Here is a 115,343-nt window from a genome sequence, read left to right on the forward strand (position 1 = left end):
ATATAGCACCAATTCCCAGTTTTTCTAATCTTTCCCTGTTATATCCCATAGCAATCCCAGTTATGATAGATAAGACACAAACATTGACAGAGTGGGCAAAAGTATAGTCATCTACAGCTTTAATATCTGAAAGATTCAGCATAATATCCTTATTCATAAGCAAATCATCCAAAATATTACTTACTGCACGAAACAATTCTTGTGTCTTTATATGATCACCATTATAAAGATTTTTCATCGTCTCTCGAATAATATTTTTTGCTTCGAATCTGTTTTGTTCACAAATTACATCTTCAATAATAATGTCTGATGTTTCTTTAGTATCTATGTAAATACTACTGATTCCTATTTCCATCAACTTTTCAATATAGCTTTCCTTTAAGTTTACTCCAGCATTAAGTAAAATTTGCCCATCATTGCCATAAATGGTTTTTGCTAAGATCATCCCTGGCTTTAGAAATTTTGTATTTATTTTAAACATAAGATCCTCCAAAACTGAGATGGTAAAAACTCTTATTTTAAAATCATTCGCTATAATTATACAAATCCCTTTAAATTATTTCAAAAATGATTCTATATTCCTATATTTCATCTCATTGCAAAAAAACTATCCCATTTGGAATAGTTTTATAAAACATATTGTTATTTCTCAAAAAAATCTACAATTTCTTTCATAGCTTGTTCTTCATCAGGTCCATCAACTGTTACAAATATCTTTTCTCCCTTTAACAAACCTAAAGCCATAATACACATAATACTCTTTCCATCAACCTTTTTTGTATCTTTTTCAACAAAAATATCAGAACTAAATTTATTAGCTAATTGTACAAATAAAGCTGCACGTCTTGCACGTAACCCTTCTTCATTCATTACAGTTATTTCTCTATTAATCATTTATCGATCCCCCTCATTGCGATTTAATTTTTTCTGCTATTTTCTCTATTTTTCTTAATCTATGATTTACTCCTGATTTTCCAACAGGTGGATTGAGCATTTGCCCTAGTTCTTTTAAACTTGCTTCTTTATAATTAAGTCTTAACTCAGCTATTTCTCGAAGATTATCAGGAAGCACCTTAAAGCCCACTGTTTTTTGTATATATTCTATATTTTCAATTTGGCGAAGAGATGCATTGACTATTTTACTCAAATTAGCTGTTTCACAATTCACAATCCTATTTACATTATTCCTTACTTGCTTTACAATCCTAATGTTTTCAAGCTTTAATAAAGCTAAATGAGCTCCGATAATATTAAGTAGATCTACAATTTTATCTCCTTCTTTTAAATATACAACATAGCTGTTTTTACGCTGCACAATTTTAGCTCCAAGTTCAAAGGTATTGATCAAAGCTTTTAGGCCTTCACTATGCTCTTCACTACTTGTAACAAATTCTAAATGATATGTTTTCTCTGGATCACTTACAGATCCTGCTCCTAAAAATGCCCCTCTTAAATATGATCTTTTGCAGCATTTATTATTGATCAACTCACTAGGCACATTATAATCTATTGAAAATTGTCCATTATCTATTTTTAAAATCCCTAATTCTTCCAGGATATCGTTTGCCCCTACATTGCCACTTATAATAATTACATAGTGGTTATTCTTTTTTAATAATTTATTTCTTCTTACACGCAATTCTGTGTGAATCCCAAAACATTTTTTTAACAATGTAAAAATTTTCCTCGCAATAGCAGCATTTTCCGTCACAATTTTCACATTTACTTTTTCATAACCCATTAATTGTATTGTCCCACTCATTCGAATCAATGCTGATAACTCAGCTAACTGGCAGCATCTATCTTCCGGGATAATCCTTGCTAACTCATTCTTCGTCTTCATAGAAAAGGACATTTTCCCACCTACTTCCAAAACCTATTATTATAAAGACGAAAAAAGACCTTATTAGCTGTTGAAGTCCTTTTTCATCTCTTCGATTGCTTTGTGTATAATCTCTCTTTCATCATCATATTTGGCCATCTCTGAAGCCCTATCCATATGCACAAATCTTGCCTCTACAAAGCCTTCCTCTTTAAGGGGTATACAGTCCATATTCCTCGTCTTCATTAGATACCAGTGAACAGTTTTATGGACTACCTCATGATCTTGCCAACAGTTTTTAAAAGAATAATTAATTTTTCCAATATATTTTACAATCTCAGCTTTTGCTTTTCCTTCTTCATAAACTTCTCTAATTGCAGCAGCATCTATCTCTTCCCCTTCTTTTACTTTTCCTTTTGGTAATACCCAATCACCATTATATTTACGCAAAAGCAATATGGCATTTCCAAAAACCACCACACCTCCAGCACTGATCTCTTCCCTCATCACTACCACCCCTAACTACAATGAGAAGATGTTTAGATGTGATTATGAATAACATTTTTATTATTATACCACAAATTCACAATATCTTTCATCTTTAGAATTAAAATAAACTCTTCTAGGAATGGTCAATCTCATCAATATTTATCTTTTAATACTAATTTTATAATCATTTCAGATAACTTATCCGCATCATGCCTTATATATTGCTTTTTGATATCTAAAAATGCTCCCTTAATCACTTTAATATCCTTTTCTGTTAACATTTTGCTATCTCGTTTCGTAAATCTTATAGGCTCTGCCCCATCCATTGTATATTTTTTTAATACGTCTTGTGGAATTTCTTCATTATTAACAAAAACATAATCTATGGAGCCTTTTAAATATTCTATAATGGCATTTGTATGATCTAATACGCTGTATCCATCTGTTTCTCCAGGTTGCGTCATCACATTGGTAATATAGACTTTCTTAGCAAATGAATCAACTACAGCTTTTCTTATACCCTCTACCAATAAATTTGGGATAATGCTTGTATATAAACTTCCAGGTCCTAAAATAATTACATCAGCACTCATAATCTCTTCTGTAGCTTCGTCTAGTGGTTGAGCTTTACTTGGTTTAATAAATACTTGGTCTATTCCACTATCAAATTCCTTTGCCTTTATAGGAATTTGAGATTCTCCCTTAATAACCTTTCCGTTTTTCAATTTAGCATAAAGGGTAATATCCTCTACTGTTACAGGTAAAACCTTACCTGTAACAGCTAAAACATGGTTTATTTTTTTTATCGCCTCTTCAAAATTATCAGATATACCATTCATGGCAGCAATCAATAAATTTCCAAAGCTTTGTCCCTTTAATTGACCTTCTTTGAATCTATATTGAAGCAATTTTTCCATAATAGGCTCAGTATCAGCTAGTGCTAAGATACAATTTCTTATATCTCCTGGAGGAAGCATTCCTAAATCTTCTCTTAAAATACCTGAACCTCCCCCATCATCTGCAACCGTTATAATAGCTGTAATATTTGAAGTATATTTTTTTAGTCCTCTTAAAAGAACAGAAAGACCTGTTCCCCCACCAATAACCACTACTTTAGGTCCTTTATTTAAAATACGTTTCTCATATAATTTTTTATCAATTTTATATTTAAAATTTGTCTCTGATGTATCTAATAACGTTACAATAGACAACATACCTCTTTTTAGACTAATTCCTATTAAAATGATACCTACAAATAATATCATTGGAGAATAAACTAAAAGCTTTTGATTCACAAATAGCTTATGTACAATAGCATATCCTCCAAATATCATAAAAGCTATACCAACAACCCCTAAAAAAAACCATCTTTTAATTTTCAGCCCCGGTTTTAACCAATCTAATATATTCATATTGAGATTACTCCCTTACAATGACTGAATCTCTATGATTGATAATTACTCGATGTCCTTTTTCTTTTAGAGTTTCATATAAAATATTGGCTATAGTTACAGATCGATGTTTTCCTCCTGTACATCCAATGCCTATGACTAATTGAGACTTTCCTTCTTTTATATAATAAGGAATTAAAAAGTCTATCAAATCCTTCAATTTTTCTACAAACTGAATACTTTCTGGCCACTTCATTACATAATCTCGTACCTGTTTATCATTTCCTGTAAATGGTCTTAATTCTTCAATATAATGAGGATTTGGCAAAAACCTTACATCAAAAACTAAATCTGCATCTAATAATATACCCTTTTTAAATCCAAACGATTGGATAAATATGGTTATATTCTGTGAGATACCACCATCCATATATATTTTTTTTATTTCTTCCTTTAATTGAGCTGCAGTTAAATTAGAAGTATCCACAATATATTTTGCATTTTTCTTTAGTTCTGATAATTTATTTCTTTCTTCATTTATTCCTTCTATAATTCTTCCTCTAGGGCTTAAAGGATGCATCCTTCTAGTTTCCTTGTATCTTTTAATAAGCACTGGATCTGATGCCTCTAAAAATAGAATCTCATAATCGTACCCTTGATGTTTAAGCACACTAAGACTTTCAAATAAATCATCAAAAAATCTTCCACCTCTTATATCAATAACTAAAGCAATTTTTTCAATTTCTCCTTGTGTATGAACGCATAGCTCTGCAAATTTAGGAATAAGGGCTGGTGGTAAATTATCTACACAATAAAAACCCAAATCCTCCATACTCTTCATCGCCTGACTTTTTCCTGCACCAGATAATCCAGTAATAATCACTAATTTCATTATGTATCACCTTCCTATTATTCAGCATTAATAATTCTGTCTGCACTAAGTCCTGCCTCTATTGCTCTATTAATTCCTTTTGATACATTTCCTACATCTTCCGGTCTATGAGCATCACTACTTATGACAAATTTTGCGTCCTCTTTCATAGCAATTTTTATATATTCTACAGTCAAAAATCCATGACTGCTGTTGATTTCAAGAGCTGTTCCATTCTTTGCAGCAGCTTTTGCCACTTCTTTTGTATCAATATTTGCCTTAGCACCTGGATGTGTAAGGATATTAATAGGATTATTATAAATTGCTGCTACTACTGCATCTGTATTAATAACCCTTACCTTCCTGTCTACTGTTGGGAAATATCTTGCTAAAAAATTATTGCCATGTATTCTAAAGCAATCCCTTATATTTGTAGGTAAAGCTCCAAAATGAAAACCAGCCAATAAAATGTCTAATTTTTCAATTGTCTCCTGACCAATATCTAATTTTCCATCTTTACTGATAATATTTGCTTCCATACCTAGCTTTACATGAATTTTATTTGTTGATTGATTTATTGCATCAATCTCTTCTCTCATCTTTGGTAAATTCTTTTTCTTAACCCCAAACAACAAATGTCCAAACCCATGATCTGAAATAGCAATTTCTCTTAGTCCTTTACGAATTGCCACATCAACATTTTGCTGTATAGTTCCTTTTCCATGACTATAAATCGTATGAGTATGATAATCTGCAAAAATCTTCATTTGTTCTTCACTTCCATTTCGTAAATTCTATTAAATTTCACCAATAATTTTCACTTCTGACTCTAATACTACACCAAATTGATCTTTTACCACCTTTTGAACAAGCCCCATTAAATGAATAACATCATCTGCTGTAGCATTATCTACATTTACAACAAATCCAGAATGAAGATCAGATACTTGTGCTCCTCCTACCCTAACCCCTTTTAATCCTGCATCTTCAATTAGTTTTCCTGCAAAATAACCTTGAGGTCTTTTAAAGGTACTTCCTGCACTAGGTAAATGTAATGGCTGCTTTGTAGTTCTTCTTTTTGTAAAATCTTTTATCTTTTCCTTTATTTCTGTCAAATCTCCTTTTTCAAATTCCATTTCTGCTTCTACGACAACATATCCTTTTTTCTGAATAATACTACTTCTATAATCTAATGCCATGTCTTTTTTATCTAAGTAAATGATTTTTCCATTTTCATCTACTACATATGCGCCTACAAGCACATCTTTCATTTCTCCTCCATAAGCTCCTGCATTCATTGCAATCGCTCCACCTAATGTGCCTGGAATACCACTTGCAAATTCAAATCCCTTAAAGCTTTCCTTCATTAACCTATTCGATAAAGCAGATAATAAAATCCCTGCCTGTGCAATCACCCTATTCCCTTTAATATTCACATCATTAAAATTATCTGCAAGCTTTATGACAACGCCTCTTATTCCTTTATCTCTTACCAAAAGATTGCTTCCATTGCCAATAACATAATAATCTATATTGCATACTTTACAAACATTTATTGCAAACTGTACTTCCTCCTTTGATTTTGGTAGTACCATAATGTCTGCAGGACCTCCTATTTTAAAAGAAGTATGCTTTTTCATTTGCTCATTTTTTAATATTTGCTCTGGTTGAATCTTTTCTATAAATCTATTATAAACATCTCTTATATCCACAAGGTTCACTCCTAGCTATTATTATATTTCTGTAATTTAAGTATACCATATAAAACTATTCCTTAATCATTTTTCGAGCTATTTCATTATAACTTGAAACCTTACTTTTAGCATCCTTTAATGCTTCCTCCACAGACTTATTTCCAAGAAGAACCTGCCTGATTTGACTTTGAATAATCCCTTCTATAGCTGTCCATGTATTAGGTGTTTTTATATTTTTTGAATTTTCTAGCCAATTTTCTATTTTTGACATAATTCTATCATTTTTATAAATCTGTCCTGCACTTTTTTTCACAGGAAAAACCCCTAAAGTATCCAGTTCCTTTTGGAATTTTTCATCAGTAATAAACTTTAAAAATTTCACACACATCTTTAATTTTTTCTTATCTTCCTGTTTAAAGATTCCATAAGCTGAAGTATTTTTGCATATGGCAATTGATTCACCTCTATCTCCTACAGGATAGCTTGCCACATCAAATTCAAATCCTTTTCCTTGATTTTTCAACTTATAAAGATGATTTACAGCCCAAGTCCCTGTAGGATAAACAGCTACTTTTTTTTCCTTATAAAAACTCTCCCAAGCCTCTTTTTCAGAATTCTCTCCAAAATACTCTGGTGTTACTTTAAACTTTAGCTTTAAATCCACCAGCTTTCTTAGTCCACTAGCTGCTTTTTCTCCATAAAATTGATACTTTAATTTTTTATCAAATATTTTTGCCCCATCCGAAAGCAAAATTCCCCATATATTATAATCATTAGCTCCAATAAAAGCATTAAATCCATATGTATCAATATTTCCGTCCCCATCTTTATCCTTTGTAAGCTTTTTTAAAGCCTCTACAAATTCATCATAAGTCCAATTGCCATTTTTCGGAGGGTTTACCCCTTCTTCACGAAATAAATCTAAATTTAAAAATAAAGTATATGTACTCATCATGCAAGGGAATCCCCATATTTTCCCATCTGCCTGCACAGCTGCTAATGCCTGTGGTTTATAATCATCTAATTCCTTCCTAGATAAATATTCATCTACTGGCTCTAAAACGTTCTTTTGTATAATAGAATAATCTGCACCAACTGGAGCAATATCTGGATAGTTTTTCATTTTTATAGCCGTTTCTATTTCAATAGGTCCTGATGCAACATTTATGGGCTTTAAATCAATATATACCCCTGGATTCTCCTTTTCAAATTTTTTGATTTTGCTTAATATCCAGCTATATCTTCTACCTGTCTTTATATCTAAGTGAGGATAATCCCAAAGAGTAATAACTCCTTTAAATGATTCCTCTTTTTTCTCTATATTGTTTAGATCCTTTTTCATTATAAAATAGAAAGGTCCAAAAATAATAAATGCACACAATAATAAACATAAAAAAAAGGTACCGAGTCCAACCTTTCCCTTTTCCATTCCACACACCTCCTATTCTATATTTATTACTAAACTATATGCTGTATTCCTAATAAATTAATAGCCTCATCCATAAAGAATGAGACTACTATTTTCAGTGATTACTTAAACATTTCTTTTATTTCTGGGAATGGTTCTAATGCTCTTTCAAGAACTCCTGTAACCATTCCTATGAATACCCCGTAATTCACAATAGGCATATTATTTTTTACTGCTTGATTAATTCTAAACTCCATCTCCTTAGGGTTTAGCATACATCCCCCACAGTGAATGATCAAATCAAATGTTTTCATTTTTTGGGGTTCAGGATATTTTGTTCCTGATGTCCATTCAAAATAAAGCTTACCCCCTACTATATTTTCAAGCCACTTTGGAATTTTATCTCGACCAATATCTCCATCTTGTCTATGATGCGTACAACCCTCACAGATTAGTACCTTGTCTCCCGGTTTCAGATTTTTAATTTTCTTAGCTCCTAGTATCAACGGCTTTAGTTCTCCTTTGTATCTTGCAAATAAAATAGAAAATGAAGTTAAAGTTAAATCTTTAGGCGTATCTTCATTTACTCTTTCAAAAACTTGAGAATCTGTTACAACCAGCTTTGGTTTTTTTCCTAAATTTGCTAGAGTTTCTTTTAATTCTGTCTCTCTTGTAACAATAGCTACAGCACCATGATCAATAATATCTCTAATAGTTTGTTGCTGTGGCAAAATCATTCGTCCTTTAGGAGCTGCCTTATCAATAGGGGTTACCAGTACAACAAAGTCATTGGGTTCTATTAAATCGCCAATGATTACTTTTTCATGCTTTTCCATATTTGCTATTTCAATCATTTTTTCTTTTAAATCATTTATTCCTTCCTTGTTTACTGCACTAACTCTTACAAAAGGAAAACCATATTTTCTTTCCCATGTCTTAATAATATTTTTATCAAGCTCATAAGCATCTACTTTATTTACAACTCCTACCATAGGAATTTTCTTTTCTTTTATTTTTAAAATCATCTCTTCATCAAAATCTGTAATACCTTCCTTAGCAGTTACCACAATCACTGCTAATTCTGTTTTGTTTAGCACCTCTATAGTCTTTTTAATTCTTAATGTTCCTAAATCCCCTTTATCATCTAAACCTGCTGTGTCAATAATCACTACAGGTCCTATAGGTAAAATCTCCATTGCTTTATAAACAGGATCTGTTGTAGTTCCTGCAACATTTGACACAAGGGCAATATCTTGATTTGTAAGGGCATTTATTAGACTTGATTTTCCTGCATTTCTTTTTCCGAATATTGCAATATGCAGTCGATTGCTTCTAGGTGTGTTTTGCATATTATCTCCTCCAAATCCATAAATATTTGCAACTTGATTATTCTAAAAATATAAATCTTTTTCCCCTGCCTCAATTCTTGCTAATCTATTTATTGTTTCTGCCTTAACTTTTTCATCTTCAATCTTCTCAAGCTCTTTTTTAATCATTTTTTCTCCTTTTTCCTTTGTCTTAGGAGATGCAAACTGTACTAAATTCTCTTTAAAAGTAAGGATAGCATTAGGCTGACAAAACTCATGGATATGTGCATCCTTAGCAAGCTCCATAAAAGCTTCTCCTGTTCTGTTTGCTCGATAACAAGCTGTACAAAAGCTTGGAAGATGTCCCTGCTCACACACCACTTGGAGCATTTCATCAAGACTTCTTTCATCACTTGTTTCAAATTGTGTAGCTTCTCTATCATCTTCTTCATATCCACCTGGGTTTGTTTTAGAACCTGCCGATATTTGAGATACCCCTAAAGATAATAATTCATCCCTAAGAGCTGGAGCTTCCCTAGTTGATAGAATAATTCCTGTATAAGGAACAGTTAATCTATATACACTAATAATTTTTTTAAATTCTATATCACTAATAGGATAAGGCGTCTTATTAAGACCTGAGCCTAATGCTGGTCTTAATCTTGGTACAGATATAGTATGAGGTCCTACATTGTATTTATCATCCATGTACTTAGAATGCATCAACGTTCCTAATACATCAAATTTATAATCATAAAGTCCCAGTAATGCCCCAATACCAAAATCATCTATCCCCGCTTCAAAAGCACGTTCAATAGCTGTCAGACGATAGTCATAATCAGCTTTTAATCCTACTGGATGCATTTTTTTATAGGTTTCTCTATGGTAAGTTTCTTGAAATATTTGAAAAGTCCCAATCCCCGCCTTTTTTAGCTTTTTAAAATCTTCTACACTCATAGGAGCAGCATTTACATTTATCCTTCTAATATCCACATGCTGATAAATAGCAGCTACTGCATCCGTAATATGATCAATATGTGTCTTTTTTGGATCTTCTCCACATACTAGCAAAATTCTTTTATGTCCTGTTCTTTCAATAGCCTTTGCTTCTGCTACTATTTCTTTTTTGCTTAATGTTCTTCTATGAAGCTCTTTATTGGCTGATCTAAACCCACAATATAAACAATTGTTCGTACATTCATTGCTTGTATAAAGAGGAGCAAATATAACAATTCTATTGCCATATATTTTATTCTTGATAAACCTTGCTGTGTCAAACAAGCTTTCTAGTAAACTTTCCTCTTCTATTTGAAGAAGCACTGCAGCTTCCTCTAGATTTAGTCCATAACAATCTCTTGATTTTTCTATAATTGCTAATACCTCTTCCTTGCTAGCCTTCTTTCCAGCTTCTAAATAATCATTTATTTTTTCCTCGTTTATAATATTATAGGTGTTCATTTTTAATCCCCCTTATTACATCATTCATTAATTTTTTTATTTCTTAGTCAATGCACTTTTTACTGTAACACCATAGAGTCTTCCTAGTTTTCCAGTAAGAGCTCCTATTTCATCTGTTGTTCCATCTACAATAATAGAGATAACACTTACATTCTTTTCTTTATAAGGTACCCCCATTCGCCCTACTATAAGTTCTCCAAATTCACTTAATAATTTATTTACCATCTCTACACTTTCTTTCTTTTCAACTATTATTGCTACAACACCAATTCTTTTGTTCATCATCCTATCCCCTTTCGCTTGTACCACTATGTTTTTAAATTTAAAAACAAAAAAACTTCCCTTAAAAGATAAGGGAAGTTTGAATATATAAATCAAGTACTATACATATGATCACCCTCTTACCTTTTGCGCAGATAATCCTTGCAATTAGTTTTATTTTTATGATCCTCTGAATGAATAAAATCCATTCATCAGACTATATAAATATATTATAATTTATTGAGCAATATTACAATCGCAGCTACATCCATCAGCAGTAGGAAATTGTTCTCTCTTTGTATAATATGTGTGTAATAATTCATGTGCTTTATGACTATTTGGTTTACCTAAAAATTCATCATAAAGCTTTTTAATTTGTGGATTCTCATGAGATTTTCTGATTGAAAGCATTTCATCTTCTTCATATAATGCTTTTGCTCTTTCGACCCTTACATCTATATCCATTAAAGTCTTTGCATCTACATGTGGCTGACCTCCACCACATACACATCCACCACTGCATCCCATAATTTCAATAAAATGATATTCTTTTTCTCCAGCCTTTACCATATCTAGCAGTTTCTTAGCATTAGCTGTACCATGAGCAACAGCAATCTTTATTTCTTTGCCTCCAAGTGTTAGTACTGCCTCCTTTATTCCTTCAATACCTCTTACGGCTTCATATTCAAGCTCATCAAAGGATTTTCCTTCTAATACTTCTGCAACAGTTCTTAGTGCTGCTTCCATAACTCCACCAGTAACACCAAATATAACACCTGCACCTGTATATTCACCTAATAAATCTTGATCATACGCTTCATCCTCTAGCTCTAAAAACTTGATTCTTGCTTGTTTGATCATCTTACCTAATTCTCTTGTAGTTAACACTGCATCTACATCTTTTATGCCATCTACATGCATTTCAGGTCTTTGTACTTCTGTCTTTTTAGAAGTACACGGCATAATTGAAACTACAAATATATTTTGGGGATCTATATTATTTTTCTTTGCATAATAAGATTTAATTATTGCACCCATCATTTGTTGTGGGGATTTACAAGTTGATAGATTTTCTATAAACTCAGGATAATTAAATTCACAATAACGAATCCATCCTGGAGAACAAGAAGTAATCATAGGTAATTTCCCACCATTTTGAATTCTATCTAATAATTCATGACCTTCTTCCATAATAGTTAAATCCGCTGCAAAGTCTGTATCATATACTTTGTCAAAGCCAAGACGCTTAAGCGAAGCAACCATTTTACCAGTTACTCTTGTACCAATCGGTAATCCAAATAACTCTCCTAAAGCTGCTCTTACAGCTGGAGCTGTTTGTACCACAACGTGTACATCTTTGTTATCAATCGCATCCCATACTCTTTCAATATCATCCTTTTCTCTTAACGCAGCTACTGGACAGGCAACAATACATTGTCCACAGTAAATACAAGGGGAGTCTGCCATACTTTTATCAAAGGCAGGTGCTACCTGTGTATCAAAACCTCTGTTTACAAAATCAAGAATTCCTATTTTTTGTACATTTCTACAAGTACTTACACATCTACCGCATAAAATACATTTACTTGGATCTCTTACGATAGAATAAGACTTATCATCAATAGCTGCCTCGATTTTCTTCCCTTCAAAAGGAATCTCTCTAATCCCTAATTGCTCTGCTAAGCTTTGAAGCTCACATTTGTTATTTCGATCACAAGTTAAACATTCTCTATTGTGATTAGAAAGAATCAATTCTACATTAGACTTTCTAGCATCTCTAACTTTTTTAGAATTTGTTCTTACTACCATCCCTTCTGCAACAGGATGTACACAAGATGCTTGCAAAGCTCTTGCTCCTTCTATTTCCACTAAGCACACACGACAAGCCCCTACTTCATTTACATCTTTTAAATAGCACAAAGTAGGAATATCTATTCCAACAGTCTTAGCAGCCTCTAGAATTGTATAATCCTTTGGTACTTCAACTTTTATATTATCAATGGTTAAAGTAACTTTATCCACCTTTGTCACTCTCCTTTTATTTACTTCTTACTAATCGCTTTAAATGGACAAGCTTCCATACAAGCACCACACTTAATACACTTATCCTTATCTATTTTATAAACTTCCTTCCCTTTTACTCCTTCTATACAATTTACAGGACATTTGCTTGCACAAATACCACATTTTTTACATAAATCTGTATCTACTGTATAAGATAACAAGCCTTGACATACGCCAGCCGGACACCTTTTTTCCTTTACATGGGCAATATATTCATCTCTAAAATATTTTAATGTTGATAATACTGGATTTGGAGCAGTCTGACCTAGTCCACAAAGGGCAGAAGCTTTAATATTTGCAGCTAATTTTTCTAATTTATCAATATCTTCTAGTTCACCCTTACCTTTTGTAATCTTATCTAAGATCTCCAACATTCTCTTTGTACCAATTCTACATGGTGGACATTTACCACAAGACTCATCCACTGTAAAGTCAAGGAAAAATCTTGCAATATCGACCATACAGTTATCTTCATCCATAACAATCATACCACCAGAACCCATCATAGATCCAAGTGCAATTAAGTTATCATAATCAATTGGAGTATCCAAGTGTTCAGCAGTAATACATCCACCAGATGGTCCACCTGTTTGTACAGCTTTAAACTTCTTGCCGTTTGGAATACCTCCACCAATTTCATATATTACTTCTCTTAGAGTTGTTCCCATAGGAATTTCCACAAGCCCTGTATTATTAATCTTTCCACCTAACGCAAACACCTTAGTTCCTTTTGATTTTTCCGTTCCCATGCTAGAGAACCACTCTGCACCATTTAGAATAATCTGAGGAATATTTGCATAAGTTTCTACGTTATTTAATAGAGTTGGCTTTTGCCATAAGCCTTTTACTGCTGGAAAAGGTGGTCTAGGTCTTGGCATACCACGTTTACCTTCTATAGAATTAAGAAGGGCTGTTTCTTCTCCACAAACAAAAGCACCAGCACCAAGTCTTATTTCCAAATCAAAGTCAAAGCCTGTTCCAAATATATCTTTTCCTAATAATCCATATTCGCGTGCCTCATCAATAGCAATTTGAAGTCTATTAACAGCAATTGGATACTCTGCTCTTACATATACATATCCTTGATTTGCACCTACTGCATATCCAGCAATAGCCATAGCTTCCACAACAGCATGTGGATCTCCTTCAAGAATAGATCTATCCATAAATGCTCCTGGATCTCCTTCATCTGCATTACATGCTACATATTTTTGATCCCCTTCTGCTTTATATGTGAACTCCCACTTTAGCCCTGTTGGAAAACCACCACCACCACGACCTCTTAAACCTGATTTTTTTATGGTATCGATTACTTCTTCTCTAGTCATTTCTGTAAGGGCTTTACCTAATGCTTTATATCCATCAAAAGCAATGTATTCTCTAATATCCTCAGGATTAATTACCCCACAATTTCTCAGTGCAACTCTTTTTTGCTTTTTATAAAAATCAACTTCATTGATTGAACGTACCTTGTCTTCTTTAATCGCTTCTTTGAATAATAAATCTTTTACTATTCTTCCCTTTAAAAGGTGTTCTTCTGTAATTCTTTTCACATCTTCTACTTTTACATGACTATAAAAAGCACCCTCTGGATAAACTATTACAATAGGACCTGCTTCACATAATCCAAAGCATCCTGTTTTAACTAGCTTCACCTCGTTGGTTAAATTGTACTTTTTTAATTCTTCATTAAAAGTATCTATTAGCGTTTGAGAACCTGAAGAAGTACATCCTGTACCTCCACAAATTAGGACATGCGCTCTATAAATTTCCATACTTTAACCTCCTCAAAAAATCATTAAAAAGTCTACTTAGCTGCTCCAATAGTATATTCATCTACTACTTTGCCATTAACAATATGCTCTCTGATTATTTTCTTTGCTTTTTCAGGTGTCATTGATACATAAGTGACTTTTTCTTCTCCAGGTCTATACACTTCAACTATCGGCTCAAGTCTACAGACCCCTATACATCCTGTTTGACTTACAACAACTTCCTTTAAATTTCTAATTTTTACTTCTTCAAGCAATGCCATAAGTACTGGTCTTGCTCCTGCTGATATACCGCAAGTAGCCATACCTACAACAATTCTTGTACCTTCTCGAATCCCTCTTATATCTACTTTTTTCAACGCTTCCTCACGAATTTTTGCTAATTCCTCTAATGATCTCATCTCAGTTCCCTCCTTATATAAGATTTTATATACCTTTACGATTTTAATATTTTTCTAAAATCCCAGGTATATCACCTTCAACTAATCTTCCATATACATCTTCATTTATCGTCATAACAGGAGCCAATCCACAAGCCCCAATACATCTTGTTGCTTCTAGCGTAAATTTACCATCTGGTGATGTTTTTCCAACTTCAACATTTATTTCTTTCTTAATTCTATCAATGATTTTTTGTGCCCCCTTCACATAGCATGCTGTACCTAAGCATACACCAATTGTATACTCTCCCTTTGGCTCTAATGAAAATTGTGCATAAAATGTAACAACCCCATAAATTTCTGCCATAGGGATATTTAAACCTTTAGAAATTTTCTTTTGTACTTCCAACGGCAAACAGCCAAATAATTTTTGTGCATCATTTAATACAGGTATCAATGCACCTTTTGTATCTTTGTATTTTTGAATTATTTCTTCTAGCTTCGCAAAATTTTCTTCAGTAAAAACATTCTTTGCCACACTGCATCCCCCTCTTTATTTTTTATTTGAAAATTGTCATTTTTGACCATATTAAAAAATTTTACTATATTCTTATCAAATTAAGTTTATTATATCAAACACTTTTAGATTTTTCGACATTTTTTTATCAATCTCGACAAATTATTTTTTCCATTTTTGCAAGTTCTTATTTTTTTGATCACAAATTCAAAATAATGGAATGAAATCGCATTTTATTTGCATTTATGTAAATTTCAGGTATCCGAAAGCACCTCTATATAAATTTGATTATTGCAATATTTGAATATCAAGAAATAGAATTATTTATTTTTTATATTTTATTTTATTTTCTGTTAAATTTCAAACGTATTTTTTTATATCTTTGTTAAATGCATATCAAACACAAAATATATAAATATCTGTGGGTTTTCATGGAATAATTGCACATATTGTTTATTCCCCTCTTGGCTTTAATGAAAATTGTGCATAGAATATAACAACACCATATTTTTATGAATATTTTGTATTTTTGAAATATATTTTAAATTTTATTTCTTTATAAATCGCATATAATTATATGTTTTCTATTAATTTCCATTATATATAAATATTAGACTGCTTTTTATTGCATGTCAAATATCGTTTATTCCTTAACAATATCCTCAAAAAAAAACAAGGGAACTATTCATCCCTTGTCTTTTATTTCATTGCATTCTTTATCAATCGATTATTCAATATTTCTGCCGCATTATATCCCATTCTCTTCTGTCTATGATTTCTAGCTGCTGCTTCTATAATCATAGCTAAATTTCTTCCTGGTTTTATTGGAATAGTTATTTTATAAACATTCACTCCAAGAATCTCTATAAATTCCTCATCCATTCCCAATCGATCATATTGCTTATCTGGACTCCAATTTTCCATTTCAATGACCAACTCAATCTTCTTTTTATCTCTTACAGCTCCTACACCATATAGGTGTTGAATATCTAATATGCCAATTCCTCTAAGCTCCATAAAATGTCTAATCACTTCTGGAGCACTTCCCTCTAAGCTATCATTATCTTTCTTCTTGATTTCTACAGCATCATCTGCTACCAATCTATGTCCTCTTTTAATTAATTCTAGTGCTGTTTCGCTTTTTCCAATACCACTTTCACCCATAATAAGTATCCCAATACCGTACACATCTACCAATACTCCATGTCTTGTAATAACAGGTGCTAGCTTATCCTCTAAATAGTTTGTCAGCTGACTGATAAATTTTGTAGTGCTTATTTTTGTTCTAAGCAGTGGACGTCCAAATTTTTCAGCTGCCTCTAAGCATTCATTATGTATTCCTAAATCTCTTGCAATCACTACACATGGTACTGGATGAGAGAATAATTTTTCTGCTCTTTTTTTTCTAACTTCCTTACAAATACTGTCAAAATACGTCCATTCTACTTTTCCTACTACTTGAACTCTTTCATAAGCAAAATATTTATAAAATCCTGCTAATTGAAGCCCAGGCCTATTTATATCAGTTTCCCTAATATTTATTTCTTCCTTTTCTGGTCTATAAATTACCTCTAGTTGTAAATCTTTTATCAATTCATCAATAGTTACAAAAGCCATAGCTACCTACTCCTTATCTTTTATACTTCGTTTTTAAGTTGTTTATCTATAGGGATCCAACTTCAACATAAAAAAAATATATAAAGATAAGTGAATGACTTCGATAACTTTTGTAAAAAAACTTACTGAAATTTCATAAAAAATACGTTAAGAACCTTCATTGTTTGAACGAAGTGAGTTTTGAAGGTTTAGTATTTTTTCATGGAATGAAGTTTTGTTTTTTCAAAAGTTATCTGGAATGAACTGTTCTTTATATTTCATTTTGAAGTTGGATCCCTATATATTATACCTAAGTTCATAGTTAAGTGTCCATTTTTCTTTTTTAATCTGCTAAAATCATTCCCCGGGCAATGTTTTCTCTATTTAACACAATTCCAACAATATCTCCAACCTTTAAATCATCAAAATCTAAATTCATTTTTTTATCATTTCTTTGATAAATAATAATGATATTTTCAGAAGCCTTTATATTTGGTTCTATTGAAATACTGTTGTCATCAAAATGTTGCTCAATAGTTATGATTTTATTTGCTTTATCTATTTTTAGAATTTCTCCATATATAAAATTTTCTCCTTTGTATGGATTAGACTGTGGAAAATCTTGAAAGTCAAAGTTGTTTTTTAAGGTTAGTGTATTATTTTCTTTATTGTAGCTGCTAAAACAATTGAGTTTTTCAGATAAAAGGGGAATAGGAATATACAAATTGCCTTCATAATAGATAGTTTTTAAGTTTTCACTTTTTTGATTTACAACAACATTTGTATCATTTAAGTAAGCTTTGATAATTTCAAAGCTTTTTGTTGTAAATGATACAGATGCTGTAAACATAAATATACACAAAACAACTAGACTTTTTTTAAGCAAAGATTTCATAATAATTCCTCCTTGACAATTTTTATATTCTAATTGTAAACAAGGAGGTAAAAAAATATACATATTTTATATTAAAGATGGAATAATAATTTTTTATTTAAAATATTTGTTTTTGTGTTTCTAATAAAGCCTTTTGTAACCTTTGATAATCTTTACGATTTAGTAATAGATCCTTTTTCTGTTCATAATCTCGAATAGATTTTTTTATAGGTAAAATTCTGTAATCTAATCCATTTTTGGTATAGGATTTATCTACCCAAGTAGGAACAAATGAAACATTTGCAATCTCTGTTTTATTTGTTTTGAAATTTTTTGTAATATCTAAAATTGTAATTAATCCACTATCCGTATATCTTTTTCTTTGGTCTGATACAAAATTTCCTTGAGAATAAATGACAAAGCATTTCTTTTTTTCCCCATCTATAGTTGTAACTTCTTTAATTTTGGCTGGTTGAATCACATGAGGATGACCTCCTAAAATAATATCTACTCCGTGCTTAAATAAAAAGTCTACTAATTCTTCTTGAGATTTATTTTGTTTTCTTTTATATTCTTGACCAAAATGAAGACTAAAAATGATTAAATCAACATTTTGTTCTTTTGCTTTATGAATATCCTGAAGCATTTTCTCTTTATTTATAATATTGACAGCAGCAGGATTTTCTTTTGGGATAGGAATACCATTGGTTCCATAAGTATAGCTTATCAAAGCTATTTTAATACCTTTTATATTTTCTATTAAGAGAATATTCCTTTCTTCTTTATTTCTAAAGGTTCCTGTATGCTTTAAGCCAAGCTGATCTAATATATCTAGAGTATGTATGATTCCATAATTTCTTCTATCAAGAGAATGATTGTTTGCTGTTGTGATTACATCAAAGCCAATCTCCTTAAGGGTAACCCCTAGTTGTTCTGGAGTATTAAAGGTTGGATAGCCACTATATTTCTTTTTTGCACCTGAAAAGGTAGTTTCTAAATTCCCAATGGCTAAATCAGCTGATTCTATATATGGCTTGATAGGATTAAAACAAGATGAAAAATCATATGTACCATTTTTATAAGCAGATATGTATTGAGTATTATGGCACATAATATCTCCTACTGAAGCAATTCTTACATTAGCAGTTTTTTCAGATTTTTTTAAAGATATATTATTATATTGGATTGTATAAGGAATAGATTCAGTTAAAAGCCATATAGGAATCAATAATTCTTTTTCATAATATAGATTTAGTGCATAGTTTCTCTCTTTAGTTTTGTCTTTTAAATTAGCTTTCATGGTTTTAGATTGTTCTTCTGCAAAAGCTATAGATGTTGTAAGAATACATATGATAAAAAGAATAAATGTTTTTTTTAATAGATTATGCATGAAAATTCCCTCCTTATATCTCGGCGCTATCCCCATATTTTGTACAATAAATCAAATACAATTTTAGGGATGTTTTCAATGTTATGTTAGAAAAATTAATATTGATTTTCGTATAGATATTTTGTATTCTTAGCAAAATAATCTTTTACCGACTGTGCTGCTTTTTTATTCATTCCTTCTACTTGACTCAATTCTTCTATGGAAGCTTTTTTTATTTTATCTATAGAACCAAAATGCTTTAATAATGCAATCCTTCTCTTTTTTCCAATGCCCGGTATTTCCTCTAATACAGACTTTACGATAGTTTTTCCTCTTAAGCTTTTATGATATGTAATAGCAAATCGATGAGTCTCTTCTTGTATTTTTCCAATCAATTGAAATACCTGTTTGCTTTTTTTTATATTTAGTTCCTTCCTTTCATAAATCAAATCCTTTGTTTTATGCTTATCATCCTTTACCATTCCTGCTGTAGGAATATTAATCCCTAATGCAAATAAAACCTCTAATACTGCATTTACTTGACCTAAGCCTCCATCTATTAGTATAAGATCTGGAAATTTAGAAAACTTTCCTTCATCATCTAAAATTCCTTTTTTCTTTAAATTCTCTTTTTCTTCTAAGCCTCTTTTAAATCTTCTATAAATAACCTCCTGCATACTCTTATAATCATTTGGTCCTTCTATAGTTTTAATCTTGAATCTCCGATAATCACTATATTTTGGTTTTCCATTTTCAAATACAACCATAGAAGCAACTGAATGAACTCCCTGTATATTTGAAATGTCAAAGCTTTCTATTCTAAAAGGTGGATTTTTCAACCCTAAATATGCTCCTAATGCTTTTATTGCTCCTTCACTATTTTCTCGATCCTTTATTAGTTTTTCTCTAAATTGTTCTAATATCTCTATAGCATTTTTATGAACAAGCTGAAGTAAGCTTTTTTTCTCTCCCCTTTGAGGAATTTTTACTGTTACCTTTGATCCCTTCTTAGCAGAAAGCCATTTTTCAATGAGCTTTACATCTTCTGCTTTATCTTGAAGTAAAATTTCCTTTGGTACAAATGCTGTTCCAGCATAAAATTGCTTAATAAATGCACTGTTTATCTCTCCCCTTGCATTTTCTTCAGATGCTCTTAACATATAATGCTCTCTTCCCATAAGTTTTCCACCTCTTATAAAAAAAACCATCACACAAGCATTGTCAACCCCTCTTGCCATAGCTATCAAATCCTGATCGGTTTCTGATGATGAAACTATTTTTTGTTTTTCCATAATACTATAAATAGCGGCAATTTGATCTCGATATTCCGCTGCCTTTTCAAAATTCATTCTACTTGCTGCTTCCTTCATTTTCATTTCTATCTTCTTCACTAATTCCTCATGCTTTCCACTCAAGAATAAAATAATTTCATCAATCATTTTCATATAATCTTCATGATTTATGTCTTCACTGCAAGGTCCTAAACATCTGCCAATATGATAATTAAGGCATGGTCTGTCTGTAGTTTTTTCAAGATTTTTGTTGCAGGTTCTCAAGGGATAAAATTTTTTTAGCATTTCAATGGTTTGATTTACTGCCCCTGCATTGATATAAGGACCAAAATATCTAGCCCCATCCTTTATAACTTTTCTTGTTTTTAGTACTCGTGGATATTTTTCTCCTAATGTAACCTTTATATAAGGGTACTGCTTGTCATCTCTAAGGAGTACATTATACTTTGGTTGATGTTTTTTTATAAGATTTGCCTCAAGTATTAATGCCTCTACCTCAGAATCTGTTAAAATATATTCAAATTCAGCGATATTACTTACCATTGCCCTTACCTTTGGTGGGTGGTTTTTTGAAGATTGAAAATACTGCCTAATCCTATTCTTTAATGATATGGCCTTTCCAACATAAATAATTTCTCCTGATTCATTTTTCATCAAATAAACACCAGGATTTTCTGGTAATTTCTTTAGCTGTTCTTTTATCTCAAACATTTTTTGCCTCTCATTTCTACATAAACTTTACAATTATTATGTTAATATATAAATAGCTTATTAACATGGCTATTTTAAAATCAATAAGGAGGTAATGTATGGAAATTATAGCTGCTATTTTAATATTTGTAGTAATTGGTGTAATTATTGTTTCTTTGTAAAGGAAACTATCGGTTAATCAATTTAATGATTCACCGACAGCCCCTTACTTTTTTATTTCAAAAATCTTCTTAAGATACATGCCCGTATAAGACCCAGGAATCTTAGCAATCTCTTCTGGTGTACCACATCCTACGATTTGACCTCCACGATCTCCTCCATCTGGTCCTAAATCGATAATATAGTCACATGCCTTAATCACATCTAAATTGTGTTCTATGACAAGTACCGTATTGCCACCTTCTACAAGTCGATTTAATACCCCAATTAATTTATGGATATCCGCAATATGAAGACCTGTAGTTGGTTCATCTAAAATATATAAAGTCTTTCCTGTACTTCTTTTGCTTAACTCTGTGGCAAGCTTTACCCTCTGAGCTTCTCCACCAGATAATTGAGTAGATGGCTGACCTAGTTTTATATAACCAAGACCTACTTCATATAAAGTAGCTAGCTTTCTTTTAATCCCTGGAACATTTTCAAAAAAGCTCAATGCTTCCTCTACTGTCATATCTAAAACATCTGAAATAGATTTTCCTTTATATTTTACCTCTAAGGTTTCTCTGTTGTATCTTTTCCCTTTACACACATCACAAGGCACATAAACATCTGGAAGAAAATGCATCTCTATTTTGATTATCCCATCTCCTCTACAAGCCTCGCATCTTCCACCCTTTACATTAAAGCTGAATCTTCCCTTTTGATAACCTCTCATTTTTGCTTCAGGCACTTTTGCAAATAAATCTCTTATCAAATCAAAAACCCCTGTATAAGTTGCAGGATTAGATCTTGGAGTTCTTCCTATAGGAGATTGATCAATGGCTATTACTTTATCAATATACTCAATTCCCTTTATTTCTTTATGCTTTCCAGGTCTAGCTTTTGTACGATGTAAATTCATAGCAATAGCTTTATAAAATATTTCATTTACTAAGGTACTCTTTCCTGATCCAGATACCCCTGTAACACAAGTAAATACTCCTAGTGGAAAATCTACATTGATATTTTTTAAGTTATTTTCCTTAGCCCCTAATACCTTGATCCATTTTCCATTAGGCTTTCTTCTTACCTTTGGAATTTCTATTTTCTTCTTACCAGATAAATATTGTCCTGTAATAGAAGCCTCACATGCTTTAATTTCTTCCACAGATCCTGCTGCGATAATGTTTCCACCATGCTCTCCCGCACCAGGTCCTATATCAATAATATAGTCTGCTGCATACATCGTATCCTCATCGTGCTCAACTACAATTAATGTATTGCCTAAATCTGTCAAATTCCTAAGAGTTTTGATAAGTTTTTCATTATCCTTTTGATGAAGCCCTATACTTGGCTCATCTAATATATAAAGCACGCCCACAAGGCTTGAACCAATCTGAGTTGCAAGGCGTATTCTTTGAGATTCTCCTCCTGAAAGAGTACCAGCAGAACGAGAAAGTGTTAAATAATCTAGCCCTACATCTACTAAAAATCCCAATCTTTCATTGATTTCCTTTAATATCTGCTTTGCAATAATTTTGTTTTTTTCAGAAAACTCTATTTTGGTGAAAAACTCTAACGCTTGTCTAATAGAAATTTCTGTGATTTGTGAAATATTTTTTCCACCAATTTTTACAGAAAGAACCTCTGGTTTAAGCCTTGCTCCATTACATGAAGCGCAAGGAGTAAGTCTCATAAACGTTTCAATCTTTTCTCGCATATAATCGGAGTTGGTTTCTTTATATCTTCTTTCTAAATTATGAATAATACCTTCAAAGGAAGAACGGTATTTCCTCATGCCTCCAAATTTGCTTTCATATGTAAATTCTATAGTTTTTTCTCCTGTTCCATATAAAAGCTCCTTCATAAAAGCTTTTGGAAGCTTTTCAATAGGCAATTTTAAATCTACACCATGCTTCTTTGCAAGTGAATTGATCATTTCAAAATAATAAGTGCCTTCACTGGCATTTGCCATAGGAGCAATACCTCCTTCTTCAATGCTCAAAGAAGGATCTGGAATGACTAGTTCTGGATCAACTCTTTGAAGATATCCAATCCCATTACAATCACTACAAGCTCCATAAGGACTGTTAAAGGAAAACATTCTTGGCTCTAATTCTTCAATGCCAATGCCATGCTCTGGACATGAAAACTTTGTGCTAAAAGTTAAATCTTCTCCATCCATAATACTCACAATCACTAATCCATCAGATAAAGAAAGAGTCGTTTCAATAGAATCTGTCAATCTATTCTCAATCCCTTCCTTCACAATAATACGATCTATAACTACTTCAATAGTATGCTTTTTATTCTTCTCTAATTTAATCTTTTCTGCAATTTCTTTTATTTCACCATCTATTCTTACACGAACATAGCCATCTTTTCTAATCCTTTCTAATACCTTTACATGCTCTCCCTTTCTTCCTCTTACAATAGGAGCCAATATTTGAATTTTAGTTCTTTCAGGTAAATCCATTATTTTATCTACAATCTGGTCTACCGTCTGCTGTGAAATCTCACGATCACATACAGGACAATGTGGCGTACCTACCCTTGCAAATAAAAGCCTTAAATAATCATAAATCTCTGTAACAGTTCCAACAGTAGAACGAGGATTTTTACTAGTTGTCTTTTGATCAATAGAAATGGCTGGTGACAAGCCTTCTATATAATCCACATCTGGTTTTTCCATTTGACCTAAAAATTGTCTAGCATAAGCTGACAAGCTTTCTACATATCTTCTTTGCCCCTCTGCATAGATAGTATCAAAAGCTAAAGATGATTTTCCTGAACCACTAAGCCCTGTCATCACTACAAACTTGTCTCTAGGAATTTCTATGTCAATGTTTTTTAAATTATGTTCTCTTGCTCCTTTGACCACTAATTTTTTCATATACTCACCTCTACGAAAGCTTTTTCCTTAGCTCCATAATTTTATCACGAATTTCTGCTGCCCTTTCAAACTGAAGATTTTCAGCAGCCTCCATCATCTCAGCTTCAAGCCTTTTAATCAAATCCTTTAAATCTTTTGAATTCATTTCATTAGGATCTTTTTTTATTCCATATTTTTCAGACTCTTCTGCTACCTTTGTAGCCTCAATCACATCTCTTACCTTTTTCACAATTCCCTTTGGTACAATACCATGTTTTTCATTATATTCCTTTTGTATCCTTCTTCTTCTATTAGTCTCATCTATGGCATGACGCATAGAATCAGTAATCTTATCAGCATACATAATCACTTTTCCATCTAGGTTTCTTGCAGCACGACCAATAGTCTGAATAAGGCTTGTCTCAGAACGAAGAAATCCCTCCTTATCTGCATCTAGAATTGATACAAGTGATACTTCTGGTAAATCCAGTCCCTCTCTTAATAGGTTAATCCCTACCAACACATGAAATTTACCTAATCTTAAATCTCTTATAATCTCCATCCTCTCTATTGTATCTATATCCGAATGAAGATATCTTACCTTAATGCCCACATCCTTAAAATAAGAAGTTAAATCTTCTGCCATTCTTTTTGTAAGTGTTGTGATTAATACTCTCTGATTTTTATCTATTACTTTATTAATTTCTCCAATCAAATCATCAATTTGTCCCTTTGTAGGTCTTACATGAATTTCTGGATCTAATAATCCTGTAGGTCTTATAATTTGTTCTACTATATTTTGTGCATGCTCCTTTTCATAAGGACCTGGCGTTGCACTTACATAAATAATTTGATTAATAAGTCCCTCAAATTCTTCAAAATTAAGAGGTCTATTATCATAAGCTGATGGCAAACGAAATCCATATTCAACCAAATTTTCTTTTCTTGATCTATCCCCCCCATACATACCCCTTATCTGAGGAATTGTAACATGAGATTCATCTACAATAATTAAAAAGTCATCTGGAAAATAATCAATAAGTGTAAATGGTCTACTACCTGCTTTTCTTTGAGAAATATGTCTTGAATAATTTTCAATACCCTGACAAAAACCTACTTCTCTTAGCATTTCTATATCATACATAGTTCTTTGCTGAATTCTTTGAGCTTCAATCAATTTTTCATTTTCTTTAAAATATTTTACCCTATCCTTCAATTCCTCTTCTATATCATGAATAGCTTTTTCAAGCTTTTCCTTTGTTGTTACATAATGAGAAGCTGGAAAAATAGATATGTGATGCCGTAGTCCCACGATTTCTCCTGTTACTGTATTCACCTCTGTAATTCGATCAATTTCATCTCCAAATAATTCTACTCTAATAGCATTTTCTGATGCACCAGCTGGAAAAATTTCCACCACATCACCTCTAACACGAAAGGTTCCTCGAATAAAATTAATATCATTTCGAACATATTGAATCTCAACTAGCTTCTTTAATATTTCATCTCTACTTTTAATCATTCCCGGTCTTAAAGAAAGTACTTGATTTTCGTAATCAATAGGATCTCCTAAACCATATATACAAGATACACTCGCTACAATAATTACATCTTTACGTTCAAAAAGTGCTGCTGTAGCTGAGTGTCTTAATTTATCTATTTCATCATTTATTTGTGCATCTTTTTCTATATAAGTATCCGTATGAGCTACATATGCTTCTGGCTGATAATAATCATAATAACTAACAAAATATTCAACAGCATTATTGGGGAAAAATTCTTTAAATTCACTACAAAGCTGTGCTGCTAAAGTTTTGTTATGGGCAATTACTAAAGTAGGCTTTTGTACCTTCTCAATCACATTAGCCATAGTAAACGTCTTGCCCGAGCCTGTAACCCCTAAAAGAATCTGATGCTTCATTCCATTATGAATACCATCACTTAAATCTTTTATAGCTTTTGGTTGATTCCCTGTAGGGCTATATTCTGAAACAATTTCAAACCGTTGCATCTTAATTCACCTCTATCATTCATATAGATAAAGCTTTATTATCCTTTTCTTTCTATTTACATCTTTCATTATACTATATCTAATTCTCCTAAAAATAAACAAATTTTTGGACACAAACATTTGTTCGTATTTACAATTATATCCTTATAATTTTATAAAGTCAATGAATCTATATAATGTATATGATTAAAATATTCCTTATGTTAAGAAATGGTTTGCAAGAGAATATGAATAGTATATAATTAAATAATGAATAATAATAAAAAAACGTAGGTGAATGTTGTGATCAAAAATGTAACACAAAAAAATCTTTTATCCTGTGTACTCTCTATATTTATTCCTTTCATAATATATAGTTTTTTTAAGCTTAGTGGTATGGATTTTGGATTATTATATCCTACAACCACTGCTCTTCTGATAGGCATATTCTGCTTTCACAAATTGAAAACCATAAATCAGCTTTTAAACAATATGTTTAATGAAAATAGAGAAATTCAAAAATATAATGAAATAAAAGACGTCATGCTTCAAATCAGTAATTCCATCGTCCATATAAAAAATATGAATGAACTATTACAGCTTTTTGTAAACAGTACAGTTCAAATCCTAGATAAAGCAGATACAGCAAGTGTTCTCATCAAAAATGATGAAGGCTTATTTGAGTTTAAGGCAGCCGTTGGTTTTGATCTATCTAAGGTTTCTAAAATAAAGCTTTCAATTGATGAAACCTTTTTAAACAGAAGCGATTACCGAAAATCAACTATTATAGAAAATCCTTCATTATTTAATCATAAAACCATGACAAAATCTCATTATAATTTATTAAAGGATGCATATACTTCAAATATAACCTCTACCATTTGTACCCCTATCATTATTGATGAAGAATTATATGGAATAATCAACGTAAATAGTCTTAATAAAGAGCATATCTTTAATGAAGAAGATGTAGTTGTAATGGAATACCTAATAGGACAGCTTGCCGTTGCTATTAAAAATGTACTGCTTTTTGAAAAAACATTATTTTTATCTCGATATGATGGATTAACAAAAGTATACCATAGGCATTATTTTGATGAACTATTTAGCAACATTTATCATAGAGCACAAAGATATAATGAACAATTCTGTTTGTGTATTGTGGATCTAAACAATCTAAAGCATATGAATGATTTATATGGTCATTTAGCAGGAGATATGGCAATCAAACATTTTGCTAATATATTAAAAAAAAATATAAGAACATCAGATATTTTAGGAAGATTTGGTGGTGATGAATTCATATTAATATTTTTAAATGCTACAGATGAACAAGTAAAAAACAAAATGGAATCAATATCAAATATCATTAATCACACACCATTAACCTTTGATGAGCATGATTTTTATGTTCAATTCAGCTATGGTATTGCAGCATATCCAAAGGATACCCATAATAAAAAAGAACTATTAAAGATAGCTGATACTAGAATGTATCAAAACAAAGCAAGAAAAAAAAACATGTAGTTTTATTTTACATGTTTTTTTTCTTTGAAAATTTATTTTTTATTCCATTTGTAATCTTTTTCAAAATACAACTAGTATTTTGTATATCAAAAACAAACTGTATATCTATAGGTACAATTACAATATCTAAACTATTTATCCCTCTTTGATAATCTTTATACGTAAAGGTATTGATCTTTCCTCCTTTATCAATAACCTGCATCCATATATATTGTGGATTTTCCTTTAATATAGCTTCTAGCTCCTCTTGATGATTAATCCAATAACTATTCATTCTAACTATTACATCTCCACGTTTTATTCCCATCCTCTCTCCTACACCATCTTTATTTACATCTAGTACAGTAACCCCTCTGCTATGTCTTCTAAAAAGAGGTGTTTTTCTTTTTTCTTCCTTTTGTCCATAAATGATTAAGTATTCGTGTCCTACAGGTGAAAATATCGCAGCAATCCACTTAAAAATATATATTTTAGTAGAAAGGATAGATAATAAAAGCAATATAGTACTATAAAGCAATAATCTTTTAGCAGATACCTTACACTTATCTTTTGGTACATTCCCTAATGATATATCACCATACCCAAGAGCTGCAACTACTGTAGCCATTTGCATTGGAAATGGAACAATAAATGGAATAGGCCAAAATCGCTGCAAATAAAAACCACCAATTACCCCATATTTTTTATCTTTCAAAAATATAGGTAAAGCATCTTTATATCCATCAAAATATATAAGTATACTTTCAATCAAATGAAGCACTGCTACAATAGCCATCATCCCTGATACATCTAAATGCAAAAATCCAAATGCTAAACTAAATAAACATAATAATCCCCCTGAATAGGAAAAACATATATACCGAATATTTATGAGCATAAGTACAATAGCTAAAGGCAGTACATAATAAAAATCCTTTATATGAATCGTAATACCAATAAATCTCATCACTATAGTCCCTGCTATTCCACCTATAATTCCTGCTATAGTTGAACGCATTGTCATAGTCCTTGCTGATTGATTATTTTTCCCGAGGATCTGTATTCTCATCTTGTTTATTCTTCTATACTGAATATAAACTAAAAAAATAGCTATCCAAAAAATTGGATTTAAAATTATATTTGATAAAGTTAAAAAAGCCATTCGTAATAATTTTAAAAATACAGTCAAAAATTTCCCCTTCCTTCTAGGCTATTGTCACATGAACATTATAAATCACATCTATATACGAAAAATATTGATGTCTCCTTGACATCAATATTTTTCTGCTTATTCTTTACTGTTTATTTATTTTCTTTTTCAATACTTCAATACCCTTTTGAAGCTGTACATCTTCCTCATCAGTTATATCAATTTTATCCTTTAATGCCTCTGGCAGATCAATCACAATATCTGGTTTAATCCCTTTTCCATGAATATAAGTTCCATTTGGTGTAAAGTATTGAGCTGTAGTTAACCTAAAGCCACTTCCATCCTTAAGCGGTATAATCTGCTGTACTATTCCTTTTCCAAAGGTTGTTGTCCCAATAAGTGTTCCTGATTTTGTATCCTTTACAGCACCTGATAAAATCTCTGATGCACTCGCACTTCCTCCATTTACAAGGAGTACAAAAGGATAATCTACTTTATTTTTATCTGATTTTTTATAATCACGATTACCTGCTCTATCTTGAGTATAGACAATATCCTGCTCTCCTAAAAGTCGATCTGCAATTTTTACACATTCATCTAATAATCCTCCTGGATTATTTCTAAGGTCAATAATAAGTCCCTTTATATTTTTCTTTTCAAGGTCATCAAGATGCTTCATAAATTCTTCTGCTGATTTTTCATCAAACATAGTAATTCTTATATAACCTATATCATTCTCTAATATTCTTGATTTTACTGGTGTCAATCTAATCTCTTCTCTTGTAATCGCAACAGTAAATGGTTCTTTTTTTCCAGGTCTGATAATAGTTAAATTTACCTTTGTACCGTGTTTTCCCTTAATCATATTGACAGCTTCATTCAATTTTTCTGCTGTCGCTGCTGTTACATCCTTATCATTTACCTTGATAATTTTATCTCCTGTTTTAATTCCAGCTCTCTCTCCCGGCGTATCCTCTATAGGTGCTACAACAGTAATAAAACCATCCTCTCCACGAGTCATAATCACACCAATACCATCATAGCTTCCCTTTGTATGCTCCATAAAGTTAACAAATTCTCTTTTATTCATGTAGACAGAATATGGGTCATCTAATGATTCAAACAGTCCTTTAATGATACCATCTTCAAATTTACTCTCATCTACTGGTACATAATAATTTTTTTCTATGTAATCCTTTAAATACAACATTTTGCTATACTTTTTATTAAGATCCTTAAAATATTCATAATTTTGTTTAGAAATAATAACCTTTTCTCCTATAGTTAATCCAACTATATTTGTCACTGTAAAGGTAAGTATTCCTGTTATGAGTACAAGTATCATAGCTCCTATTATTGCTCTTCTTTTACTGATCATAAAATTCACCCCGAATTCAATTTTTATCAAACAACCTATTAAATTTTGTGCTACATAAATATTTTATTCTCAAAGAAAAACGAATATAACAAACTCTTCATAAAAAGTTCACTTATTATTATACCATCTGTTTTTTTGCTTGAATATAACTTTTCATCTGCTGTATATAACCTTTTGCAATTTTATCAATAACTCTATTATAAACAGAATCCAGCTGAATCTTACCAATACTACTAATTGGCAATACATTTACAGAAGTCCCACTCATAAAAGCTCCATCTAAACAGATTATATCCTTTACAGAAATAGCTTTCTCTATTACAGGAATATTTAAAGCTTTACAAACCTTCATAATGCGATTTCTTGTAACTCCTAACAATACATCTTTTGCAGGAGCTGTAAATACCTCTCCTCCTTTTACAAAAAACATATTAGATCGACTTCCTTCTGTAATGATTCCTTCCTCATTCACCAATAAAGCTTCAAAAGCATTATTTTCCTTAATTTTTTTATTGATATTTTCTCTAAAAGATATATTCAAAACTTTTGCATTTGGATTTTCTCTTTCAGAATAATATAAAATAGTATGTATTCCTCTTTCATAAACTTCCCTTTCAGGATAATAACTTTTAATAAAATAAACCAAAAAATCCTGCTTTGTTTCATTTACCCTACTGCAAAGAAGTTTTACATTTATATTTTTACATTTATTCATAACAATGAGCTTATTTATTTCATCTGTAACAGTTTTATCTTCCTTTTGAATATGAAGCCCCAAAAGCAATGCAGATTTTCTCATTCTTTCCAAATGCTCCTCTAAAAATAATGGAACACCTTCAATTATTCTAATTACTTCATAAATAACAGGAGAGCCGATTGCTTCAAACCCTTCCATATTTTTCGAATCATATACTTTCCCATTATAAATATAATAATCTAAAAAAGCTTCAGACTTCATATTCATCACCTCATCATGAAATATTTTATGTGAATCATAAATATCCTAGTTTGATAAGCTATATGACCTCATGCTCTATTTATTTGTCAATAAACACTTTATGCTTATATTATAACATATTAGACATTCGATATGTCTAATATATTAGGCTCATTCATCCTCCAAGATAAGCAAAGAAGTATAAACTTAAACAAAAAGTAAATAGCAAGCAGAATATGCTTGCTATTTCAAATGGTGCCCAGAGGCGGAATCGAACCACCGACACGGGGATTTTCAGTCCCCTGCTCTACCGACTGAGCTATCTGGGCAAATTATTAATTTATATTATTATGGTGGGCCTTCAGGGACTCGAACCCCGGACCTGCCGGTTATGAGCCGGACGCTCTAACCAACTGAGCTAAAGGCCCTCATACAAAATGGTGGGCTTGGGAGGACTCGAACCTCCGACCTCACGCTTATCAGGCGTGCGCTCTAACCACCTGAGCTACAAGCCCTTAATTAAATTTTTGAAATGGTCGAGGTGGCAGGATTTGAACCCGCGGCCCTCTGGTCCCAAACCAGATGCGCTACCAAACTGCGCTACACCTCGATAATTTATGTTAAACACTGGCAGGGGCAGAAGGACTCGAACCCTCGGCACGTGGTTTTGGAGACCACTGCTCTACCAACTGAGCTATACCCCTCCAAATGTGGATAAAGATTTGGTGACCCATCCGCGGCTCGAACGCGGGACACCTTGATTAAAAGTCAAGTGCTCTACCGACTGAGCTAATGGGTCTCATGGCTGGGGTAGCAGGACTCGAACCTACGAATGCCAGAGTCAAAGTCTGGTGCCTTACCGACTTGGCGATACCCCAGTACTTCATGGCGGGTCCACAGGGACTCGAACCCCGGACACACGGCTTAGAAGGCCGTTGCTCTATCCAACTGAGCTATGAACCCTTATTGGAGCGGATGATGGGAATCGAACCCACGCTACCAGCTTGGAAGGCTGGAGTTCTACCATTGAACTACATCCGCATATTTTGGAGCTGGCGAAGGGAATCGAACCCCCAACCTGCTGATTACAAGTCAGCTGCTCTACCGTTGAGCCACACCAGCAAATTAATTTGGCGACCCGGAAGGGGCTCGAACCCTCGACCTCCAGCGTGACAGGCTGGCATTCTAACCAACTGAACTACCGGGCCATAATTAAAATTTTAATGGTGGGCGCAATAGGGATCGAACCTATGACCCCCTGCTTGTAAGGCAGGTGCTCTCCCAGCTGAGCTATGCGCCCAAAATGGTGACCCATCCGGGAATCGAACCCGGGTTACCGCCGTGAAAGGGCGGTGTCTTGACCGCTTGACCAATGGGCCATATTTTATTTGGTAGCGGCGAGTGGACTCGAACCACCGACCTTCCGGGTATGAACCGGACGCTCTAGCCAACTAAGCTACGCCGCCCCACCTTCAACCAGCGACGACCTACTCTCCCAAGGCGTCTCCGCCTAAGTACCATCAGCGCTGAAGGGCTTAACTTCTGTGTTCGGTATGGGAACAGGTGTGACCCCTTCGCTATTGCCACTGGATTTTTTTGAGGACAAGATATATTTTATCTTGTTTTTCACGATTTGTCAACCACTTTTTTATACCCTCAAAACTAAACAATGCATATTTTGGTCAAGCCCTCGACCTATTAGTATCGGTCAGCTAAAGACATTACTGCCCTTACACCTCCGACCTATCAACCAGATCGTCTTTCTGGGGTCTTACTGGATTAACTCCATGGGAAATCTTATCTTAAGGGGGGCTTCGCGCTTAGATGCCTTCAGCGCTTATCCCTTCCGTACATAGCTACTCAGCTGTGCCACTGGCGTGACAACTGATGCACCAGAGGTACGTCCATCCCGGTCCTCTCGTACTAAGGACAGCTCCTCTCAAATTTCCTACGCCCACAGCGGATAGGGACCGAACTGTCTCACGACGTTCTGAACCCAGCTCGCGTGCCTCTTTAATGGGCGAACAGCCCAACCCTTGGGACCTACTTCAGCCCCAGGATGAGACGAGCCGACATCGAGGTGCCAAACCTCCCCGTCGATGTGGACTCTTGGGGGAGATAAGCCTGTTATCCCCGGGGTAGCTTTTATCCGTTGAGCGATGGCCCTTCCACTCGGAACCACCGGATCACTAAGCCCGACTTTCGTCCTTGCTCGACCTGTGTGTCTCGCAATCAAGCTCCCTTCTGCCTTTGCACTCTTCGCGCGATTTCCGACCGCGCTGAGGGAACCTTTGGGCGCCTCCGTTACTCTTTAGGAGGCGACCGCCCCAGTCAAACTGCCCACCTGACAGTGTCCCAAAGCTGGATTCACAGCTTATGGTTAGAACTTCAGTATTACAAGAGTGGTATCCCAACGTCGACTCCACACACACTGGCGTGCATGCTTCTCAGTCTCCCACCTATCCTGTACATGTAATACCAAAATCCAGTGTCAGGCTACAGTAAAGCTCCACGGGGTCTTTCCGTCCTGCTGCGGGTAACCGGCATCTTCACCGGTACTACAATTTCACCGAGTCTATTGTTGAGACAGTGCCCAAATCGTTACGCCTTTCGTGCGGGTCGGAACTTACCCGACAAGGAATTTCGCTACCTTAGGACCGTTATAGTTACGGCCGCCGTTTACTGGGGCTTAAGTTCTGTGCTTCACTTTCGTTAACACTTCCCCTTAACCTTCCAGCACCGGGCAGGCGTCAGCCCCTATACATCGTCTTTCGACTTAGCAGAGACCTGTGTTTTTGCTAAACAGTCGCTTGGGCCTATTCTCTGCGGCCACCTCGGGCTTGCACCCTAACGTGGCACCCCTTCTCCCGAAGTTACGGGGTCATTTTGCCGAGTTCCTTAACAATAGTTCTCTCGCTCGCCTTAGGATTCTCTCCTCACCTACCTGTGTCGGTTTGCGGTACGGGCACCTACAATCTCGCTAGAGGCTTTTCTTGACAGTGTGGAATCAGTAAGTTCGCTACTTGTTTTTCGCTCCCCATCACGTCTCAGAATTATCGAAACGGATTTGCCTATCTCGACTTCCTAAACGCTTGGACGCACACAACCAACGGTGCGCTTAACCTATCCTCCTGTGTCACCCCATTGCTCAAACGATTTTCGGTGGTACAGGAATTTCAACCTGTTGTCCATCGCCTACGACTTTCGTCCTCGGCTTAGGTCCCGACTAACCCTGAGTGGACGAACCTTCCTCAGGAAACCTTAGGTTTTCGGCGGGCAGGATTCTCACCTGCCTCTCGCTACTCATGCCAACATTCTCTCTTGTATACAGTCCACTGCTCCTTACGGTACAGCTTCAACCCGTATACAATGCTCCCCTACCCATCCCAAAGGGATGCCGTAGCTTCGGTGACAGGTTTGAGCCCCGGTAATTTTCGGCGCAGGATCACTCGACTAGTGAGCTATTACGCACTCTTTGAATGAATGGCTGCTTCTAAGCCAACATCCTAGTTGTCTATGCAATCCCACATCCTTTTCCACTTAACCTGTACTTAGGGACCTTAGCTGACGGTCTGGGCTGTTTCCCTCTCGACTATGAATCTTATCACACATAGTCTGACTCCTAAAATTATGATTACGGCATTCGGAGTTTGATAGTCTTCGGTAACCGGTGAGGGCCCCTAGGACATTCAGTGCTCTACCTCCGTATCACAACTTTTAAGGCTAGCCCTAAAGCTATTTCGGGGAGAACCAGCTATCTCCGAGTTCGATTGGAATTTCTCCGCTATCCACAAGTCATCCCAGCCTTTTTCAACAGACATGGGTTCGGTCCTCCACGAAATTTTACTTCCGCTTCAACCTGCTCATGGATAGGTCACCCGGTTTCGGGTCTACGGCATACAACTAAAATCGCCCTATTCAGACTCGCTTTCGCTGCGGCTCCGTAGCATAACTACTTAACCTTGCTGCATACCGTAACTCGTTGGCCCGTTCTACAAAAAGTACGCGGTCGTTCATAAAAAGAACTTCCACTGCTTGTAAACATAGGGTTTCAGGTTCTATTTCACTCCCCTCCCGGGGTTCTTTTCACCTTTCCCTCACGGTACTATGCGCTATCGGTCACCAGGTAGTATTTAGCCTTGGGGGGTGGTCCCCCCTGCTTCCCACAAGGTTTCACGTGTCTCGTGGTACTCTGGAGTATACTCGAAAGTCTTCTTGTTTCGCCTACAGGACTATTACCTTCTACGGTGAGCCTTTCCAGACTTCTTCGACTACAATACCTCTTTCTTAATGAGTATATCCACAACCCCTAAAGAAAATTCTTTAGGTTTGGGCTAGTCCCCTTTCGCTCGCCGCTACTTAGGGAATCGAGTTTTCTTTCTCTTCCTCAGGGTACTTAGATGTTTCAGTTCCCCTGGTATGCCTACCATTACCTATGGATTCAGTAATAGTTACTTAAGTATTACCTTAAGTAGGTTTCCCCATTCGGAAATCCCCGGATCAACGCTTGCTTGCAGCTACCCGAGGCTTATCGCAGCTTACCACGTCCTTCATCGGCTCCTGGTGCCAAGGCATCCGCCCTATGCTCTTTATAGCTTGACCAGTAAAAATTGTATTTTATATGCATTGTTCAGTTTTCAAAGTACACATGGTGGAGACGAGGGGGATCGAACCCCTGACCCCCTGCGTGCAAGGCAGGTGCTCTCCCAGCTGAGCTACGTCCCCATAATTAACTTTTGAAGGTTTGATCCTTCAAAACTATACAGTGTAAGTTAAGCCTTTCTCCTTAGAAAGGAGGTGATCCAGCCGCACCTTCCGATACGGCTACCTTGTTACGACTTCACCCCAGTTATTGATTTCACCTTCGGCAGCTTCCTCCATAAGGTTAGATAGCTGACTTCGGGTGCCCCCAACTCCCGTGGTGTGACGGGCGGTGTGTACAAGACCCGGGAACGCATTCACCGCGGCATTCTGATCCACGATTACTAGCAACTCCAGCTTCATGTGGGCGAGTTGCAGCCCACAATCCGAACTGAGACTGGCTTTTAGGATTTGCTCCAGATTACTCCTTCGCTTCCCGTTGTACCAGCCATTGTAGCACGTGTGTAGCCCAGAACATAAGGGGCATGATGATTTGACGTCATCCCCACCTTCCTCCGAGTTATCCCCGGCAGTCTCTCTAGAGTGCCCATCCGAAATGCTGGCAACTAAAGACAAGGGTTGCGCTCGTTGCGGGACTTAACCCAACATCTCACGACACGAGCTGACGACAACCATGCACCACCTGTCTCTCTGTCCCCGAAGGGATTTCACCGATTAAGGTTAATGCAGAGGATGTCAAGTCCTGGTAAGGTTCTTCGCGTTGCTTCGAATTAAACCACATGCTCCGCTGCTTGTGCGGGTCCCCGTCAATTCCTTTGAGTTTCAGTCTTGCGACCGTACTCCCCAGGCGGAGTGCTTAATGCGTTAGCTGCGGCACCGAAGGGATGAACCTCCGACACCTAGCACTCATCGTTTACGGCGTGGACTACCAGGGTATCTAATCCTGTTCGCTCCCCACGCTTTCGTGCCTCAGCGTCAGTTACAGTCCAGAGAGTCGCCTTCGCCACTGGTGTTCCTCCTAATATCTACGCATTTCACCGCTACACTAGGAATTCCACTCTCCTCTCCTGCACTCAAGCCAATAAGTTTCCAAGGCTTACTACGGTTGAGCCGTAGCCTTTCACCCCAGACTTTATCGGCCGCCTACGCACCCTTTACGCCCAGTGATTCCGGATAACGCTCGCCCCCTACGTATTACCGCGGCTGCTGGCACGTAGTTAGCCGGGGCTTCCTCCTAAGGTACCGTCAGTTTTCTTCCCTTAGGACAGAGTTTTACGACCCGAAGGCCTTCATCACTCACGCGGCGTTGCTGCATCAGGCTTTCGCCCATTGTGCAATATTCCCCACTGCTGCCTCCCGTAGGAGTCTGGACCGTGTCTCAGTTCCAGTGTGGCCGATCACCCTCTCAGGTCGGCTACTGATCGTTGCCTTGGTGAGCCGTTACCTCACCAACTAGCTAATCAGACGCGGGCCCATCCTATACCGCTAAAGCTTTGACTCATGTACCATGCGGTACTAGAGCTTTATCAGGTATTAATCCCGGTTTCCCGAGGCTATCCCTGTGTATAGGGCAGGTTGCCCACGCGTTACTCACCCGTCCGCCGCTTTCCACTAATCAAATCTCCCGAAGGATCATTGACAGCTTCTCGCTCGACTTGCATGTGTTAGGCACGCCGCCAGCGTTCATCCTGAGCCAGGATCAAACTCTCAAATAAAAGAATTCGAATTGAACGTTTCTCGTTTATAACGAGTATCTGGCTTAATTTCTTACACTGTATAGTTTTCAAAGATCAAATTTTTACTCAATCGCCGTTTAGCGACTTTTTTATATTAGCACTTTTTGTCGAATCTGTCAAGAACTTTTTCGTCGTTTTTTCTCAATAGCGACTTAGCTATCTTAACATCTTCCATTCTTGCTGTCAAGAACTTTTTAAATAATTGTTCTTTCAAGCTAAGACAAGAAACATATTACCACGTTTCTTCTTTTACGTCAACTAGAACTTTTTTCTATTTGACGTTCCCTCTCAAGAGGGACGAAAATTAATATACCATGTGTCATAGCAAAAGTCAACACCTTTTTTTTTAAAATAAGGCTATTGAAAAATCATTCAACAGCCATTCTATATAATCTAAAGATTAATCTTCTCTAAAAAATTATCCTCATATATTTTTTCAGCTTCTAAGGCTTCCACCGGTTTACTAAATAAATATCCTTGTATATAATTACATCCGGCTACTTTTAAACGTTTATATTGCTCTATATCCTCCACTCCTTCTGCTGCCACTTCTAAATTCAAACTATGAGCAAGAGATATAATATTATCCATTACTGCAATATTTTCTATTTCTAAGAACTTATCACATAAAGATTTATCCAGCTTTATTTTATTTACTGGCAAAAATGTTAAATAACTAAGAGAAGAATAACCAGTCCCAAAATCATCTAAAGCAATTTTTATGCCTAAATTCTTTAATTGATTTAAAAATACTATAGTTTCTTCTTTTTTATCTAAAAAGATACTTTCTGTAATCTCAATTTCTAAACCTTGAGCTTCTACACCGCTTTCCTTTAATGTCTCTTCTAAAAATTTAATATAATCCATATCATTTAACTGTTTTGCTGAAAAATTAATTGCTATAGGCTTTAAAGGCAACCCCTTATTTTTCCATCTTGCTATTTGATGAATCGCTTGTTCTGTAACCCATCTTCCTATTTGAATAATCATGCCATTTTCTTCTGCTACCTGTATGAATAAATCTGGTGAGATAAAATGCTTTTTAAGCCTTAATAGAGCTTCAAAGCTTACTATTTTCCCAGTATATGTACAAATTTGTGGCTGGAATACTAATTTAAATCCATCTTCTTTTATTGCATCTCTTAAAATCCTTTCTACCTGAATCTGTTCCTTTAATTTTTCTGTCATTTCTTCATTAAAAAACATATAATTGTTTTTTCCTTGATCTTTTACTCGATACATAGCCATATCCGCATTCATGATTAATTGATTCACCTTATTGCTATCAAAAGGATATCTAGTAACACCCAAGCTCGCACTTATATAGATTTCATCTCCTTCGATGATAAATTTATTTTTAAATATTTGAATTATTTTCTTTGCATAATTTTCTATTGCAAACACATTCTCTTCATCTTCTATTAAAACAAGAAATTCATCTCCACCAAATCTTGATATAAACATTTTTTCATCCTTTATATTCATTAATTCCTTTGCTACTTTTTTTAGCACTTGATCTCCATATACATGACCTAATGTATCATTTATCTCTTTAAAATTATCTAAGTCTATTAGCATCACTGCACCATATTGATTTTGCTCTATTACTCTTTCAAGCTTTTCTAAAAAGCTTCTTCGATTTGGTAGATTAGTTAAAGAATCGTTATAAGCAAGATGTTTTATACATACTTCTTGCTCCTTTAACTTTGTTATATCTAAAAGAATCCCACTAATAAGCTTTAGATTTTTATTTTCATCATAAATCCCTTTTCCACTCACTAATATCCATTTAAATTTATCATTATGATCCTTAATTCTTACTTGAGTATATATTTCTTCTTTTTCTTTATTTTTATATGATAAAAATCCTTTCATAAACCTTTTTTGATCTTCTATAGTCAAAATTTGATTTAGGACTTCATTAATTTTTCCTTTTTCTTTGATATTTTTTCCTATAATTTTTTTAAATTCTTGAGAAAAATAAATTGTTTCATTATCTATATCTACTTCCCATACAGCACTATTAGTTCCTTCAATGGCAATCTCATATTTCTGCTTTAAACGCTCTAGCTTTTCTGTATAATTTTGTATTTCATCATATTGGGCACGTAATTCTTCCTCTGATGCAGTCAACTGCTCATAAGCTGCTGTGATTTCCTCATTCGATGCCTCTAACTTTTCTTGATTTTCCTTTAATGCACATAAATAACTATGAGTTTTATCTAATAAATGATTCATAGAAAGAGTTAATCCAAAAAAAGTATCCGTATGAATTAAAGGAAGCCTGTAGTCTATATTATTCTCTATGTCTATTTCATTAATCTTTTGATCTAACTGGTTTACAGGTCTTATCACATTTTTATTTTGCACCCATAAAAATAACAAAAACATTATAAGAGCAATGATAGATGATATTGTAAAAATTGTATAAATAGAAGTATAAACATTTTTCATAGAAAGTCCTATAACAAATACCCCTATAATTTTTTTCCCATTATAAACAGGTGCTGAAATTTCTAATACCTTTTCATCAATCTTATCATAATACCATTCAATCATACTTATTTTTCCTTTAAGAGCTTTTCTTACCTCTTGTTTATCATCATGATTATAAACAATACCAATATCTTCTATATCTCCATCTGCAATAGCTTTCAAATTTTTATCTAAAAGTGTTGCATACACTACATCATCTTCCATATATAAATCCTGCACTAACGTTTGGTAACTGAATTTTTGTGTCAACTTTTCTATATTTTCTGCTAAAATCCCTACCTGAACAAAATATCCATTTTTATTTTTCATAGCTCCATATTTAGTATAAACTCCAGATATAGCATCAGGCCTTATATCCTCCATCAATTCTTGATCTTTACTATGTACAAAAGCATCCAAAGGATGTCCTTTAAAGGGAATCCAACCTATATAATCTTTTGTCGAATATAAAATTTCTCCCTTTTTATTCATCCAATTCAATTCATCTACATGTAGCTTCTTCATTAATTGTATCAAATAATCATTATCCAAATTTTTTTCATTAGCGATTACCATTTCCCCAGCTATCCTAATCTTATCTTCTAACATTTTATTTATCACATCTAAAGCTTCCCTATTTCCTTCTATTTGTCTTACTGCTTGCTTTAAAAGATTTAGTCCATCTTTTTTCTGCTGTGCTAATAATAATTTCTTGCTTATATAAAAGCTTGAAATACTCACCGTAAAAGTAGCTATCAAAGCAATCAATAATGGTAAATAAATTAATTTACATTTATTTACTACATTTTGTTGAATATGCTTATTTGATCTTTTCATATATCTTCCCCCCTTACCTCATCGACACAAAACGAAACTCCATCTTTTTACAAATAATACAATCGTATACTCTTTTATTTTATCATTTGTTTCGACATTTTTCCAAGTATTTTCGACAAATTTCGATTATGTCAAAAAAACGGGAATATTCACAAAAAAGATCAAAGACTTAAAAGCCTTTGATCTTTTATCTTTCTATGCTTCTTTCCCACTTTGCAATTTCTTCTAATCTTTTTATAATAGGTAAATGCTGTGTACAAGCTTCTTCACATTTTCCACACTTTACACAACCCTTTGCTCTTCCTTTTCTAACTGCTAAAAATCCCCATTCACGTATTCTTTTTAATTCCTTTTTAAGTTTTTCATCACTTTTACCAAACATCTGCTTATCATTATAAAACTGCATATAAGCAGGGACTGGAATTTGCATTGGACAATCCCAACAATATCCACATCCTGTACATACAGCATTCATATTTTCACCTAAATGCTTTTTGATTTTTTCCAAATCCTTTTCAGTAAAAGTAGTTCCTTTATCTGCAATGCGACAAGCCATATCAATCTGCTCTTTTGTTGTAAAACCATTTAAAGTTACTGTAATTTGAGGAGAAGCTATATTAAAACGAAGAGCTGCTTCTGTAGGCGTTTCACCATGCATGCTTAAAAAATGTAATTCCTTTTCATGCTTTGCAATAGCTCCTCCTGCTAAAGGATTCATGGCAACTACTCCATATCCATTTTCATAAGCACTTAATACACCATCCCATCGATAAGGAAAATTTAAAATATTCACGCCTAATAATACTCCCTCAAATTTCCCTTCTTGTAAAATCTCTTTTACTTCATGACCTGGTTGATGAGATGAAAAAACAATATGATCAATCAAACCTTCTTCTTTACATTCTAAGAGTCCTTCATATTGCCCTCCTGGTTTCATTGCTAATTCATAATGACTCATCTTTCTAAGACACCATACATGATAAAAATTTATTTTATCTACGCCTAGTTTCTCTAAAGATCTTTTTACTGCATCCTTCGCCTTCTCTTTTGTATCATATTGTGTAGGCATCCCTTTTGTAGAAACATAAAAATCATTTGGCATATCTTTAAAAGCAATTCCAAATATCTTTTCACTCCTATTTTCACAGTAATTTGGAGCAGTATCAAAATAGTTAATCCCTTTGCTACTTGCATATCTTAATAATTCTGCATTTTCTTCATCACTTTTAGATATATCAAAGCGCATACCTCCAAAACCAACAGCCGAAACCATTTTTCCTGTTTTTCCATATTCTCTATATATCATCATCATTTCCTCCTATTCGATAAATTAACCTCCAAATTCTTTTGGAGGTTATTGTGTAGTATTTATATTTAATTCAAGAAATAATTATTTTCCTTCATGCCAATTCCTTCATTGTCCCAATCTATATTATCACCAGCATTTTCTAGCAATTTAATAATCTTTTCTAATATTTCAATAGTCCTTTTATCCAACTTATCCATTATTTCAACCCCCCTCATCTCTTTACTTCGACAAATAGTTCAGAATTCCTACATAAATCATTCGACAAATATGAAATTTTTACTAAAAAATGAAAAGACCCTGTAATTTCAGGTCTTTAGAGGGATTCATAATATATGATATCCTATAAGGCAATAATTGGACCATTTTTGATAATTTTTGAAGTCCCTAAAATATAAATTGTATCTTTTGCATATAACAACAAAGCTCTCACTTTATTGCTATTCTGCATAACAGTTAGTTCGAATTCCCTTCTCTAAAATAGATCTAGCATATTCTTTAGCTCCAAACAATGATAAATCTCTATAATTTCCACATTGCAAATCATTAGATGCAGGAACTTCCTTTGCATCTAAAACCTTCTTCAATGCATACTCCAATGCCTCTTTTATTTCTTCATGCGATCTATCTCCCCAAAGAGTAACATAAAATCCTGTTCTACAGCCCATAGGAGATATGTCAATAATATCCTCTAGCTGCTCTCTTAAAAATCCTGCTAAAAGATGCTCAAGTGCATGCAGTGAAGCTGTTGGCATTGCTTCTTTATTTGGTTGAAGAAATCTTAAATCAAATTTTGATACCATATCTCCCTTTTCTCCAGTAAGCACACAACACTTTCTTATATATGGTGCAACAACTTTTCTATGATTTAGCTCAAAGCTTTCTACTTTTTTCATGAAAATACCTCCTATTCTGACTAAATCTACTATATAGATTCTATAAATTTTATCGATTTCCTCTAAAAATTATTACACACTACGTAATAATTTCATACTTAGGTAGCAGCTCATTCATAATATAAAACCTATGGAATATCAATGCATCTTGAAAATACTTCCAATCAGATTGGTGAAATTTCTCATTTTTATCGTATATATTTTTATTCCTATCTATTACTTTTACTGCTCTTTTAAACCATTCTCTATCATCATATTCAATTTTTATTTTAAAGCCAAAGAAACCTATCTTTAATTTTTCCTGCCAAAGCTTTACTCTTTCATCAACGATAGCTCTATTTAAAAGCACCTGTTTTATTGCTTTTTCAATCGTCCTCCATTTTTTTTGAGGTCCATCATAAATTTCAGGTTTTACCATTTTTACATCATTAATTAAATACTTATATATATGATAAGCTGCATTCATTGCTCTTTCTTGGTTATTTACAGTTAATTTCTCTTTCATATTATACCCTTTATATCTCCAAATTAAATATGGTTCATCAGGATAAATATAAGCTTGCCCATGTCCTATTGCTGGAATGAATTTTTCCTGCAACCATAGAAAAGCTTCTTCATCATCTAATCCATTAATAAGTTCTAAATCTTCTACATCATTCTCTTTTCTAAATAACCCATGAAATTTTTGATGTGACCATGTATCTGCATATACGTGTAAGGATACTCCCAATCTATGTATACCATAAGGTTTATCTAGTGTTCTTAATGTATCTTCTAGCATTTCCTTAGCTACTTTACTGTTTTGTCTACATATCAATTTTTCATAAAAGTCTTCTCCCTCTATACCTGGCAAAAAATGAAAAGGTAAAAATATATCATATCCCGTACTCTTGCTAAACACATCTAAATCAAGAAATTTATGCGCAGACCTTTGCTGTTCAAATCTTCCTCCACTTTGAAATTCTAATACGTGGTTGTATTTTGCATCATCTACATGCTGTGAAGCATAGGCTATTTTTTTACTATATTCATCTTTGATCCCTGCTAATCTGCAAAGTGTATAAATAGCATAAAAATGAAAGTCAATTTGCATAATAATCCCCCTTTAAAAATTATTTCCCTATATTCTATGTCTTTTTTATCTATACATGATCAAAATTTATATCTTCTATAAAGAGGATTATTGATTAATTTGTCGAATATTAAAACTAATAACAATTTTCAGTTTTTATGGAGGTGTTGCTATGAACATACTCATCGTAGATGATACAAAATTCAATTTAAAATATGCAAAAAATATATTAATCGAAAATAAAATTGACTGTAATATTATTTTAGCCAATTCAGGAAAAGAAGCTTTAGCCATTCTTGATTCAGAAGAAATTGATATTGTAATACTAGATATTGTTATGCCCGAAATAGACGGAATAGAAGTTCTAAAGAATATTCGAAAAAATACAAAATACTTCAACATACCAGTAATCATGTTTACATCACTTACAGATAAACAAGCTCTAAAAAAGAGTTTTGAACATGGTGCTACAGACTTTATCAACAAACCAATTGAGCCTATCGAATTCATTTCAAGAATCAAAGCTGCTATAAGAATAAAAAAATATGAAATGCATCTAACACAAACCTTAAATACAATAAAAAATCAAAATGAAGAATTATTAGCATTAAACAAAAAACTACAAGAAACACAATACTATCTTATTCAAAAAGAAAAATTAGTAGCAATCGGTCAGCTTGCAGCAGGGGTAGCCCACGAAATCAACAATCCTATAGGATATGTATCTAGCAATACAGAAACCCTTAGTAAATACATTCATAAAATAAAAACTGCTATTGATAAATATAAAGAACTGCTCCACTGCCTTAATGACACAAATATTCAATCTGAAGAAATTCAAAATAAAATACAAGAACTTTATGCATTAAGAAACAACCTACATTTAGATTTTATTATGAGTGATATAGATAGCCTCATCAACGACTCATTTAAAGGAATCGAAAAAATAACAAAAATCGTTCAAAGCTTGAGAAATTTCGCTAGACATGACTTAGAAACTGATTTTAATTATTATAATTTAAACGACCTTGTAGAAGAAACTCTTCTATTAATAAAAAACGAAGCCAGATACATTGTTCATATTGAAAAAAAATTAAATGATCTCCCACTCATATTCTGCAATAGAACGCAAATAGGTCAAGTTTTATTAAATATTATGATGAATGCTGTACAAGCAATCAAAAGTCAAAAAAGAGAAGAAGAAGGTCTCATGGAAATTTCTACATTTGTTTCTGAAAATTATATTGTATGTGAAATAAGTGATGATGGTCCCGGAATAGATAAAAATATTATCGATAAAATATTCAATCCATTTTTTACTACGAAAGAAGTTGGAACAGGAACAGGATTAGGTTTGAGTATCTCTTATGATATTGTAGTCAATAAACACGCAGGAGAGCTTTTAGTAAATAGTGAACTCGGGCAAGGAACTACTTTTACAATAAAACTTCCTATTAAAGCAATATCATAATAACTCCATTTCAAAACAGGGGGGATATTCTATGGAAAAAACTATTCTATTTGTAGATGACGAAGAACAAATATTACGATCTTTAAAGCGATTATTTTTAGATAAAGATTATCGAATCCTTTTAGCTGCTGACGGAGAAACAGCTCTTAAAATTCTCGATACAGAAAATGTTAATCTTATTGTATCTGATATCAAAATGCCCGCTATGAATGGCTATGAATTATTGAAAAGAGTTAAGGAAAAATATCCCAAAATATTAAGAGTTGCTTTTAGTGGTTACACAGACAACAACAATATTATCGAAGCTTTAGAAAATAATTTGGCAAAATTATACATATTTAAGCCGTGGAATAATGAAACATTATTGTCTATTATAGATAAAATATTTAAGTTTGAAGATATTTTAAAAAGCAAAAAACTATTCAACCTAATCAATAATTTAGACGATCTTCCAACTTTGCCATTTCTTTATCAAGATATATGTAGGCTAATCGAACAAGATGCAGACATGGATAAAATTTCAAAGAAAATTGAAGAGGATCAAGCAATCTCCTCAAGAATTTTGCGTGTTGTCAATTCAGCTTTTTATACAGCAAAAACAGGATCTGTTAAGGATGCTATCATGTATTTAGGTCTATCCAATGTAAAACACATTGTTCTATCAAATAGTATTTTTTACGCTAAGAAGCTAAACCCTTTTTTAATAGATCTTTTATGGAAGCATGTAAATTTAACAAATCGAATTGTTATTTTTATCTATAAGAAATTGCTTCAAAAAAAAATACCAAAGACTTATGAATCTGCTGGACTGTTACATGATATCGGTAAAATTATCTTGCTCAATAATTTTCATGAACAATACACAAAAATATTTAAACATGTTCTACAAGAACCTGAACACAAAATAGTAGAGCTTGAAAAGGAAATTATAGGAGTTAGCCATCAAGAAATTGGTGCATATTTATTAGATTGGTGGGAGATTCCACATCCTATTGTAGAAGCTACTTTATTTCATCACAACCCTTCAGATTCAAGAATCATTAACAAAGAGTTGGTTGCAATTATACATATTGCTGGAGCTTACTCGTGGAAACTATTAGATTACACCCAATTTAGCAATATTCAAAATGAAGAAGTGTTTAGCATACTTAATATGAGTAAAGAAGATTTTGAAAAAGCATTCCTTCAATTTCAGTTGTAGAATACCTTATAAAGGGAGGGAAGTAGAATATGAAAAATAATACAGTTTTATTTGTAGATGATGATACACATATTATCAATTCTTTACGAAGAGGCTTATTTGATGAACCTTATGGAAAAGAATTTGCCTACAGTGGGGAAGAAGCCCTTAAAATAATGGAAAATAACACTATTAGTGTTATTGTTACAGATATGAAAATGCCTAAAATGAATGGATTAACCCTACTAAAAATTATCAGTGAAAAATATCCTAATGTCGTAAAAATAGTTTTAAGTGGATATACGCAAATCCCACAAGTACTAGCAACCATCAATCAAGTAAATATATTTAAATTTATTGCAAAGCCTTGGAATTTAGATAACGAACTCATTCCTATTATCAGACAAGCTATTGAATATTATAACCTCACATTAGAACGAGAAAAAATGAAAGCAGAAATCGAAAGAAAAAATACATTGTATACCCAAATATTAAAATCTAGTAATGAAAAATTTTCAGTCATGCATAAAGACTATGAAAACATCAGAATGATTGATCAAAGTATTTTTCACTACTTAAAAAATCAATTCATGAAAAAAGATGCTATTTTATTCCAATATACTCTAGATTTCATCGAAGAAATGCATGCAAAATATATGAATACTTTACCAACTGTAACAATCAACTTTGATTTAGAAAAAGTAATCACAGAAATAAACAGTTATATTTCACAAAGCTATTCTAATCCTCCTATTGAAATTCATCAGAAAACTGAAAGCAACATTCAATTTCATGGAAATTATAAACTACTCATCACCTTTCTAGAGCACTTTATAAAACATGCTCTCAATCATTATCATCAATTAAATTTTACTATTTTTACTGAACCTACTAAAGATGCTACTAAATTGTTTTTCATTATTGAACTTTTAGAAAATATATCTCCTAAAAATAATTTTCTTTCCTTAATCCCTTTATTAAATGAATTTTGTCAAATAATAAATGGTAAATTTGAAATCATTAAAGAAGATACTAATTATAAGGTTCTATCATTACAAATAGAATACCATTTTACTCAAAACAACAACTCCACAAAATAGTTACTCCTAATCTTTTAATATAAAATAACCGTTGTAAATATATAATTTTACAACGGTTATTTTGGCACGCCCTGAGGGACTCGAACCCCCGACGAACTGATTCGAAGTCAGCCACTCTATCCAACTGAGCTAAGGGCGCATATTATTTAATATTATCATATGATAATAAAGTTAGCATAAATATGCTAACTTGAAAAATTGGAGCGGATGATGGGAATCGAACCCACGCTACCAGCTTGGAAGGCTGGAGTTCTACCATTGAACTACATCCGCATATTCTTTATCAGTTATATTCATATTATCATTGTTGGTGACCCATCCGCGGCTCGAACGCGGGACACCTTGATTAAAAGTCAAGTGCTCTACCAACTGAGCTAATGGGTCACATTTGGGGTGGATGATGGGATTCGAACCCACGAATGCAGGAGCCACAATCCTGTGTCTTAACCACTTGACTACATCCACCATGGCGGGTCCACAGGGACTCGAACCCCGGACACACGGCTTAGAAGGCCGTTGCTCTATCCAGCTGAGCTATGAACCCTTATTGGAGCGGATGATGGGAATCGAACCCACGCTACCAGCTTGGAAGGCTGGAGTTCTACCATTGAACTACATCCGCATATTGTTTTTATCAGTTTCTTAATTGCCCTGACAAGATAATATGTTACCATATAATATTAACTCTGTCAACATTTTTTATATTTTTTTGCTTTATGCTTAAATTTTATAAATAAAAATGGTCGAGGTGGCAGGATTCGAACCCGCGGCCCTCTGGTCCCAAACCAGATGCGCTACCAAACTGCGCTACACCTCGCCTTAACAATAAACTTTAGCTTAAATTTTTATAGATAAAATGGTCGAGGTGGCAGGATTTGAACCCGCGGCCCTCTGGTCCCAAACCAGATGCGCTACCAAACTGCGCTACACCTCGCTCCAACTGACAAGATTAGTATAATGCATATAAAACGCAAAGTCAAAATCTAAAATATTGTTTTGTCAACTATTTAACATCATTTTGGTTGATTTTCTTTTTTATTTAACGTTTTTCTCTTTATCACATCAAATTCTACTCTTTTCATTGTTTTATTATTAACAATATATTCAAATATTATACTTCAATAATATCACTATATATATTTTTTCCATCAATCTCAATAATTCCATAGGAAGCCTTAGACCCTCCACGCGGACTAGTAAGGCTTCCCGGATTCATTATCAATATATTTTCATGCTTCATATTTACAGGCATATGTGTATGTCCAAACAATACAACACTGCATCCTTCTTGTAACCCTTTGTAATAAATTCTTGTCAGATTGGATTTTACCCCATACTCATGTCCATGAGTCAAAAATAGCTTATGTTCACCAAGATCTAAAACTTTTTCCTTTTCTACTTCAGCCCTATCACAATTACCCTTTACACCTACTACTTTTATGTTCATATTCTTAGCAATTGCTAAAGCATCAGGATAATAATCTCCTAAATGAATAAGTAAATCAACTGCTTCCATCTTATTTATTATATGTTCTGCTAATTGAATCTTTCCATGCGTATCACTCATTACTATTATTTTCAACTGTACTTCCTCCTAAAACAACTCTGCCAATCTTTCTTTTAATTGTTCTAATGCTCTTGCTCTATGACTAATTTTATTTTTTATTTCTGGTCCTAATTCTGCAAAGGTTTTATCATACTCAGGTACAATAAACAGCGGATCATATCCAAACCCACTTTGACCTTTCTTTTCAAAGCCTATAAATCCTTTGCATTCTCCTCTTACACTTATTTTTTTACCATTAGGAAATGCTACAGAGATAACCGATACAAATCTTGCTTCTCTTTCTTCCATAGGTACATCTTTTAACATACTCAATAATTTTTCATTATTTTTTTGATCTGTTGCTCCTTCTCCTGAAAATCTTGCAGAGTATATTCCTGGCCTGTTTCCTATTGCCTTCACCTCAAGACCTGAATCATCAGCAATAGCAATAGCTCCTGTTTCTTTCATAACCTCTACTGCCTTTTTCATAGAGTTTTCTTCAAAGGTTTCTCCATCCTCTACTATTTCTAGCTTTTCTAATCCAACCTCATCCATACTTTTTATATCTAAAGGAAAATTTTTTAGGATATCTTTTATTTCTTCTAATTTATGTTTATTTTTAGATGCAATCACTACTTTATTCATTTGATTCCTCTCCTATCTCTTCTTCATTAGCTTTTCCAATTAATTCATCTATTGCTCCTAAAGCTTCTTTTTGCATTTTTATAAGTTCCATATTTCCTTTTTCAGCTAGTTCTAAAAGCTTATTAAGCTCTTGTCTGCTAAAAGGTGCTTCTTCTCCTGTACCTTGTACTTCTACAAACTCCTTTTGATCTGTCATAATAACATTCATATCTACCTTAGCCTTTGAATCCTCTTCATAGCATAAATCAAGTACAGGCGTACCCTCTACTACCCCTACACTTATAGCTGCTACATAATTTTTTACAGGAAATGATTTTATTTGCTTTGATTCATAAAGCTTATATAATCCTTGTGCTAAAGCTATAAAAGCACCTGTTATAGATGCTGTTCTTGTACCTCCATCAGCCTGTATTACATCACAATCTATCCATACAGTTCTTTCCCCTAAATCTTCTAAATTTATTACAGAACGTAATGCTCTTCCAATCAATCTTTGGATCTCTTGAGTTCTTCCATCAACTTTCCCTCTGCTAGATTCTCTTATCTTTCTAGTTTGGGTAGATCTTGGAAGCATCCCATACTCTGCCGTTATCCAACCAGTTCCCTTTCCTTTTAAAAAAGGAGGAACTCTATCCTCTATAGAGGCTGAACATATTACTTTTGTATTACCCATTTCTATAAGTACTGAGCCTTCTGCATAGGCTAAATAATCTTTTGTGATTGTAACTTTTCTTAATTCATTTTCTCTTCTACCATCAAATCTCATTATTTCATCTCCTATCTTTAATGGTTATCACTATAAGTTATTGTATCATATAAACCAATCTATTACATCTTTCTTTAGTGTATCCTTTCTTCAATTCATTTATTTCTATGTACACAACAAAAAACCAGTGGTCTCCCACTGGCGCTTATTCATATTGATTCGCAAAGGTTGGTACAATAATAGGGTCTTCCTTATTTTCTGTTCCTAAATTCAACTCTTTTCCATCTACAAATAATTTTACTCCTGCAACCTCTGGATATTGCTCTTTTATAGTCAAGCCAAATAATTTAGCTATACTTTGTGCTGCAACCTTATTATCCACAGCCTCTAATATTTCTTCAGAAAGATTAATACACGCTATACTTTCATTCATGTCTACACTAACTACACGAGTTCCTTTTGGAATCTCACTATATAAGCCTAATCCTTCTGGTGGACCTTCCACTAAAGCATCTAATGCATCTAGCATATTTGCTGGTGTTTCATGGTTTTTTTCTACATCTTTTGTAACAGGTACAAAATATGACTCTAATCCATTTGCTGTTCCTTCATAGTATACAACTACTTTGTTCTTACTATAATTTTTACCTACATAATTAATATTATCTCTTGTAAGAGCTGTTGCTGTTTTTGTTCCAAATTCAAGCTTTTCAGGAATTTTCCCATCAATCATCAACTGAACACGATCAATAGTTGGAAATTCCGTTAACGTATAAGTCACTGCTTTGACTAATGCTTCTTCTTCTTCTTTACTAACATAATTCAGAAAATCACTTGTAAAATCTACTTTACAAAGACCTTCATGAATACTCATTCCTCGTATTTCTGTGTTTGCTGGAATAACCGGAAGCAATCCAATTTCTTCAATATCCTTTCTATTAGCAGGATTATCAATCATTGCTCTTAATGCTTGCTTAGCAATACCTCTGCCTTCTGTCCAGGGTATTTTTCTCATAACAGGAATTAAGAACCCTTTATCATCTTTATAATATAAAACAGTATTTCTCAACTCATTATCCTTTTGTGCATCATTAAGACTTTCAACAATATTTGAATCACTTTGTTCTTCATTTTCAAATAATCCTTTTACCATTTGAATTGGATTTGCACATCCAGTAACCCCTATCATCATGCATAGTATTAAACCTACTGCAATTACTCGTTTCACCTTCATCCCCTTCCCTCCTTAACAAATGTCTCTATAAAATTATATTAACGAGGGAAGCATACTATGTCTAAAACTATAAATTTATATTATTTTCTTTTCATTCTTTTTAAATAGCCACCTTGAATATGCTTCGTATCCATTATAGTAACAAATGCATTTTTGTCAAATTCATTCAATATGTGATTTAGTTTAGGAAGCATTGTTCTTTGCAAAGCAATATTAAGGATATGTCTAATTCCATCTTTTCCATATCCTTGTATCACTGTAACACCAAAGCCTTCCTTTCTCAATAAATTAACCAATATTTCTTCATTTTCCTTTGTAATAACTTGTACAGTTACATTCCCTATAGCCATCTTCTGCTCTAAATATATCCCTACAATCTGTCCAGTACCAAACCCTAATGCATAAGCAATTAAATTTCCTATATGATCTAAATGACTCATCACTTTTGAAAGAACGGTAATATATATCAATATCTCTACAATTCCTAAAGCAGCTGCTTGAAATTTTTTTCCCCTAACCATTAGAATTGTTCTCACAACACTAATAGACACATCTGCAATTCTTGAAGAAAAAATTAATAAATAACCTAAAAATAGTTCCATTTTATTTCCTCCTTTTTATTTTATCCTAACTCATTATATACTTGTTTTTATATTTGAAGAAGTATATTTTATTAGAAACATTTATAATATTGCAACAATTACTTCTAAAAAAAGATGCTTAAATGCATCTCTTTAGTTTAATCGTTCATCAAAATATCTTTTGATTCCATTAAATAAAGCTTGAGCAGCTTTTTGTCTATATTCTGTTGTACGAATCAAATTTCCTTCTGCTGGATTTGAAATAAACCCAACTTCCGCAATGACAGCAGGCATTTTTGTTTCTCTAATCACAACAAACTCTGGTTCATTTTTAATCCCTCTATCCTTTGCTTTTAAAGCTTTAATCATTTCTTCCTGTAATGTTTTTGCAAATCTTTTACAATCTCTTGTTGGATCATCAACATACAGCATTTCAACTCCAGACACTTTTTTGTTTTCAGCATAATTATAATGCACACTCACAAATACAGCAGCATCTAATTCATTGGCTACTGCTGGTCTTCCATATAAATCAAGAGTTGTATCATCTGTTCTTGTCATATAAGTTATAAAACCTGATTTTTCTAGTAAATCATTCAATCTTTTTGCTGTATCTAAAGTCAACTCTTTTTCTACTAGATTTAATGCACTATTGTGAGTACCTGGATCTTTGCCTCCATGACCTGGATCAATAACAATAATTTTCCCACGATATGAAGAAGATAAATTCGTCTTTTTATTCGTATAAACAAGAATATCTGTTCCTTCATGCTCAACAAATATATTTTTTAAGCTTTGTCCATCTTCTATATCTAAAACAATACGAACAATCTCACCATCTATATCATTTGCAAACTGTGCTGTCCTGATTCTCTTTACACCACCTTGTTTAATAGGGATTTCATTTTTATCAATGTTTAGTCTAGCGTTTAATACATCTATAACTACTTTATTTCCAAAATCCATAATATTATATACAGGCTGCTCTTTTGTATGAATAACAATTACATCTGAATTGTTTCTTGTTTCTAAATTTATGTTGTTTACACTGTTCAAAGCTTCTTCTATTTTTTCACTATTTGGAAATTCTACCTGAATGGCACTAAGCTCATTATTAAATGCTACATGATAATCTTTTTTCATAGCTAGATCAATGACAATTCTGCTAACATTTCTAGGATAATCTTCAAAAATAGAACCTCTAATATCCATTATATGATCCATATTAATTTCTTTTTTTATGATACCGCCATTACCTGTAAAGCTTGGATCAGTCATATTGAATTTAGCATTGGGGATATCTATTATTAAACGATCATTCCCTCCAAACCTGCTCCCTGGTAAATACATGGTATTGTATGCTACTAACCCTGTAGTTTTAATAAGTATTTTAGACGTAGAACCGTAATGATCATATGTAATATCTGTTATATATTGTTCAAGCTTTGCTCCAAAGGAAATTGTACTCATTCCTAGAATAATAGTAAATATAAGCAATATTGAGAATAATCGCTTCATCATTTTTCCCCCTACTTTAATACTAATTGACTTTATTCAACACTTTATGTATCATTCGACAGCTTTATCCTACTGATTACATTTATATCATCTACATGAAACTTATGTCAATTTCCTTTTAGCAATTGTCATTGAGATTTAATATTGACTATGAAAAGCTAAAAGAGATGCACATATTTGCGCATCTCTCTTATTTTAACAGTACTTCATCAAAATATCTTTTTATCCCATTAAATAAAGTTTGAGCAGCTTTTTGTCTATAGCTTTCTGTAACAATTTTCGCTTCCTCTCCAGCATTAGACATAAATCCCATTTCCGCTAATATTGCAGGCATTTTTGTTTCTCTTATTACAACTAATTTAGGTCGATTATGAATGCCATGATCAACAGCCTTTAATCCTTTTACCATTTCATTCTTTACAATTCTAGCAAAAGTTTTATTATCTCTTGATTTATCTTCTCCATTATAGAGTACTTCTACACCTCTAATTTTAGGATTTGGATGCCAATTATAATGCACACTTACAAAAGCATCTGCATTTAATCCATTGGCAATAGCTGCTCTTTCATATAATCCTACATATGTATCATCAGCTCTTGTCATGTATGTAGAAAATCCTGCTTCCTCTAACAGCTTATTTAACTTTTGTGCTGTATCTAAAGCAATATGTTTTTCTTTCAATCTACTACTAGAAGCTCCTGGGTCTTTCCCACCATGACCTGCATCAATAACAACCATTTTCCCGCTATATCTAGAATTTTCTATTTTTTTATTCTTAAATTCAACTTGAATATTATATTTTTCATCATCTACTGTTTTAATTTTGTATGTTGTTTCATCTTGTAATCTAATTGTTATATGATAATATTTGCCATCATCATCAATTGCTATAGATTTCACCATACTATCATCTATATTCAACGTAGTATCTGCTAGACTTATTTGATCTTTTGGAACTTTTAATAATAATTCATGATTATTATCATTATAATCTTCATCATACATATCTCTTTCTTCTAAAGATAATTTTAAGATAGATTTATTTACAGCTTCCTTTTTATAGCTAAACCCTTGAAGTGGCTTACTATTCACATACACTAATATGTCCATTCCTTCATCTTCAACAAATATGTTTTCAAAGCTTTGTCCCTTTTCAAGGTCTAATACAACTCGAACAATTTTATCATCCTTATCATAATTATCATCAGGATTGAATTGAGATATTCTTATCCTTTTTACTCCATTTTTAGAAACTAAAATATTATTTTTATCAAACTTTAATTTAGCATTTAATATATCTACAACAACACGATCTCCTAGATCTATCACATTATATGCTGGAATCTCATCTGTATGTATCACAATTGCATCTGCATTATTTCTATTTTCCATCTTTATACTTTTGACAGTATTTAAGAAATCTACTTTTATTTCATTATTTTCTTCATCAAAAGTAACATCATAACCTCTTGGTAAAGCCAAATCAATAACAATCCTAGTTACATTTCTAGGACTCTTCTCAAACAAGGAAGCTCTAATTGTCATAACACCCATATCATATACTTTTTTCTTTATCTCACTTCCTTCTTTTATAAGCGATGGATCATTTATATCTATATTTGTATTTGGAATATCTAAAATTAATCTATCAGTTCCTCCAAATCTGCTTCCTGGTAAGTAAAGAGGAGACAACTTTACTTTTCCTGTAGTCTTAATAACTACTCGGGGAACATCTTTATACTCTCTGAACTCAATTCCAGTGATAGACTGCTTAGGTAAATCAACTGTTGCTGTAGTAGTTTCTTGTATCCAATTTACATCCATGCCAAGCTGTTCTGCTATGAAACGTAAAGGTACCATTGTTCGATAATTTCCTTGATATCCTAATAGCTTTGCAGGAACTCCATTAGGAAGTGAACATTCTTTTCCATTTACTATAGCTTTGGCACTGTCAATTTTTAATACTATAGTTTTTTCTTCTGCTAGAATAGTCGCTTCTTTATTCTTTTGGTCCCATTCTATTTGAGCACCTAGATTTTCAACAACAAATCGAATAGGAACTAATGTGCGACTTTTTCCTTTTATTGTATAAAGAAGAGATGGAACATCTGTATAAATATCTCGTCCACCCATCAAAAGATTGACAGCATATACTTCTTGTAGCTTTCCAGACATACCATCTGTAATCTCTACAACTGTTCTTTCTTGCTTTGCAGCAAAAGCAGTAACACTCATTCCTAAAATCATAATAAACACCAGCAAAACCGACAGTAATCTCTTCATTTTTTGTCCCCCTATTATTTTCAGTATTTTATGTACATTTATATTAATTTCAATAGTTTTACTCTACATAAACAGTTATATCATTTTGCTAGAACTTATGTCAACTTGCTTAACACAATTGTAATTGAGTCTTAATATTACACATAAAATAATGCAGGCTCATGTGTTAAAGCCTACAATTTTAATCCTTCATCATACTTTTATTTATAAACAAAATATCCTTTTCCACTCATCCACCTTAAGCATTCTATGATCTGAAATAATATACTCAATGCTAATATCTTTAGGATCTATCTCATGCATTATAAGCACTTCAGCATCATATCCCTCTATTAGATCAACTCTAGCTTTTAAATTTTCTTTAAAGCTCAATGATGTTTCCCAATATGATTTCAAAAGATTCTTTCCTTTTATATCTAAATATTTTTTACACGCTTGAAAGTCTTCAACATTTTGAAGTATATAAGGTTCATAAATTTGATTTGCACAATTTTCATTAGCTACCCAACACTTTTCTTCATCGATTTTAATAGACAACACCACGCTATGAGAATGAAACTTATGATTTTTAGGATAATTTATACTTGCAAAAATAGCTCTACTTCTTATTACCCAACTGGGTATATAGTGTGGTTTTTGTTCATCTATCAATTCATGAAAGCCATCATATTTTGTTTTATAAGTTTCTTTATCATCAAAATTTATGCCTGCTTTTAATGTTTTCTTTAAATCTGTAAGTTCTATAATATGATAAATCACACGCGTTTCATTGTAATCTGGAAAAAGCATATTCAAATACCCTCCTAAAATTTCTAAAAACTAATCTTATAGTATGATTTTTTCATCGTTTCTATACAAATATACATTTTTTTCAATACATCAATTTTATATTTTTTAAAAATACTATTATTAGGAGGTTGATCGGATGATTAACATTAACTGCTCTTTACCCTGCTTTTTTGAAAACGATGGAAAATGTGCTTTTACTCATATAACCGCTCTCTCTTTAACACCTCATCCTGAATGTGCATATTTTACACCAAAGACTTCTTTCATTAATAAAACTCCATCTTCTAATTTTATGCATAACAAAGCCGAAGATTAAATCTTCGGCTTTGTTTTTATTATTCTATATATGCACGTCCAAAGAACCAATGTCCCATTTTTGTTTTTTCCCAATTCTTTACATGCTCACTTACCATTTGTGGTCTTGTATAATAATAAATTGGCATAACGATCATCTCATCCATCATCAGCTTTTGAGCATCATATAAAAGCTTAAACCTTTCTTGTCCAGTTAATATTTTTGAATCTTCGATTAATTTATCATATTTAGGACTATTCCACTGTGCATCATTATTTCCTGAATATGATAGCCATAAATCAAGCATAGTCATAGGATCAGCATAATCTCCCAACCAACCAGCTCTTGCAATAGAAAAGTTACCTTGATGTCTTGTATCTTGGAATACTGCCCACTCTTGGTTTGCAAGCTTCACATCAATCCCAAGATTTTCCTTCCACATAGCTTGAATAGCTTCTGCAACAGCTTTGTGGGATTCACTTGTATTATAGATCACTTCAATCTCTGGAAATCCTTCTCCATTAGGATATCCAGCTTCTGCTAATAATTTTTTTGCTTCTTCTACCTTTGCAGCATTTGGATCAATCCCATAATCTCCTGCAACTTTTTGGAACTCTTTTCCTTCTGCATCTAATAATCCTGGTGGTGTAAACCCTGTAGCAGGAATTTGTCCTCCTTTTGTTACCTTCTCCACAATCGCTTTTCTATCTATTGCAAGGGATAATGCTTTTCTAACTCTTACATCATCTGTAGGTGCTTTTGTAACATTAAAGATATAATAATATGTTCCTACTTCTGGCCATATCATAAATGTAGGATTTTCAGCTTTAAGTCTTGGTATTTCTTGTGTTGGCAAATCATCAATTATATCGATTTCTCCTGCTTCATAAGCTGTTAAAGCTGTTGATTGCTCAACAATCATAAGAGCTTCTATTTTGTCTATTTTGACATCATCTGCTTTCCAATAGTTTTCATTTTTCTCAAGAATAATTCTATCTCCCATGATATAATCTGCCAGTTTAAATGGTCCGTTGCTAACAGCTATTTCAGGATTTCTAGCCCAACCTTTTGGATCCTTTTCTACCATATCTTTTCTTACTGGCATATAAGTATAAAAGGTCGTTAAATTAAGAAAATATGCTGTTGGCGCATTAAGAGTTACTTCCAAAGTTTTATCATCTATAGCTTTTACAGCTACATCATCTAATGATCCTTTTCCTTCATAAGCATCTTGTGCACCTTTAATATAGAATAGTTGGAATGCATACTCAGATGGTTCTGGAACTAGATTAGGATCTAACGCTCTTTTCCAAGCATACTCAAAATCTTGTGCACGCACTGGCTTTCCATCTGACCATTTTGCATCTCTTAAATGGAAAGTATAAGTAAGACCATCATCAGATACATCGTAGCTTTCTGCCATAGCTTTTTCAAGCTTTCCATCTCTTTCTCTCATCAGTCCTTCAAAGGTATTATTAATAATATGACCACCATCAGAAGCACTATTTAGCTGAGGATCTATTGTCTTCGGCTCTGAACTTATATTCCATCTTAATACTACTTCTCCTTTCTTCTCTTCTGGTTTATTTCCTGTACATCCAGTCAAAGCAGTAACAAATAATATAACCACCAATATAAAAGCTAAACTTTTTTTAAACAATCATATCCCTCCAATATTTTATATTTTTCATAATCTTATTATAAACAATTATTTCAATCAAAAGACGGTTTGCTTCTTAATTCACCTCCTTATAAATGACCATCTTAAAAATATTTTAAATTAAATATTTAAAAAATATTCAATAGGTTATTACAAGTTCTTAATGAGATGAAATTATCTGAAATCTTTTCGTAAAAAAAATTTTATAACAAATGACATGCTGCCATATGTCCACCACCTATATCTTTCATGATAGGTTCATTTTCAGCACATTTCTTCATTGCATGAGGACATCTTGTGCAAAATCTACATCCTGAAGGAGGATTTAGTGGACTTGGAACATCTCCTTTTAATAAAATTCTGTGCTTCTCTTTTGATATATCAGGATCTGGAATTGGAATAGCCGATAGTAAAGCTTTTGTATATGGATGAGCAGGATTTTCAAAAATTTCGTCACTGTCTGCAATTTCAACTAATTTTCCAAGATACATAACTCCTATGCGATCTGATATATATCTAACCATTGAAAGGTCATGGGCAATAAATAAATAGGTCAGTCCTAGTTCTTCTTGCAAATCGCCTAGCATATTTACTACCTGTGCCTGTATAGAAACATCAAGAGCTGATATAGGCTCATCACATATTATAAATTCTGGCTTTACAGCTAAAGCACGCGCAATACCTATACGCTGTCTTTGTCCTCCACTAAATTCATGCGGATATCTTATAGCATGATCAGGATTTAATCCTACTTTTGATAACAAATCATGGATAATTTCTGTTCTAAGCTTTCCTGATGCTAAATTATGAATATCTAAAGCTTCTCCTATAATATCACCAACAGTCATACGACTATTTAAAGATGCATAAGGATCTTGAAAAATCATCTGCATTTTTTTTCTAAAGGGATGGAGTTCTCTTTCATTCATCATACCAATTTCCACACCATTAAAAATAATCTCTCCTTCTGTAGGCTCATATAAACGAATAAGCGTTCTTCCTGTTGTTGATTTTCCACAACCTGATTCTCCTACAAGCCCCAATGTTTCCCCCTTTTTAATATAAAAGCTCACATCATCAACTGCTTTTACATACTGTATATCTTTTCCAAAGAACCCCTTTCTTATTGGAAAATATTTTTTCAGATTTTTCACTTCTAGTAAAATATCATCATTTTTTTTCATTATATCCTCCCCCTCTTTACACCAGTATCTACTTCAACTTGAGGAGCATTTTTATGAAGGAGCCAACACATAGAACGATGACCTTTTTCTTCCTCAAAATAAGGTGGCTTCATTTCTTGACAGATTTTCATTGTATAAGGACATCTCTCTGCAAAAGGACATCCCTTTGGAGGATTTAATAAATCTGGAGGTGTTCCTTCTATTGGAACCAATCTCTGCTTTTCCCCTAAATCCAATCTTGGAATAGACTTTAATAATCCCATAGTGTAAGGATGCTTTGGATTGTAGAAAATTTGTTCTGTAGTCCCTTCCTCCATAATAAGCCCACCATACATCACAATAATTCTTGTACATACATCTGCTACAACTCCTAAATCATGTGTAATCAAAATAATAGAAGTATTAATTTTTTCCTTTAAATCCTTCATGAGTTCTAAAATTTGTGCTTGTATGGTAACATCTAGTGCTGTTGTTGGTTCATCTGCTATGAGAAGGCTTGGCTCACAGGATAGTGCCATAGCAATCATAGCCCTTTGTCTCATGCCTCCACTAAATTCATGCGGATAGTTATCTATCCTTTTTTCAGGAGATGGAATCCCAACAAGCTTTAACATTTCTACTGCCTTTTCTCTTGCTTGCTTCTTACTTAAACCCTGATGGTGCCTTATAGCTTCCATTATCTGATTTCCTATAGTATATACAGGATTCAAAGAAGTCATAGGGTCCTGAAAAATCATAGCCATTTCATTTCCTCTAATACGCTGCATTTCTTTTTCAGACATATTGACAACATCTTTTCCTTTAAAAGTAATTTTTCCATCTACAATTTTGCCTGGATACTGAAGGAGTCTCATAATAGACATTGATGTAACACTTTTGCCACTTCCAGATTCTCCAACAATTCCAATAGCTTCTCCTTTATCTAAATGAAAACTTACACCTCTTATAGCCTTGACTTCTCCCACATGAGTAAAGAAAGAGGTATAAAGGTCCTTTACTTCTAATATTTTTTCATTTTTCATTATTTTCACCCCTTTTCTATTTACGAAGACGTGGATCTAGGGCATCTCTTAAGCCATCACCTAAAAAGTTAAACGCAAGCATAGTAATACAAATAGCTATTGACGGGAAGAAAAGCTGATATGGATAAGAACGAAGACCTCCTAACGCATCACTAGCGAGTGATCCCCACGAAGACATAGGTGCTGAAACTCCAAGTCCTATGAAGCTTAAGAATGATTCTGTAAAGATAGCACTTGGTATCTGCATAGTCATAGTTACAATTATTACACCCATAGCATTTGGAATCAAATGTCTATAAAGAATCCTCCATGTACTTGCACCTAATGTTTTAGCTGCTAGTACATATTCTTGTTCTTTTAAACTTAACACTTGCCCACGTACAATTCTTGCCATTTTCACCCAATAAATTGTTCCTAGTGTAATAATAATACTCTTTAAGCCTGAACCGATTACAACCATCAAAATAATAGCATATAGCACTAAAGGAATGGTGGAAATAACATCTACAATCCTCATCATAACATTGTCAATTTTTCCACCCATATATCCTGAAATACCTCCATAAAGCACCCCTATAAAAAAGTTCACTAATGTCGCAATAACCGCAACAGTCAAAGAGATTCGTGCACCATATAAAACCCTTATAAACAAATCTCTACCATGAGCATCTGTTCCAAACCAATGTTCACTACTTGGTCCTTCATTACCTCTTAAAAGATTTTGTTCAGAATACGTGTATGAAGAAAAAATAGGACCAATAATAGCAAAAGCAAATATAATAATGATCATAAAAAGTCCTAGCATAGCCAATTTATTTTTCTTAAGTCTTCTCCAAGCATCCTGCCAATAGGTCATACTTGGACGAACAATTTTTTCTTTTTCTCGATCTTTCATTCCAATAGGCTGCCACATATCCTGTGGAATTTTATTTAGTTCCATCATCTAAGCTCCTTCCTATTTATCTATTTTAATTCTAGGGTCTATAAATCCATATACAACATCTACAACTAATACCATAACTACTAAGAATATTGCATAAAATATTGTCATCCCCATTAATACGGTATAGTCACGATTTCCAACACTTTCCACAAAATGTTTCCCCATACCAGGGATAGCAAAAATTCTTTCTACTACGAATGATCCTGTCAATATTGCTGCTACAAGTGGTCCTACATACGTTACAACAGGAATTAATGCATTCTTCAACGCATGCTTTACGACTACTGTAAATTCAGGAAGCCCCTTAGCTCTCGCAGTTCGAATATAATCCTGCTGAAGCACCTCAAGCATACTAGAACGTGTTAGTCTTGCAACAAAAGAAAGAGAAAATCCACTTAAAGCTATAACAGGTCCAATATAATGCTTCCATGTCTTTAACCCAAAGGATGGAAGTATTCCAAGCTTCGAACTAAATATATAAATGATTAATGTTCCTAATACAAAGCTTGGTATCGTTACACCTAAAGTAGCAAAAAACATAGCCAATTGATCCTGCCATTTATTTTGCTTTAGTGCAGAAATGATTCCAATAGGTACACCTAATATAAGAACAAGGATAACAGCAAGTCCACCGATTTTAGCAGAAATAGGAAATCCCTTTTCGATGAGTTGATTTACCGTTACACCCGTACGCTGAAAGGATGGTCCTAAATCTCCTCTTATAACATCTCCAAGATAATCTATATATTGCTTCCATAATGGTTGATCAAGCTTATATTTTGCTTCTAACGCTTTAATAACAGCAGGCGGCAATGCCTTTTCTCTCGTAAAAGGTCCTCCTGGTATAGCATGCATTAAAAAAAATGTAATAGTAATGACTAATAATAACGTAATAATCATTGAAAATGTTCTATTTGCAATAAATCTACCCAAATTATTCACCCTCCTTTTAAAATTTCAATCGAATATTATAAATCTATTTTTTATGCTATTTACACCTCCTACTTATAAATTTTATTACAAAATGTTTCACATTTATCATTGAAACTATTTGTTCCTTGTAATTCGTTTTTCAGATAATTTTTATTTTTTATTCATTGTATGATGTATTATTAATAATAACTGAATTTTTTAGACAATTCAACCAATTAGAGTTAATCTATTTCTTAAATATTTGTAACATTTTCTAAACCTATTGATATAACTAAGTTGTGCATTTGTAGCATACTACACTCCTATCAAATCTTAAATTCTTAATTTCATTTTAATATTTGCATATCAATTAAGTTTATTTAATTTTTATTCATTTTTGTTTTTACACTGTTCGTGCTACTTGCACATTTTAATGCATTTTCTTTCATTTTGTTCGTGGTTTGCATACAATTGTAAATAACACCCCTACCTTTTTAAAAATCTTTCTTTTTGTAGTTTTCCCTCACTTTTTTTGAATATGTGTCTATTTGATAATATATAAAGAAAAAGAATTCTTTTGAAATAAGAATTCTTTTTCTTTTAAAATTTTATCGTTCTATTGATACATATCCAAAGAACCAGTGTCCCATTTTTGTTTTTTGCCAATCCTTCACATACTCTTTTACCATTTGTGGTCTTGTATAGTAATAAATTGGCATAACTATATTTGTATCCATCATTAAAGCTTGTGCTTTATAAAGCAATTCAAATCTTTCTTTTCCTGTTAATAATTTTGATTTTTCAATCAGCTTATCATATTCAGGATTATTCCATTGACAATCATTATTTCCTGAATATGATAACCATAAATCCAGCATAGTCATTGGATCAGCATAATCTCCTAACCAACCAGCTCTTGCAATCTGAAAATTCCCATGATGTCTTGCATCTTGGAATACTGCCCACTCTTGATTTTGAAGTTTTACCTCTATACCAAGATTTTGCCTCCACATTTCTTGAATGGCTTCGGCAATAGCTTTATGTTTTTCTAGCGTATTATAAATAACTGTAACCTCTGGAAAGCCCTTTCCATCAGGATATCCAGCTTCTGCCAATAATTTTTTTGCTTCTTCTACCTTTGCATCATTTGGATCTATTCCATAATCTCCTGCAACCTTTTGAAATTCTTTACCTTCTGCATCTAATAATCCTGGTGGTGTAAAGCCTGTAGCAGGTAATTCTCCTCCCTTTGCAATTTCTTCACAAATGGTTTTTCTATCAATTGCAAGCGTCAATGCTCTTCTAACCCTTATATCATCTACTGGTTTTGCATTTACATTAAATATGTAATAATATGTTCCTACTTCTGGCCAAATCATAAATGTTGGATCTTCTTTTTTAAGTCTTGGTATTTCCTGCACTGGTATTTGATCAATCACATCTAACTCTCCTGCTTCATAAGCTGTTAGAGCTGTTGACTCTTCTACAATCATCATCGCTTTAATCTTATCAAGCTTAACCTTATCTGCATTCCAGTAATATTTATTCTTTTTTAAAATAATTCTATCTCCCATAATGTAATTCTCTAAACTAAAAGGACCATTAGAAACTGCCAATTCAGGATTTCTAGCCCAACCCTCTGGATCCTTTTCTACCATATCTTTTCTTACTGGCATATAAGTATAAAAGGTCGTTAAATCAAGAAAATATGGTGTTGGTGCACTAAGAGTTACTTCCAAAGTTTTATCATCTTTGCATTTAATTGATACATCATCTAATGATCCTTTTCCTTCATAAGCATCTTGTGCCCCTTTAATATAGAATAATTGAAACGCATACTCTGATGGTTCTGGAACTAGATTAGGATCTAACGCTCTCTTCCAAGCATACTCGAAATCTTGTGCACGCACTGGCTTTCCATCTGACCATTTTGCATCTCTTAAATGGAAAGTATATGTAAGTCCATCATCAGATACATCATAGCTTTCTGCCATACCAGAAATAAGTTTTCCATCAATCTCCCTCATCAAGCCTTCAAAAATATTATTGATAACATGACCACCATCAGAAGCACTATTCAGCTGAGGGTCTATTGTCTTTGGCTCTGAACGTAAATTCCATCTTAATACAGATACATTCTTCGTTTCTCCTTGTACTTCATCTTCTTTCTGCTTATCACTACTACCTACACAGCCTGTAAAAACTGTAATGATTAATATCATTACTAAGAATAATACAAAAAATTTTTTTGACATGTTCATTCCCTCCTTTACTTCTTCTTTATTTCCTTATTACATTCTATGCAATCTTGTCCCATTCATGATAACTTTTTCACGACAAAAAAAAAGATGCACAATAAGCATCTTTCTTACTGAATCATCTGTTCAAATTCTTCTTCACTAATAACTTTTATTCCAAGATTATTTGCTTTATCTAATTTCGACCCTGCTTCAGCTCCTGCCAATACATAATCTGTTTTTTTACTTACACTACCAGAAACTCTTCCACCTAAATCCTCTATTATTTTTTTTGCTTCACTTCTTTTATACTTTTTAAGTGTTCCTGTTAAAACAAATGTCAATCCTTCAAATTTCTTTTCTATTTTATCATTCTCATCACTCTTCTTAATAGCCTTCATATTTACCCCAGCAGTTCTTAGCTTTTCTATGATCTCAAGGTTTCTATCCTCTTTGAAAAAAGCTACAATACTTTCTGCCATTTTATGTCCAATTTCAGGAATATTTGTTATTTGTTCCTCACTTGCATTCATCAATACATCCATACTACCAAAAGCGTCTGCTAAGAGTTTAGCTGCTCTTGATCCTACCAATTTAATGCCTAATCCAAAAATTACGCGATCTAAATCATTCTTTTTAGATTTTTCGATAGCATTTATTAAATTTTGAGCAGATTTTTCTCCCATTCTCTCTAATGGAAGAATATCTTCTTTTTTTAAATAATACAAATCAGCAGCATCTTTAATTAAATTATTTTCTAAAAGCAATGTAACAATAGACTCTCCAAGCCCATCAATATTCATAGCATCTCTAGATACAAAATGAATAAGTCCTCTTCTTAATTGAGCAGGACAAGCAGCATTTATACATCTTGTAACAGCTTCTCCTTCTAATCGAACAGTTTCTTCTTTACAAACAGGACAAATAGTAGGCATACTAAATTGTTTTTCATCTCCTGTTCGTTCATCAAAGAGTACACGTACTACAGCTGGTATTACATCTCCAGCCTTCTCTATAATAACCGTATCTCCAATACGAATATCCTTTTCTTTAATATAATCTTCATTATGAAGTGTTGCTCTACTAATAACAGAACCAGCTACTCTTACCGGTTCAAGCTCTGCTGTCGGAGTTAAAGCTCCTGTTCTTCCTACCTGAACAGTAATATTTTTTACCTTTGTCTTTTTCTGCTGAGCAGGAAATTTATAAGCAATAGCCCATTTTGGACTCTTTGATCTTAAGCCAATCTTTTCTCTTTGATATAAATCGTTCACTTTAATAACTAAACCATCTATATCAAAAGCTAGCTGACTTCTTTTCTCTGCCCATTTTTCACATTGCTCTATAACTTCCTTTATACTTTGACAGACTTTATACATAGAAGTTTTAAACCCTAATTTCTTTAGATATTCAAAGCCTTCGGTATGTGTATTAATATGCATATTTTCCATTCTTTGAATGTTAAAAACAAATATATCTAAATTCCTTTTGGCTGCTACTTTAGGGTCAAGCTGTCTTAAAGAACCTGCTGCTGCATTTCTAGGATTTGCAAAAATAGTTTCTCCTTTTTCTGCTTGTTTTTGATTCAATTCTGCAAATTTTTCCCGGGAAATATAAACTTCTCCCCTTACTTCTATGTCAACTTCCTCTTTTAATCTCAACGGAATAGTTTTTATAGTACGCAAATTCTTCGTAATATCTTCTCCTACAAATCCATCCCCACGGGTAGCACCTTGTACAAATTTACCCTTTTCATACTTTAATCCTACTGACAATCCATCAATCTTTGGTTCTACAACATATTCTATTTTATCACCAATAATTTTTCGAATGCTTCTATCAAAATCAATTAAATCTTCTTTATTGTATGAATTACTAAGACTTAGCATAGGTACACTATGCTGTACTTGACTAAATGCTGATAATGGTTCTCCACCAACTCTTTGAGTTGGTGAATCATCACGAATCAGCTCTGGAAAACTTTTTTCTAAATGAATTAATTCATCCATCATTTGATCATATTCATAATCTGTAATTTCTGGACTATCCAGTACATAGTATTTATAGTTATGCTCATTTAGCATTTCTATTAATTCATCTATTTTACTACGTGCTTCTTCTCTATTCATATAAGCCACCCTTTCTATAACACAGTAATTGGTGCATATTCCTTTATGAACTTTTTAATACCAGCATGATCAAAAGCAATAGTAAGCTCCGTATCGTTTCCTTTCTTCTTAACAGATATAACTGTACCTATTCCAAATTTGTCGTGCTTTATTTTTGTACCGGGCTTTACTTCCTTCACTCCTGTACTGCTAACATTTTTTTGTATGGTATTATTTATACTTGTACCTCTGTAAATACCGGGTGACGGTGCTAATACCATTTTATCTCTTCTTAACATTTCTTCTTTATCTCGATCAATTAGCTCCTCTGCAATTTCATCAATAAATCTAGACATTGGATTGTAGTTAGTTCTCCCGTATAGCATTCTCATTTTTGCATGTGTTAAGAATAATACTTCCTCAGCCCTTGTAATACCTACATAACAAAGTCTTCTTTCTTCCTCTAACGCTCTATCATCTTCTAACGCTCTTGCTGTAGGGAATATTCTCTCCTCCATCCCTACAAGAAATACAACTGGAAACTCAAGTCCCTTTGCACTATGTAGAGTCATAAGCACTACTGCATTATCCTCATCATCCATTTTATCTAAATCAGAAACTAATGAAATGTTTGCTAAAAACTCTTCTAATGTTTTTACTTCACTGTTTTTTTCAAAGTCCATAGCAACAGATAAAAATTCTTGTAAGTTTTCAATCCTTGACTGAGCTTCTACTGTATTTTCCTTCCTTAGCTCATCCAAATAACCTGATTCCTCTAATACATTTTTTATTAAATCAGTTACACATATCTCTTCCTTTTCTAAACCAAATTTTGTAATCAACATGACAAAATCTCTAATCCCAGCTTTTACTCTTCTTGAAAAACCATCTATCAATTTATCATCTAATAATACGCTAAAAATACTCTCTCCTGTTTCATTAGCAGCGTCTTGTAATTTTTCAACAGTTCGATCCCCAATTCCTCTTTTAGGAACATTTATAACTCTTTTCAAGCTTACATCATCTACAGGATTTTGAATCAAACGCAAATATGCCACAATGTCTTTAATTTCTTTTCGATCATAGAACTTTAATCCCCCATAAATGCGATATGGAATACCTGCTTTCATAAGAGTATCCTCTAGCACACGAGATTGCGCATTAGTTCTATAAAGCATAGCAAATTCTTTATAATTTCTTCCATCAGCCTCTACCATAGCTCTAATTTGATTGACAACAAACTGGGCTTCATCATGTTCATTATTAGCACGATAATATCTTATGATCTCTCCTCTATCTTGTGATGTCCATAATCTTTTATCCTTTCTTCCGTAATTGTTTTGGATTACACAATTTGCAGCGTCTAAGATATTCTGCGTAGAACGATAATTTTGCTCTAGCTTTATTACTACAGCATTTTTAAAATCGTCTTCAAAATTTAAGATGTTTCTTATATCTGCCCCTCTCCAGCTGTAAATACTTTGGTCATCATCCCCCACAACACATAAATTTTTGTGCTTGTCTGCAAGCATAGATACTAATTTATATTGTAGCTGGTTTGTATCCTGATACTCATCTACCATAATATATTGAAATTTATTTTGATAATAACTAAGAGTCACTTTATCCTTTTCAAATAATTCTACAGTCTTAAAAATCAAATCATCAAAATCTAATGCATTATTCTTTTTTAATTTTTTCTGATAAAGTGTATAGATTTTTCCAATCGTCTCCATCTGAAAATCTCCTGCATACTCTTTATCAAACGCTTTTGGCGTAAGCATTTTATCCTTTGCTTCACTAATACGACTTAATACCATTGGAATAGGATATAATTTGTCATTAATATTTAACTCTTTATAGCATTCTTTTAAAACTACCTTTTGGTCTGTTGCATCATATATGACAAAATCTCTTGTATAATCTATTTTTTCAATATCACGTCTTAAAATCTTTACACAAGCTGAATGAAAAGTACTCACCCATATATCTGTAGGGCGTCCTAATAAATTTTCTACTCTATATTTCATCTCTTTAGCTGCTTTATTAGTAAAGGTAATAGCCAAAATATTTCCTGGATAAACCCCTAATTCTTCTATTAAATATGCTATTCTATGCGTTAAAACTCTAGTCTTTCCTGAGCCAGCACCTGCTAATATAAGTAGTGGTCCTTCTGTTTTCAAAACAGCCTCTCTTTGTGGAGGATTTAACATGGATAAATCCATAAAAAGTCTCCTTTCTTTTATACATTCTTATCAAATTTTTCCGTCTATATGTAGCTTCTTCATTGTCATTTTAAAACTTCGATAAAAAATAGTATATCATATTTTCTGTACTTTCAGTAGGGGATACGAACATTTGTTTTATGATTGCAAAATTGTGTAAAAAAAAAGAATGATTATACTCATTCTTTTTGTAAATGAAAGAACTAATCTATGCTTTTAATATTCATACCCATTTTGTAAAAAATCTTTTATTTCTTTTAAATTCATCCCATTAAGTCCCAAATCTTCAACTGTATATCCTGTTTCCCAATAATTTTCATCCTTTAATGATGATGCTAAAGTTACTACTGAATCCATTACAGGTGTTTTTACTCCCACTACATGTCCAATATTAGATAATAGTACTAAAGAACAAGGAGTATCTTCTGTTAAATATCGATCATTTAAATCCTTAGGACCTTTTAAATCTCTAAAAGATTCACTATCCCTATAGCATTCATAAAGGGTTTCTCTTTTTGGTACATACCCCATCTTATATAATCTATCTTTCACATCAATAATTTTATAACCAAATTTTTTACAAATTTCCTGTCTTTCTTTATCAATTTTTTCAATTACCTTAGCAACAGATGGTGTAATTCCCTCTTTATAATGATAATGTTCTCCTTTGAAATACTCTATTTTTCCAGCATTTAAGACAACAGGAGCTGGATGAGATACAGGATTTCCATTGTTTAAAGATGTTTCTAAAACATCATGAACTAATTCTACAGATGGATAAATCTTTTTTACAATATTGTACATTTCCTCGTTGTATTTCCTCGGAAAAGCCGCAAAATATAATTTGCTACATTCTAATAATATTTTTACACTAGTTGGTCCTGTCTTCCTACACGCATATGGTAATGTATGCATTTCAGCTATTTTCACTCCAGCTAGTTTTCCCTTTTCATGCAATACCTTCGATACAATCAGCGCACCGCCTGTACTCCCCGGCGCTAAAACAATTCTATGTCCTCTTTTCAAATATGGAGCAATCTCTTCTGCAAATTTTTTCAATCCATATGCTGGAAGCACTGTCATAATTAAATCCGTATCCTTTATCGCATCCTCTAAATCTGTCGTAACCTTATGAATATCTGCTTCCCCAGTTTGTCCAACACCTGTCAGCACTATTCTTTTTCTTTTAAACAATTCCTCTATCCGACTTGCATATTTTTTATTGGCATATAAAGTAATTTCATACCCTTTCAAAGTCAAATCTGCAGCTGCAGCAAAAGCACCATTTCCTATTCCGATAATTGTTATTTTTTTTACCACCAAATCACCTTCCTTGAAAAAAATAATAAAAAATCCATGCTAATTCATATTTTCTATAACATTAGCATTAAAAAATTATTATAAAAAATCATTATTGCACTTGGAAAATAATTATTTTGCTACACAAGATGTCTATATTTACAGGAGAGCAACAGAAGAACAAAGGAGAGTTTTGAAAAAGCTTGTATTTTAAAGATTAACTTATTTCTCGTATTATGATAAAATTATACCACATTTTTCATTATTTTTCAAAAATTTAGTATATAATATATAGGTAAACAACTTTAAAATGAAATATAAAAGATAGTTCATTCCAGATAACTTTTGAAAAAACAAAACTTCATTTCATGAAAAAATACTAAACCTTCAAAACTCACTTTGTTCAAACAATGAAGGTTCTTAACGTATTTTTTATGAAATTTCAGTAAGTTTTTTTACAAAAGTTATCAAAGTCATTCACTTATCTTTATATATTTCTTTTTTTATGTTGATGTTGTTTACTTATAGGGATCCAACTTCAAAGTTTAATTATTTATAAAAGCTTTTTGCATATACAATAGACTTCATTTTGTCTTTAAGAGAATTGAGTTTTTGGTAAACTGATGAAAAATCATTAAATAATTCATCTTCTGAACACCTAGCTACTGTTTGATGAATTATATTTTTAACTCTTTTTTAATTTCTTGAGTTGGATCACTATATATTAAAAACATAATTTAAAAATAGCTGGGTACTCCCAGCTATTTTCTATAAAAAATTATAACTTTACTGTTCAGACCAATTTGCAGGAAATACTATATAAATAAATTTTGCATATTCACTAGCAGAAAACTGAATAGAAGAATCTTTAGGGATAAATATAATATCTCCTTTATTTCCAACAACTCTTCTTCCATCAATAACAATTTCTAAAGTTCCTTCTAAAATCACATCTACCTCATCATATTTGAGAGTCCAATCAAAGGTTGAAGCTTTCATTTCCATCACACCACAGCCTAATCTTGGACTTTCTTTTAGTGTTAAAACATCTTTTAGAAAAACTTTATCTTCAGCTTTTCCTGTGTCAAATTTTTCGAGCTTTACAGTAGATGTCTTAACAGCAATTACACCGCTAGGATCTATATGTTTTTCAAATTTATCTTGTGAAATATTTATTTTTTCCATAATAATTTTCCTTACGATTTCCTCAATCATTTTAGCATCTATATTTTGCATAAAAGCATCTCCTTTCAATTCATTACCTATTCAATAGTTTGGGTAGTTTTATTTTCATCAGCAGTCATATAATAAGCAAGCATTACTGCTGTTACACCTGCTACTAATTTCCCAACAATCATAGCAGCAATCATATCTTTGTTTACACCTGCTGCAAATCCTAAATGATCCCCAAATACAAAAGCTGCACTTACTGCAAAGGCAACATTAATAACCTTCCCTCTATTATCCATATCCTTCATCATACCGAACATAGGAATATTATTTGCAAGGGTTGCAATCATACCTGCTGCTGCTATATCAGACATACCCAATAATGCTCCAACTTTCATTAATGGTTTTTTAAGTACCTTTGTTATTACAACAACTAATGGATATGCTCCTGCTAAAACAATTGCAATACTTCCAATAATTTGAATTCCTTCACTAATAGGTGCCATTCCATGAATAATAACAATTTTTCCTCCTGTCAAGGTTTCGACAATAATAGAAGCTAAACCTACAGTAATAACAGCTGTTACCCCTTTACCAAAGTAATTAAATCCTGAAATCATTTTTCCTGGAATCTTCCATAGACCAATTGCAATAAGTATAGAGAATATAATAATTGGAACTAGATTGCTTAAAACCATACCAATTGAAAAACCCGCAACCAGTCCACCAATAAAACAACCTATAGGAATCGTGATCATTCCTGCAAGAACACCTTTTGCTAAAAATGGCTGATCCTGCTTTTGAATAATTCCTAACGCTACTGGAATAGTAAATACAATTGTAGGACCCATCATAGAACCTAATATCAAACCTGCAAATTCTGCTGCTTCCTTTGTATTAGCCATCTCATGTGCTAACGGATATCCTCCCATATCACATGCCAATAAAGTAGTTGCAAACATAGATGGATCTGCTCCTAATTTTGTATAAATAGGTACAATAACTGGCTTTAAAACTGTTGCGAGTACTGGAGCTAAAGAAACAACCCCTACCATAGCCAAAGCTAATGCTCCCATAGCATTAAAGCCTTCTTCAAACTGCTCTCCTAATCCATATTTATTTCCTATGATTCTATCTACTGCGCCTAAAAGCATAAATCCGACCATGATATATAAAATAATATCATTAATGCCCATTCTTCAATCCCCCCTTATTTATAATCTCCTCATGTGGTGAAGGAATAACAACAACTTCTATTTTATGTATTCTAATAAAGTCCTTTGCTAATGGAGAAATAATAGTTTTTTTCCCTACTTGAATCCCTCTTTTTCCATTTTTATATATTTTTCTTAAATCCATCTCTGAAATAAGCCTTTTATGAGTAAAATCTATCACTTCTTCATCGCATTCATTTTTAGTTTCATATGCTGGTTCTTCTAAAGGCATTCCTTCAATCTTTTTATTATTTATTTCTTCTAAAACGATATTTTTTTCCTTTATAGACTTATCCTGTTCCTTCTCACATTCTAAAAGATATTTTTTTTCATCTATCTGTTCCAAACTATATAAGCTGCGTATTTTTTTCATTACTTCTCGTGTTACAGCCTCAACAAAACAATTTACATCCATTATCATCTCTCCTTACTAAGAACAATTCATTGCTATCCCTAAAGGAGTCATATTATTACCATCTCCCTATTTATACTTTTGAGCTAACAGCTTCAACATCATAATATAAAAACAGCTACTTAACCGATTCAGTAATCTTAAAATATCTTTTCTTTTTATATCACCTTCTCTATCTTTAAATGCATTTATAGCTGCTATTTCTGTTTCCCTTACAACTGTTCTTAGCTCATTTAAAACAATAAAGCATTCTCCTTCCTTGTAGGAAGGGTAAAAAATATGGTCCACGCCTAAATACTTTTTAGGATTATGAGATTTTTCTCTTATTTCATCTAGACTCATTCCTAACAAACTATGTTCTTTAATTTCTTCATCCATTACTTCTGCACGAAGAATCCTTCGTACAACATCCATAATCTCTTCTAAATCCTTTAATAAATCACCCTTTTTCTCTTTAAAAGCAACAAACTGAGCATAAAGAATTTTTGCTTCTAAACTGTCTATTTTACCTCTGAATAAGATACGAGGATGATCTTTATCTACCAGCTTATTTCCATATATCTGTGTCATATGCTCAGGCTTTTTTTCAATAAATCCACCTGAGATACATTCAAATCGCGGGAAAAATTCTTTTTTATCTTCTTCCTTATCATATTTATCTTTTTCTTTTAATATCTCATCTTCATACACAAGCTTAATATTTCTATCACTAAGATAAGTACTTGCAGCAGGGGTAATAATATCATTTTTATTTATTTTAAAAGTTTTAATGTTTTGATTTCTCAATCGACTTCGCAGCTTAGCTTCGGTTAATACACTCATATTGTCACATCCTTTTAAATTGGATATACTCCCGGACTTTTACATCCGGGAAATGGATTAACCTTCAAGTTTTGGTAAAATGAATTCTACTTCATTATGTGGTCTTGGAATTACATGTACAGATAATAATTCTCCTACTCTTTCAGCAGCAGCAGCTCCTGCATCAGTAGCTGCTTTTACAGCTCCTACATCTCCTCTTACCATTACTGTTACAAGTCCTCCTCCTACTAAAACCTTTCCTATTAATGTAACATTTGCCGCTTTTACCATTGCATCTGCTGCTTCTACTGCTCCTACCATTCCTTTTGTTTCTATCATTCCTAATGCATTTGTATTTGCCATAATCATTCCCTCCCCATATTTTTTTATATGAACAACGTAAGAATCAAATAATGAAGTATAAAAAGATAAGAGAACACCTCTGATAACATTACTTATCCATATTTAACTTTTCTAATACTTTAGAAACAATCATTGTAATAATCTCTTCATTTTGCTCACAATAATTTTTTATAATATGTTTCTATCATACCTATTGCAGCTTTTGTCATTTTAAATCACCCTAATACTCTGATGGATTTTCAGCAACAAATTTTACTGCTGCAGCAAATGCATCACATGCTGCTTTACATGCTGACTGACTTCCAGTTAAAAGGCCTCCTCCAAAATTTGTTTCTGATGGTGGTCCAAAGAAGGTTTTTAATTCTACTGCCGCAGCTTTCATAGCAGCATCAAGTCCATACATAGCTTCTAATGGAGGTGCAATCAAATAAGCCAACGCCTCCCCTTCTTTTATTCCTGCTGTCTCTGACAGATATGAACCTGTTCTAGAAATGCACTGTGCATAATATGGAATAGAATCATCATCATTTGCACTATAGAAGGTTGCCACACCACTTTCAATAAAATCTACAGCAGCATTTAGTCCACTTCGTACCTCAGCTGGTGTAGGCCCTGCTAAAATACCTATAAATTCTCCAGCCAACTTCGTACTTGCATTAGCAGCTCCTGCATACATAGATTTTGCATATACAACTGCTACAGCTGCTTTTTTTGTAGCCTCATCTATAGCTGTATACCCTACATCATCGCAGTCAGTAGTAATTAATCCTAGACTTTTATGTTCTGGTTTTAACTCTAAAGCTTTTGCCACTTCTGGATTTATATTTGGAATGATCTTTACACTTAAAACAGTGGTTTTTAAAGGATCATTTTTCATCTTTACTCCTCCTATTTATAAAATTACAATTTCAATTCCACACCGCTAATTTTCTTATCAAGCATTATTTTAATAACTTCAGCTATATGTGCTCCTGCTTCTACGGGAGGTGTTCCTCCTTTATGAATATTAGAAATAACATTTCTTCTTGATTCTGGCATACCAATTGTTGCCTTATAAGCAATATATGCACTCATACTTTCTGCTGTAATAAGCCCAGGTCTTTCTCCAATTAAAACACAAGTAACATCTGCATCTAGTGCCTCAGATATTTCATCCATAGCTCCAACTCTTCCATATTTCACAAAGAATGGAGTTCCTACACTTATTCCATAGCTTTCAAGTCCCTGCATGATAGCTGGTAAAACATCTTTTACATTTGCTTCAATAGCTGTCGAGCTTAACCCATCTGAAACATATATCTGAACTTGAGGTTTTTTATTACATTTATCTTTTATTATTCCTATCTGATCTTCATCAAATTGTTTTCCTAAATCTGGACGTGTTAAGAACTCATCTTTATCCTTGCACTTTGTTTTTACACTAAAAAGCTTCAATTCATTAATAAAATCATCAGAAACATCTGTAAACACAGCATCTTGTGCTGCAGCATGGTCTGCTCTAAATCGAAGCATAGTATCTGTTTTGTATCTTACACCAGCTCTTCCGACTCCAATTCTAGCAGGCGTATATGCTTTCATTTTCATATAACCATTTTTATCGTGAGCATCTTCAACTAAAAACCACTCTTTAAGATCCAAAGCCACAAGATCTCTCAAATCTTCATCATATTTTTGAGTATCTACACTTTCAATTTTATTTTCTACTTGTTCTTTTGCTACCATTTGCGCTATTACTTTTTCAATCAATCTCTTTATATCTTTTTCTTCTAACATACCTTCACCTCCTATTTATTTAAGAATATAGAAGCGTCTCCTGCTCGCTTCGTTAATTTACCATTTTCATAAATGCCCATATTTTCAAGCCAAGCTTCAAATTCCTTTATTGGTCTTAATCCCAATAATTCTCTTAAAGCTGGCGTTTCATGATAACCTGTGCATTGATAATTAAGCATAATATCATCTCCATGTGGCACACCCATAAAGTAGTTGCAGCCTGCAGTAGTTAATAATACAGCTAGATTTTCAATATCATTTTGATCTGCCTTCATATGATTCGTATAGCAAGCATCACAGCCCATAGGAATACCCGTAAGCTTACCCATAAAATGATCTTCAAGCCCTGCACGAATAACTTGTTTATTATCATACAAATACTCAGGTCCAATAAAACCTACTACAGTATTTACTAAAAACGGTTTATATCTTTTCGCAAATCCATAGCACCTTGCTTCCATTGTCACTTGATCTGCTCCAAAATGAGCATCAGAAGAAAGCTCTGCTCCTTGCCCTGTTTCAAAATACATTACATTCGGTCCTGTAGAAGTTCCTTGTTTTAATACTAATTCTCTGGCTTCCTCTAAAAGTTTTGCTGTAACACCAAATGCTTCATTTCCTTTTTGAGATCCTGCTATACTTTGAAAAATCATATCTGTTGGAGCTCCCTGTTTTACAGCCTCCATTTGTGTTGTTACATGTGCAAGTACGCATTGCTGTGTAGGAATTGCATATTTTTTCTTAATTTCATCAAATTTTTTAAGAACTTTTGATACATTACTTACTGTATCATCAACTGGATTTAGTCCAATAACAGCATCTCCTACCCCATAAGAAAGACCTTCTAAAGTAGCTGCTACAACACCGTCTATGTCATCTGTAGGATGATTAGGCTGAAGTCTAGCAGATAATGTGCCTTCTAATCCTATTGTAGTGTTGCAATGAGCACTTACTCTCACTTTCTTTGCTCCATAAATCAAGTCTAGATTAGACATAATTTTAGCTACACCAGCAACCACCTCACTAGTAAGGCCCCTACTAATTCTTCTAATATGATCTCCTGTAGTATTTTCATTTAGAATCCATTCTCTAAATTCTGAAATACTCCAGTTTTGTATTTCGTCGTAGATACGCTCGTTTACATCATCTTGAATCACTCTTGTTACTTCATCATCTTCATATGGTACTACTGGATTATTTCTCAAATCTTTTATACATAAATTACTTAAAACTTCCTTTGCTGCAATTCTTTCTTCAGCACTTTCAGCAGCAATGCCTGCTAAATTATCCCCTGACTTTTCTTCATTTGCTTTAGCTAAAACCTCTTTTATAGAGTTAAAGCTATACACTTTGCCAAATAATTTCGTTTTCAATCTCACTGATTTCACCCCTTATTCTAAGAATTAAAAACAAGTGTTTTTATAACAACAGGAACAACCTTCCCATTTGCTAACGGTTTTCCAATATCTACATAATCTCCATTTTCAACTTTGATACTATCGATAGATATTATATCCTTCTTAAAATCCAATTGTTTATGTATGGCTTGCCCTAATACCTTCCCTATATCACGCTCTACAATAATCATTAGAGGCTCTTTTGATGCTATAAGCTCTTCACAGCCGCAAGTAATTGCAGATGCAAGTTCTTGAATCTCTTTAAAGCTAGGATTTTTAGGACCTTTAAAAGCTACTGCCACAGATTGGCTCTCTTCTTCTAGATGAAACCACTTTAACTTTTGACGGATAGCACTTTCAATCCCTATTTTTCCACTTTTTTCATCATTGATTGAAAGCTTTAAAATAGGAATATTTTTTATTGGAAAAATATCCTTCGTATAAGTTATTGTACTTCCACTTATATCTGTAGTATGAGATCCAGCTCCTACTACAGTAGCTCTTATCGTCTCCTTAGGCTTTATGATGTTTAGCCTTCGAAATTTTAGGTGCTTACGTAAAGCTTCTCCAAGCAATATTCCTATATCTCCATATTTTAAAAGCTCCTGAATATCCTCTTTGTATATACAATCTGCAACACCACCAGAAAACGTAACCCCATCAAAATCATAGCCTTCCTTTATTCCTTTATTGGTTATCATCATATTGTAATTTGCATTTCTTTCTTGAATCCCTATAGCTTGTGCTAATACATCAGCCATAGCCTCAGCTATTTTTCTAAGTGTATCAAAAGAAACTAATTTCCCCTTTTCAATATGAATCCCAAGACTTTTTGTAAGTCTTTTGACTTTATCTGAAATATAACGTACTTTCATACTTTCCTTATCTATTTGAATAAGTCTTCCTCCAATATCCATGCACCCAGTATCAATAACTTCTCCGTCTTGAAAAACAACTATATTAGAAGTCCCTCCACCAATATCTATATTAACGATCAATTTATTTTCATCTTTTGATATCTTATCAGCACCAGCTCCTCTTCCAGCAATAATAGCTTCTAAATCAGGTCCTGCTGTTGCCACAACAAACTCTCCAGCTAAATCGCTCAAGCTTTTCAAAACTTCTTGTGCATTTTCTTTCCTTGCTGTTTCTCCTGTAATAATTACTGCACCTGTCTTAACCACTTCAAGCTGTACTCCTGAATTTTTATATTCTCCTTCAACTATTTCTTTTATTTTTTTACCATCAATAATTCTTTCTGTAATCAGCGGCGTAAAATAGATTTTACTTTTATAAAAAACCTCTTTTTCTACTATCTTAATTCTTGGAATTGAAAAGCTCGTTGCTGTATTTTCAATAACAATCCCACTAAAAACAAGCTGTGTCGTAGATGTACCAATATCAATCCCTACGCTTATAATTTTTTCTTTCAATAAAAACACCGCCTTAGTTAAAAAAATTTACAAAAAAAGCCCAAAACAAGCATATAACTTGTTTGGGCCTCTTTGCCTTATTCATAAATACTTCCTCGTATTTATTCTATTCTATTTTTTAAAATCAAAGCCAACAATCGTTCCATTAGAATCAGATTGAATATTCATCCTTCCTCCAAGTTTGTCAGTAACTATACTCTTTACAATATTAAGTCCTAAGCTATTTGGATTTACACATTCATAATCAAAGCCTTTTCCATTATCAACTACAGTAATTCTTGAATACAATTCTCCTTTTTGTATATATACTGTAATCTTTCCTTTTGCCTGATCTTCAAAAGCATATTGGATTGAATTTTGAATCAGTTCATTTATAATCAATGATATGTCTGTAGCCTTGTCAGAATCTACACGCAACTCATCTCCGATAATTTCCATATCTATCGATTTTTCTTTAGACAAATACCCTTTTTGCATGCCGTCTATAATCTTTGAAATAACTTTTTTAATATCAACATGATCAATTCCCTGCTGTGCTAAAATTTCATGAGTTGCTGCAATTGATAAAATGCGATTTATACTTTCATTTAAAATATTTTTAAATTCCTGATTTTCAATTCTTCTTGATTGCAACCTCAAAAGACTAGCAATTGTTTGCAAATTATTTTTCACTCTATGATGAATTTCTTTTATTGCTACAGATTTTAATATCAATTCTTTTTCTTTTTTTCTCATATCCGTTATGTCCTTAATGAAAATTATAAAATAATTACGATAAAAAATATATTTTAACTGAAGCGTCAAATTACAAAATTCGATTTCAGATATCCTATCATTTTTTTCTTCAATAATATTTTCAAATAGTTTTTGTTCTAAAGAAATATTATTAAAATGCATCCCTATAAGAGAATCCATAAATCCTAACTTTTTATAAAGCTGTTCTGCTACTAGATTTGTATAAATAACATTTCCACTTTTATTAAACATGATAATTCCTTCATCTAAATGATAGGTTATTTCTTTGTCTCTTTCTAGTTCAATGATTTCATTTGTCAATTTTTCATTCATTTCAGCTAAAAACTCAATTTTTTTATCATGATGCATATCCTCTGTAATATCTTTTTCTACAATCAGTACCCCTATAGTCTTTCCTTCTGCATTTTTAATAGGATTAACTGTTTGCTTTACATTAATATTTTCCTGTGTAATCCCTTTTATGTCTCTAGAAGTAATCTCTATTTCTAACGTACGTATAACAGCTGGCTCGTTTTCTCTTAAAGCAAACTCACCTACTACATTTCCTTCATACATAGATTTACCATATGTAGGCTTTGCTTCAGCTACAACAATAGCCCTATTAGGATCTCTTGTAGCACAGTCTATAAATACATCTGCATTAACTAAATCTGCAATATTTTGAAGTACTGTTTCAGCACATTCTAATTTAAATATATCTTCGTCTTCTAAATCAGTATGGATTTTACATAGCTTTCTTAATTTACTCATATGCATAAATCTGACTCATTATAGCTTAAAATAATAATCTCTGAGATTTCTTTCATAGATGTTCTTTTATCCATACTGAGCTTTCTAAGTTTTACATAAGCTTCCTGCTCGTTAATAGAATATTTATTCATCAGTATTCCTTTTGCTTTTTCTATCTTTTTCCTTGCATCTAATTTTTCATTCGTTGATTCCAATTTTTTTGTAACCTCTTCTAATTCATTTGCATTAGATAGAGCAATTTCTAATGTGGTCAACAAGCTTTTTTCATCAATTGGCTTTACTAAATAACCTCTAACCCCTACCTTCTTTGCCTTATCTATAAAATTCTTACTGCTATAGGCTGTCAATAAAATTATAGCTTTTGCTAATCTTTCATTGCGTATTATTTGTGCCGCATTGATACCATCTAATAAAGGCATCTTTATATCCATAAGTACCAAATCTGGTTTGAATTTCCTGCACAATTCAATAACGTCAAATCCATCCTTTGCTTCACCTACCACATTGTAGTTATTTTGAAGAAGCATTTCGATTAAGTCTAGTCTTGTAATAGGATCATCTTCGGCTATTACAATCCTTTTTTTCATTATTTTTCCCCCTCATAAACCTCTACTTATATTCTCTATATTATATTTTTATATACTGCATTAATTCATTTATTCCTTCTCTTTTAAATAAAATTTACCTATTTAAAACAAAAGGAACCTATAGATGTTGAAAAACATCCATAAGCTCCATTGCTCTCTTACACTTCATTGTGCAATTAATTTATATATATTTTACCTTATTGTGTTATTTGTGTCAATATTTAGATTTTTTATTTTCTGAATTTTCTTTCAGTAATAATTGTTTTAATATTTCATGCTTCTAAGGAATAATTTACTATTTGCATATTTTATAATTTTTTTCCTATACGCTCTCCCATATTCACCTTTGTTTCTATTCCTTTTTGTGTATTCTTTAAAATATCCTCATCAACCTTTAATTGCCCTTCCTTTAAAAACAAAACAACTGTTGACCCTCCAAATTTAAAATAACCTTTTTCTTCTCCTTTATGAACATGAACTTTAGGAGTATATGTCTGTATGATAGATCCAACACAGGTTGCCCCAACCTCAGCAAATACTATTTCTCCAAAATTATCAGACTCAAATATAGTTATTGCTCTTTTGTTTTGACAATAAACTTTGGCAATCCTTTGAAGAGCTATAGGATTTACAGAATAATACATACCTTTTATATTTTTAGCTTCATAAGGCACTCCACTATCAGGAAAATGGAATCGATGGTAGTCTGCTGGACATAATCTTATTACTATACACACTCCATTATGATATATTTGAGCCATATTTTTATCATGAAAAAATTCTTCTAGAGTATAAAAAGACCCCTTCACTTGAATTACTTGATCCTTATGAATATTTTCATAAGCAAGTACTCGTCCATCTGCTGGAGAAGTTAAATGATTTTTTTCCATATCAATAGGTCTTGCTTCATTTTTTAATTTTCTTGCAAAAAAATCATTAAAGTTTTTGTATTCATCAATATTTTCTATTTCAGCTTCACTCATATCAATAGAAAGCTTCTCTACAAAATCTGCTATCTTTTTTTTACTAAAAACAGTATCCTGAAATTTTCCATATATAGATGAAAATATTTTTTTCTTCACAAAAGTATCGAGAATTGCATTTCCCATGTCTGTATCATAAATCCATTTTAAAAATTTATCTCCCGCTACAATTTCTTTTATCTTTTTTCCAGTTTTTCTTTCTATATAATAAATATCCATGTATCATCACCCTTATCCATTTTATAATCCTATTTGATTGTATCACATCTCATAATAAATTCATTGGATAAATCTAATTTATAAGTAATAAATTTAGCTTATTTGCGTCAAAATAAATATGTAAATTATAGATAAACAACATCAACATTAAAAAAGAAATATATAAAGATAAGTGAATGACTTTGATAAATTAAGCATTCTCCAAAGCTCTTTTACACAATTTATACCAAAAGGAGATGGCAATATGTCATATGTACAAGAAATTTTAGAACAGGTAAAAAAAAGAAATCCAGGTGAAGCTGAATTTCACCAAGCAGTAGAAGAAGTTTTATACTCTTTAGAACCTATTATTGAAAAACATCCTGAATACAAAAAAGTAGGATTAATCGAAAGGTTTGTTGAACCTGAAAGAGTAGTCATGTTTAGAGTTCCGTGGCTAGATGATAATGGAAAAGTTCAAGTAAATAGGGGCTTCAGAGTACAATTTAGTAGTGCCATTGGTCCTTTCAAAGGAGGTCTTAGGTTTCATCCATCTGTAACATTGGGAATTATAAAGTTTTTAGGCTTCGAGCAAATCTTAAAAAATTCATTAACATCTCTTCCAATTGGTGGTGGTAAAGGCGGATCAGATTTTGACCCTAAGGGAAAATCTGATACGGAAGTAATGAAGTTTTGCCAAAGCTTTATGAATGAACTCTACAGACATATCGGTCAAGATTTAGACGTACCAGCTGGTGATATTGGTGTAGGTGCTAGGGAAATAGGCTATCTTTTTGGTCAATATAAAAAAATTAAGAATCAATACGAAGCTGGAGTTCTTACTGGTAAAGGTCTCACATATGGTGGTTCTTTAGCTAGAAAAGAAGCTACTGGTTTCGGTCTCATTTACTTTGTAAGAGAAATGTTAGCAGCACATGGAATGGATTATAAAGATAAAACAGTTATCATTTCTGGTTCAGGCAACGTTGCAATATATGCTTGTCAAAAGGTACAAGAATACGGTGCAAAGGTAATCGCTATGAGCGACTCCTCTGGCTACATCATTGATGAAGAAGGAATCAACTTAGATACAATAAAACAGCTAAAAGAAGTAGAAAGAAAACGCATTAAAGAATATGTGAACCTTCATAAAAATGCAAAATATTTTGAAGGTCAACAAGCGATTTGGCATATTCCATGTGATATTGCACTTCCTTGTGCTACTCAAAATGATATCAATCTTGAAAGTGCTAAGAAATTAGTAGAAAATGGCGTTAAAGCAATTGGAGAGGGTGCCAATATGCCTTGTACAAATGAAGCATTAGCATATTTCCTAGAGCATAATGTATTATTAGCTCCTGCAAAAGCTGCAAATGCTGGTGGCGTTGCAACCTCAGCTCTTGAAATGTCACAAAACAGTATGAGACTGCACTGGTCCTTTGAAGAGGTTAATGAAAAGCTAGATCAAATTATGGTAAACATTTTCAAAGCTAGTAAAGCTGCTGCCGAAGAGTATGATATGCCTGGTAATTATGTGGCTGGTGCAAACATCGCAGGTTTCTTAAAAGTAGCTGATGCTATGATGGCTCAAGGTATCGTATAGAAAAAACTTCTTTGGAAATTCCAAAGAAGTTTTTTTATCCTATAACTTTTTTAAAAGAATTTTTTTCTCCCATTTGACGAGGAACACATGCATTAGGTACTTCATACATTAAGCCTTCAATCACTAAATTAGTTTCTTTCATCAAATCAATAGTCTCCATTTCCACTGTAACAGCCTTTTGTCTTACAACTTTAACTTTCGGTCTTAAAGGAAACTCTGATTTTACTTCCTCTACTACACCAATATCTCCATTGCTTAATTTTACCATGCTCCCAACTGGATAAGGAATCACCTTTTTGGCAAAAAGCTTTACCATTTGAAAATCAAAATATCTACCTGCACTCCCCATAATAAATTCTAAAGCTTCATTAGGAGGCACTGCTGGTTTATATGGAGTATCAGAAACCATAGCATCATAAGCATTTGTAATTGCAACAATTTTTGCTAATTTGTTAACCTTATCTCCTTTATATCCATTAGGATATCCGCTTCCATCTACTTTTTCATGATGCTGATAAGCAATCAATTTGATATTAGCACTTAATGCATAATTTTCTTTTAAATAATCATATCCCTTCTTTGCATGCTCCCGAATTATTTTTAATTCTTCCTCTGTTAATGCTCCCCTTTTTAAAAGAATTTCTTTTGAAATAAAAGCTTTACCAATATCATGCAGCATAGCTCCTATACATAAATCATATAACTCATTTTTGTTAAGTCCAGCTTCTACTCCTAAAATCAAAGACAGTACAGCAACATTTACAGAATGTTGATAGGTATAATTATCTATATTCTTAATATCTACTAAATTTACTAATAAATTATTACTAGCTAAAATTTCTTCTACTATTTCTTTAGATATTTTATTTAATGATTCAATATTTTTTTCTCCTGTTTCTTTTAACCTTTTAACTTTCACTGTATTATTGCCTTGATTCATATACTTATTCAAATGATCAAAGGTATCCTTAATAGTTTTGATTGCTGTATTTCTCAATCTAGGACTAATAACATCTTCAATTTCACCATCACTATATTCATCATTAATATATATGCTATATATTCCATTTTCCTCAATTTTCTTCACAAGGTTTTGGGTTAATTCAACTCCTTTTTGCAACAATACTCTATTATTTATATCATTTAAATTTTGTGCTAAATACATGCCATCTTTTACAAAACGAGTTGGTATAAGTCTCATAGTCACTACTCCTTATTATATGCTAGATCATTATTGTTTTTTCTACCCAACGACAGTTATTATATCAAAATTCGACAGTATTTGTTAAGTAGCTTGAACGATAATCTTTTGTAAAACATATTATCTGCCCTTATTATCTAAAATATTAAAATTTCTTAAAATAACTTTTTTCCCTCTCCAACTAAAAGCTCTATCACCATATTTTCTTTTAAAAGCTTTATTAGATAATTCTTCTAGTTCTTTTTCATCAATAGTATAAATCAAATTCTCTCTAAATTCCTTTATATTAGTATATTCAATGTTTCTATTATGAGGGCATACATCTTGACAAATATCACATCCAAATACCATCTTATTTTTCTTTAAAATATTAATTTCATCATCATTCAATGCTTCCTTTTTCTGTGTAATAAAAGATATACACCTTCTTGGGTCTACTTCAAAATTCCCAAGTATCGCACCCCCTGGACATTTCTCTATACATTTTCCACACTGGATGCAAGTTTGATCTAGTGGAGTATCACATTTAAAAGGATAATTATTGATTATATATCCAATAAACACATACGAACCATATTGATCCGTTAGAATATGATTATTTAACCCAAAGTATCCAAGCCCAGCTAAATAAGCTATATATCTATCTACAAGAGGTCCTGTATCTACAAAAGGTTTATAAGAAAAATCTTTTATATGTTTTTTTAGAAATTCTCCTATTACCTCTAATTTTTCTTTAATGATCCTGTGATAATCTAAAGCATAAGTATATTTAGCAATATTGGCATCCTCATAGTTTCCTGTAAAATAAGGGAATAGACAAACAATAACTGATGCTGCATCCTTCATCGTCTCTTTTGGATCAATTCTCTTCTTTAAATCCTCTTCCTCCATTCCTGTTATATATCCCTTTGCTGCTCTATCCTTTAATATTTTTTTCAATTCATTATAAGGTCCTACTGGTGCAATCCCTACATAATCTATATTTAATTTTTTACAGAATATCTTTAGCTTTTGCTTCACCTTTATTCTCCATCTCTTTAAGATATTTTAAATTTCGCTGTACTTCCTTTATCTGTTGGAAGAACTTCTAATCTTGCATCTATTCTTTCTTTTAGCTCTGGTACATGTGAAATAATCCCTACTAGCCGTCCTCCCTTTTGCAAATCAATCAATGTCTTCATTGCAAAATCTAATGACTCTGGGTCTAATGATCCAAACCCTTCATCTACAAAAATAGTATCTAAGCTAATGCCACCTGAATAAGATTGTACAACGTCTGCAAGTCCTAATGCAAGAGACAACGAAGCTAAGAAGGTTTCGCCTCCTGATAATGTACTAACATGTCTTTCTAATCCTGTATACGTATCAAACACTTCTAATTCTAATCCTCCTGCCGCATTTTTTCTTGCTCTATCGAGTGTCCGTCTTAAATGATATCTTCCCTTGCTCATAAGCTTTAATCTTTCTGTTGCAGCAATAGTAATATCATCTAATAAACTGCTTAAAACAAATCTCTGAAAGGTAAGTCCGTAAGCATTTGCTCCATTACTTACTTCAGATAAATTCCCAACGATTCCATACATCTTTTCTTTTTTTTCAATAGCATCATTTAACTTTTGTAGCTCCTTGAATACCTTTTTTTGATCCTCAATTCTTTTTGATAAGGTATTTTCCATTTTTAATGCTTCATCTTTCTCTGTTTCTGCTTTATTCAGTTCAAGCTGTAGCTTATCTAAATCTACTTTAACTATATCTTTTGTAGCTTCTAAAATCCTTTTTACATGATCCTCACTAGACCGTAATTTTCCTGCAAAATCTTTTATTTCTTTTTCTAAAGCATTTCTTGCTGCTTCATCTCGTTTTGCACTTTCATAATCAGTATATTTAGAAAAGCCTACTTCCTTCAATTTTTTTATGAATATATTTTTTTCATAAATATATTTTTCGTTTGCTTCTTTTAATGCTTTTTCTGCATTTTCCTTAGACGTTTTTGAAGCAACCAGTTCCTTCTCTGCTTCATCATATTCTTTTTTTGCTTTTTCAAAAGAATCATTTAATCTTTTTAAATAATCTTTTTCTCTTCTTTGTTCTTTTTCCAACAAATCTATGCTCCGAATATTTTCAGGAACATTTCTTTCCTGCTCTTTTAAATTCATTTGTGCTTGCTTGTATTCAATATTTTTATTTTGAAGCTTTTCTTCTATTTTTTCTAATCTCTCTTTATAGATTTGTTCTTCCGTTTTCATTTTTTCTAAAGCTTTATCTAGTGTTTCAAATCTCTTAGATTTTCCTATAGCCTCTTCCCATAATTTCTTTGCATTTTCCATACGCTTTTGTACCATTATCACATTCTGTCCCGCATTTTCTTCCAATTCTTCCTCAAGCGTTTTTATCATATTTTCTATTTTTTCTTTTTCCAATCTTTTCTTATTCAATCCATCTTGCATTTTGTCTTTTTTATTTTCTAAAGCCTCTACATATCTTTGTTTTTCCTTCATTTCTTCTTCTGTAGGCATCCACTCCTCCATTTGAGCCAAATTTGGATGCTCCATAGCCCCACAAACAGGACAAGGCATATTTTCTTGTAGATTTTTTGCAAGCATTGCTGCTTGACCTTTATTCCAAACCTCCTGCAATGCAAAAAATTCTTTTTTTGCTTTTATATAATTGCTTTCTGATGCATGAAAAGCTTTTATCTTATCATCAAATGTTTTTCTAATCCCCTCAAATTCTTCCCTTAACTCTTTTAGCTTAATTCTCTTTTTATATATTTTTTCTGCCATTTCATAGTTTGCTTTAAGCCCCGAAAGCTTTATCATATATTCTTTTGCTTCTTCTACCATAAGCTTTTGCTTTTCGATATTCGGTTCAAGCGTTTTTATTTTTTCTATACATTGCTCCTTTTCTAATTCTATTTTATGTAAATCTTTTTTTAATGCTTTTACTTTATTACTAAGAACCTCTAAAGAAATTACTTTCTCATAATAGCTCTCAAGCTGCAATAAATACTTTTTCACCTTTTCTCTTTCTTCTTCTTTATCTGCTTCTTCTTTTAACTTTGCTGTCTTGATGCTATGCTGTTTTACTGCTTTCTTTAATTTCTTCTCTGCTTCTTCCAAGCTTTTTTCACAATTCTTTTTGTCAATACTTCTTAATCTTGTTGATTTTTCTGTTTCTTCAAGCGCAGCAGCCTTTATTGCTATCTTAAATTCATCTTCTCTTTGCTTCATCAGAGGGATTTGTTCTTGCAATTTTTTTAATACATTTTGTGCTTCTTCTTTTTCCTTTAATTTTTTATTTCCTTCTTTTCCCTTTATAAAAATTTCTTGTATCTTCTTGAATGTATTTATTTTATTCTTTAATAAATCCTTTATATTTTTAAGCTTTTCTTCATTAAGATCAATATCATCCTTTAAGTCTTTTATAGTTTCACATGATACAGTATTCAAATAAGCCTTTTGTTGGCTTTCCATTTCTTTTATTTGATCTTTCAACTCTTTTGCTGATTTTTTTAGTATTTCTTCTATTTTTCTGTAGTACTCCGTACGAAATAACTTTTCTAAAATTTTTTGACGCTCCAATGAATCTGCTAGGAGGAGTTTTCTAAACTGCCCCTGAGGCAACATAATAACTTGACGAAATTGACTGCTCTTAAAACCAATAAGCTTTTCTACTGTATCTGTAACCTTTTTCCATCCTGTTGCTATCAAATTTATTTCTTGACCATCTAATTTCCAAAGGGTAGCTTCTGCACTTTGAATGGTTGTACCATTTCCTGATTTTTTTAATCGCTCTTGTTCTGGTATCCGTTCAATACGATATTTTTCATTTCTTAATTCAAAATCAAATTCTACCCTTGTCATATCTTCTATTCCTGCATGATGGCTTCTCATATTTTTACCGCTTCTTTCATTACCACTAGTATCTCCGTAAAGAGCAAAACAAATAGCATCTAAAATAGTTGTTTTTCCAGAACCCGTTGGCCCATGAATCAAAAATATACTGTTCCCTTTGAGTTCATTAAAATCCAAATACTGCTCTTTTGCATAAGGACCAAAAGCACACATACAAAGCTTAAGAGGCTTCATCCTTTACTCCTCCCTCTCTGTTTTTATAAAAGCTTTTTAAAATCTCTTCAAAAACTTTTTTGTATTCATCTGTAAATTCTCTATCTGCTACTTGACTATAAAACGAAGCAAACAAGTCTACTTCACTCATCTTTTTAAAATCCCTATCTGCACGAACTAAATTTCCACTACTAACAAGCTGATGCCTCTCTATATGCAGTACATTTGGATAAACCTTTCTTAATTTCCCCATAGGATCTAAAAGAGCCCCTTCATCCTTTAATGTCACACAAAGATAATCGTCTTTATTTTGATCATATTTAGCCTCATCTAATAATTCATTTAAATAACCTTCTATACATCTTAAATCCCTTTTAGGTTTTAATTCTATCTCTTCAACCAATACATCTCCTGTTTTATCCATTTCTATAAAGCAAATTCCTTTCTTTTGATTTGCCTCTGAAAAGGAATATTTCATCAAAGAGCCTGAGTATCTAATACTTTCTGATCCTATCCTTTGAGGTCGATGTAAATGCCCTAAGGCTACATAATCAAAATCTTTAAAATATGAAGAATTAACAACACTTGATCCTCCAACAGAAAGAGGACGCTCTGATTCACTTTCTTCGCCCCCTGCAACAAAAGCATGACCAATCAATACATTTCTAACATTTTTATCCATTCCATGCTTTATATACTCTATTAATTTACACATAGCTGTATCATGAACATGAATAGTATCGTCTGAAAGCTTATCCCTTACCACAGCTGGTTCAGCAAAGGGAACAGAGTAAAAATTTACAGGTCCATACTTATCATAAAGCACAATAGGCTTCATAGGGGTAAATAATTTCCCTGAAATACTTAACCCCCTTCCTTCCATGAGGCGAGATCCAAATTCTAAACGGTCTGGACTGTCATGATTTCCTGCTATCATAATCATAGGTATATTAAAATCTATCAATATTTTTGATACTACCTCATCTAAAAGGTTTACAGCCTCTATAGGAGGTACAGCTCGATCAAATATATCCCCTGCAACTAAAATCACATCAGGCCTATAATCTTTTACAAAAGCTACAAATTGGTCTAATATATATGCTTGATCATCTGTAAGATGGATACCATGTAGTATTCTCCCTAAATGCCAGTCTGAAGTATGAAGGATTTTCATATTTTCACCTCTTCATTCAAATGAAACAGATAAAGAAATCTCTCCTTTACTGTCTTTTTTGTTATTTTTTCAATAGCCTCTTGATAAAGCTTTACTTGAATTTTATATTTTTCTACAATTTCTTGTTTTTGCTCAATCGGTACATAATCCGATTTGTAATCTACCAAAATGTATCCATCCTCTTCCTCAAAATAACAATCTATAACCCCTTGAATTAAAAGACTTTCCTCACAGCTCCCTAAATCAGGTATAACTTCATTGGCTTTTTTTACAAAGTTAAAAGGAACTTCCCTAAAAACCTTTCTAGCTTTCAATATCCTTTGTCCAATATCGCTTTCAAAAAAACTGATAATCTTTGAAACATCTACTACAGCTGCTTCTTCAGGTTTTAATAGCTCAGCTTGAATCATTCTTTTAATCTGTCCTTCTATTGCCTCTTTACACTCAATATCTTTAAAATCAAGGTGTTGCATAACAAAGTGAATGATAGTTCCCTTTTCAGCTCCCGTAAGCTGTTTTTTCCCTTCAATAAACTTTGGTCTTTTAATTAGTGCTGGAATATTCATCGCTATTCCATCAAGCTGATTAGCAGATATTCTTTTGATATGTGTTACAGAAAACTTTGAAGGAATTTTCGTTGCTATACTATTTGGATAGTGCCAATTTAATCGCTTCGCTACAAAATGATTTTTATCCAATATTTTATCATTAAAGTTATTTAAAAACCTTTTAAATTCTAATTTGTCCAATTTCTTTTCTATTTCTTCTAATTTAATAGCTTCTTTATCTATCTTCCTTATAATCCATTTTGAATTATCTTTTAATAAATTCTCTTCATCCCAATGAACACCTGCTAATGCTCTTAAAGCTTCTCCATCTTGATGACGCATCAGAACAGGACCAATCCAATCTAAATAGTTTTTCCCTTTAGATAAATAAAACGGATTCATCCTTTTTGTCCATTTTTTTGCCCATTTTTCTATATCCCTTATAGATCCTACTAGTATAAGTTTATCCTTTGCTCTTGTTAGTGCTACATATAAAATACGCATTTCTTCTGATAAGGTTTCTATCTTTATTTTATTTTTCATAGCAATTTTTGCAATAGTATCTGTATACTGTCTTAGATAAGGATCTACATATCTTGGTCCAATCCCTAAATCCTTGTGAAATAATACCTGTGCATTCATATCCATCAAATTAAACTGTTTCCCAAGTCCTGCCACAATGACTACTGGAAATTCCAAGCCTTTACTTTTATGAATACTCATAATTCGAACAACTTCATCATTTTCTCCTAATGTTTTAGCTGTTCCCATATCTCCACTGCTGCTTCTTAATTTATCAATAAATTTTATAAAATTAAACAGTCCCTTTATAGATGTATTCTCAAACTGTCTTGCTCGATCCACTAAAATTTTTAAATTTGCTTGCCTCTGAATTCCTCCAGGCATAGCCCCTACATAATCATAATACCCTGTCTCTTTTAAAAGCTTCCAAATAAATTCATCTATATGAATATATCTAGATAAATTTTTCCATCTATTGATATTTTCCAAAAACCGAACACATTTATGTTTTAGCGAGTCTTCCTCTTTAGCAATATATTCCTCTACAGCTTCAAAATAAGATACATTACTGCTCCCTATTCTAATTTTTATAAGCTCTTCCGTATGAAAGCCTCCTATAGGAGAACGCATAACACTTAATAGTGGAATATCTTGTCTTTTATTATCAATAACCTTTAATAGGTTCATAAAAATATTCACTTCTACAGCTTCAAAATAGCCTGTATTTACATCTGCATAGGCTGGTATTCCTTGTTCAATAAAAACTTCTAAAAAGGTTTGTGCAAAGTTTTTTGTAGTTCGGAGAAGTACAACCATATCTTTATAAGTTATTTCTCTATAATCTTTAATTTTTTGATCATAAATTTTTTTACCCAACAATCCTTTAATTCTTTTTGCAATAATCCTTGCCTCAACTTCTATATCTTCCATTTCCTCTAATAATTCATCCTCTTCATGACTTTCTTCATTTTTCTCTATTATATTTAGTTCAATTGCTGCATCCTCTATTGGTTCATTGGCCGCTCCTTTATAAAGATATGCCCTTTTATCATAATCAATTTCTCCAAATTCCTTTGTCATAATATTTTTAAATACAAAATTTATTCCATCAATCACTTCTTCTCTACTTCTAAAATTCTTGCTTAAATCTATTCTTCGATTCAAAGCATTATGCTCTCTTTCAAAGGTTTCATATTTCTCAATAAATAGAGATGGGTCTGCTAATCTAAATCTATAAATACTTTGTTTTACATCTCCTACCATAAATAGATTATTATCTCTTTTAATAAACTTTAAGATAGTTTCTTGTACAATATTACTATCCTGATATTCATCTACAAAAATATATTCATACTTTTTTGCATATTCCATAGCTGCTTGTTCATTTTCTAAAATAGCTAGAGTATAATGCTCAAGATCATTAAAGTCTACAATTCCCCGCTCTACTTTTTTCTCATGATATGCAATATCAAACTCACATACTAAATTATACAAATATTTCATGAAAGGATATAACTCATTTAAATCCTGTATATAATCTTTAGGGCTTTTTGCTAAAATCTCCTCACGAATATTCTTTATAGTGCTTTTGCCTTCTTCTCTCAATCCTTTTACTTCTTCCTTTAAATCATCATCAACATCTTTAGATACTCTTCCTAATCTTTTATGCTTTACAACTTTTAGTACATCATAAAAATTATCAAGTCCTAGTTCTAAGCCATTCATTAGTTCCTCTGTTAAAGCAATATCATCAAGAATTGCTTCCATATATCCTAAAGGCCCATTCGGTCTTTGACATAAATTCTTTGCTTCAATAAACAATTCATTAGCTCCTCTAAGTGCCATGCGAATCTGATTTGAAATAGTTTTATGCCAATTGGTTTCTTTAAAACCATCTATATTCAAATTAAAATCTTCTACCCTTTCTCTTAACCACTTTTTTGGATAAGGCTGACTCTGAATAAACTCATATAATTTCAAAGTCAAATCCTGCAAAGGAGTATCCTCTTTATTTCCTCCAAATCTCTCAACTAGTCCTAAAAAATTTTCATCTTCCTTCTCATATTCTTTTTCAAATAGCTCCTCTAAAACTTCCATCTTCATAATACTAGTTTCTGTTCCATCACCTATACGAAAATTAGGATCTATATCAATTAAATGAAAATATTTTCTTACTACATCAATACAAAATGAATGGATAGTACTAATAGATGCTCTATTTAAAAGATTAATTTGTCTTCTTAAATGTTCCTCATTTTCATCCTTTTTTTCTAATTTCTTCAAAATGGCTGCCCCTATTCTTTCTCTCATTTCACCCGCTGCAGCATTAGTAAAGGTTACAATAAGTAATCTATCTATATCTATTTTATCTTTTATAATCATTTGAATAATTCTTTCAACTAATACAGCTGTCTTTCCAGATCCTGCTGCTGCTGCAATCAAAAGATTACTCCCTCTTGCATCAATAGCACTTTTTTGGTCATCTGTCCACATAACCATTTATGTACACCACCCTTTCACCATAACACTATATAGCATATATAAAATTATATCATAGTAAAGAAAGCCCCTCTATCTATTACGATAAAAGAGACTCTTTCCATCTATTTCCCACTTTTTCTTAAATATATTATTAAAGATTTCATTGAACCTATTCATTCACAACCTCTTCTACTAACATCCTAATTTTTTCATAAAGAACAGCATTTCCTCTTGGCTGAATCCTAAACCCCTATATAAATTGTGAGCTTTTTCATTATCTATTTCTGCATGTAATTGCACTCTTTTATAATCATTATTTTCAGCATACTCAATGATATAGTTCATAATTTTTTTACCTATACCATTTCTTCTATATGAAGGTAGCACATATAAATCATCGACAGTTAATGCCTTCCCCCTAGACCAAATACTATATACCGTCCAAGTATTCGCAAACCCTACTACTTCTTTGTCTATCTCAGCAACAATAATCATAATATGTTCAGGTGATGCTATAGCCTCTCTAAAGGTTCTTCTCATTTCTTCTTCTGATGGCATTTTTAAGCTATCCCAATAGGGATGTTCTTCTTTAACAGCTTTCATAAAATCCAAGTTCAATTTCACATAAACCTCTTCATCTTTTGATTGACATAATCTGATCATTAATTGATCAAACATGTTAATCTCCCCCTTTTGAATTTTTATTCTTCATGTTTTATAAAAATATTTTGTCATTTATAAAACTTTTTTCCCTTTTTATCATAAAATTCTTAATCCATTCCCATATTTCTTCATCTAATAAATTATTTATTCCTAATTAATCCAATGTACTCTTTTAACAAATCCAATTTTACTTATTTTTCTTTATTTGAATGTTATTATTTGCATAACTTATTATATAGGATTTCTTTAGTCTTTATATAGATTAACGAATAATACACAATCACAATTTAAGCTGAGCTAAACTAAATGCAAAAGGAGAAGTATTATTTCATTACTTCTCCTTTTTTGGCTAATAATTCTTTTTTGATACTTTCTTTAATAAAACTAGTATTGCAGTTATTACTCCAAAAATAAATATTAATATTTTTAAAGATATTCCTCCTATTTTAGGGGCAAGAAAAATCGCCGTTGGTCCATCAGAAGCACCAATAATCTCTATTGAAGATACATTTTGAGAAGTAATTTTTAAAAATGCATGAAACATAAAATCTTTTAGAATATATGCTAATATTAGTAAAATTGTTATACTACCACTAGTATATGTAGCTATCTTAAGTATTTTTGTTTTTTTCATACTACCGTTACAAAATACCTACAAAAACTTATAAACAAACTAAAGATTATAAGTTTAACGCTTTATTCCTTGTTCATAGAGTCCAGTTTTGCCTAAGCTACTCCCGTTTGATATGACTCTCTGAAGGCGTAAATTCCCCACTAACGAATGGGTACATATCAGTAGTATCTTTTTAAGTGATTAAGCTACTGATTTATCATATTTAGGATAATCTCTAAGGTTAAGGCTTGCGTTAAAGTCCCTATCAATTTCTAATCCACAATTATCACATATATACTTTCTATCTGATAATTTTAAATCTGATTTTACATTACCACAACTTGAACACATTTTACTTGAAGGGTAATATCTATCAGCTATGATTAAATCAACTTCATACCATTTACATTTATATTCAAGTTGCCTTCTGAATTCCCTTAAAGATTGTTCCTGTATAGCTTTTGATAGTTTTCTATTCTTTAACATGCCACTTACATTCAAATCTTCAATAACAATATACTTTGGTTTGGCTTTCACCAAAGATGTTGTTATATGATGAAGGTAATTGTCCCTTAATCCTTTAATTTTCCTATAAAGCTTTCTTAGTTTATTTTCAGCTTTTATAATATTTTTAGTTTTGTGGTATTCGTAACGGTTTTCACCTCCTTCTATTTTAGTTTTATTCATCTCATATTTTCTTGAAATTTGTCTTTTAAGTCTTTTATATTTCTTAATTAACTTCTTCATTTTTAGTGATTTGTTAATATTCTTATACTTATTACCATTACTAATAATTGCTAAATCTTTTACACCTAAGTCGATTCCTATAGGCTCTGTTTCTTTATCTTCTATTTCAATTTCTTCTTCAATGCCAACACTAATCCACCAGTTAAGACCATCAAAAGTTACCCTTGGATTAATATATTTAATGTTTTCACCTGTCGGTATCCTATCTTTTTCACCCAACTTAATCCAATTTAATTTTTGTCTATTTTTCTTTTTACTTGTAGTTAACTTTTCTAGTTTAACATGAGTATCTGTAAATTTTATCTTCTCTATATCTTGATAAAAGCTAGGTTTAGTTCTTTTTTTAGACTTAAACTTTGGAAATTCACTATATCCATTGAAAAATCTTTTATAAGAGTTACAAGCATCTTTAATAGCTTGTTTTGTGATATTGTTAGAATACTCATTAAGCCATTTATATTCTTCTGTTTTCTTTAGCTGTGTTAGTTCTTTCCTTAAAACGCTATCATTTAAGAATTTACCACCATTTTTATAATTTTCTTTTTGTCTACCTAAAGTCCAATTATATGCCCATCTCGATACCCCTGCACACTCAAAGAGTTTAGTTTTTTGCTTATTGTTAGGTTTTAACATTACTTTATATGTCCTAATCATCATTTCTCAACTCTCTTATCATTTTCTTAGCTTTGCAGGTTTTAATTTAGCACTATTATCCCAGTTTCTTAGTGTTTGCTGAGTTTTTTCAATTAATTTAGCAAACTCGCCTATGCTATAATATTTCATATTAACCACCTCATAATTAACTATAGTATGAAACTATAAAAAATTACAAGGTTTTTATAAAAATTTATAAATATCTTTTGACTGTTAATTTACCCCTCCAAATATTTAATATTTCTTTTCGTATAATATGAGTTCTTTATTCTGCTCATAAATATGTTCTTTAATTTTTATTAGCACTAGAGCCTTCCTCTTTTTCTTTTATTATTTTTAATACCTCATTATCTGAAAGCTTTTTCATATTTCTATATTCATGATCCTCTAAGCTACTGTCAAATTGACAAATACTTGTATAAGAACAATAATCACAAGCTGTCTGTTTTCCGTTTTTTGATGGCATCATTTTTATATTTCCTTTCATCATTTCATAAGTAATCTCTGTAATTAATTTTCGTACATGACGGATTAGATCCATAAAGGTCTCTTCATCAATAGCAGAAGAGTTACTGGTAAATTGTCCATCTTTTTTTAATCCTACAGGAATCACATCAGAATATCTATCTAGTTCTCTATCCATCTCATAAGCAATCTTTACATCTTTTAAGACTAACCCCTTCATCTTTAACTTCCTTCGTATTTCCTTTTCAATAAATTCTATAGCTTTTTCTTCTGTTTTAATCATAGGATCATCAATTTTAAAGTAAAAAATTCCCGCAGGTTTTTTCTCTTTTTCTCCTTTATCTTTCATTCTTAATACAGCATCGAGATATATCATCAACTGAAGCTGCAATCCATAGTAAACATCTGAAAGACTAAACTCTTTATTTCCTGATTTGTAGTCAATAATTTTAACATATTCATTTTCTTCGTCACTAAATATATCTATGCGATCAATTCTTCCTTCTAAATATATTTTTTTTCCATCTGAGAGTTCTATTTCAATAGGTGGATACATTTTATCTATTCCAAATGTTACTTCATATCCAGTTGGCTCAAAACCACTTTTTTTGATATGCTCAGTAAGAGTCCACACAGCTCTTCTGCTAATTCTTTTAAGTCTCTTTACAAGATACCTGTATCGATTGGTACTCAGCATCACACCATTTCCATAGTTAGGAACTAATTCATCAATTACCTCATCCATCATCATATCGCATTGATTTTTTTCTAAACTACGCCAAGCAATATTTTCTTTTCTAAGCTTTCCTGTAAATTTCTCCATAGATTCATGAAAGATTTCTCCTATATCTGGTGCTTTTACTTCAAACATTTTTCTCTCTTTTGGCTTTAGACCATATTTTATAAAATGGGCAAAGGGACAATTCACAAACTTCTCAAGTCTTGATACACTAGACCTTATAGGTAAATGATACAGCTTCTTTGCACTATTTGCTTCAATATACTCCACTTGATTATTGTAAAACAATCCTTCTATTACCCCTTCTCTTTTTTCATTCCATTCTTCATTATGATAATACCAACTATATACATCCCACCACAAATCCTCTACGTGCTTTCCATCAAATTTTTTTCTAATATTTTCTATTAAATATTTGAATGTGCTTTTCGGTGTGACGATCAAGTTCTTTTGATGCTCCAAGTTTTGGATAACATCACTTTTTATATCTAATTTCGCAAATATCTTTTTGAACCTATCGATTAAAATAGATGGCCTCATTGCTTTACCCTCTTGATCTGCTAAAGCATAACTAACCCACAAATATTCACTAGGTTTTGTAAGTGTAGTATATATAACAAACTTCTCTTCATAGGCCTTTTTCTGACTATCATAGCCTAAAGTAATGTCTTTTTCTTTCATAAGAATTCTTTCTTCGTCAGAAAGAATTCCATTATCATCTTTTCCTGAAGGCAATACCCCATCATTAACCCCTACTACAAATAGAGCTTTTATATCATGACTTTTAGACCTTTGAATATTTCCTACCAATACTTGGTCTATTGTTGTAGGAATAATCCCTATTTCAATAGATGAAAATCCAGACTCTAATACTTTTATATATTCTTTTAATGTAATTTTTTGTTCTCCTATAATTTCTACCATCTGATCAAATACTTCCATAACAATATTCCATATTTGTGTATTTTCATTAACATACTCAAGCTGTCCTTCTGATCTTAATAGATCAATCCAAGCTTCTAGCTTTTTATGAATATCTAACTGTTCTAGATAATCATATAGTCCCTTTGTAATCTCTCCTACAGTCCTTTTCCCTTTTATTTTTTTCTCAAGCTGTTGCATATTTTGTATAAATTTTTCTCTACATGAATTTAATTCATCTATCTTTTCATATTCTAATATAAAAGGCTCTTTCCACTTATTTCCCTGTATGCCGTACTTTAATACATAGTTTTCTAATTTTTCATAAGTATCAACTTCCACACCACTAAATCCTGTTTTAAAAAATCTAAATACATCTTCATATCTATATCCTCTATATACCACTCTTAATGAGGATAGTATCAGTTCAATAATTGGATTATGCATAATATTTCTTTTTTTATCTAAAAAATAGGGAATCTCATATTCATCAAAAACTCGTCTGATTAATGGTGCATAGTTATCCATGTCATTACACACAACAGCAATATCTCTCCATCTATAGCATCGATCTCTTACTAAAGTAACAATTTTTGCAGCAACATTTTCAATTTCAGTATAAAGATTCACCCCTGCAAAAACACTAACATTATATACTTCTTTATTATATGCTTTATAAGGATAAGCATAAAACTCTTCCTCTATATGCTTGATTTCATCTGATTTTTTTACTACTTTTCTTTTGTTTTTGTCTAAATCGATAATTTCTCCTGTCATCCCATATTTCATAGCAATATCATGAATTTTTCCATAAGTATCATCTGATACCTTGAATAAATCCCCATCTTTTCCTTTTGATACAAATGGCATAGTAAAAGTAAATGTAACATGCTTTGCCATAGTCATTATTTTTTCAATAATATGATAAGTCTGGGGAGTAAAGCTCTGAAAACCATCAATCCATATTTCTGCATTCTTTAGAAACTTTGCCTCATCCATTTTTTCAATCAATAAATTCAAGTAATCTTCTGTATCAATATATCTGCCTTTCAAATATTCTTCAAACTGCTCATAGATATATGCAATATCTTTTAGTTTCTGATAAAGCATACTGTCTTTTTCCAATGCTTCTAATCTATTCAGCAAATCTAAAGGATATATATCATGCTGCTTTAGCTCACATAAAAGGTCATTAAACATAGCTACAAATCCATCTTGCTGAGATGCTTTTTTATATATACTCAAAGACTTTTCTGCTTCATCTATAATCTTTCGAAGCACCATATTTTTTCCTTGTTCATTAATATGAATTCTTGTAATACCTCCAACTTCATTCAAAACTTTATGAGCTAATCTTGTAAAGCTTAAAACCTCTACATCTATAATTCCTGGCAAATCAAGTTTTTCTATCAAATCTCTTTCTGCCTGCAATGTAAACTGTTCTGGTACTATTAAAATCAATTTATGCTGCACATGCTCTTCTAATCGTTTTTTTATTTCTTCTAAAATCTTATAGGTTTTTCCTGTACCTGCTCTTCCAAAAATATATCGGATCATTCTCTCACCCCTATCTATCCTATATCAAATTATATCAGATTGAAAACTAAGCAAAAAGTATATGCTTAATTCATATGCAATATTCATTTATAATGATATTATATAGGCACAGTGAAAATTTTTGTAATTTCTAATAAATTACAAAAATCTTCAAAAACTACTATTGCTTAAACTTATTATACGAGGAGGCTATATTATGGATAAAAACACAGAATGGGTTATTAAGCAAAAAGTTAAAAGAACAATTGAAAACTTAGAAAAAAACAATATGGAAGGCTATTATGTAGAGGATGAAAATGAGCTTTTACAAAAAATACGTGAGCTGATTCATGAAGGAGCCACTGTATCTGTAGGCGGTTCTATGACTCTTTTTGAAACAGGTGTTATCGATTTTCTTAGAAAAGAAAACTATAACTTCTTAGATCGATATGAAGCAGGTTTAAGCAGAGAAGATATTAAAGAAATTTATAGAAAATGTTTTTATGCAGATGCTTATTTTACAAGTAGCAATGCAATAACTGAAAATGGCGAATTGTTCAATGTAGATGGAACTGGCAATAGAGTAGCTGCTATGCTTTATGGTCCTGATAATGTAATCGTTATTGCAGGGATTAATAAAATCGTAAAAAATATAGATGAAGCTATTGAAAGAAATAAACGAATGGCTGCACCTGCAAATGCTAAAAGATTGGATCGAAAAACACCATGTGCAAAGCTTGGATACTGTACAGATTGTAATAGTCCAGAAAGAATTTGCAATGACTATGTTTTAATTAAAAAACAAGGAATCAAAGGAAGAATTAAAGTAATTATTGTAGGAAAGGAATTAGGCTATTAAAAACCCACGGCTACACCGTGGGCTATTTTATGCTTTATTCAAAGTATAATCATCTATCATTTTTACTAAATTATCTATATCAGGCTTACTCATTTGCGCATTTGCTCCTACTTCCTCTCCTTTATGATATAAATCATCAGTAATCAAAGAGGAGAATATAATCACAGGAAGTGCATTTAAAATAGCATCCTCTTTTATTTTACGCGTCAAAGTATGTCCATCCATTTGTGGCATTTCAATATCTGTTATCAAAGCATCTACATATTTTAAAAAGTCTTTTCCTTTTTCTTTTGCTAAATTAGTTAAATAGTCATATACCTGCTGTCCATCATCAAAAAATGTGAGATTGACATATCCAGCTTCTGTTAATACATCCTTTAATAAATTTCTAATTGTTGTAGAATCATCTGCTAAAACCAATTTTACATCGGCTCTTTTTTTATTATACTGAATTTTTTCAATACCTTTATCATATCCACCATAAGAAGACTTGTTTGGTGAACTAATATCCATAAATATTTTTTCAAAATCTAAAAGCATTAATATTTTATTATCCATTACAATATTTCCAATAACTTGAGAATCTATAACGATTTCATCTGGCTTTTCAATCTGATTCCAGCCTATACGATGAATCCCCACAACTTTATCTACTAAAAACGCCACCTCTGTTTTATTAAATTCACACAATAAAGCCATTGATTTTTCAATATTTGCTTGTTTTTCCTTTTCTAAAGTATGTTTTAAATCTATTAGAGTAATAGTTTTTCCACGAATCAATGTCATTCCTGCTATAGAAGGAGATGTATTCGGGATTTGTGTAATATTGCTTACTTGAAATATCTCTTTTGTTTTTACAACATTAATAGCATAATGTTTATGTCCTACAATAAACTCAAGTACTTCTACTTCTCCCGTTCCACTTTCTAATAATATTCCTTTTGTCTCATTCATGAATATTCCTCCTAGTAAAATATAATCCCCACCTAAGAAAATTCTTAATACTATTCGAAAATCCCCTTGTTGGCAGTCCTATAATTAAATATACAAAATCATTATTAACATTTTTTATAACATTCTCTATTTTTTTATATTTTCCTCCTTTTTTCGAATAATTTTTATATTTTTCTATATATAAATCTATATTTCATTTATTTGATCTCTCGAAACACTATTTATTATATATTTCTTGTAAATTATAGTAAATTATGTTATTTTGAATAATGTGTATGAATAATTTTTATTTTTTTACTAATTTGAAAGGAGGAGAACTACTTGCTCACAAGACTTATGCTATACTTATTTATTTTAGCTGTTGGCGCTTTCATTGGATTAAAGGGAAATTTGAAAGAACAAATTACTAGTAAGATAAATACCATTCAAGCTTTATGTCTTTTATTTTTACTTTTTATTATGGGAATAAAAATCGGTGTTGATAAAAAAGTTTTATCATCTTTCTTCAAGTTAGGATATCAAGCCGTAATTCTATCTGCATTTTCAGTTTTTTTTAGCGTCTTATTCATAAAATTGATCAAAGGGTATATTATAAAAGATATCAAGCAGGAGGTAAATAAAAATGAGTTTTAAAATAATAGCATCTGTAGGACTAGGAATAATCTTTGGACATTTATTTTTATCACAAGAGCTTCTACAATATACAAATATCATTATTGATATTGGATTATGTATATTATTATTCTTTGTAGGTATAGACATAGGAAGAAATAAAAAAGCCTTTTCAAAAATAAAAAATATGGGATTTAAAATATTATTAATTCCACTAATGATCGGTATAGGCAGTATTCTTGGAAGTATTATAGGAGGATTTTTATTAAATTTACCAGTAAATGAATCTAGTGCGGTAGGTGCTGGATTTGGATGGTACACATTATCTTCCATGATGCTTATGCAGTATTCATCTGAACTAAGTGCATTAGCTTTTATATCCAATGTCTCAAGAGAAATTATCGCCCTTATTTCAATCCCATTTGTTTCAAAATATATTGGTGATCTTGAAGCAATCGCCCCTGCTGGTGCTACTGCAATGGACACATCTCTGCCTATTATCTCAAATGCTACAAACTCAAAAGCAGCTATTATTGCTTTTATTACAGGAGTAATATTATCTAGTTCAGTACCAATTTTAGTCCCAATTCTCATAAATATTTAAAAATAATATCTCCTAATACAGATAAACAAAATCAACACTAAAAAAGCAGTAATTTTATAATAAAATCGCTGCTTTTTTCAATAGCTTCTTTTTATCTTTTATATTTTATATTAACAGTCATATTTTTTACATACACAATACTTCTTAGCATTTGCATCAACCGATTCCTCCATAGAATATACCAAGAATATATACAATAATTGTAAGTCCACAGAATACGTATTTACTCATAGGCTCAAACCATATGCCAATCTCTTTATTGCGTCCTAATTGCACTTGTTCTCTTGCAAATTTAGATCCGCAAACCCAAAAGAACATAATTCCTGCAAGTAATGCTCCTAAAGGAATAACATATATTGATATAACATCCATCCAAGCTCCAAGCTTGTCGCCACTTTCAAGCATAACTCCAACTCCCATAGCAATAGCTGCAATAATAGCTACTGAAGCACTCCTTGAAAATTTGAATCTTTGTTGCAATGCCTCAATAGGTGTCTCAAATAAGTTCATCAATGAACTTACACCAGCAAACAATACTGCTACGAAGAACAAAACAGAAAATAATTGACCCATAGGCATCATTTTAAATACATTTGGCATAGTAATAAACATAAGAGGTGGTCCTGCTGCTGGGTCCATATTAAAAGCAAATACAGATGGTATAATTACAAGAGCCGCTAACATCGCTGCACAAGTATCGAAAAATGCAACATGTTTTGCACAGCCAACAACATCTTCATTTTTTTTCAAATAGCTACCATAAACAACTGTTCCTGAACCTGCTAGTGAAAGAGAAAAGAAAGCCTGTCCCAAAGCATATACCCATGTTTTAGGGTCCTTCAAAAATTCCCATTTAGGTACAAATAGATATTTATATCCTTCTATTGCCCCAGGTAAGGTTACTACACGAATAGCAAGTATAAGAAATAGTAAGAAAAAAGCAGGCATCATAATTTTATTTGCCTTTTCAATTCCTTTAGCTACCCCCATAAGCATAACAATAAATGTTATTGCCAAACCTGCAAAATGCCAACCAAGACTTCCAAATTCACCCGCAATTTCTCCAAAATAAGCACCGCTATTTGTTGCTGATATTACAGCTCCAGTTATTGCTCCTACAGTAAACCTAAGAATCCATCCTACAACAACCGCATAGCCAAGTGCAATACCCAATGAACCAATTACTGGAATAAGTCCTAATAAATCTCCATTTTTCTTATTTCGTCTTTCAAAGGCTTTTTTAAATGCCCCCAAAGGACCTGTACCCATTGCTCGTCCAAATGACATTTCTCCTATTACTCCGGTAAAACCAATCACCATAACAAAAATAAAATAAGGAACTAAAAATGCAGCACCGCCAAATTGACCTACTCTATAAGGAAACATCCATATATTTCCCATTCCTACTGCTGAACCAATACATGCTAAAATAAATCCAATTTTAGAGCTAAATGTTTCACGATTAGCTATTTCTCCATTTTTACTGATAACGTTTTCCTTGCCAGTATTCGACATAGATTCACCTCTTATCATCATCTTTTTCATGAACATATTCATATTCAGTGTAAAGATTACCTGCATCATATATTGATGCAGGTAAATTACTTTTTATTACTCACCTATTGGTGCAAGACTTGCTTGGAAATGTCTAAGGATTGGTGGCTCCCATGTAATTTTATAACCTTTTACTTCACTTGCTCTTTCTTTAATAGCAATCAATGCATCTGCCATAATATCTATATGCGCTTGAGTATACACACGACGAGGAATTGCTAAACGTGTAAATTCAAATTCAGCTTTCAATTGCTCTCCAGTATCAGGATCATTTCCTAACATATAAGATCCAATATCGCATGTACGGATTCCTGCTTCTTTATAAAGCTCAACAGCAAGTGCTTGTCCTGGAAACTCATTATAAGGAATATGAGGGAACATTGCTTTAGCATCCACAAATATACCATGACCACCTACTGGTGATTGATATGCAATACCTGCTTCATCAAGTCTTGCTGCAAGGTATTCCATTTGTCCAATACGATATCTTAAGTAGTTTTCGTCAAGTCCTTCTTCAAGACCAATTGCTAAACACTCAAGATCACGACCTGAAAGACCACCATATGTAACAAAGCCTTCAAAGGAAATTGTACGACCTTTACAAGCTTGGAATAATTCATCATCATCTTTAATTCCAATTAAACCACCCATATTTACGATGGTATCCTTCTTAGCACTCATTGTAAACATATCAGCATAGCTAAACATCTCTTTAACTATTTCTTTTATTGATTTATTTTCATAACCTGGCTCACGTTGTTTTACAAAATAAGCATTTTCTGCATAACGTGCAGCATCTATAGAGAATTTAATGCCATATTTTTTACAAATAGCTGCTGTTTCTCTAACATTTTGCATAGATACAGGCTGACCCCCTGCAGAGTTATTTGTTACTGTCATGATAACAAGTCCAATTTTTTCTGGTCCATGCTTTTTGATTAAAGACTCTAATTTTTCAACATCCATATTCCCTTTAAAAGGTACTCGTTTTGTTGGATCTGCAGCATCTTTAACTACACAGTCAATAGCTCTTGCACCAGCTAACTCAACATGCGCTCTTGTTGTATCAAAGTGCATATTAGAAATAGAATATTTTCCTTTTTCAAGCAATAGCCCAAAAAGAACCTTCTCTGCTGCACGACCTTGATGAACCGGTTGGATATACTTATATCCAAAAATTTCTTGAGCTTTCTCTACTAATTTAAAATAGCTTGATGCACCTGCATAAGCTTCGTCACCTCTCATAACTCCAGCCCATTGCTCTTGACTCATTGCATTTGTCCCACTATCTGTCAATAAATCTATGTAAACATCTTCACCTTTAAGATTAAAAAGATTATATTTTGCCTCTGCAATCTTTTGTTCTCTTTCCTCACGAGTAAGCATCTTAATAGTCTCTACCATCTTAATTCTAAATGGTTCTGGTATGTATTTTATTCCCATAATCAAACCCTCCATTTTTTCTATTTTTATTTTTTATCATACAAATCATAATGATTTAGTATGAATAAATCACTATCATTAACCTTCTATTGCAATTGCTTCAATTTCTACTAATGCATCCTTAGGTAATCTAGCTACTTCTATTGCCGAACGTGCTGGATAATTAGAATCTCCAAACAGTTCTTCATATACCTTATTCATCTTAGCAAAGTTATTCATATCACTAAGAAAAACCGTTGTCTTTAAAACTTTATCAAGACCTGATCCTACAGACTCAAGTATTTGACGCAAATTCTCAATAGATTGTCTTGTTTGCCCTTCGATACCACCATCTGCAAATTCTCCTGTATTCGGATCAATCGGAAGCTGTCCTGAAACAAATATAAGCTTCGAACCTATCGTTCCTTGTGAATATGGACCTATAGCTTGCGGTGCCTTTTCTGTATTAATAATTTTTTTCATATTCCTCGCCTCCCTTTGAGATAATATTATCACCATTATAAAATTTAGTCAATCTTTTTATAGACTTTTGTCAAATTTTCAAAAATTCTATCACATTTTTATGTATTTATAAGTTATTCTGCTGGTTTTTATTTCTATTTTTTATCTTTGAAAAGGTTTTCTTTTCTTCTTTTTTGTATTTTTGTTATTGTTTTCTAAAATGTAAATATAAAACAAGAAAATATTTTTTTATATTGATGATAATTTTTTCTAACGATTTCTCAATTTTATTATTATATTGCATTTTTTATATCGTTATGATAACCTACTATATGAACTGCATAAAGCATTTCAATAAGAAGTATAAGAGTAGGTGAATAAAATGAACCAAACTATACTAAAACAATACAGCATTCTTGTAGAATTTTTAGGTAAAACCTTAGGCCCTGACTACGAGGTTGTCCTTCACGATACAAAAAATTATACTAATTCTATCGTAGCTATCGCCAACGGTCATATCAGTGGTCGAACTATTGGTGCTCCAATGACAAACTTCGGCTTAAATGTAATTTCAGATAAAAGCTATAAAAACTGCGATTATAAACTCAATTACAACGGTATATCTAAAGACCAAAGGATTTTGAGGTCTTCAACCATGTTTATCAAGGACGAGAATGAAGAATTAGTTGGAATGTTATGCATTAACTTTGATGACAGAAGATATGTAGATATAAGCAACCAAATATTAAAATTGTGCCATCCCGATGAATTGGTTGAACAAAACAGCACTTATAAGTCTGTTAATTCCATTATTGATGAAGCAGAAAGTTTTTCTGGCTCAATTGCCGAAGTAACATCAACTGTATTAAAAAAAGTTTTATCCGATAATAACATTCCTATTGATCGCTTAACACAAGATGAACGCTTACGTATTGTAGATATTTTAAATCAGAAGGGTATTTTCATGCTAAAAGGTGCCGTAAGCGAAGTTGCAAAACAGCTTCATTGCTCAGAGCCTAGTATCTATAGGTACTTAAACAAGCTTCAAAAATATAAAGAAGATTAAATACAAAAATCCCCTATCCTAAGATAGAGGATTTTTTTGTTTATAATAATATTGACAATAAACTTGTAGCCAAAATTAACATGAATGCACCACCGATCCTTGATGAAATCTGCGCAAACGGCATAAGCTCCATTCTCTTACTTGCAGAAAGCACTGCCACATCTCCTGTTCCACCCATATTTGCCATACAAAGCCCACCTGTTATAGAAGCTTCGATTGGGTAAAAGCCTAATAAATGTCCAATAAATGCAGATCCTATCGTTGCACCTATTACAGTAGTAAATACTAACACAACGTATATAACAGATAAAGAATTAATCACTGCATTCAAATCAGTATAAGCTACACCAATTCCTACTAATAATGCTGGTGTAAAGTTTGTCATAACAAATCTAAACCACTGAAATGCACCTTTTTCGTATTTTTCTGGCATAATTCCTAATACCTTTACTAGAGCAACACTAATAATCATCAAAGCATAAGAGTGGATTGGAATAAATTTAGCAAGTATTTTCCCCCATACAAAGAAGGTCGTAGATAATAATATTCCAATTCCCATAAGTTTATAGTCAAGCTTCATCTCTTCACGTGCTTCTTCTTTTATAGCCTTTTGTGATTTCATTAATTTACCATTTCCACTCAAACTAGTTTTTTTCTTTCCTACTCTATCTAATAATCCTGCCACAACAATTGCCGTAGCATTTCCTAATGCTAAAGCTGGAACCATCTTTGACATGATTTGTACTGGATCTACGTTTAATACTTGTCCAAATATTTGAGATAGAGGAACTGCTCCTGCTCCCATACCACCTCCCATAATTGGAATAGCTACATAAAGGATTGCTTCTTTAGCTCCATATCCCATAATCATACCAATAATTCCAGTTAGACCTAAAGCTGCAATAACACCACCAAGAATCACAGGCAAATATCTTATAGCAGCACTAATTAATAATTTTCGATCCATTCCTAAAATACTACCAGTAATAAGTGCAGCAATATAAAAGCTTAAGAATCCTTCACCCTTCATAAAATTTGTCATAATTTCTTTTGAAGCTTCTGGTAGCACCCCATACGTAACTAACGCTGCAGACCCAAATATAACAATAATTGCACCTCCACCTAAATAATCCTTTACAATCGGCAAACGATTTCCAACTTCATTAAGCACCGCACCTACAATCATCATCAAGGGAAATGCTCCGATCATTCCCTTTGGCAGCACACCCATATAGGTTGCCCCTAAGACAACAACTGTCAAAACAGCAAACATCTGCAAAGAGATTCCCATTATTTGAAATCCTTTATTTTCATTTAATGTCATATATCTTCCTCCTTTTATATTCTTGAAATACCTGTATCCTTAGCAGCTTTGGCAACTGCCTTTGCAACATTTTCAACAATTCTTTTGTCAAAAGGCTTTGGAATAATATATTCTTCATTTAATTCATTCTCATCAATGATTTCTGCAATAGCACGAGCTGCCGCAACCTTCATTTCTTCATTAATATCACTTGCTCTTACAGATAATGCACCTTTAAATATTCCAGGGAAAGCTAATACATTATTAATTTGATTTGCAAAATCTGATCTTCCTGAACCCACTACTCTTGCTCCTGCCTCTTTTGCTAATGATGGCATAATTTCTGGAATTGGATTTGCCATAGCAAATACGATATTCTCTTTATTCATAGATTCCACCATTTCTTTTGTCACTACATTAGGAGCTGAAACCCCTATGAATACATCAGCATTCTTTAAAGCATCTTCTAATGTTCCTTTTTCATTATTTGGATTTGTTATTTTTGCAAGTTCCTCTTTTAATTCATCGTTATCCTCTTTCCCTTCATAAAGAATGCCCGTTTTTCCACATACTAAAATATTCTTCGCATGCATATTCAGCAGCATCTTAACAATCGCAGAACCTGCAGCTCCTGGTCCATTCACTACGATTTTTATATCTTCCCAATTTTTATTTACTAGCTTTAAGGCATTTATAAGCCCTGCAACAACTACGATAGCTGTTCCATGCTGGTCATCATGAAATACAGGAATATCTAATTCCTTCTTAAGTCTTTTCTCAATTTCAATACATCTTGGAGCAGAAATGTCCTCAAGATTAATCCCTCCAAAGGTAGGTGATAATTTCTTTACTAAATCTACAATTTCATCTACATCCTTTGTATCTACACATATAGGAAATGCATCTATTCCAGCAAACTCTTTAAATAATACAGCTTTCCCTTCCATTACAGGCATAGCAGCTTCAGGTCCAATATCTCCAAGACCTAGTACTGCACTGCCGTCACTTACAACAGCAACCAAATTCCCTTTTGAAGTATACTTATATACTTCCTCCCTTTTTTCTGCAATTTTTCTACATGGCTCCGCTACCCCGGGTGTATATGCTATACTTAATTCGTCTTTATTTGATACACTTACCTTTGATACAATACTAATTTTTCCTTGATGCTCTTGATGAACTTCTAATGCTTTTTTAGCATAATCCATTTTTCTCATTCCTTTCTATATCCTTTAAGCTTTGTTATACAGCATCATCTGTTATATCTCATTATAAATAAATTAATTATTTCTTAAATATTTAAAAATTATTCTAATACTTTTCTAAATAAAAAACATATTGTTAAATTATTTTCAAACTAAAAAATTCCTACAAGCATTAAAAAAACTCCTATAGACAAAAATTTGTCAATAAGAGTTTTATTTATTTTATTACTTTTTTTCATTGATATATATATATTGATATGAAGGTCTACCCCTAGAACCATATTCTATTTTCTTTTCAACACTTCCCATATCCTCTAAATAATCTAAGTATCTCCGAATAGTAACCTTAGACATGCCTAATTTCTCTGATATTATTTCACTAGATAATAATTCTTCCTTGTTTTCTTTTAAAAAGCTTATAATCCTATTCAAAGTCAGTTGGTGCAATCCCTTTTTGATCTCTTTTTCTTGTTTTTCTTTACAGACACCTATAAATAATTTGTCTATTTCTTCTTGACTGACAAATGGCTTTTTGACTAATAAATTTTTCCGTAATTTATAATTTAACAATGACTTTTTTAGTCTATCAAATTCAAAAGGCTTTACCAAATAATCTACTGCCCCTAATTTTAAGGCTTCTTTTATTTTATCTGTATCATTTGCTGCTGTAACTAAAATGAAATCTACCATTTTGTTTTGTTTCCGAACTCTTCTAAATAATTCCATACCATCTACCTTTGGCATATATACATCTAATATAACTAAATCGATTTTATTATTGTTTAATTTTTTAATAGCTATCTCTCCATTATTAGCAACATCTACAACAGTAAAGCCATCGATTTTTTCTACAAATCTTCTATTGAGTTCTGCAAGCATTGGATCATCTTCTACTACAAGTACTCTAATCATTTTGATCACTCCTTAGGTATTCTAACTAAGATGCTTGTTCCTTCATTAACCTTTGAATCTACAAAGATTTCACCATTTAGCTGCTTTATGCTTTTTTCTACCAAAAATAACCCTATGCCTCCTTCTTCTTTTGTTGTAAATCCTCTCTTAAAGATATTTTTTATATGTTCATTCTTTATGCCAATGCCATTATCCTGTACTTCTATTTCAATACAATATTTTATATCTTCAATCCTTAAGTATATTTCTCCATCCTCTTCTTTTTTTATAATGGCTTCCATAGCATTATCTAGTAAATTTCCTATGATCGTCACTAAATTTTCATTTTGAATATTTTTATAATATTTTTCTAAATATGAATTATTATCTATTTCCATATTTATTTTAAGCTCTTTAGCTCTATTTAATTTTCCTAATATAATAGCTGAAATGGTTGGATTTTTAATCTTCTTCATAAGGAAAAACCTTATTTGCTCCTGCTCTTTTACAATTCCTTTAATATACTTTTTCACCTCATCTATCTCATTCAATTCAATAAGACCTAATATGACATGTAATTTATTCATAAACTCATGTGTATTTGCTCTAAGTGCTTGAATAATTTGCCTTACCCCTGTAATTTCTTCTGCTAATCGTTTAATCTTTGTTCGATCATTAAAGCTTGCCATAGCTCCTATAATTTCATCTCCATCCATTATAGGAACTCTATTAGTCAATATAAGAGTATCATTAATTATTTGTTCTTCGTTATATTCACACACACCACTGCTTAAAACTTCTAATAATCTACTAGTAGGAAATACATCTAATACATATTCACCTATGACATTTGGATTATTGATATTTAGTATTTTTATAGCATAATCATTTACCAAAGTAATCTTTCCATAAGCATCAATAGCAATAATACCCTCCCTTATAGATTCAAGCATTGCCCTATTCTCTCTATACAAATAAACAATTTCATCGGGTTCTAAACCTAATAGACTATCTCTTGTTCTCTTTGCAATTATTAATGCTCCTATGCTCCCTAATAATATCCCAAATAAAGTAAATCCACACATAGTTATTAAAGCATGTATTCTAAAATTTTGAATATCCTCATATAGTACACCTGCCATTACAAAACCTATCTGCTTATCTTTATAAAATATAGGTTCAAAGGCTCTAATCGAAACTCCTAGTGTTCCCTTTGCCTGAGAGATATAAGATTTCCCTTCCTTTATAACACTTACCTCATCTCCTCCTACAAAGCGCTGTCCAATCCTATCTGGATTTGGATGAGCATACCGTATTCCGTTCATATCAGCTATCGTAATTATATCTACTCCTTCTAATCTGTTCAATAGCTCTTTTACATGCTTTTGAACTTTTTTAGAATCTTTTTCCTCTAAACTTTTTTGAATATTAGGAGAATTTGCTAATATAATAGATACATTTTTTATATTTCCCTCTACCTTATTTTGAATATTATCTAACGACCACTTACCTATAAACAAGATACTTATGCTTATTGAAAAAAGAATTAATGCAGTAATCAATATAGTAATTTTTGTTTGAAGGGTAAAATTCTTTTTGATAAAAATCACCTCTCTCATTCTACAAATACCACTTAAGAAGTTCCGTATATAATTTCGTATTTATCATTATAACATATTTTAAATTATCACCGTGGATGCCTATAGATAAACAACATCAACATAAAAAAAGAAATATATAAAGATAAGTGAATGACTTCGATAACTTTTGTAAAAAAACTTACTGAAATTACATAAAAAATACGTTAAGAACCTTCATTGTTTGAACGAAGTAAGTTTTGAAGGTTTAGTATTTTTTCATGGAATGAAGTTTTGTTTTTTCAAAAGTTATCTGGAATGAACTATCTTTTATATTTCATTTTAAAGTTGTTTACCTATAAATAAACAACATCAACACAAAAAAGAAATATATAAAGATAAGTGAATGACTTCGATAACTTTTGTAAAAAAACTTACTGAAATTTCATGAAAAATACGTTAAGAACCTTCATTGTTTGAACAAAGTGAGTTTTGAAGGTTTAGTATTTTTTCATGGAATGAAGTTTTGTTTTTTCAAAAGTTATCTGGAATGAACTATCTTTTATATTTCATTTTAAAGTTATTTACCTATATATAATGAATTCTTGAAAGAATTTGAATTTAGGAATTATTTACTTAAATTTATTAAAATTTCTTGACATTATATAAATACTTTTCTATAATATGAAATATCAATCTTAAAAACTTAACACATTAAAGCGATAATGGAGAGAAAAATACGATTTTTCAACCGGTTGTCACCGATATCTGGCTATAATTTAAGATCAAGCTCTGACTAAAATTTAAGGCAGTTATCACAACTATAAAACATGGTGGTACCGCGAGAATAATCTTTCGCCCCTGTGAATGAGTCTGTTCATAGGAACGAAAGATTTTTTAGTTTATAAAACTTATTATAATTGGAGGGATTAAAATGAATAAAAAAACAAAAGATGTATTTGTACTAGGTCTTGCTCTATTTGCAATGTTTTTTGGAGCAGGAAACTTAATTTTCCCACCTTCTCTAGGATTAATTGCAGGGAAAAACTGGATTGTCTGTGCTATTGGATTTTTTATAACAGCTATAGGAATGCCTCTTTTAGGAATTATTGCATCTGCTAAAGCAGGAGGAACAATTGATGATGTAGGAAACAAAGTAGGTTCTACGTTCAGTAAAATATTTGCAACTATTATTATATTAGCTATAGGACCTCTTTTAGCAATACCAAGAACAGGTGCAACTACATATGAAATGGGAATAAAGCCTATATTTTCTGGATTCAGTCCTATTCTTGCATCTATTATATTCTTTGGACTTACTCTATATTTTGTAATTAAACCATCTGAAATCGTAGATAAAGTAGGAAAAATCCTAACACCTCTGCTTTTAATCATGATCTTTGTCATTATAATTAAGGGAATTTTTTCACCTTTAGGAACAGCAACTACTATAATGAAGGAAAGTCCTCTATCAAAAGGCTTCACCGAAGGATATCAAACAATGGATGCATTGGCATCTTTAGTATTCGCAGGAGTTATGCTTAGCTCTCTTGTAGGAAAAGGATATACAGATATAAAAGAGCAGGTCAGCTTAACAATAAAAGCTGGTATCCTTGCGGCTATTGGACTTGGACTTGTTTATGGAGGATTGATCTATCTTGGTGCTTCAGCAAATTCAGTTTATGCTTTGGATACACCAAAATCTGATTTATTAATGGCCATTACAAATACATTACTTGGAGATTTTGGAAAAGTTGCTTTAGGAATTGTCGTAGCTCTTGCATGTTTAACTACTTCAATTGGACTTACAGCAACAGTAGGAAGCTTCTTTAATAAGCTAAGCAATAATAAATTAAGTTATACATTTATCGTTATCGCTACTTGTATTTTTAGTGCTATATTTGCAAATGTAGGAGTTGAAATGATTGTTAAAGTAGCTGTTCCTTTACTTGT

General features: G+C 32.4%; 86 protein-coding genes, 23 tRNA genes, 3 rRNA genes and 1 pseudogene (2 of these 113 only partly in view). 10 read left to right on the plus strand and 103 right to left on the minus strand.

What is annotated here, in order from left to right; genetic code table 11:
* From KVH43_RS01465 to uvrB, 22 genes are all read right to left on the minus strand, one after another.
* On the minus strand, positions 1–481 hold the start of the coding sequence (locus tag KVH43_RS01465; protein WP_218283165.1) for an HD-GYP domain-containing protein. Its footprint begins 590 nt before the window's first position; 481 of the gene's 1,071 nt are visible here — the first part of the coding sequence; the start codon lies at positions 479–481; its stop codon lies off the left edge, out of view.
* A 161-nt stretch (positions 482–642) separates the two neighbouring features.
* On the minus strand, positions 643–894 hold the full coding sequence (locus tag KVH43_RS01470; protein ID WP_218283166.1) for an HPr family phosphocarrier protein: 252 nt from the start codon (positions 892–894) through the stop codon (positions 643–645).
* A 13-nt stretch (positions 895–907) separates the two neighbouring features.
* Positions 908–1,855, minus strand: a complete 948-nt coding sequence (gene whiA / locus KVH43_RS01475; RefSeq protein ID WP_218283167.1) for a DNA-binding protein WhiA — start codon at positions 1,853–1,855, stop codon at positions 908–910.
* 51 nt (positions 1,856–1,906) lie between these two features.
* The gene (locus KVH43_RS01480; protein ID WP_218283168.1) at positions 1,907–2,329 is read right to left on the minus strand and encodes an NUDIX hydrolase; all 423 of its coding nucleotides are present in this window, start codon (positions 2,327–2,329) and stop codon (positions 1,907–1,909) included.
* 134 nt (positions 2,330–2,463) lie between these two features.
* On the minus strand, positions 2,464–3,723 hold the full coding sequence (locus tag KVH43_RS01485; protein ID WP_218283169.1) for a gluconeogenesis factor YvcK family protein: 1,260 nt from the start codon (positions 3,721–3,723) through the stop codon (positions 2,464–2,466).
* A 7-nt stretch (positions 3,724–3,730) separates the two neighbouring features.
* Positions 3,731–4,594, minus strand: coding sequence for an RNase adapter RapZ (gene rapZ, locus KVH43_RS01490; RefSeq protein WP_218283170.1), 864 nt, complete (start codon positions 4,592–4,594; stop codon positions 3,731–3,733).
* A 17-nt stretch (positions 4,595–4,611) separates the two neighbouring features.
* A complete protein-coding gene (locus KVH43_RS01495; RefSeq protein ID WP_218283171.1) occupies positions 4,612–5,340 on the minus strand; it encodes a PHP domain-containing protein in 729 nt (242 codons plus the stop codon).
* Positions 5,341–5,370: 30 nt separating this feature from the next.
* Positions 5,371–6,285 (minus strand): UDP-N-acetylmuramate dehydrogenase, encoded by a 915-nt coding sequence (gene murB / locus KVH43_RS01500; RefSeq protein ID WP_218283172.1) that lies wholly within the window; start codon positions 6,283–6,285, stop codon positions 5,371–5,373.
* Between the two features lie 55 nt (positions 6,286–6,340).
* The gene (locus KVH43_RS01505) at positions 6,341–7,696 is read right to left on the minus strand and encodes an ABC transporter substrate-binding protein (protein WP_218283173.1); all 1,356 of its coding nucleotides are present in this window, start codon (positions 7,694–7,696) and stop codon (positions 6,341–6,343) included.
* Between the two features lie 101 nt (positions 7,697–7,797).
* Positions 7,798–9,024: a [FeFe] hydrogenase H-cluster maturation GTPase HydF gene (gene hydF / locus KVH43_RS01510; RefSeq protein WP_218283174.1), complete on the minus strand. Its 1,227-nt coding sequence runs from the start codon at positions 9,022–9,024 to the stop codon at positions 7,798–7,800.
* Positions 9,025–9,066: 42 nt separating this feature from the next.
* Entirely contained in the window at positions 9,067–10,440 is a 1,374-nt protein-coding gene (hydG, locus tag KVH43_RS01515; RefSeq protein WP_218283175.1) for a [FeFe] hydrogenase H-cluster radical SAM maturase HydG, read from the minus strand.
* A gap of 36 nt (positions 10,441–10,476) precedes the next feature.
* On the minus strand, positions 10,477–10,722 hold the full coding sequence (locus KVH43_RS01520) for a TM1266 family iron-only hydrogenase system putative regulator (protein ID WP_218283176.1): 246 nt from the start codon (positions 10,720–10,722) through the stop codon (positions 10,477–10,479).
* A 216-nt stretch (positions 10,723–10,938) separates the two neighbouring features.
* The gene (locus KVH43_RS01525) at positions 10,939–12,723 is read right to left on the minus strand and encodes an NADH-dependent [FeFe] hydrogenase, group A6 (RefSeq protein WP_218283177.1); all 1,785 of its coding nucleotides are present in this window, start codon (positions 12,721–12,723) and stop codon (positions 10,939–10,941) included.
* Positions 12,724–12,743: 20 nt separating this feature from the next.
* Positions 12,744–14,540: an NADH-quinone oxidoreductase subunit NuoF gene (nuoF, locus tag KVH43_RS01530; protein ID WP_218283178.1), complete on the minus strand. Its 1,797-nt coding sequence runs from the start codon at positions 14,538–14,540 to the stop codon at positions 12,744–12,746.
* 32 nt (positions 14,541–14,572) lie between these two features.
* Entirely contained in the window at positions 14,573–14,938 is a 366-nt protein-coding gene (locus KVH43_RS01535) for a (2Fe-2S) ferredoxin domain-containing protein (protein WP_218283179.1), read from the minus strand.
* 43 nt (positions 14,939–14,981) lie between these two features.
* Positions 14,982–15,455: an NADH-quinone oxidoreductase subunit NuoE family protein gene (locus KVH43_RS01540; RefSeq protein WP_218283180.1), complete on the minus strand. Its 474-nt coding sequence runs from the start codon at positions 15,453–15,455 to the stop codon at positions 14,982–14,984.
* A gap of 678 nt (positions 15,456–16,133) precedes the next feature.
* Positions 16,134–17,051: an HPr(Ser) kinase/phosphatase gene (hprK, locus tag KVH43_RS01545; protein ID WP_218283181.1), complete on the minus strand. Its 918-nt coding sequence runs from the start codon at positions 17,049–17,051 to the stop codon at positions 16,134–16,136.
* Between the two features lie 322 nt (positions 17,052–17,373).
* Complete coding sequence (locus KVH43_RS01550) at positions 17,374–17,925, minus strand: hypothetical protein (RefSeq protein ID WP_218283182.1); 552 nt, start codon at positions 17,923–17,925, stop codon at positions 17,374–17,376.
* A gap of 97 nt (positions 17,926–18,022) precedes the next feature.
* Entirely contained in the window at positions 18,023–19,294 is a 1,272-nt protein-coding gene (locus tag KVH43_RS01555) for a CapA family protein (RefSeq protein WP_218283183.1), read from the minus strand.
* 95 nt (positions 19,295–19,389) lie between these two features.
* Entirely contained in the window at positions 19,390–21,276 is a 1,887-nt protein-coding gene (gene uvrC, locus KVH43_RS01560) for an excinuclease ABC subunit UvrC (protein ID WP_218283184.1), read from the minus strand.
* A gap of 205 nt (positions 21,277–21,481) precedes the next feature.
* On the minus strand, positions 21,482–24,307 hold the full coding sequence (gene uvrA, locus KVH43_RS01565; RefSeq protein WP_218283185.1) for an excinuclease ABC subunit UvrA: 2,826 nt from the start codon (positions 24,305–24,307) through the stop codon (positions 21,482–21,484).
* A 10-nt stretch (positions 24,308–24,317) separates the two neighbouring features.
* A complete protein-coding gene (uvrB, locus tag KVH43_RS01570; protein ID WP_218283186.1) occupies positions 24,318–26,297 on the minus strand; it encodes an excinuclease ABC subunit UvrB in 1,980 nt (659 codons plus the stop codon).
* 282 nt (positions 26,298–26,579) lie between these two features.
* On the opposite strand from uvrB, the gene KVH43_RS01575 reads away from it, so the two are divergent.
* Entirely contained in the window at positions 26,580–27,803 is a 1,224-nt protein-coding gene (locus KVH43_RS01575) for a sensor domain-containing diguanylate cyclase (protein WP_218283187.1), read from the plus strand.
* Between the two features lie 7 nt (positions 27,804–27,810).
* Here KVH43_RS01575 and KVH43_RS01580 read toward each other — a convergent pair whose 3' ends face one another.
* The 26 genes from KVH43_RS01580 to KVH43_RS01700 all read right to left on the minus strand — a co-directional run bounded on the left by KVH43_RS01580 (position 27,811) and on the right by KVH43_RS01700 (position 44,192).
* Positions 27,811–28,971: a PDZ domain-containing protein gene (locus KVH43_RS01580; protein WP_218283188.1), complete on the minus strand. Its 1,161-nt coding sequence runs from the start codon at positions 28,969–28,971 to the stop codon at positions 27,811–27,813.
* A 106-nt stretch (positions 28,972–29,077) separates the two neighbouring features.
* Positions 29,078–30,310 carry a S41 family peptidase gene (locus tag KVH43_RS01585; RefSeq protein ID WP_218283189.1) on the minus strand — a complete coding sequence of 411 codons (1,233 nt, stop codon included), beginning with the start codon at positions 30,308–30,310 and terminating at the stop codon, positions 29,078–29,080.
* 118 nt (positions 30,311–30,428) lie between these two features.
* Positions 30,429–31,268 carry an aminotransferase class IV gene (locus KVH43_RS01590; RefSeq protein WP_255547784.1) on the minus strand — a complete coding sequence of 280 codons (840 nt, stop codon included), beginning with the start codon at positions 31,266–31,268 and terminating at the stop codon, positions 30,429–30,431.
* A gap of 232 nt (positions 31,269–31,500) precedes the next feature.
* A tRNA-Phe gene (locus tag KVH43_RS01595) sits at positions 31,501–31,576 on the minus strand.
* Between the two features lie 22 nt (positions 31,577–31,598).
* Positions 31,599–31,675: transfer RNA gene (locus KVH43_RS01600), tRNA-Ile, on the minus strand.
* Between the two features lie 10 nt (positions 31,676–31,685).
* A tRNA-Ile gene (locus KVH43_RS01605) sits at positions 31,686–31,762 on the minus strand.
* 18 nt (positions 31,763–31,780) lie between these two features.
* Positions 31,781–31,857 (minus strand) — tRNA-Pro (locus KVH43_RS01610).
* Between the two features lie 18 nt (positions 31,858–31,875).
* A tRNA-Trp gene (locus KVH43_RS01615) sits at positions 31,876–31,951 on the minus strand.
* A gap of 19 nt (positions 31,952–31,970) precedes the next feature.
* Positions 31,971–32,046, minus strand: a tRNA-Lys gene (locus tag KVH43_RS01620).
* A 3-nt stretch (positions 32,047–32,049) separates the two neighbouring features.
* Positions 32,050–32,125, minus strand: a tRNA-Gln gene (locus KVH43_RS01625).
* Between the two features lie 8 nt (positions 32,126–32,133).
* A tRNA-Arg gene (locus KVH43_RS01630) sits at positions 32,134–32,210 on the minus strand.
* Between the two features lie 4 nt (positions 32,211–32,214).
* Positions 32,215–32,288 (minus strand) — tRNA-Gly (locus KVH43_RS01635).
* 6 nt (positions 32,289–32,294) lie between these two features.
* Positions 32,295–32,369, minus strand: a tRNA-Thr gene (locus KVH43_RS01640).
* A gap of 9 nt (positions 32,370–32,378) precedes the next feature.
* Positions 32,379–32,455: transfer RNA gene (locus KVH43_RS01645), tRNA-Asp, on the minus strand.
* Between the two features lie 16 nt (positions 32,456–32,471).
* Positions 32,472–32,547: transfer RNA gene (locus KVH43_RS01650), tRNA-Val, on the minus strand.
* A gap of 4 nt (positions 32,548–32,551) precedes the next feature.
* Positions 32,552–32,626: transfer RNA gene (locus KVH43_RS01655), tRNA-Glu, on the minus strand.
* A 10-nt stretch (positions 32,627–32,636) separates the two neighbouring features.
* Positions 32,637–32,713: transfer RNA gene (locus KVH43_RS01660), tRNA-Met, on the minus strand.
* Between the two features lie 8 nt (positions 32,714–32,721).
* Positions 32,722–32,838 (minus strand): 5S ribosomal RNA (rrf, locus tag KVH43_RS01665).
* 87 nt (positions 32,839–32,925) lie between these two features.
* Positions 32,926–35,849: ribosomal RNA gene (locus tag KVH43_RS01670) — 23S ribosomal RNA — on the minus strand.
* Between the two features lie 47 nt (positions 35,850–35,896).
* Positions 35,897–35,972 (minus strand) — tRNA-Ala (locus tag KVH43_RS01675).
* 65 nt (positions 35,973–36,037) lie between these two features.
* Positions 36,038–37,564, minus strand: a 16S ribosomal RNA gene (locus KVH43_RS01680).
* The 16S, 23S and 5S rRNA genes sit together here with 15 tRNA genes alongside, the layout of an rRNA operon.
* Before the next feature lie 414 nt (positions 37,565–37,978).
* Complete coding sequence (locus KVH43_RS01685; protein WP_255547785.1) at positions 37,979–40,897, minus strand: EAL domain-containing protein; 2,919 nt, start codon at positions 40,895–40,897, stop codon at positions 37,979–37,981.
* A 187-nt stretch (positions 40,898–41,084) separates the two neighbouring features.
* Positions 41,085–42,206 carry an aldo/keto reductase gene (locus tag KVH43_RS01690; RefSeq protein ID WP_255547786.1) on the minus strand — a complete coding sequence of 374 codons (1,122 nt, stop codon included), beginning with the start codon at positions 42,204–42,206 and terminating at the stop codon, positions 41,085–41,087.
* A gap of 65 nt (positions 42,207–42,271) precedes the next feature.
* Positions 42,272–42,403 (minus strand): hypothetical protein, encoded by a 132-nt coding sequence (locus tag KVH43_RS13160; RefSeq protein ID WP_255547787.1) that lies wholly within the window; start codon positions 42,401–42,403, stop codon positions 42,272–42,274.
* 240 nt (positions 42,404–42,643) lie between these two features.
* On the minus strand, positions 42,644–43,099 hold the full coding sequence (locus KVH43_RS01695) for an S-ribosylhomocysteine lyase (RefSeq protein ID WP_218283191.1): 456 nt from the start codon (positions 43,097–43,099) through the stop codon (positions 42,644–42,646).
* 79 nt (positions 43,100–43,178) lie between these two features.
* Positions 43,179–44,192 carry a DUF6765 family protein gene (locus KVH43_RS01700; RefSeq protein ID WP_218283192.1) on the minus strand — a complete coding sequence of 338 codons (1,014 nt, stop codon included), beginning with the start codon at positions 44,190–44,192 and terminating at the stop codon, positions 43,179–43,181.
* A 151-nt stretch (positions 44,193–44,343) separates the two neighbouring features.
* Here KVH43_RS01700 and KVH43_RS01705 point away from each other — a divergent pair, with 151 nt between their 5' ends.
* From KVH43_RS01705 to KVH43_RS01715, 3 genes are read left to right on the plus strand one after another with little or no spacing between them, the layout of a single operon-like run.
* Positions 44,344–45,642: a response regulator gene (locus tag KVH43_RS01705; protein ID WP_218283193.1), complete on the plus strand. Its 1,299-nt coding sequence runs from the start codon at positions 44,344–44,346 to the stop codon at positions 45,640–45,642.
* 31 nt (positions 45,643–45,673) lie between these two features.
* Complete coding sequence (locus KVH43_RS01710) at positions 45,674–46,843, plus strand: response regulator (RefSeq protein ID WP_218283194.1); 1,170 nt, start codon at positions 45,674–45,676, stop codon at positions 46,841–46,843.
* Between the two features lie 29 nt (positions 46,844–46,872).
* Complete coding sequence (locus KVH43_RS01715) at positions 46,873–47,922, plus strand: response regulator (RefSeq protein ID WP_218283195.1); 1,050 nt, start codon at positions 46,873–46,875, stop codon at positions 47,920–47,922.
* Between the two features lie 62 nt (positions 47,923–47,984).
* Here the strand turns inward: KVH43_RS01715 and KVH43_RS01720 are convergent.
* From KVH43_RS01720 to KVH43_RS01900, 37 genes are all read right to left on the minus strand, one after another.
* Positions 47,985–48,061: transfer RNA gene (locus KVH43_RS01720), tRNA-Arg, on the minus strand.
* Positions 48,062–48,121: 60 nt separating this feature from the next.
* Positions 48,122–48,195 (minus strand) — tRNA-Gly (locus KVH43_RS01725).
* 35 nt (positions 48,196–48,230) lie between these two features.
* Positions 48,231–48,306, minus strand: a tRNA-Lys gene (locus KVH43_RS01730).
* A 5-nt stretch (positions 48,307–48,311) separates the two neighbouring features.
* Positions 48,312–48,387 (minus strand) — tRNA-His (locus KVH43_RS01735).
* A 2-nt stretch (positions 48,388–48,389) separates the two neighbouring features.
* Positions 48,390–48,466 (minus strand) — tRNA-Arg (locus KVH43_RS01740).
* Positions 48,467–48,470: 4 nt separating this feature from the next.
* Positions 48,471–48,544, minus strand: a tRNA-Gly gene (locus KVH43_RS01745).
* Between the two features lie 118 nt (positions 48,545–48,662).
* Positions 48,663–48,739 (minus strand) — tRNA-Pro (locus KVH43_RS01750).
* A gap of 40 nt (positions 48,740–48,779) precedes the next feature.
* Positions 48,780–48,856: transfer RNA gene (locus tag KVH43_RS01755), tRNA-Pro, on the minus strand.
* A gap of 177 nt (positions 48,857–49,033) precedes the next feature.
* Positions 49,034–49,504 carry a metallophosphoesterase gene (locus KVH43_RS01760; protein ID WP_218283196.1) on the minus strand — a complete coding sequence of 157 codons (471 nt, stop codon included), beginning with the start codon at positions 49,502–49,504 and terminating at the stop codon, positions 49,034–49,036.
* 12 nt (positions 49,505–49,516) lie between these two features.
* Complete coding sequence (locus KVH43_RS01765; protein ID WP_218283197.1) at positions 49,517–50,113, minus strand: XTP/dITP diphosphatase; 597 nt, start codon at positions 50,111–50,113, stop codon at positions 49,517–49,519.
* On the minus strand, positions 50,106–50,879 hold the full coding sequence (rph, locus tag KVH43_RS01770; protein WP_218283198.1) for a ribonuclease PH: 774 nt from the start codon (positions 50,877–50,879) through the stop codon (positions 50,106–50,108). Before rph ends, KVH43_RS01765 begins: the two co-directional genes overlap by 8 nt.
* Before the next feature lie 145 nt (positions 50,880–51,024).
* Positions 51,025–52,053, minus strand: coding sequence for a GerMN domain-containing protein (locus KVH43_RS01775; protein WP_218283199.1), 1,029 nt, complete (start codon positions 52,051–52,053; stop codon positions 51,025–51,027).
* 80 nt (positions 52,054–52,133) lie between these two features.
* Positions 52,134–52,655 (minus strand): DUF2179 domain-containing protein, encoded by a 522-nt coding sequence (locus KVH43_RS01780; protein ID WP_218283200.1) that lies wholly within the window; start codon positions 52,653–52,655, stop codon positions 52,134–52,136.
* Positions 52,656–52,787: 132 nt separating this feature from the next.
* Positions 52,788–54,152 carry an N-acetylmuramoyl-L-alanine amidase gene (locus KVH43_RS01785; RefSeq protein WP_218283201.1) on the minus strand — a complete coding sequence of 455 codons (1,365 nt, stop codon included), beginning with the start codon at positions 54,150–54,152 and terminating at the stop codon, positions 52,788–52,790.
* 190 nt (positions 54,153–54,342) lie between these two features.
* Positions 54,343–56,436 carry an N-acetylmuramoyl-L-alanine amidase family protein gene (locus KVH43_RS01790; protein WP_218283202.1) on the minus strand — a complete coding sequence of 698 codons (2,094 nt, stop codon included), beginning with the start codon at positions 56,434–56,436 and terminating at the stop codon, positions 54,343–54,345.
* Positions 56,437–56,640: 204 nt separating this feature from the next.
* Positions 56,641–57,225, minus strand: coding sequence for a hypothetical protein (locus KVH43_RS01795; protein ID WP_218283203.1), 585 nt, complete (start codon positions 57,223–57,225; stop codon positions 56,641–56,643).
* Positions 57,226–57,560: 335 nt separating this feature from the next.
* Positions 57,561–59,180 (minus strand): peptide ABC transporter substrate-binding protein, encoded by a 1,620-nt coding sequence (locus tag KVH43_RS01800; protein WP_218283204.1) that lies wholly within the window; start codon positions 59,178–59,180, stop codon positions 57,561–57,563.
* 203 nt (positions 59,181–59,383) lie between these two features.
* Positions 59,384–60,364, minus strand: coding sequence for an ABC transporter ATP-binding protein (locus KVH43_RS01805; RefSeq protein ID WP_218283205.1), 981 nt, complete (start codon positions 60,362–60,364; stop codon positions 59,384–59,386).
* The gene (locus KVH43_RS01810; protein WP_218283206.1) at positions 60,364–61,386 is read right to left on the minus strand and encodes an ABC transporter ATP-binding protein; all 1,023 of its coding nucleotides are present in this window, start codon (positions 61,384–61,386) and stop codon (positions 60,364–60,366) included. The genes KVH43_RS01805 and KVH43_RS01810 overlap by 1 nt, the downstream gene beginning before the upstream one ends.
* Before the next feature lie 16 nt (positions 61,387–61,402).
* Positions 61,403–62,329, minus strand: coding sequence for an ABC transporter permease (locus tag KVH43_RS01815; protein WP_420829642.1), 927 nt, complete (start codon positions 62,327–62,329; stop codon positions 61,403–61,405).
* Between the two features lie 12 nt (positions 62,330–62,341).
* Positions 62,342–63,262 carry an ABC transporter permease gene (locus KVH43_RS01820; RefSeq protein WP_255547788.1) on the minus strand — a complete coding sequence of 307 codons (921 nt, stop codon included), beginning with the start codon at positions 63,260–63,262 and terminating at the stop codon, positions 62,342–62,344.
* A gap of 587 nt (positions 63,263–63,849) precedes the next feature.
* Positions 63,850–65,496 carry a peptide ABC transporter substrate-binding protein gene (locus KVH43_RS01825; protein ID WP_218283208.1) on the minus strand — a complete coding sequence of 549 codons (1,647 nt, stop codon included), beginning with the start codon at positions 65,494–65,496 and terminating at the stop codon, positions 63,850–63,852.
* 113 nt (positions 65,497–65,609) lie between these two features.
* The gene (gene ligA / locus KVH43_RS01830; protein WP_218283209.1) at positions 65,610–67,607 is read right to left on the minus strand and encodes an NAD-dependent DNA ligase LigA; all 1,998 of its coding nucleotides are present in this window, start codon (positions 67,605–67,607) and stop codon (positions 65,610–65,612) included.
* Positions 67,608–67,621: 14 nt separating this feature from the next.
* A complete protein-coding gene (gene pcrA / locus KVH43_RS01835) occupies positions 67,622–69,811 on the minus strand; it encodes a DNA helicase PcrA (RefSeq protein ID WP_218283210.1) in 2,190 nt (729 codons plus the stop codon).
* 216 nt (positions 69,812–70,027) lie between these two features.
* On the minus strand, positions 70,028–71,131 hold the full coding sequence (locus KVH43_RS01840) for an NAD/NADP-dependent octopine/nopaline dehydrogenase family protein (RefSeq protein ID WP_218283211.1): 1,104 nt from the start codon (positions 71,129–71,131) through the stop codon (positions 70,028–70,030).
* Positions 71,132–71,896: 765 nt separating this feature from the next.
* Positions 71,897–72,346, minus strand: coding sequence for a cupin domain-containing protein (locus KVH43_RS01845; protein WP_218283212.1), 450 nt, complete (start codon positions 72,344–72,346; stop codon positions 71,897–71,899).
* A 26-nt stretch (positions 72,347–72,372) separates the two neighbouring features.
* Positions 72,373–73,476, minus strand: coding sequence for an ethanolamine utilization protein EutH (gene eutH, locus KVH43_RS01850; protein ID WP_218283213.1), 1,104 nt, complete (start codon positions 73,474–73,476; stop codon positions 72,373–72,375).
* On the minus strand, positions 73,466–73,909 hold the full coding sequence (locus KVH43_RS01855) for a hypothetical protein (protein WP_218283214.1): 444 nt from the start codon (positions 73,907–73,909) through the stop codon (positions 73,466–73,468). The genes eutH and KVH43_RS01855 overlap by 11 nt, the downstream gene beginning before the upstream one ends.
* A gap of 66 nt (positions 73,910–73,975) precedes the next feature.
* Positions 73,976–74,728: a cobalamin adenosyltransferase gene (locus KVH43_RS01860; RefSeq protein ID WP_218283215.1), complete on the minus strand. Its 753-nt coding sequence runs from the start codon at positions 74,726–74,728 to the stop codon at positions 73,976–73,978.
* 57 nt (positions 74,729–74,785) lie between these two features.
* Entirely contained in the window at positions 74,786–75,070 is a 285-nt protein-coding gene (locus tag KVH43_RS01865) for a BMC domain-containing protein (protein WP_218283216.1), read from the minus strand.
* A gap of 220 nt (positions 75,071–75,290) precedes the next feature.
* Complete coding sequence (gene eutL / locus KVH43_RS01870) at positions 75,291–75,947, minus strand: ethanolamine utilization microcompartment protein EutL (protein ID WP_218283217.1); 657 nt, start codon at positions 75,945–75,947, stop codon at positions 75,291–75,293.
* 23 nt (positions 75,948–75,970) lie between these two features.
* The gene (gene eutC / locus KVH43_RS01875) at positions 75,971–76,843 is read right to left on the minus strand and encodes an ethanolamine ammonia-lyase subunit EutC (RefSeq protein WP_218283218.1); all 873 of its coding nucleotides are present in this window, start codon (positions 76,841–76,843) and stop codon (positions 75,971–75,973) included.
* Between the two features lie 11 nt (positions 76,844–76,854).
* Entirely contained in the window at positions 76,855–78,222 is a 1,368-nt protein-coding gene (locus tag KVH43_RS01880) for an ethanolamine ammonia-lyase subunit EutB (RefSeq protein ID WP_218283219.1), read from the minus strand.
* A 17-nt stretch (positions 78,223–78,239) separates the two neighbouring features.
* Positions 78,240–79,673 (minus strand): ethanolamine ammonia-lyase reactivating factor EutA, encoded by a 1,434-nt coding sequence (gene eutA / locus KVH43_RS01885; RefSeq protein WP_218283220.1) that lies wholly within the window; start codon positions 79,671–79,673, stop codon positions 78,240–78,242.
* A 111-nt stretch (positions 79,674–79,784) separates the two neighbouring features.
* Positions 79,785–81,185, minus strand: a complete 1,401-nt coding sequence (locus tag KVH43_RS01890; protein ID WP_255547789.1) for a sensor histidine kinase — start codon at positions 81,183–81,185, stop codon at positions 79,785–79,787.
* Positions 81,176–81,766: an ANTAR domain-containing response regulator gene (locus KVH43_RS01895; RefSeq protein WP_218283221.1), complete on the minus strand. Its 591-nt coding sequence runs from the start codon at positions 81,764–81,766 to the stop codon at positions 81,176–81,178. The genes KVH43_RS01890 and KVH43_RS01895 overlap by 10 nt, the downstream gene beginning before the upstream one ends.
* Positions 81,767–82,074: 308 nt before the next feature.
* Complete coding sequence (locus KVH43_RS01900; protein ID WP_218283222.1) at positions 82,075–82,968, minus strand: phosphatidylserine decarboxylase; 894 nt, start codon at positions 82,966–82,968, stop codon at positions 82,075–82,077.
* Between the two features lie 244 nt (positions 82,969–83,212).
* Between KVH43_RS01900 and gdhA the strand changes: the two genes are divergently transcribed.
* On the plus strand, positions 83,213–84,550 hold the full coding sequence (gene gdhA / locus KVH43_RS01905) for an NADP-specific glutamate dehydrogenase (protein WP_218283223.1): 1,338 nt from the start codon (positions 83,213–83,215) through the stop codon (positions 84,548–84,550).
* 34 nt (positions 84,551–84,584) lie between these two features.
* On the opposite strand, the gene KVH43_RS01910 is transcribed toward gdhA, so the two are convergent.
* The 10 genes and pseudogenes from KVH43_RS01910 to addB form a co-directional block, all read right to left on the minus strand.
* Positions 84,585–85,751 (minus strand): HD-GYP domain-containing protein, encoded by a 1,167-nt coding sequence (locus KVH43_RS01910; RefSeq protein ID WP_218283224.1) that lies wholly within the window; start codon positions 85,749–85,751, stop codon positions 84,585–84,587.
* Between the two features lie 120 nt (positions 85,752–85,871).
* Positions 85,872–86,771 (minus strand): tRNA epoxyqueuosine(34) reductase QueG, encoded by a 900-nt coding sequence (gene queG / locus KVH43_RS01915; RefSeq protein ID WP_218283225.1) that lies wholly within the window; start codon positions 86,769–86,771, stop codon positions 85,872–85,874.
* 17 nt (positions 86,772–86,788) lie between these two features.
* Positions 86,789–89,839 carry an AAA family ATPase gene (locus KVH43_RS01920; protein WP_218283226.1) on the minus strand — a complete coding sequence of 1,017 codons (3,051 nt, stop codon included), beginning with the start codon at positions 89,837–89,839 and terminating at the stop codon, positions 86,789–86,791.
* A complete protein-coding gene (locus tag KVH43_RS01925) occupies positions 89,826–90,992 on the minus strand; it encodes an exonuclease SbcCD subunit D (RefSeq protein WP_218283227.1) in 1,167 nt (388 codons plus the stop codon). Before KVH43_RS01925 ends, KVH43_RS01920 begins: the two co-directional genes overlap by 14 nt.
* Positions 90,989–94,561 (minus strand): helicase-exonuclease AddAB subunit AddA, encoded by a 3,573-nt coding sequence (gene addA, locus KVH43_RS01930; RefSeq protein ID WP_218283228.1) that lies wholly within the window; start codon positions 94,559–94,561, stop codon positions 90,989–90,991. The genes KVH43_RS01925 and addA overlap by 4 nt, the downstream gene beginning before the upstream one ends.
* A 174-nt stretch (positions 94,562–94,735) precedes the next feature.
* Entirely contained in the window at positions 94,736–95,221 is a 486-nt protein-coding gene (locus tag KVH43_RS01935) for a GNAT family N-acetyltransferase (protein ID WP_218283229.1), read from the minus strand.
* Positions 95,222–95,555: 334 nt separating this feature from the next.
* Entirely contained in the window at positions 95,556–95,840 is a 285-nt protein-coding gene (locus tag KVH43_RS01940; protein WP_218283230.1) for a hypothetical protein, read from the minus strand.
* A gap of 180 nt (positions 95,841–96,020) precedes the next feature.
* A complete protein-coding gene (locus KVH43_RS01945) occupies positions 96,021–97,220 on the minus strand; it encodes an RNA-guided endonuclease InsQ/TnpB family protein (protein ID WP_218284054.1) in 1,200 nt (399 codons plus the stop codon).
* Between the two features lie 36 nt (positions 97,221–97,256).
* Positions 97,257–97,349 (minus strand): annotated as a pseudogene (locus KVH43_RS01950) (MerR family transcriptional regulator); the annotation flags it as partial.
* A 160-nt stretch (positions 97,350–97,509) separates the two neighbouring features.
* Complete coding sequence (gene addB, locus KVH43_RS01955; RefSeq protein ID WP_218283231.1) at positions 97,510–100,902, minus strand: helicase-exonuclease AddAB subunit AddB; 3,393 nt, start codon at positions 100,900–100,902, stop codon at positions 97,510–97,512.
* Positions 100,903–101,098: 196 nt separating this feature from the next.
* On the opposite strand from addB, the gene KVH43_RS01960 reads away from it, so the two are divergent.
* Positions 101,099–101,740 carry a lactate utilization protein gene (locus tag KVH43_RS01960; RefSeq protein WP_218283232.1) on the plus strand — a complete coding sequence of 214 codons (642 nt, stop codon included), beginning with the start codon at positions 101,099–101,101 and terminating at the stop codon, positions 101,738–101,740.
* A 27-nt stretch (positions 101,741–101,767) separates the two neighbouring features.
* Here the strand turns inward: KVH43_RS01960 and KVH43_RS01965 are convergent, their stop codons facing one another.
* Positions 101,768–102,694: a chemotaxis protein gene (locus tag KVH43_RS01965; RefSeq protein WP_218283233.1), complete on the minus strand. Its 927-nt coding sequence runs from the start codon at positions 102,692–102,694 to the stop codon at positions 101,768–101,770.
* 321 nt (positions 102,695–103,015) lie between these two features.
* Between KVH43_RS01965 and KVH43_RS01970 the strand changes: the two genes are divergently transcribed.
* On the plus strand, positions 103,016–103,327 hold the full coding sequence (locus tag KVH43_RS01970) for a LysO family transporter (RefSeq protein WP_218283234.1): 312 nt from the start codon (positions 103,016–103,018) through the stop codon (positions 103,325–103,327).
* The gene (locus KVH43_RS01975) at positions 103,317–103,910 is read left to right on the plus strand and encodes a LysO family transporter (RefSeq protein WP_218283235.1); all 594 of its coding nucleotides are present in this window, start codon (positions 103,317–103,319) and stop codon (positions 103,908–103,910) included. Before KVH43_RS01970 ends, KVH43_RS01975 begins: the two co-directional genes overlap by 11 nt.
* Positions 103,911–104,066: 156 nt before the next feature.
* Here the strand turns inward: KVH43_RS01975 and KVH43_RS01980 are convergent, their stop codons facing one another.
* The 3 genes from KVH43_RS01980 to KVH43_RS01990 all read right to left on the minus strand — a co-directional run bounded on the left by KVH43_RS01980 (position 104,067) and on the right by KVH43_RS01990 (position 107,369).
* Positions 104,067–105,425, minus strand: a complete 1,359-nt coding sequence (locus KVH43_RS01980) for a sodium-dependent transporter (protein WP_218283236.1) — start codon at positions 105,423–105,425, stop codon at positions 104,067–104,069.
* Positions 105,426–105,521: 96 nt separating this feature from the next.
* Positions 105,522–106,907, minus strand: a complete 1,386-nt coding sequence (locus KVH43_RS01985) for a tryptophanase (protein WP_218283237.1) — start codon at positions 106,905–106,907, stop codon at positions 105,522–105,524.
* A 78-nt stretch (positions 106,908–106,985) separates the two neighbouring features.
* A complete protein-coding gene (locus tag KVH43_RS01990) occupies positions 106,986–107,369 on the minus strand; it encodes a RidA family protein (RefSeq protein WP_218283238.1) in 384 nt (127 codons plus the stop codon).
* 361 nt (positions 107,370–107,730) lie between these two features.
* Between KVH43_RS01990 and KVH43_RS01995 the strand changes: the two genes are divergently transcribed.
* Entirely contained in the window at positions 107,731–108,414 is a 684-nt protein-coding gene (locus KVH43_RS01995; RefSeq protein ID WP_218283239.1) for a helix-turn-helix transcriptional regulator, read from the plus strand.
* Between the two features lie 40 nt (positions 108,415–108,454).
* On the opposite strand, the gene KVH43_RS02000 is transcribed toward KVH43_RS01995, so the two are convergent.
* The 4 genes from KVH43_RS02000 to KVH43_RS02015 form a co-directional block, all read right to left on the minus strand.
* Positions 108,455–109,738 (minus strand): 2-hydroxycarboxylate transporter family protein, encoded by a 1,284-nt coding sequence (locus KVH43_RS02000; RefSeq protein WP_218283240.1) that lies wholly within the window; start codon positions 109,736–109,738, stop codon positions 108,455–108,457.
* Positions 109,739–109,752: 14 nt separating this feature from the next.
* Positions 109,753–110,925, minus strand: coding sequence for an NAD(P)-dependent malic enzyme (locus tag KVH43_RS02005; RefSeq protein ID WP_218283241.1), 1,173 nt, complete (start codon positions 110,923–110,925; stop codon positions 109,753–109,755).
* 222 nt (positions 110,926–111,147) lie between these two features.
* Positions 111,148–111,834 (minus strand): response regulator, encoded by a 687-nt coding sequence (locus tag KVH43_RS02010; RefSeq protein ID WP_218283242.1) that lies wholly within the window; start codon positions 111,832–111,834, stop codon positions 111,148–111,150.
* 5 nt (positions 111,835–111,839) lie between these two features.
* Positions 111,840–113,432, minus strand: a complete 1,593-nt coding sequence (locus KVH43_RS02015) for an ATP-binding protein (RefSeq protein WP_218283243.1) — start codon at positions 113,430–113,432, stop codon at positions 111,840–111,842.
* A gap of 892 nt (positions 113,433–114,324) precedes the next feature.
* Here KVH43_RS02015 and brnQ point away from each other — a divergent pair.
* Positions 114,325–115,343 carry the 5' portion of a branched-chain amino acid transport system II carrier protein gene (brnQ, locus tag KVH43_RS02020; protein WP_218283244.1) on the plus strand. The gene runs 274 nt beyond the window's last position, so the window shows 1,019 of its 1,293 coding nt (coding positions 1–1,019); the start codon lies at positions 114,325–114,327; its stop codon lies off the right edge, out of view.

The sequence above is a fragment of the Crassaminicella indica genome (assembly GCF_019203185.1).
GTDB lineage: Bacteria > Bacillota > Clostridia > Peptostreptococcales > Thermotaleaceae > Crassaminicella > Crassaminicella indica.

Coding starts and splice junctions, on each gene's coding strand:
- KVH43_RS01810 (WP_218283206.1), bottom strand. CDS start 61,386: ATGAAAAATGAAAAAATATTAGAAGTAAAGGACCTTTATACCTCTTTC.
- ligA (WP_218283209.1), bottom strand. CDS start 67,607: ATGAATAGAGAAGAAGCACGTAGTAAAATAGATGAATTAATAGAAATG.
- gdhA (WP_218283223.1), top strand. CDS start 83,213: ATGTCATATGTACAAGAAATTTTAGAACAGGTAAAAAAAAGAAATCCA.
- KVH43_RS01900 (WP_218283222.1), bottom strand. CDS start 82,968: ATGGATATTTATTATATAGAAAGAAAAACTGGAAAAAAGATAAAAGAA.
- KVH43_RS01960 (WP_218283232.1), top strand. CDS start 101,099: ATGGATAAAAACACAGAATGGGTTATTAAGCAAAAAGTTAAAAGAACA.
- KVH43_RS01920 (WP_218283226.1), bottom strand. CDS start 89,839: ATGAAGCCTCTTAAGCTTTGTATGTGTGCTTTTGGTCCTTATGCAAAA.
- KVH43_RS01585 (WP_218283189.1), bottom strand. CDS start 30,310: ATGATCAGTAAAAGAAGAGCAATAATAGGAGCTATGATACTTGTACTC.
- whiA (WP_218283167.1), bottom strand. CDS start 1,855: ATGTCCTTTTCTATGAAGACGAAGAATGAGTTAGCAAGGATTATCCCG.
- KVH43_RS01685 (WP_255547785.1), bottom strand. CDS start 40,897: ATGAAAAGATCAAATAAGCATATTCAACAAAATGTAGTAAATAAATGT.
- KVH43_RS01785 (WP_218283201.1), bottom strand. CDS start 54,152: ATGAAGCGATTATTCTCAATATTGCTTATATTTACTATTATTCTAGGA.
- KVH43_RS02000 (WP_218283240.1), bottom strand. CDS start 109,738: ATGACATTAAATGAAAATAAAGGATTTCAAATAATGGGAATCTCTTTG.
- KVH43_RS01505 (WP_218283173.1), bottom strand. CDS start 7,696: ATGGAAAAGGGAAAGGTTGGACTCGGTACCTTTTTTTTATGTTTATTA.
- KVH43_RS01805 (WP_218283205.1), bottom strand. CDS start 60,364: ATGAAAAAAAATGATGATATTTTACTAGAAGTGAAAAATCTGAAAAAA.
- KVH43_RS01700 (WP_218283192.1), bottom strand. CDS start 44,192: ATGCAAATTGACTTTCATTTTTATGCTATTTATACACTTTGCAGATTA.
- KVH43_RS01775 (WP_218283199.1), bottom strand. CDS start 52,053: ATGAAGGTGAAACGAGTAATTGCAGTAGGTTTAATACTATGCATGATG.
- KVH43_RS01695 (WP_218283191.1), bottom strand. CDS start 43,099: ATGAAAAAAGTAGAAAGCTTTGAGCTAAATCATAGAAAAGTTGTTGCA.
- KVH43_RS02010 (WP_218283242.1), bottom strand. CDS start 111,834: ATGATTAGAGTACTTGTAGTAGAAGATGATCCAATGCTTGCAGAACTC.
- KVH43_RS01520 (WP_218283176.1), bottom strand. CDS start 10,722: ATGAACAAAAGAATTGGTGTTGTAGCAATAATAGTTGAAAAGAAAGAA.
- KVH43_RS01925 (WP_218283227.1), bottom strand. CDS start 90,992: ATGAAAATCCTTCATACTTCAGACTGGCATTTAGGGAGAATACTACAT.
- KVH43_RS01485 (WP_218283169.1), bottom strand. CDS start 3,723: ATGAATATATTAGATTGGTTAAAACCGGGGCTGAAAATTAAAAGATGG.
- hydG (WP_218283175.1), bottom strand. CDS start 10,440: ATGAACACCTATAATATTATAAACGAGGAAAAAATAAATGATTATTTA.
- nuoF (WP_218283178.1), bottom strand. CDS start 14,540: ATGGAAATTTATAGAGCGCATGTCCTAATTTGTGGAGGTACAGGATGT.
- KVH43_RS01780 (WP_218283200.1), bottom strand. CDS start 52,655: ATGGAACTATTTTTAGGTTATTTATTAATTTTTTCTTCAAGAATTGCA.
- hprK (WP_218283181.1), bottom strand. CDS start 17,051: ATGGCTTTTGTAACTATTGATGAATTGATAAAAGATTTACAACTAGAG.
- KVH43_RS01945 (WP_218284054.1), bottom strand. CDS start 97,220: ATGATTAGGACATATAAAGTAATGTTAAAACCTAACAATAAGCAAAAA.
- KVH43_RS01790 (WP_218283202.1), bottom strand. CDS start 56,436: ATGAAGAGATTACTGTCGGTTTTGCTGGTGTTTATTATGATTTTAGGA.
- hydF (WP_218283174.1), bottom strand. CDS start 9,024: ATGCAAAACACACCTAGAAGCAATCGACTGCATATTGCAATATTCGGA.
- KVH43_RS01910 (WP_218283224.1), bottom strand. CDS start 85,751: ATGAGACTTATACCAACTCGTTTTGTAAAAGATGGCATGTATTTAGCA.
- eutL (WP_218283217.1), bottom strand. CDS start 75,947: ATGAAAAATGATCCTTTAAAAACCACTGTTTTAAGTGTAAAGATCATT.
- KVH43_RS01985 (WP_218283237.1), bottom strand. CDS start 106,907: ATGGGAATAAAATACATACCAGAACCATTTAGAATTAAGATGGTAGAG.
- uvrC (WP_218283184.1), bottom strand. CDS start 21,276: ATGTTTGAGATAAAAGAACAGCTAAAGAAATTACCAGAAAATCCTGGT.
- KVH43_RS01765 (WP_218283197.1), bottom strand. CDS start 50,113: ATGAATAAAGTAGTGATTGCATCTAAAAATAAACATAAATTAGAAGAA.
- KVH43_RS02005 (WP_218283241.1), bottom strand. CDS start 110,925: ATGGATTATGCTAAAAAAGCATTAGAAGTTCATCAAGAGCATCAAGGA.
- KVH43_RS01555 (WP_218283183.1), bottom strand. CDS start 19,294: ATGCATAATCTATTAAAAAAAACATTTATTCTTTTTATCATATGTATT.
- KVH43_RS01480 (WP_218283168.1), bottom strand. CDS start 2,329: ATGAGGGAAGAGATCAGTGCTGGAGGTGTGGTGGTTTTTGGAAATGCC.
- KVH43_RS01495 (WP_218283171.1), bottom strand. CDS start 5,340: ATGAAGATTTTTGCAGATTATCATACTCATACGATTTATAGTCATGGA.
- KVH43_RS01860 (WP_218283215.1), bottom strand. CDS start 74,728: ATGAGTGTATTAACCGAAGCTAAGCTGCGAAGTCGATTGAGAAATCAA.
- KVH43_RS01965 (WP_218283233.1), bottom strand. CDS start 102,694: ATGAATGAGACAAAAGGAATATTATTAGAAAGTGGAACGGGAGAAGTA.
- rapZ (WP_218283170.1), bottom strand. CDS start 4,594: ATGAAATTAGTGATTATTACTGGATTATCTGGTGCAGGAAAAAGTCAG.
- KVH43_RS01935 (WP_218283229.1), bottom strand. CDS start 95,221: ATGTTTGATCAATTAATGATCAGATTATGTCAATCAAAAGATGAAGAG.
- KVH43_RS01795 (WP_218283203.1), bottom strand. CDS start 57,225: ATGCTTTTTCCAGATTACAATGAAACGCGTGTGATTTATCATATTATA.
- addA (WP_218283228.1), bottom strand. CDS start 94,561: ATGGTTATGTGGACAGATGACCAAAAAAGTGCTATTGATGCAAGAGGG.
- KVH43_RS01990 (WP_218283238.1), bottom strand. CDS start 107,369: ATGAAAAAAATTATTAATACAGAAAAGGCACCGCAAGCTATAGGTCCA.
- KVH43_RS01550 (WP_218283182.1), bottom strand. CDS start 17,925: ATGAAATCTTTGCTTAAAAAAAGTCTAGTTGTTTTGTGTATATTTATG.
- eutH (WP_218283213.1), bottom strand. CDS start 73,476: ATGGGCATTAATGATATTATTTTATATATCATGGTCGGATTTATGCTT.
- KVH43_RS01535 (WP_218283179.1), bottom strand. CDS start 14,938: ATGAGATCATTAGAGGAATTAGCAAAAATTCGTGAGGAAGCGTTGAAA.
- rph (WP_218283198.1), bottom strand. CDS start 50,879: ATGAGATTTGATGGTAGAAGAGAAAATGAATTAAGAAAAGTTACAATC.
- pcrA (WP_218283210.1), bottom strand. CDS start 69,811: ATGGATTTATCCATGTTAAATCCTCCACAAAGAGAGGCTGTTTTGAAA.
- KVH43_RS01890 (WP_255547789.1), bottom strand. CDS start 81,185: ATGCATATGAGTAAATTAAGAAAGCTATGTAAAATCCATACTGATTTA.
- KVH43_RS01865 (WP_218283216.1), bottom strand. CDS start 75,070: ATGGCAAATACAAATGCATTAGGAATGATAGAAACAAAAGGAATGGTA.
- KVH43_RS01980 (WP_218283236.1), bottom strand. CDS start 105,425: ATGTCGAATACTGGCAAGGAAAACGTTATCAGTAAAAATGGAGAAATA.
- KVH43_RS01815 (WP_420829642.1), bottom strand. CDS start 62,329: ATGATGGAACTAAATAAAATTCCACAGGATATGTGGCAGCCTATTGGA.
- KVH43_RS01590 (WP_255547784.1), bottom strand. CDS start 31,268: ATGAAGTCTGAAGCTTTTTTAGATTATTATATTTATAATGGGAAAGTA.
- KVH43_RS01715 (WP_218283195.1), top strand. CDS start 46,873: ATGAAAAATAATACAGTTTTATTTGTAGATGATGATACACATATTATC.
- KVH43_RS02015 (WP_218283243.1), bottom strand. CDS start 113,432: ATGAGAGAGGTGATTTTTATCAAAAAGAATTTTACCCTTCAAACAAAA.
- KVH43_RS01710 (WP_218283194.1), top strand. CDS start 45,674: ATGGAAAAAACTATTCTATTTGTAGATGACGAAGAACAAATATTACGA.
- eutC (WP_218283218.1), bottom strand. CDS start 76,843: ATGTTAGAAGAAAAAGATATAAAGAGATTGATTGAAAAAGTAATAGCG.
- addB (WP_218283231.1), bottom strand. CDS start 100,902: ATGATCCGATATATTTTTGGAAGAGCAGGTACAGGAAAAACCTATAAG.
- KVH43_RS01470 (WP_218283166.1), bottom strand. CDS start 894: ATGATTAATAGAGAAATAACTGTAATGAATGAAGAAGGGTTACGTGCA.
- KVH43_RS01705 (WP_218283193.1), top strand. CDS start 44,344: ATGAACATACTCATCGTAGATGATACAAAATTCAATTTAAAATATGCA.
- KVH43_RS01845 (WP_218283212.1), bottom strand. CDS start 72,346: ATGCAAAATATAGATGCTAAAATGATTGAGGAAATCGTAAGGAAAATT.
- KVH43_RS01690 (WP_255547786.1), bottom strand. CDS start 42,206: ATGATGATATATAGAGAATATGGAAAAACAGGAAAAATGGTTTCGGCT.
- uvrB (WP_218283186.1), bottom strand. CDS start 26,297: ATGCAACGGTTTGAAATTGTTTCAGAATATAGCCCTACAGGGAATCAA.
- KVH43_RS01855 (WP_218283214.1), bottom strand. CDS start 73,909: ATGGATGTAAATTGTTTTGTTGAGGCTGTAACACGAGAAGTAATGAAA.
- KVH43_RS01940 (WP_218283230.1), bottom strand. CDS start 95,840: ATGAAAAAAACAAAAATACTTAAGATAGCTACATATACTAGTGGTAGT.
- uvrA (WP_218283185.1), bottom strand. CDS start 24,307: ATGAAAAAATTAGTGGTCAAAGGAGCAAGAGAACATAATTTAAAAAAC.
- KVH43_RS01995 (WP_218283239.1), top strand. CDS start 107,731: ATGAACCAAACTATACTAAAACAATACAGCATTCTTGTAGAATTTTTA.
- KVH43_RS01975 (WP_218283235.1), top strand. CDS start 103,317: ATGAGTTTTAAAATAATAGCATCTGTAGGACTAGGAATAATCTTTGGA.
- KVH43_RS01895 (WP_218283221.1), bottom strand. CDS start 81,766: ATGAAAAAAAGGATTGTAATAGCCGAAGATGATCCTATTACAAGACTA.
- KVH43_RS01825 (WP_218283208.1), bottom strand. CDS start 65,496: ATGTCAAAAAAATTTTTTGTATTATTCTTAGTAATGATATTAATCATT.
- KVH43_RS13160 (WP_255547787.1), bottom strand. CDS start 42,403: ATGGATAAGTTGGATAAAAGGACTATTGAAATATTAGAAAAGATTATT.